General features: G+C 73.8%; 113 protein-coding genes and 1 tRNA gene (3 of these 114 cut by a window edge). 74 read left to right on the top strand and 40 right to left on the bottom strand.

Annotation, left to right across the window (positions count from 1 at the left end):
- Nucleotides 1-16, top strand: the 3' portion of a protein-coding gene (locus ACFYXU_RS25395; protein WP_376509417.1) for an MBL fold metallo-hydrolase. 1,034 nt of this gene lie to the left of the window's left edge; the window shows 16 of its 1,050 coding nt (coding positions 1,035-1,050); its start codon lies beyond the left edge, outside the window; it ends in the stop codon at nt 14-16.
- Here ACFYXU_RS25395 and ACFYXU_RS25390 read toward each other — a convergent pair.
- Both ACFYXU_RS25390 and ACFYXU_RS25385 read right to left on the bottom strand, forming a co-directional pair.
- Nucleotides 1-637, bottom strand: the 5' portion of a protein-coding gene (locus tag ACFYXU_RS25390) for a DedA family protein (protein WP_389460550.1). The gene continues 5 nt to the left of window position 1, outside the view; 637 of the gene's 642 nt are visible here — the first part of the coding sequence; the start codon lies at nt 635-637; its stop codon lies off the left edge, out of view. The genes ACFYXU_RS25395 and ACFYXU_RS25390 overlap by 21 nt on opposite strands.
- Before the next feature lie 17 nt (nt 638-654).
- Nucleotides 655-1,434, bottom strand: coding sequence for an MBL fold metallo-hydrolase (locus ACFYXU_RS25385; protein WP_389460091.1), 780 nt, complete (start codon nt 1,432-1,434; stop codon nt 655-657).
- A 109-nt stretch (nt 1,435-1,543) separates the two neighbouring features.
- Here ACFYXU_RS25385 and ACFYXU_RS25380 point away from each other — a divergent pair, with 109 nt between their 5' ends.
- The 5 genes from ACFYXU_RS25380 (at nt 1,544) to ACFYXU_RS25360 (ending at nt 6,488) form a co-directional block, all read left to right on the top strand.
- Nucleotides 1,544-1,948 (top strand): hypothetical protein, encoded by a 405-nt coding sequence (locus ACFYXU_RS25380; protein WP_329853889.1) that lies wholly within the window; start codon nt 1,544-1,546, stop codon nt 1,946-1,948.
- 316 nt (nt 1,949-2,264) lie between these two features.
- On the top strand, nt 2,265-4,367 hold the full coding sequence (locus tag ACFYXU_RS25375; RefSeq protein ID WP_389406462.1) for a phage holin family protein: 2,103 nt from the start codon (nt 2,265-2,267) through the stop codon (nt 4,365-4,367).
- A gap of 66 nt (nt 4,368-4,433) precedes the next feature.
- Nucleotides 4,434-5,825 (top strand): amino acid permease, encoded by a 1,392-nt coding sequence (locus tag ACFYXU_RS25370; RefSeq protein ID WP_389460089.1) that lies wholly within the window; start codon nt 4,434-4,436, stop codon nt 5,823-5,825.
- A 66-nt stretch (nt 5,826-5,891) separates the two neighbouring features.
- Nucleotides 5,892-6,272 (top strand): hypothetical protein, encoded by a 381-nt coding sequence (locus ACFYXU_RS25365; RefSeq protein ID WP_389460087.1) that lies wholly within the window; start codon nt 5,892-5,894, stop codon nt 6,270-6,272.
- A 51-nt stretch (nt 6,273-6,323) separates the two neighbouring features.
- Nucleotides 6,324-6,488, top strand: a complete 165-nt coding sequence (locus tag ACFYXU_RS25360) for a hypothetical protein (protein ID WP_376509426.1) — start codon at nt 6,324-6,326, stop codon at nt 6,486-6,488.
- A 157-nt stretch (nt 6,489-6,645) separates the two neighbouring features.
- Here ACFYXU_RS25360 and ACFYXU_RS25355 read toward each other — a convergent pair whose 3' ends face one another.
- Nucleotides 6,646-7,854, bottom strand: a complete 1,209-nt coding sequence (locus ACFYXU_RS25355) for a low temperature requirement protein A (protein WP_376509428.1) — start codon at nt 7,852-7,854, stop codon at nt 6,646-6,648.
- Between the two features lie 228 nt (nt 7,855-8,082).
- On the opposite strand from ACFYXU_RS25355, the gene ACFYXU_RS25350 reads away from it, so the two are divergent.
- The gene (locus ACFYXU_RS25350) at nt 8,083-8,508 is read left to right on the top strand and encodes a hypothetical protein (RefSeq protein ID WP_389460085.1); all 426 of its coding nucleotides are present in this window, start codon (nt 8,083-8,085) and stop codon (nt 8,506-8,508) included.
- 3 nt (nt 8,509-8,511) lie between these two features.
- On the opposite strand, the gene ACFYXU_RS25345 is transcribed toward ACFYXU_RS25350, so the two are convergent.
- Complete coding sequence (locus tag ACFYXU_RS25345) at nt 8,512-9,333, bottom strand: helix-turn-helix transcriptional regulator (RefSeq protein WP_329853881.1); 822 nt, start codon at nt 9,331-9,333, stop codon at nt 8,512-8,514.
- Between the two features lie 94 nt (nt 9,334-9,427).
- Here ACFYXU_RS25345 and ACFYXU_RS25340 point away from each other — a divergent pair, with 94 nt between their 5' ends.
- The 4 genes from ACFYXU_RS25340 to ACFYXU_RS25325 all read left to right on the top strand — a co-directional run bounded on the left by ACFYXU_RS25340 (nt 9,428) and on the right by ACFYXU_RS25325 (nt 12,446).
- Entirely contained in the window at nt 9,428-9,733 is a 306-nt protein-coding gene (locus ACFYXU_RS25340) for a 4a-hydroxytetrahydrobiopterin dehydratase (protein ID WP_329853879.1), read from the top strand.
- Between the two features lie 221 nt (nt 9,734-9,954).
- A complete protein-coding gene (locus ACFYXU_RS25335; protein WP_376509434.1) occupies nt 9,955-10,656 on the top strand; it encodes a nitroreductase family protein in 702 nt (233 codons plus the stop codon).
- A gap of 49 nt (nt 10,657-10,705) precedes the next feature.
- Nucleotides 10,706-11,629, top strand: a complete 924-nt coding sequence (locus ACFYXU_RS25330; RefSeq protein WP_361397869.1) for a zinc-binding dehydrogenase — start codon at nt 10,706-10,708, stop codon at nt 11,627-11,629.
- Between the two features lie 70 nt (nt 11,630-11,699).
- Complete coding sequence (locus ACFYXU_RS25325; RefSeq protein ID WP_389460082.1) at nt 11,700-12,446, top strand: class I SAM-dependent methyltransferase; 747 nt, start codon at nt 11,700-11,702, stop codon at nt 12,444-12,446.
- Here ACFYXU_RS25325 and ACFYXU_RS25320 read toward each other — a convergent pair.
- Nucleotides 12,433-12,891 (bottom strand): hypothetical protein, encoded by a 459-nt coding sequence (locus ACFYXU_RS25320; protein ID WP_389460080.1) that lies wholly within the window; start codon nt 12,889-12,891, stop codon nt 12,433-12,435. The two genes, ACFYXU_RS25325 and ACFYXU_RS25320, sit on opposite strands and share 14 nt — an antisense overlap.
- Complete coding sequence (locus ACFYXU_RS25315) at nt 12,888-13,367, bottom strand: hypothetical protein (protein ID WP_376509439.1); 480 nt, start codon at nt 13,365-13,367, stop codon at nt 12,888-12,890. Before ACFYXU_RS25315 ends, ACFYXU_RS25320 begins: the two co-directional genes overlap by 4 nt.
- Before the next feature lie 39 nt (nt 13,368-13,406).
- Here ACFYXU_RS25315 and ACFYXU_RS25310 point away from each other — a divergent pair, with 39 nt between their 5' ends.
- On the top strand, nt 13,407-14,360 hold the full coding sequence (locus ACFYXU_RS25310) for a helix-turn-helix transcriptional regulator (RefSeq protein WP_389406335.1): 954 nt from the start codon (nt 13,407-13,409) through the stop codon (nt 14,358-14,360).
- Nucleotides 14,361-14,369: 9 nt separating this feature from the next.
- On the opposite strand, the gene ACFYXU_RS25305 is transcribed toward ACFYXU_RS25310, so the two are convergent.
- Nucleotides 14,370-15,215 (bottom strand): NmrA family transcriptional regulator, encoded by an 846-nt coding sequence (locus ACFYXU_RS25305; RefSeq protein ID WP_389406334.1) that lies wholly within the window; start codon nt 15,213-15,215, stop codon nt 14,370-14,372.
- Between the two features lie 160 nt (nt 15,216-15,375).
- On the opposite strand from ACFYXU_RS25305, the gene ACFYXU_RS25300 reads away from it, so the two are divergent.
- Together ACFYXU_RS25300 and ACFYXU_RS25295 are read left to right on the top strand one after the other, a co-directional pair.
- The gene (locus ACFYXU_RS25300; protein WP_376509442.1) at nt 15,376-16,308 is read left to right on the top strand and encodes an AraC family transcriptional regulator; all 933 of its coding nucleotides are present in this window, start codon (nt 15,376-15,378) and stop codon (nt 16,306-16,308) included.
- 71 nt (nt 16,309-16,379) lie between these two features.
- Entirely contained in the window at nt 16,380-17,384 is a 1,005-nt protein-coding gene (locus ACFYXU_RS25295) for a methyltransferase domain-containing protein (RefSeq protein ID WP_389406333.1), read from the top strand.
- 88 nt (nt 17,385-17,472) lie between these two features.
- Here ACFYXU_RS25295 and ACFYXU_RS25290 read toward each other — a convergent pair whose 3' ends face one another.
- Nucleotides 17,473-17,937: an RICIN domain-containing protein gene (locus tag ACFYXU_RS25290; protein ID WP_389406332.1), complete on the bottom strand. Its 465-nt coding sequence runs from the start codon at nt 17,935-17,937 to the stop codon at nt 17,473-17,475.
- Nucleotides 17,938-18,099: 162 nt separating this feature from the next.
- Here ACFYXU_RS25290 and ACFYXU_RS25285 point away from each other — a divergent pair, with 162 nt between their 5' ends.
- Nucleotides 18,100-19,371 (top strand): SUKH-4 family immunity protein, encoded by a 1,272-nt coding sequence (locus ACFYXU_RS25285; protein WP_389460078.1) that lies wholly within the window; start codon nt 18,100-18,102, stop codon nt 19,369-19,371.
- A 57-nt stretch (nt 19,372-19,428) separates the two neighbouring features.
- Here ACFYXU_RS25285 and ACFYXU_RS25280 read toward each other — a convergent pair whose 3' ends face one another.
- The 3 genes from ACFYXU_RS25280 to ACFYXU_RS25270 form a co-directional block, all read right to left on the bottom strand.
- Nucleotides 19,429-20,223 carry an aldo/keto reductase gene (locus tag ACFYXU_RS25280; RefSeq protein ID WP_389406461.1) on the bottom strand — a complete coding sequence of 265 codons (795 nt, stop codon included), beginning with the start codon at nt 20,221-20,223 and terminating at the stop codon, nt 19,429-19,431.
- A gap of 253 nt (nt 20,224-20,476) precedes the next feature.
- Nucleotides 20,477-22,300, bottom strand: coding sequence for an AMP-dependent synthetase/ligase (locus ACFYXU_RS25275; protein WP_389460076.1), 1,824 nt, complete (start codon nt 22,298-22,300; stop codon nt 20,477-20,479).
- 413 nt (nt 22,301-22,713) lie between these two features.
- Nucleotides 22,714-23,580 carry a LysR substrate-binding domain-containing protein gene (locus ACFYXU_RS25270; protein WP_329853868.1) on the bottom strand — a complete coding sequence of 289 codons (867 nt, stop codon included), beginning with the start codon at nt 23,578-23,580 and terminating at the stop codon, nt 22,714-22,716.
- 114 nt (nt 23,581-23,694) lie between these two features.
- Here ACFYXU_RS25270 and ACFYXU_RS25265 point away from each other — a divergent pair, with 114 nt between their 5' ends.
- The 3 genes from ACFYXU_RS25265 (at nt 23,695) to ACFYXU_RS25255 (ending at nt 25,799) form a co-directional block, all read left to right on the top strand.
- A complete protein-coding gene (locus ACFYXU_RS25265; RefSeq protein WP_389460073.1) occupies nt 23,695-24,768 on the top strand; it encodes a bile acid:sodium symporter family protein in 1,074 nt (357 codons plus the stop codon).
- A 129-nt stretch (nt 24,769-24,897) separates the two neighbouring features.
- Nucleotides 24,898-25,419, top strand: a complete 522-nt coding sequence (locus tag ACFYXU_RS25260; protein WP_329853865.1) for an isochorismatase family protein — start codon at nt 24,898-24,900, stop codon at nt 25,417-25,419.
- Nucleotides 25,416-25,799 (top strand): (2Fe-2S) ferredoxin domain-containing protein, encoded by a 384-nt coding sequence (locus ACFYXU_RS25255; RefSeq protein WP_361397911.1) that lies wholly within the window; start codon nt 25,416-25,418, stop codon nt 25,797-25,799. The genes ACFYXU_RS25260 and ACFYXU_RS25255 overlap by 4 nt, the downstream gene beginning before the upstream one ends.
- Before the next feature lie 16 nt (nt 25,800-25,815).
- Here the strand turns inward: ACFYXU_RS25255 and fdhD are convergent, their stop codons facing one another.
- A complete protein-coding gene (gene fdhD, locus ACFYXU_RS25250; protein WP_389460071.1) occupies nt 25,816-26,652 on the bottom strand; it encodes a formate dehydrogenase accessory sulfurtransferase FdhD in 837 nt (278 codons plus the stop codon).
- 225 nt (nt 26,653-26,877) lie between these two features.
- Between fdhD and ACFYXU_RS25245 the strand changes: the two genes are divergently transcribed.
- The 4 genes from ACFYXU_RS25245 (at nt 26,878) to ACFYXU_RS25230 (ending at nt 29,918) form a co-directional block, all read left to right on the top strand.
- Nucleotides 26,878-27,822, top strand: coding sequence for a beta-ketoacyl-ACP synthase III (locus tag ACFYXU_RS25245; RefSeq protein ID WP_329853862.1), 945 nt, complete (start codon nt 26,878-26,880; stop codon nt 27,820-27,822).
- 192 nt (nt 27,823-28,014) lie between these two features.
- The gene (locus ACFYXU_RS25240) at nt 28,015-28,536 is read left to right on the top strand and encodes a hypothetical protein (RefSeq protein WP_376509457.1); all 522 of its coding nucleotides are present in this window, start codon (nt 28,015-28,017) and stop codon (nt 28,534-28,536) included.
- 184 nt (nt 28,537-28,720) lie between these two features.
- The gene (locus tag ACFYXU_RS25235; protein ID WP_376509458.1) at nt 28,721-29,398 is read left to right on the top strand and encodes a class F sortase; all 678 of its coding nucleotides are present in this window, start codon (nt 28,721-28,723) and stop codon (nt 29,396-29,398) included.
- Nucleotides 29,399-29,830: 432 nt separating this feature from the next.
- A tRNA-Leu gene (locus ACFYXU_RS25230) sits at nt 29,831-29,918 on the top strand.
- Between the two features lie 84 nt (nt 29,919-30,002).
- Here ACFYXU_RS25230 and ACFYXU_RS25225 read toward each other — a convergent pair.
- From ACFYXU_RS25225 to ACFYXU_RS25215, 3 genes are all read right to left on the bottom strand, one after another.
- Nucleotides 30,003-30,713, bottom strand: a complete 711-nt coding sequence (locus ACFYXU_RS25225) for a class I SAM-dependent DNA methyltransferase (RefSeq protein ID WP_389460069.1) — start codon at nt 30,711-30,713, stop codon at nt 30,003-30,005.
- Between the two features lie 67 nt (nt 30,714-30,780).
- Entirely contained in the window at nt 30,781-31,254 is a 474-nt protein-coding gene (locus ACFYXU_RS25220) for a hypothetical protein (RefSeq protein ID WP_376509462.1), read from the bottom strand.
- Nucleotides 31,248-31,679 carry an ATP-binding protein gene (locus tag ACFYXU_RS25215; protein ID WP_389460067.1) on the bottom strand — a complete coding sequence of 144 codons (432 nt, stop codon included), beginning with the start codon at nt 31,677-31,679 and terminating at the stop codon, nt 31,248-31,250. The genes ACFYXU_RS25220 and ACFYXU_RS25215 overlap by 7 nt, the downstream gene beginning before the upstream one ends.
- Before the next feature lie 271 nt (nt 31,680-31,950).
- On the opposite strand from ACFYXU_RS25215, the gene ACFYXU_RS25210 reads away from it, so the two are divergent.
- The 3 genes from ACFYXU_RS25210 to ACFYXU_RS25200 all read left to right on the top strand — a co-directional run bounded on the left by ACFYXU_RS25210 (nt 31,951) and on the right by ACFYXU_RS25200 (nt 33,944).
- Nucleotides 31,951-32,826 (top strand): helix-turn-helix transcriptional regulator, encoded by an 876-nt coding sequence (locus ACFYXU_RS25210; RefSeq protein WP_329853855.1) that lies wholly within the window; start codon nt 31,951-31,953, stop codon nt 32,824-32,826.
- Entirely contained in the window at nt 32,827-33,063 is a 237-nt protein-coding gene (locus ACFYXU_RS25205; RefSeq protein ID WP_015037566.1) for a DUF397 domain-containing protein, read from the top strand.
- A 74-nt stretch (nt 33,064-33,137) separates the two neighbouring features.
- Nucleotides 33,138-33,944: an SAM-dependent methyltransferase gene (locus tag ACFYXU_RS25200; protein WP_376509464.1), complete on the top strand. Its 807-nt coding sequence runs from the start codon at nt 33,138-33,140 to the stop codon at nt 33,942-33,944.
- A gap of 197 nt (nt 33,945-34,141) precedes the next feature.
- Here the strand turns inward: ACFYXU_RS25200 and ACFYXU_RS25195 are convergent, their stop codons facing one another.
- On the bottom strand, nt 34,142-35,485 hold the full coding sequence (locus ACFYXU_RS25195; protein WP_389406327.1) for a 6-phospho-beta-glucosidase: 1,344 nt from the start codon (nt 35,483-35,485) through the stop codon (nt 34,142-34,144).
- A gap of 113 nt (nt 35,486-35,598) precedes the next feature.
- On the opposite strand from ACFYXU_RS25195, the gene ACFYXU_RS25190 reads away from it, so the two are divergent.
- Nucleotides 35,599-36,063, top strand: a complete 465-nt coding sequence (locus ACFYXU_RS25190) for a YchJ family protein (protein ID WP_376509467.1) — start codon at nt 35,599-35,601, stop codon at nt 36,061-36,063.
- Between the two features lie 26 nt (nt 36,064-36,089).
- Here the strand turns inward: ACFYXU_RS25190 and ACFYXU_RS25185 are convergent, their stop codons facing one another.
- The 3 genes from ACFYXU_RS25185 to ACFYXU_RS25175 form a co-directional block, all read right to left on the bottom strand.
- Nucleotides 36,090-38,183, bottom strand: a complete 2,094-nt coding sequence (locus ACFYXU_RS25185) for an MDR family MFS transporter (protein WP_389460065.1) — start codon at nt 38,181-38,183, stop codon at nt 36,090-36,092.
- Nucleotides 38,184-38,269: 86 nt separating this feature from the next.
- Nucleotides 38,270-38,521 carry a hypothetical protein gene (locus ACFYXU_RS25180; RefSeq protein WP_376509471.1) on the bottom strand — a complete coding sequence of 84 codons (252 nt, stop codon included), beginning with the start codon at nt 38,519-38,521 and terminating at the stop codon, nt 38,270-38,272.
- Between the two features lie 331 nt (nt 38,522-38,852).
- The gene (locus ACFYXU_RS25175; RefSeq protein ID WP_389460062.1) at nt 38,853-39,911 is read right to left on the bottom strand and encodes an ATP-dependent DNA ligase; all 1,059 of its coding nucleotides are present in this window, start codon (nt 39,909-39,911) and stop codon (nt 38,853-38,855) included.
- Nucleotides 39,912-39,963: 52 nt separating this feature from the next.
- Between ACFYXU_RS25175 and ligD the strand changes: the two genes are divergently transcribed.
- Nucleotides 39,964-41,127: a non-homologous end-joining DNA ligase gene (gene ligD, locus ACFYXU_RS25170; RefSeq protein WP_389460060.1), complete on the top strand. Its 1,164-nt coding sequence runs from the start codon at nt 39,964-39,966 to the stop codon at nt 41,125-41,127.
- A 21-nt stretch (nt 41,128-41,148) separates the two neighbouring features.
- On the opposite strand, the gene ACFYXU_RS25165 is transcribed toward ligD, so the two are convergent.
- Both ACFYXU_RS25165 and ACFYXU_RS25160 read right to left on the bottom strand, forming a co-directional pair.
- Nucleotides 41,149-41,805, bottom strand: a complete 657-nt coding sequence (locus ACFYXU_RS25165) for a TetR/AcrR family transcriptional regulator (protein ID WP_389460058.1) — start codon at nt 41,803-41,805, stop codon at nt 41,149-41,151.
- A 118-nt stretch (nt 41,806-41,923) separates the two neighbouring features.
- Complete coding sequence (locus tag ACFYXU_RS25160; protein WP_329853833.1) at nt 41,924-42,718, bottom strand: IclR family transcriptional regulator; 795 nt, start codon at nt 42,716-42,718, stop codon at nt 41,924-41,926.
- A gap of 200 nt (nt 42,719-42,918) precedes the next feature.
- On the opposite strand from ACFYXU_RS25160, the gene ACFYXU_RS25155 reads away from it, so the two are divergent.
- The 8 genes from ACFYXU_RS25155 (at nt 42,919) to ACFYXU_RS25120 (ending at nt 49,523) form a co-directional block, all read left to right on the top strand.
- The gene (locus tag ACFYXU_RS25155) at nt 42,919-43,020 is read left to right on the top strand and encodes a putative leader peptide (protein ID WP_361397941.1); all 102 of its coding nucleotides are present in this window, start codon (nt 42,919-42,921) and stop codon (nt 43,018-43,020) included.
- A gap of 373 nt (nt 43,021-43,393) precedes the next feature.
- Nucleotides 43,394-44,416 (top strand): ABC transporter substrate-binding protein, encoded by a 1,023-nt coding sequence (locus ACFYXU_RS25150; protein WP_389460055.1) that lies wholly within the window; start codon nt 43,394-43,396, stop codon nt 44,414-44,416.
- Nucleotides 44,417-44,530: 114 nt separating this feature from the next.
- Nucleotides 44,531-45,544: an ABC transporter substrate-binding protein gene (locus tag ACFYXU_RS25145; RefSeq protein WP_389406321.1), complete on the top strand. Its 1,014-nt coding sequence runs from the start codon at nt 44,531-44,533 to the stop codon at nt 45,542-45,544.
- Nucleotides 45,541-46,512, top strand: coding sequence for an ABC transporter permease (locus tag ACFYXU_RS25140; protein ID WP_389460053.1), 972 nt, complete (start codon nt 45,541-45,543; stop codon nt 46,510-46,512). The genes ACFYXU_RS25145 and ACFYXU_RS25140 overlap by 4 nt, the downstream gene beginning before the upstream one ends.
- Nucleotides 46,509-47,246 (top strand): ABC transporter ATP-binding protein, encoded by a 738-nt coding sequence (locus ACFYXU_RS25135; RefSeq protein WP_389460051.1) that lies wholly within the window; start codon nt 46,509-46,511, stop codon nt 47,244-47,246. Before ACFYXU_RS25140 ends, ACFYXU_RS25135 begins: the two co-directional genes overlap by 4 nt.
- Entirely contained in the window at nt 47,243-48,106 is an 864-nt protein-coding gene (locus tag ACFYXU_RS25130; protein ID WP_329853823.1) for an ABC transporter substrate-binding protein, read from the top strand. The genes ACFYXU_RS25135 and ACFYXU_RS25130 overlap by 4 nt, the downstream gene beginning before the upstream one ends.
- A gap of 4 nt (nt 48,107-48,110) precedes the next feature.
- Complete coding sequence (locus ACFYXU_RS25125; protein ID WP_376509488.1) at nt 48,111-49,193, top strand: LLM class flavin-dependent oxidoreductase; 1,083 nt, start codon at nt 48,111-48,113, stop codon at nt 49,191-49,193.
- Between the two features lie 72 nt (nt 49,194-49,265).
- Complete coding sequence (locus ACFYXU_RS25120; protein ID WP_329853819.1) at nt 49,266-49,523, top strand: WhiB family transcriptional regulator; 258 nt, start codon at nt 49,266-49,268, stop codon at nt 49,521-49,523.
- A 33-nt stretch (nt 49,524-49,556) separates the two neighbouring features.
- On the opposite strand, the gene ACFYXU_RS25115 is transcribed toward ACFYXU_RS25120, so the two are convergent.
- From ACFYXU_RS25115 to ACFYXU_RS25100, 4 genes are all read right to left on the bottom strand, one after another.
- Nucleotides 49,557-50,531, bottom strand: a complete 975-nt coding sequence (locus ACFYXU_RS25115; protein WP_361400511.1) for an acyl-ACP desaturase — start codon at nt 50,529-50,531, stop codon at nt 49,557-49,559.
- 355 nt (nt 50,532-50,886) lie between these two features.
- The gene (locus tag ACFYXU_RS25110; protein ID WP_389460048.1) at nt 50,887-52,530 is read right to left on the bottom strand and encodes an ABC-F family ATP-binding cassette domain-containing protein; all 1,644 of its coding nucleotides are present in this window, start codon (nt 52,528-52,530) and stop codon (nt 50,887-50,889) included.
- Nucleotides 52,531-52,774: 244 nt separating this feature from the next.
- Nucleotides 52,775-53,191, bottom strand: coding sequence for an SsgA family sporulation/cell division regulator (locus ACFYXU_RS25105; protein WP_329853814.1), 417 nt, complete (start codon nt 53,189-53,191; stop codon nt 52,775-52,777).
- A gap of 133 nt (nt 53,192-53,324) precedes the next feature.
- A complete protein-coding gene (locus tag ACFYXU_RS25100) occupies nt 53,325-53,798 on the bottom strand; it encodes a (4Fe-4S)-binding protein (RefSeq protein ID WP_389460045.1) in 474 nt (157 codons plus the stop codon).
- 107 nt (nt 53,799-53,905) lie between these two features.
- Here ACFYXU_RS25100 and ACFYXU_RS25095 point away from each other — a divergent pair, with 107 nt between their 5' ends.
- Nucleotides 53,906-54,991, top strand: a complete 1,086-nt coding sequence (locus tag ACFYXU_RS25095; RefSeq protein WP_384569284.1) for a WD40/YVTN/BNR-like repeat-containing protein — start codon at nt 53,906-53,908, stop codon at nt 54,989-54,991.
- Between the two features lie 52 nt (nt 54,992-55,043).
- Here ACFYXU_RS25095 and ACFYXU_RS25090 read toward each other — a convergent pair whose 3' ends face one another.
- The gene (locus ACFYXU_RS25090; protein ID WP_189803442.1) at nt 55,044-55,343 is read right to left on the bottom strand and encodes a YciI family protein; all 300 of its coding nucleotides are present in this window, start codon (nt 55,341-55,343) and stop codon (nt 55,044-55,046) included.
- A 91-nt stretch (nt 55,344-55,434) separates the two neighbouring features.
- Between ACFYXU_RS25090 and ACFYXU_RS25085 the strand changes: the two genes are divergently transcribed.
- Nucleotides 55,435-56,130: an endonuclease V gene (locus ACFYXU_RS25085; protein WP_389406315.1), complete on the top strand. Its 696-nt coding sequence runs from the start codon at nt 55,435-55,437 to the stop codon at nt 56,128-56,130.
- 196 nt (nt 56,131-56,326) lie between these two features.
- Nucleotides 56,327-56,680 (top strand): VOC family protein, encoded by a 354-nt coding sequence (locus ACFYXU_RS25080; protein ID WP_389460043.1) that lies wholly within the window; start codon nt 56,327-56,329, stop codon nt 56,678-56,680.
- Nucleotides 56,681-56,768: 88 nt separating this feature from the next.
- Here the strand turns inward: ACFYXU_RS25080 and ACFYXU_RS25075 are convergent, their stop codons facing one another.
- Nucleotides 56,769-57,956, bottom strand: coding sequence for a saccharopine dehydrogenase family protein (locus ACFYXU_RS25075; protein WP_389460041.1), 1,188 nt, complete (start codon nt 57,954-57,956; stop codon nt 56,769-56,771).
- 219 nt (nt 57,957-58,175) lie between these two features.
- Here ACFYXU_RS25075 and ACFYXU_RS25070 point away from each other — a divergent pair, with 219 nt between their 5' ends.
- From ACFYXU_RS25070 to ACFYXU_RS25055, 4 genes are read left to right on the top strand one after another with little or no spacing between them, the layout of a single operon-like run.
- The gene (locus ACFYXU_RS25070) at nt 58,176-59,321 is read left to right on the top strand and encodes a CaiB/BaiF CoA transferase family protein (protein ID WP_389406312.1); all 1,146 of its coding nucleotides are present in this window, start codon (nt 58,176-58,178) and stop codon (nt 59,319-59,321) included.
- Entirely contained in the window at nt 59,318-60,460 is a 1,143-nt protein-coding gene (locus ACFYXU_RS25065) for an acyl-CoA dehydrogenase family protein (protein WP_376509504.1), read from the top strand. Before ACFYXU_RS25070 ends, ACFYXU_RS25065 begins: the two co-directional genes overlap by 4 nt.
- A gap of 46 nt (nt 60,461-60,506) precedes the next feature.
- Entirely contained in the window at nt 60,507-61,721 is a 1,215-nt protein-coding gene (locus tag ACFYXU_RS25060; protein WP_376509505.1) for an acetyl-CoA C-acetyltransferase, read from the top strand.
- 40 nt (nt 61,722-61,761) lie between these two features.
- Nucleotides 61,762-63,936, top strand: coding sequence for a 3-hydroxyacyl-CoA dehydrogenase NAD-binding domain-containing protein (locus ACFYXU_RS25055; protein WP_376509507.1), 2,175 nt, complete (start codon nt 61,762-61,764; stop codon nt 63,934-63,936).
- Here ACFYXU_RS25055 and ACFYXU_RS25050 read toward each other — a convergent pair.
- From ACFYXU_RS25050 to ACFYXU_RS25040, 3 genes are all read right to left on the bottom strand, one after another.
- Nucleotides 63,923-64,792, bottom strand: a complete 870-nt coding sequence (locus ACFYXU_RS25050; protein WP_389460038.1) for a MerR family transcriptional regulator — start codon at nt 64,790-64,792, stop codon at nt 63,923-63,925. The two genes, ACFYXU_RS25055 and ACFYXU_RS25050, sit on opposite strands and share 14 nt — an antisense overlap.
- A gap of 77 nt (nt 64,793-64,869) precedes the next feature.
- Nucleotides 64,870-65,424 carry a Clp protease N-terminal domain-containing protein gene (locus tag ACFYXU_RS25045; RefSeq protein WP_389460036.1) on the bottom strand — a complete coding sequence of 185 codons (555 nt, stop codon included), beginning with the start codon at nt 65,422-65,424 and terminating at the stop codon, nt 64,870-64,872.
- Nucleotides 65,424-65,633, bottom strand: a complete 210-nt coding sequence (locus ACFYXU_RS25040) for a helix-turn-helix domain-containing protein (protein WP_329853790.1) — start codon at nt 65,631-65,633, stop codon at nt 65,424-65,426. The genes ACFYXU_RS25045 and ACFYXU_RS25040 overlap by 1 nt, the downstream gene beginning before the upstream one ends.
- A gap of 96 nt (nt 65,634-65,729) precedes the next feature.
- Here ACFYXU_RS25040 and ACFYXU_RS25035 point away from each other — a divergent pair, with 96 nt between their 5' ends.
- Both ACFYXU_RS25035 and ACFYXU_RS25030 read left to right on the top strand, forming a co-directional pair.
- Nucleotides 65,730-66,212, top strand: coding sequence for a macro domain-containing protein (locus ACFYXU_RS25035; protein WP_376509512.1), 483 nt, complete (start codon nt 65,730-65,732; stop codon nt 66,210-66,212).
- Between the two features lie 95 nt (nt 66,213-66,307).
- Nucleotides 66,308-66,799 carry a hypothetical protein gene (locus ACFYXU_RS25030; RefSeq protein ID WP_376638913.1) on the top strand — a complete coding sequence of 164 codons (492 nt, stop codon included), beginning with the start codon at nt 66,308-66,310 and terminating at the stop codon, nt 66,797-66,799.
- Nucleotides 66,800-66,812: 13 nt separating this feature from the next.
- Here the strand turns inward: ACFYXU_RS25030 and sph are convergent, their stop codons facing one another.
- Nucleotides 66,813-67,847 carry a sphingomyelin phosphodiesterase gene (sph, locus tag ACFYXU_RS25025; protein WP_376517796.1) on the bottom strand — a complete coding sequence of 345 codons (1,035 nt, stop codon included), beginning with the start codon at nt 67,845-67,847 and terminating at the stop codon, nt 66,813-66,815.
- A gap of 125 nt (nt 67,848-67,972) precedes the next feature.
- Between sph and ACFYXU_RS25020 the strand changes: the two genes are divergently transcribed.
- Nucleotides 67,973-68,458: a hypothetical protein gene (locus ACFYXU_RS25020; RefSeq protein WP_389460034.1), complete on the top strand. Its 486-nt coding sequence runs from the start codon at nt 67,973-67,975 to the stop codon at nt 68,456-68,458.
- 97 nt (nt 68,459-68,555) lie between these two features.
- A complete protein-coding gene (locus ACFYXU_RS25015) occupies nt 68,556-69,482 on the top strand; it encodes an oxygenase MpaB family protein (protein WP_376638912.1) in 927 nt (308 codons plus the stop codon).
- Nucleotides 69,483-69,706: 224 nt separating this feature from the next.
- On the opposite strand, the gene ACFYXU_RS25010 is transcribed toward ACFYXU_RS25015, so the two are convergent.
- Nucleotides 69,707-71,245, bottom strand: coding sequence for a M1 family metallopeptidase (locus ACFYXU_RS25010; protein WP_389460032.1), 1,539 nt, complete (start codon nt 71,243-71,245; stop codon nt 69,707-69,709).
- A 225-nt stretch (nt 71,246-71,470) separates the two neighbouring features.
- On the opposite strand from ACFYXU_RS25010, the gene ACFYXU_RS25005 reads away from it, so the two are divergent.
- From ACFYXU_RS25005 to ACFYXU_RS24995, 3 genes are all read left to right on the top strand, one after another.
- The gene (locus ACFYXU_RS25005; protein ID WP_389460030.1) at nt 71,471-73,513 is read left to right on the top strand and encodes a Xaa-Pro dipeptidyl-peptidase; all 2,043 of its coding nucleotides are present in this window, start codon (nt 71,471-71,473) and stop codon (nt 73,511-73,513) included.
- Nucleotides 73,514-73,550: 37 nt separating this feature from the next.
- Nucleotides 73,551-74,867, top strand: a complete 1,317-nt coding sequence (locus ACFYXU_RS25000; protein WP_389460028.1) for a M14 family metallocarboxypeptidase — start codon at nt 73,551-73,553, stop codon at nt 74,865-74,867.
- 118 nt (nt 74,868-74,985) lie between these two features.
- Nucleotides 74,986-75,288: a hypothetical protein gene (locus ACFYXU_RS24995; protein WP_376517580.1), complete on the top strand. Its 303-nt coding sequence runs from the start codon at nt 74,986-74,988 to the stop codon at nt 75,286-75,288.
- 226 nt (nt 75,289-75,514) lie between these two features.
- On the opposite strand, the gene ACFYXU_RS24990 is transcribed toward ACFYXU_RS24995, so the two are convergent.
- Nucleotides 75,515-76,471, bottom strand: a complete 957-nt coding sequence (locus ACFYXU_RS24990; protein WP_389460026.1) for an FAD-dependent oxidoreductase — start codon at nt 76,469-76,471, stop codon at nt 75,515-75,517.
- A 70-nt stretch (nt 76,472-76,541) separates the two neighbouring features.
- Between ACFYXU_RS24990 and ACFYXU_RS24985 the strand changes: the two genes are divergently transcribed.
- From ACFYXU_RS24985 to ACFYXU_RS24970, 4 genes are read left to right on the top strand one after another with little or no spacing between them, the layout of a single operon-like run.
- The gene (locus tag ACFYXU_RS24985) at nt 76,542-76,991 is read left to right on the top strand and encodes a hypothetical protein (protein WP_376510990.1); all 450 of its coding nucleotides are present in this window, start codon (nt 76,542-76,544) and stop codon (nt 76,989-76,991) included.
- Nucleotides 76,992-77,004: 13 nt separating this feature from the next.
- The gene (locus tag ACFYXU_RS24980) at nt 77,005-78,642 is read left to right on the top strand and encodes an ABC-F family ATP-binding cassette domain-containing protein (protein WP_329853772.1); all 1,638 of its coding nucleotides are present in this window, start codon (nt 77,005-77,007) and stop codon (nt 78,640-78,642) included.
- 28 nt (nt 78,643-78,670) lie between these two features.
- A complete protein-coding gene (locus ACFYXU_RS24975) occupies nt 78,671-79,399 on the top strand; it encodes a 2-phosphosulfolactate phosphatase (protein WP_389460023.1) in 729 nt (242 codons plus the stop codon).
- Nucleotides 79,396-79,797 carry a hypothetical protein gene (locus ACFYXU_RS24970; protein ID WP_361400575.1) on the top strand — a complete coding sequence of 134 codons (402 nt, stop codon included), beginning with the start codon at nt 79,396-79,398 and terminating at the stop codon, nt 79,795-79,797. The genes ACFYXU_RS24975 and ACFYXU_RS24970 overlap by 4 nt, the downstream gene beginning before the upstream one ends.
- A gap of 129 nt (nt 79,798-79,926) precedes the next feature.
- On the opposite strand, the gene ACFYXU_RS24965 is transcribed toward ACFYXU_RS24970, so the two are convergent.
- The gene (locus ACFYXU_RS24965; protein ID WP_389460021.1) at nt 79,927-82,344 is read right to left on the bottom strand and encodes a Tex family protein; all 2,418 of its coding nucleotides are present in this window, start codon (nt 82,342-82,344) and stop codon (nt 79,927-79,929) included.
- Between the two features lie 128 nt (nt 82,345-82,472).
- Complete coding sequence (locus tag ACFYXU_RS24960) at nt 82,473-83,339, bottom strand: hypothetical protein (RefSeq protein WP_389460019.1); 867 nt, start codon at nt 83,337-83,339, stop codon at nt 82,473-82,475.
- Between the two features lie 388 nt (nt 83,340-83,727).
- On the opposite strand from ACFYXU_RS24960, the gene ACFYXU_RS24955 reads away from it, so the two are divergent.
- Together ACFYXU_RS24955 and ACFYXU_RS24950 are read left to right on the top strand one after the other, a co-directional pair.
- Nucleotides 83,728-84,699, top strand: a complete 972-nt coding sequence (locus ACFYXU_RS24955; protein WP_389406301.1) for a GlxA family transcriptional regulator — start codon at nt 83,728-83,730, stop codon at nt 84,697-84,699.
- Nucleotides 84,700-84,711: 12 nt separating this feature from the next.
- The gene (locus ACFYXU_RS24950; RefSeq protein ID WP_389460017.1) at nt 84,712-85,353 is read left to right on the top strand and encodes a DJ-1/PfpI family protein; all 642 of its coding nucleotides are present in this window, start codon (nt 84,712-84,714) and stop codon (nt 85,351-85,353) included.
- A gap of 3 nt (nt 85,354-85,356) precedes the next feature.
- Here the strand turns inward: ACFYXU_RS24950 and ACFYXU_RS24945 are convergent, their stop codons facing one another.
- Complete coding sequence (locus ACFYXU_RS24945; protein WP_389460015.1) at nt 85,357-86,100, bottom strand: enoyl-CoA hydratase/isomerase family protein; 744 nt, start codon at nt 86,098-86,100, stop codon at nt 85,357-85,359.
- 266 nt (nt 86,101-86,366) lie between these two features.
- Between ACFYXU_RS24945 and ACFYXU_RS24940 the strand changes: the two genes are divergently transcribed.
- On the top strand, nt 86,367-86,819 hold the full coding sequence (locus tag ACFYXU_RS24940) for an ATP-binding protein (protein WP_329853958.1): 453 nt from the start codon (nt 86,367-86,369) through the stop codon (nt 86,817-86,819).
- A gap of 88 nt (nt 86,820-86,907) precedes the next feature.
- Here ACFYXU_RS24940 and idi read toward each other — a convergent pair whose 3' ends face one another.
- From idi to ACFYXU_RS24925, 3 genes are all read right to left on the bottom strand, one after another.
- A complete protein-coding gene (gene idi, locus ACFYXU_RS24935) occupies nt 86,908-87,528 on the bottom strand; it encodes an isopentenyl-diphosphate Delta-isomerase (protein ID WP_376511003.1) in 621 nt (206 codons plus the stop codon).
- A 151-nt stretch (nt 87,529-87,679) separates the two neighbouring features.
- Complete coding sequence (locus ACFYXU_RS24930; RefSeq protein ID WP_389460013.1) at nt 87,680-88,924, bottom strand: GNAT family N-acetyltransferase; 1,245 nt, start codon at nt 88,922-88,924, stop codon at nt 87,680-87,682.
- 201 nt (nt 88,925-89,125) lie between these two features.
- The gene (locus ACFYXU_RS24925) at nt 89,126-90,067 is read right to left on the bottom strand and encodes a cation diffusion facilitator family transporter (RefSeq protein WP_376511006.1); all 942 of its coding nucleotides are present in this window, start codon (nt 90,065-90,067) and stop codon (nt 89,126-89,128) included.
- Between the two features lie 388 nt (nt 90,068-90,455).
- Between ACFYXU_RS24925 and ACFYXU_RS24920 the strand changes: the two genes are divergently transcribed.
- The 18 genes from ACFYXU_RS24920 (at nt 90,456) to ACFYXU_RS24835 (ending at nt 109,236) form a co-directional block, all read left to right on the top strand.
- The gene (locus tag ACFYXU_RS24920; RefSeq protein ID WP_389406460.1) at nt 90,456-92,270 is read left to right on the top strand and encodes a DUF5941 domain-containing protein; all 1,815 of its coding nucleotides are present in this window, start codon (nt 90,456-90,458) and stop codon (nt 92,268-92,270) included.
- Nucleotides 92,267-93,019 carry a phosphocholine cytidylyltransferase family protein gene (locus tag ACFYXU_RS24915; RefSeq protein WP_329853761.1) on the top strand — a complete coding sequence of 251 codons (753 nt, stop codon included), beginning with the start codon at nt 92,267-92,269 and terminating at the stop codon, nt 93,017-93,019. Before ACFYXU_RS24920 ends, ACFYXU_RS24915 begins: the two co-directional genes overlap by 4 nt.
- A complete protein-coding gene (locus ACFYXU_RS24910) occupies nt 93,007-94,068 on the top strand; it encodes an iron-containing alcohol dehydrogenase family protein (RefSeq protein ID WP_329853760.1) in 1,062 nt (353 codons plus the stop codon). Before ACFYXU_RS24915 ends, ACFYXU_RS24910 begins: the two co-directional genes overlap by 13 nt.
- The gene (locus ACFYXU_RS24905) at nt 94,046-94,858 is read left to right on the top strand and encodes a CDP-alcohol phosphatidyltransferase family protein (RefSeq protein WP_329853759.1); all 813 of its coding nucleotides are present in this window, start codon (nt 94,046-94,048) and stop codon (nt 94,856-94,858) included. The genes ACFYXU_RS24910 and ACFYXU_RS24905 overlap by 23 nt, the downstream gene beginning before the upstream one ends.
- Before the next feature lie 47 nt (nt 94,859-94,905).
- On the top strand, nt 94,906-95,751 hold the full coding sequence (locus ACFYXU_RS24900) for a glycosyltransferase family 2 protein (RefSeq protein WP_389406459.1): 846 nt from the start codon (nt 94,906-94,908) through the stop codon (nt 95,749-95,751).
- A 50-nt stretch (nt 95,752-95,801) separates the two neighbouring features.
- Nucleotides 95,802-96,734 carry an ABC transporter permease gene (locus ACFYXU_RS24895; protein WP_376511010.1) on the top strand — a complete coding sequence of 311 codons (933 nt, stop codon included), beginning with the start codon at nt 95,802-95,804 and terminating at the stop codon, nt 96,732-96,734.
- Nucleotides 96,727-97,512, top strand: coding sequence for an ABC transporter ATP-binding protein (locus ACFYXU_RS24890; protein WP_329853757.1), 786 nt, complete (start codon nt 96,727-96,729; stop codon nt 97,510-97,512). Before ACFYXU_RS24895 ends, ACFYXU_RS24890 begins: the two co-directional genes overlap by 8 nt.
- Before the next feature lie 123 nt (nt 97,513-97,635).
- Entirely contained in the window at nt 97,636-98,283 is a 648-nt protein-coding gene (locus ACFYXU_RS24885) for a TetR/AcrR family transcriptional regulator (RefSeq protein WP_376511012.1), read from the top strand.
- A 302-nt stretch (nt 98,284-98,585) separates the two neighbouring features.
- Nucleotides 98,586-99,497: a squalene synthase HpnC gene (hpnC, locus tag ACFYXU_RS24880; protein ID WP_389406297.1), complete on the top strand. Its 912-nt coding sequence runs from the start codon at nt 98,586-98,588 to the stop codon at nt 99,495-99,497.
- Nucleotides 99,494-100,444: a presqualene diphosphate synthase HpnD gene (gene hpnD, locus ACFYXU_RS24875; RefSeq protein ID WP_376511016.1), complete on the top strand. Its 951-nt coding sequence runs from the start codon at nt 99,494-99,496 to the stop codon at nt 100,442-100,444. Before hpnC ends, hpnD begins: the two co-directional genes overlap by 4 nt.
- A 256-nt stretch (nt 100,445-100,700) precedes the next feature.
- On the top strand, nt 100,701-102,050 hold the full coding sequence (hpnE, locus tag ACFYXU_RS24870; protein ID WP_389460547.1) for a hydroxysqualene dehydroxylase HpnE: 1,350 nt from the start codon (nt 100,701-100,703) through the stop codon (nt 102,048-102,050).
- Nucleotides 102,047-103,147: a polyprenyl synthetase family protein gene (locus ACFYXU_RS24865; protein ID WP_329853753.1), complete on the top strand. Its 1,101-nt coding sequence runs from the start codon at nt 102,047-102,049 to the stop codon at nt 103,145-103,147. The genes hpnE and ACFYXU_RS24865 overlap by 4 nt, the downstream gene beginning before the upstream one ends.
- Nucleotides 103,148-103,256: 109 nt before the next feature.
- Nucleotides 103,257-105,239, top strand: a complete 1,983-nt coding sequence (gene shc, locus ACFYXU_RS24860) for a squalene--hopene cyclase (RefSeq protein WP_376511018.1) — start codon at nt 103,257-103,259, stop codon at nt 105,237-105,239.
- Nucleotides 105,239-105,889, top strand: a complete 651-nt coding sequence (locus ACFYXU_RS24855; RefSeq protein WP_389460010.1) for a 1-hydroxy-2-methyl-2-butenyl 4-diphosphate reductase — start codon at nt 105,239-105,241, stop codon at nt 105,887-105,889. Before shc ends, ACFYXU_RS24855 begins: the two co-directional genes overlap by 1 nt.
- A 7-nt stretch (nt 105,890-105,896) precedes the next feature.
- A complete protein-coding gene (gene hpnH / locus ACFYXU_RS24850; protein WP_361400622.1) occupies nt 105,897-106,922 on the top strand; it encodes an adenosyl-hopene transferase HpnH in 1,026 nt (341 codons plus the stop codon).
- The gene (locus ACFYXU_RS24845) at nt 106,919-108,304 is read left to right on the top strand and encodes an aspartate aminotransferase family protein (protein WP_329853748.1); all 1,386 of its coding nucleotides are present in this window, start codon (nt 106,919-106,921) and stop codon (nt 108,302-108,304) included. The genes hpnH and ACFYXU_RS24845 overlap by 4 nt, the downstream gene beginning before the upstream one ends.
- 85 nt (nt 108,305-108,389) lie before the next feature.
- Nucleotides 108,390-109,019 (top strand): helix-turn-helix domain-containing protein, encoded by a 630-nt coding sequence (locus ACFYXU_RS24840; protein WP_376511023.1) that lies wholly within the window; start codon nt 108,390-108,392, stop codon nt 109,017-109,019.
- 61 nt (nt 109,020-109,080) lie between these two features.
- On the top strand, nt 109,081-109,236 hold the full coding sequence (locus ACFYXU_RS24835; protein ID WP_329853746.1) for a DUF6126 family protein: 156 nt from the start codon (nt 109,081-109,083) through the stop codon (nt 109,234-109,236).
- A 12-nt stretch (nt 109,237-109,248) separates the two neighbouring features.
- Here the strand turns inward: ACFYXU_RS24835 and ACFYXU_RS24830 are convergent, their stop codons facing one another.
- Nucleotides 109,249-109,414, bottom strand: partial view of a tyrosine-protein phosphatase gene (locus tag ACFYXU_RS24830; protein ID WP_376511025.1) — the 3' end only. Its footprint extends 656 nt past the window's final position; the window shows 166 of its 822 coding nt (coding positions 657-822); the start codon falls outside the window, past its right edge; its stop codon occupies nt 109,249-109,251.

Here is a 109,414-nt window from a genome sequence, read left to right as displayed (position 1 = left end):
GGTGCTGGTGCCCTGACGGCGTCTCCCGGGGCGTGCCCCGGACCCGCCGCCACAGCGCCGGGGCCGCGCTGACGAGCACCGTCAGGCCCACCGCCGCCACGACCCCCTGCCAGGGCTCCGGGAAGAGCGAGCCGCCCAGGATCCCGATCAGCTGGTACGTCGCCGCCCACGCCAGGCACGCCGCGACATCGCCCCGGACGAACCGGCGCAGCGGCATCTCCGCGAGCAGACAGGCCAGCATCACCGGGATCCGCCCGGCCGGCACGAGCCGCGACAGCACGAGCACCGACACCTGGTGCGTGTCGAGCCGCTCCTGCGCGTGCGCGAGGCGGTCCGGCGTCACCCGGGACCGCAGGGTGGCGAGCCACCGCGAGCCGTTGCGGGAACGGACCCCGCGCTGCCCGAGCCAGTAGAGCGCCGTGTCCCCGAGGAAGGCGGCGAGCGCCGCCGTCAGGAAGACCCAGAGCAGGGAGAAGGGCGAGGACTGGTGGAAGGCGACCACCGCCGCCGAACTGACGATCGCGCCCGTCGGCACCACCGGCACCAGCGCGCCGAGCGCCACCAGCAGGAAGAGCGAGGGGTAGCCGACGGCCTGCTGCGTGGACTCCGTCGGCAGCTCCCGCACCGCCGTGACCATCCCGGTGAGCCCACCGATCACCGGGCGACCTCCGGCCGCACCCGGTCGCCGTGGGCGAGGAGGTGGACCGCCACCTTCGGCGCGAGCCGGGCCGCGTGGCGTACGAACTCGTCGCCCGGCGCGTGGAACTCGTGCGGCCGGACCCCGTCGAGGCCGATCGGCCAGTACGTGCCGTAGTGCACCGGCACCGCCGCCGCCGGCGAGAGCGCGGCGAGCGCCTCCGCGGCCCGTCCCGCGTCCAGGTGCCCGTGCCCGAGGTACGGTCCCCAGCCGCCGACCGGCAGCAGGGCCACGTCCACCGGGCCCACCGCGTCCGCCATGCCGTCGAACAGGCCGGTGTCCCCGGCGAAGTAGGTGCGCGCCTCGCCCTCGACGACATACCCGAGCGCGGGGGCGCGGTGCGGCCCGACCGGCAGCCGCCGTCCGTCGTGGAGCGCGGGGACGGCCCGTACGGTCACGCCCTCCACCGTCACCACGTCGCCCGGCTCCACCTCGGTCAGCCGCAGCCCGCCCTGGTCGAGCCGGCGCAGCCCCGGTACGGCCGAGGGCGCGCCGCGCGGCACGAGGACCCGCGTGCCCGGCGCGAGCCGGGCCAGCGAGGGGAGGTGGAGGTGGTCGGCGTGCAGATGGGAGACGAGGACGGCCTCGGCCCTGGCGGCCTCCGGCGGCGGCAGGGCGCCGCGCCGGCGGCGCAGGTGGGCGAGCCGCCGCGCGAACAGCGGATCGGTGAGGAAGCGGACCCCGGAGTCCTCGACCGTGCAGGTGGCGTGACCCCACCAGGTGACCTCCACCGGCATGCCGCCCTTCTGCTCTCGGTCGTCCGTACGCGTTCCGTAACGAGAGTAAATGTCCCGAGCGGGCTCCGGAGGATGTTCGGGCGTCACCTTCCGGCAGTAGGGTCGGCCCATGGACGACGTTCGGGTGGCGGCGATCGCCAGCCTCACCCCGCTCGAAGAGCTGGACAGCGACCCCTTCCTTGTCGACACGCGCGGACAGCACGCGCTGTGCGCCCGCTGGGCCCAGGACAAGGGATACGTGCTCGCCCGCAGGCTGTTCTGTTACGGAATCCGCCCGGACCACGCGGAGCTGTGGGCCGACGTGGACGACGGGACGGTGGACCTCTTCGTGGCCCCCAGTGAGCGGGTCCTCGCCCGCGCGCTGGCCTCCGTGCCGGGCTTCCGCGCGGAGTGCGAGCGGCGCGGAGTGCGGGTCGAGACCGTCGGACTTGACGAACCCCCGTACGACACGGGGGCGAAGGCGGGAGTCCACCGGCGCCTCTCGATGCCCACGGCCGGATACGACGGCTCCTGAGCCGGCCGCCGCCTTCGGGCACGACGGATCCCGATCCCGCCGTCGGCTCCGGATGTGACGCATTCCGATCCCGCGGTCGTCCTGGGGCACGACGGATCCCGTCCACCCCGCAGCCGGCGGGCCCCGAGTCTTCCGTCGCCCGGTGACCCGGGGCCCGCCCCGTCACCGGCGTCCCCCGAGGGACACCCCGCCCGCCCGGCCGGGATCGTTGTGCCACGCTTGAGGCAGGAAACGGGCGAAAGGTGATGCGGGCGTGGGTGACGGGCGATGGGGTGGCGCCGACCGCTGGCGGTCCGCGGGCAGTGCGCTGGGGCGGATGGCCGTCGTGTGGGCGGTGTCCACGCTGACCCTGCTGGTCCTCGCCGGGCTGCTGCCCGACTTCCAGCTCCAGTCCGCCGACGGCGACAGCTTCACCAGGACCGCGCTCACCGCGGCCTGGGCCGCGGGCGCCTTCGGCCTGCTCGGCGCGCTCGTGTGGCCGCTGATCGTGCGGGCGCTGCTGCTCGTCCCGGCCCTCGTCCTCGGTCTGCTCGGTTTCTTCCTCAACGGCTCGCTGCTGCTCGTCGCGCTGTGGCTGATCCCCGACGGACGCGGTGCCGCGAACCCCGAGACCGCCGTCGTGGTCGCCGCCGTGATGTCCGCGGTCGCCTCCGCGACCTCCACCGCCCTCGCCGTCCGCGACGACGACGCCTACCGGCGCCGGCTCTACCGGCTCACCGGCCGCACCCGCCCCCGTGACCCCGTGGACACGTCCGTGCCCGGCACGGTCTTCCTCCAGCTCGACGGCGTCGGCCACCACGTGCTGCGCGGCGCCGTCGCCGACGGCCTCATGCCGACCGTCGCGGGCTGGCTGGACGCCGGCCACCGGCTCACGCCCTGGCGCACCGACTGGTCGAGCCAGACCGGCGCCAGCCAGCTCGGCATCCTGCACGGCTCCAACGAGGACGTGCCCGCCTTCCGCTGGTACGAGAAGGACACCGGCCGGATCATGGTGTCGAACCGCCCGGCGAGCGCCGTCGAGCTTCAGCGCCGGGCCGTGCTCCGCACCGGCGACGCCGGTCTGCTCACCGTGGACGGGGCCTCCCGGGGCAACCTCTTCAGCGGCGGCGCCGACCAGCTGGCCCTGGTCCTGTCGGTGGCCGCCCGGCGCGGCCCCCGCAACCGCTCCCGGGCCGGCTACTTCACGTACTTCTCCGACCCGGCCAACGCCGTGCGCACCGCCGGTTCGCTCGTCGCCGAGTGCGTCCGGGAGGTGGTCCAGTCGACCCGGGCGCGGCTGCGCGGCGAGACCCCGAGGGTCTCGCGCGGCGGCACCTACCCGTTCGTGCGCGCCTTCGCGACCGTCGTCGAGCGGGACGTCGTGGTCTCCGCCGTGATGGGGGACATGCTGGCCGGGCGGACCGCGGTCTACGCCGACCTGGTCGCGTACGACGAGGTGGCCCACCACTCGGGTCCGCACGGCCGGGACACCGACCAGGTCCTGGGGCGCCTCGACCGGTCGATCGCGCTCATCGCCAGGGTCGCCGAGCACGCCCCGCGCCCGTACCGGATCGTGCTCCTCTCCGACCACGGGCAGAGCCCCGGCGAGACCTTCGAGTCGGCGTACGGGCTGACGCTGAAGGAGCTCGTGCGGGCCGGGTGCGGCCTCCCGGTGCCGCGCCGGGTGCGGCGCAGGTACCGGGGGCAGGCCCGGACGGAGTCCCGGGGAGGTTCGGAGGCGCGGGACGCGGCCAGGGACGCGCTGCGCAGCGCGCTGCACCGGCCGGTCGACGAGCGCGGCGAGACGGCGGGGGAGCTGCCTCCGTCCGAGCCGGTGGTCCTCGCCTCGGGGAACCTGGGGCTGGTCTCCTTCCCCGACGTGCCGCACCGGATGACCCGGGAGGAGATCGACCGCCGCCATCCGGCGCTGCTGCGGGCCCTCGCGCACCATCCGGGGGTCGGCTTCGTGCTCGTGGCGAGCGCCGAGCACGGCTCGGTGGTGCTCGGCCGCGACGGGGCGGAGGTGCCGGTGGCGGACCTCGCGGACGACGGGCCGCTCGCGGTCTTCGGGCCGGGCGCGGCCCGCGCGGTGCGGCGCACGGACCGCTTCCCGCACGTCGCGGACATCATGGTCAACTCCATGTACGACCCGGCGACGGGCCGCGTGCACGCCTTCGAGGAGCAGATCGGCTCGCACGGCGGCCTCGGCGGCGAGCAGTCGCGCGCCTTCCTGCTGTCGCCGCCCGATCTGTCGCCGCCGGTCGGTCCGGGGGAGGAGCTGGTCGGGGCGGAGCAGGTGCACCGGGTGCTGAGGCGCTGGCTGCGCGAGTCCTCGGGGCCGCAGGTGCCGCTCGGCCCACTGGAGATTTCCCCGTCCACGGATGCTCCGGAATCACTTCTTCCGGTTGACGGCCCGGTCGCGCCGGACAAAAAGCACTGATTTGGACGCCTGTTCGCCGCTACCGGACGATGGTCCGGATTTGTACGACGGAAGGCGCACCACCCCATGAGCACGGCCACCACAACTCCACAGCGGGACGCGGCACCGCCGGAGGACACCCGGCACACCCGACGCTTCGGACTCCCCGTCGCGACCGCCCTGGTCATGGGCAACATCATCGGCGGCGGCATCTTCCTCCTGCCCGCCTCCGTCGCCCCCTACGGCACCGTCAGCCTCGTCGCCTTCGGCATCCTCACCCTCGGCGCGATCGCCCTGGCCCTGGTCTTCGGGCGGCTCGCCCACCGCCTGCCGCGGACCGGCGGACCCTACGTCTACGCCCGGGCCGCCTTCGGCGACTTCGCCGGATTCCTCGCCGCGTGGTCGTACTGGATCACCGCCTGGGTCTCCAACGCCGCCCTCGCCGTGGCCGCCGTCGGCTACCTCGACGTCCTGGTCCCCGTCCACGCGTCCAAGCCCGCCACCATCGCCGCCGCCCTGGCCTTCCAGTGGCTCCCCGCGCTCGCCAACCTGGCCGGCACCCGCTACGTCGGCGCCGTGCAGCTCGTCGCCACCGTGCTCAAGTTCGTCCCGCTGCTCCTCGTCGCCGTCGGCGGCCTGTTCTTCTTCGACAGCGCCAAACTCGGGCCGTTCCACCCGGGCGGGGGGAGCGCGCTCGGCGCCGTCTCCGCCTCCGCCGCGATCCTGCTCTTCAGCTACCTCGGCGTCGAGTCCGCCGCCGTCAGCGCCGGCGAGGTCCGCGACCCCCGCCGCAACGTCGGCCGCGCCACCGTCCTCGGCACCCTCGGCGCCGCCGCCGTCTACCTGCTCGGCACCCTCTCCGTCTTCGGTACCGTCGCCCACGACCGTCTCGTCACCTCCACCGCGCCCTTCTCCGACGCCGTGAACGCCATGTTCGGCGGCTCCTGGGGCGGGGCCGCCGTCGCCTGCATGGCCATGGTCTCCATGCTCGGCGCCCTCAACGGCTGGACCCTGCTGAGCGCGCAGGCCCCCTACGCCGCCGCCCGCGACGGACTCTTCCCGAAGGTCTTCACCGTCAAGCGGCGCGGCGTCCCGACGGCCGGCGTGCTCGTCACCGTCGTCCTCGCCTCGCTCCTGACGGTCTACAACTACACGGCCGGCACCAAGGGCGTCTTCGAGATCCTGGTCCTCGTCACCACGTTCACCGCCACCGTGCCCTACCTGCTGTCCACCGCCGCCCAGATCCACTTCCTGCTCTCCGGGCAGTCCGAGAAGGTGTCCCGGGCCCGGCTCGCCCGCGACGGCCTCCTCGCCACCGCCGCCCTCGGCTTCTCCTTCTGGCTCGTCGCCGGCTCCGGCTACGCCGCCGTGTACCAGGGCGTCCTGTTCCTCTTCGCCGGCGTGCCCGTGTACGCGTGGCGGGCGGCCCGCAGGCAGCGCGCTGCCGCCCAGGGGGTGAATCCGGGGCCCGGCGCGTAGGCCGGCCGGGCGGATCTCGGGCCGCGGACGCCGCGCCGGGCGCACCGCGGGGCAGGACGGATCTCCATGAGCCCCACGCGCCCGACGCCCGCCGAGCCCGCCCCTCCGGCGGGGCGCCGGGCGCGCCCGGACCGCGCACGGCACCGGTGGATCGCGCTCCTCCTCGTCCTCGCCGCGCTGTTCGGCGCCGGGACCGCCGCCGCGCTCCCGGCCGCCGAGACGCGCGCGGCGGCCGCGGCCCCCGCTCAGGACCCGGGCGGCGAGACCCACGACCCGGCCGGCACCGAGGCCGGACTGCCCGGCCGGGCCCGGCGGCACGGCACGCGCCCGCGACCCGGCAGGCCCCGCCCCAGGGCCCACGGCCCCCGGGGCCACCGTCGTCCCGCCTCCGCCCCCGTACCCGCTCCGCGCGGCGACGCGCTCCGGTGCGTGGTGATGCGCTGCTGAGAGGCCCCGCCTCCCCGCAGTCATCCCCCCACGCACCCGAGGAGCTCCGTCATGCCCGTCGATCCGTACGCCGTCCTCCAGGCCCTGCTGCGCGCCGAGGCCTCCCGTGCCCGCCGCTCGGAGCGCACCGCACCCGAGACACCGGCCCCGGCGCCCGCGCCCGAGCCGCCCGCGCGCCGCGAGGACCCGGGACACCGCGAGGTTCCCCTCCGCTGACCACCGGGTCCGGCCTCCCGGAGCACGGCTCCGGGAGGCCGCCTTCGACGGCTGGGCCGCCGTGCTCCCGCCGCCCGGCTGGCCCCCCGCCGACACCGCCCGGCTGCGCGCCTTCCTCGGCCACCGCCGCGCGGCCCACCGACCCGGGGGCCGGGCGTCAGGCCGCCTCCACCGCCGGGACGGTCCGCCCGCCGCGCCGGGTGTGCACGCCCACGAGGACCGCCGCCGTCGCGGCGAGGGCCGTGAGGGCCACCAGCGCGGGGACGAGCCCGACCAGCGGGCCCGCCGCCAGACAGCAGACCCCGCCCACGGCCAGCGCGGTCGGCCGCCGGCCCGAGGTGCGCAGCACGATCGCGGCGGCGCCGAGCAGATAGACGCCGACGCCCCCGGTGAGCGACCAGGCCACCGCCCCGTGCAGCGGCTCCGCGAGGCCGTAGTGCCCGGTGTCCGCGACCTGCTGGAGGGCCTTCTTCATCCCGAGCGCGCAGAGCACGACCCCGGCGACCAGCGGCAGGTGCAGGAACGTGTAGACGTCCCGCGCGAAGCGTGTGCGGTCGTCGCCGTCCAGCCCGCCGAGCCGGTGCTCGGCGGCCTCGCCCAACTGCCGGAAGTACAGCCGCCACAGCCCCGCCGAGAGCAGCAGGCCGGCCGCCGAGGCACCGAGCACGGCGTACGTGAGCGGGAAACCGGACACTCCGACGCCCATCGCCACGATGGACTCGCCGAGCGCGATGATCACGATCAGCCCGTGCCGCTCGGCGAAGTGCCCGGGGGAGTTGACCCGCCAGCCGGACGAACCGGTGACGTAGATGCCGCCGTAGTCGACGGCCACCGCGCCCAGCCACCACAGGAGTTGGGCCCGCCCCTCGAAGGCGCAGCCGATCAGCAGCAGCACCAGCGGCGGCAGGACGGACGCCATGGCCGTGCGCCGCAGGGTGACCCGCAGCGCGGTGTCCCCCGGGCTGGAGAGCCAGTACGAGGCCAGGTGCAGGACGCGCACCGCGCCGTAACAGAGCACGAACACCAGCGGCGCCGACAGCCCGCCCGGCCCGTGCGCGAAGACCCGGGGCACGGCGAAGGACACGATCAGGACGACGGCCATGACGGTGACGAGGACGCCGAACAGGGCGCCGGAGTCGGCCCGTACGACATTGCCCAGCCAGGCGAAGGAGCACCAGCACCACCACAGCAGCGCGAGCACGACCATCGCGCCCACCATCCGCTGCGGCGAGGGCGCCGCCGCCATCAGAGCGGTGACCTGGGTGATCGCGTACACGAACACCAGGTCGAAGAAGAGCTCCGCGGGCGTCACCTTGTGATCGTCCCCGGTGGCCACCATGCCGGCCCGTTCCCTGTTCCACGCCATGCGCGATCTCCCCCTCCGGGGCACCGGTTCCGGCCACCCCGGCGCGAAGACTACTCACCTCGGGGGACCGGCGGCACGACCGTCCGGAGACCGGCATTACCTCCGGCGTCATCGACCCTCCGCCCGCCGCGCGGCATGCTCGGAGACACCGGAACCCGGGCGGCGCACTCCGCTCGGGCTCCGGCCCCACCACCAGCGCCCACGTCCCCCTCAGGAGGGTGATCCGCCATGTCCCGGACCCTGCTCGCCGGTCTCGCCCGCACCACCCGGCCCCAGTCCGCGGTGCGCCGCTTCCTCGCCCTCGACGCGGTCGTCACCGGAGCCAACGGGATCGCCTACGCCACCGCCTCCCGCCCCCTCGGCGAACTCCTCGGCGTCGACGCGGGACTGCTCCTCGGACTCGGTCTCTTCCTCACCGCGTTCGCCGCGGGCGTCGCCTGGCTCGCGAGCCGCCCGCAGCCCCCGGCCGCCGCCGTGAAGCTCGTCGTCGACGCCAACGTGGTCTGGGCCGTGCTCAGCCTGGTCGCCCTCGTCGCCTGGCTGGAGCCGACCACCGCCGGCTTCCTGTGGACCCCGGTGCAGGCGGCCACCGTCGCCGGCTTCGCCGCGCTCCAGTGGGCCGCCCTCCGGGCCGTGGCGTCCGCGGCCCGCTGAGCCTCAGCCGCCCGCCGGCGCCGCCGGGAGCGAGCGCAGGTACGCGACCGTCTCCGGGTCGGCCGGAAGGAACGTCTCGATGGCCAGCTCGGAGACGGTCACGTCCATCGGCGTGTTGAACGTCGAGATCGACGACACGAACGACAGCACCCGGCCCTCGTGCTCGATCCGCAGCGGCAGAGCGAAGTACGGGTACGGCTCCGCGTCCGGCCGGTCCTCCGGGTGGGTCCGCTCCGGCAGCGGATAGGCCGCCACCTCCTCGTACAGCTTCCGCAGCGGCTCCGAACGGGCCAGCGCGATCTGACGGTCCATCTGGTCCAGCAGGTGGCCCCGCCATTCCCGCAGGTTCCGGATGCGGGGCGCCAGGCCCTCCGGGTGCAGGGTCAGCCGCATCGCGTTCATCGGCGGCGTCAGCAGGTGCTCCGGGATCCCGCCGAGCAGCAGCTCGATGCCCCGGTTGGCCGCCACCACCGTGTACGTGCCGTCGACCACGAGCGCCGGATACGGCTCGTACCCGTCGAGCAGCTGCCGGATGCCCCAGCGCAGCGTCTCCAGGCGCGGCGCGTCCAGCGGCGACTCCGTGTACCGGGGCGCGTATCCCGCCGCGAGCAGCAGCGCGTTCCGGTCCCGCACCGGCACGTCCAGGTGCTCGGCGAGCCTCAGGACCATCTCCTCGCTCGGCCGGGACCGGCCCGTCTCCACGAACGAGATGTGCCGCGCCGAGGAGTCCGCGCGCAGCGCCAGCTCCAGCTGGCTCAGCCGCCGCCGCTCGCGCCATCCGCGCAGCAGCGCCCCCACGCCCGTGTCGGTCACGACAGTCGTCATGGCCAGACGGTATCCCAGAGGGGGACCCCGGGTAGCTTTCCCCCGGGCCCGAGCCCGTCACCCCGCGCACCACCCGACCGGAGGGAGCACCGCCGTGCCCACACAGCCGCTGTCGCAGAAGGAGATCGAGGACCGTCTCAGGGAGCTTCCCGGCTGGTCCGTCGACGCCGACCGGCTCATCCGGACCTACCGGCTCGGCGACCACTTCGCGGCGACCGCGCTCGTCGTCCACGTGGCCCAGATCCAGCAGGAGCTCGACCACCACTCCGACCTCACCCTCGGCTACGACACGGTCGCGGTCGCCGTCAGCACCCACTCCGCCGGCGGCGCCGTCACCGAGAAGGACTTCGAGCTCGCCGACCGCGTGGAACGGATCGCCCCCGGCCACGGCGCCAACTGACGCCTCCGTGGGGGTGTCGTGCCGACCGGGCGCGCGGCACGATCGACACCCTCCCTGGTTCCTGCCGCTGCCCGGCGGGGTCCGGCGGGGGCCGTCCGGACCCGGCCGGGCGGCCGTCGCGTCGACCCGACCGCATTGCGGACGCGGAACGACGTGCACCGGCCGTCTTCGGGCCGAAGCGGCTCTGGCGGTCTGGACCATTGCCTCGGCAGACTCGCTCCATGTCGCCCGATACCGAAGCCTGGACGCCGATCCACGGCCTGCCCTACCGCCCCGCCCCCTACCGGCCCGCGCGGATGCCGGGTCACGAATCCCTCGCGCGTGCCGCCGAGTTGCGGGCGCGGATGGACGAGCGCAGGACCGTGCGCCACTTCTCCCCCGACCCCGTGCCCGAGCAGGTGGTCCGCGACGCCGTCGCGTGCGCGGCGACCGCCCCGTCCGGGGCGCACCAGCAGCCGTGGACCTTCGTCCTGGTCAAGGACCCCGCCGTACGGCGGCGGATCCGCGCCGCCGCCGAGCAGGAGGAGGAGCTCTCCTACGACGGCCGCCTGGGCGAGGAATGGCTCGCGGCCCTGCGCCCCCTCGGCACGGACTCCGTGAAGACCCACCTCACGGACGCCCCGGCCCTGATCGTGGTCTTCCAGCAGCGCTACTGGCTGGGTCCGGACGGCACGAAGCGCAAGCACTACTACGTCGACGAGTCGGTCGGCATCGCGGTCGGCATGCTGCTGTCCGCCCTCCACCTGTCGGGCCTCGCGGCACTGGTCCACACGCCGAGCCCGATGCGCTTCCTCTCCCGGGTGCTGGACCGCCCGGAGAACGAGAAGGCCTTCGCGGTGATCCCGGTGGGCTACCCGTCGGCCGACTGCGAGGTCCCGGACCTGGTCCGCAAGTCCCTCGACCAGGTCATCGTGGAGGTCTGACGCACTACCGTGGGGACCTTCCACAAGGTCCACATCGGGAGGTCCCCCCTTGCTCCGCATCCGCTACGAGGTCAACGGCGGCCCCGAAGTCCTCTTCGCCGAGGACGTCACCGTGCCGGGACCGGGACACGGTGAGGTGCTCGTGCGGACGGAGGCCGTCGGGGTGACCCTCCCCACCGTCCGCAAGGTGCGGGAGGGAACCGGGCCGATGCCGTTCGGAGGCGAGGTCGCCGGGCGGGTCGCCGCCGTCGGCGAGGGGGTCACCGCCTTCGCCGTCGGCGACCGCGTCACCGGGCTGTGCTTCGCGGACGCCTACGCCGAGTTCGCCGTGCTGAACACCGCGATGACCTCTCCGATCCCCGACGGCGCGAGTGCCGTCGAGGCGGTGGCCCTGGTCCGCAGCGGGCTGGTGGCGCGCGGGGCCTACGAGGCCGCGCGGGTGGAGCCCGGGGAGTCCGTGCTCGTCACCGCGGCCGCGAGTGCCGTGGGGACGCTCGCCCTCCAGTTCGCCAAGGCGGGCGGGGCAGGCCGTGTCGTGGCCGCCGTCAGCAGTGCGGGCAAGGCGGACTTCGTACGTGCCCTGGGTGCCGACGAGGTCGTCCTGTACGAGGACGCCGAGTGGGGAGCACCGTACGACGTGATCCTCGACGGCGTCGGCGGCGACCTGCTCGGCCCCGCCGTAAGGGCCCTGGCGACCGGCGGCCGTCTGGTGGCCTTCGGCTCCGGCGGCGGCACGGTGGAGGCGTACGAGCTCCTGGTCCGCGGCGCCTCGGTGATCGGCTTCCAGATGCGGGCCATAGCCACCGGCAAGCCCGAACTGTACGACCGCTGGCGGCGCGAGCTGTGGGAGCTGCGCGACGCGGGCACCCTGCGCACCGCCGTGCACGAGGAGATCCCCCTCGCCGAGGCGGCCCGGGCCCACGCCCTGATCGAGCAGCGCCGCAACCTGGGCAAGGTCGTGCTCGTGCCCTGAAGGGCGTTGCAGAAGGTCCCCTCCGGCCTGCCCGAAGCGGACCTACCGCAACGCCCCTAGGATCCCAGGCATGGCGGAGACCGTGCTCGACTACGAGGCCGAGGCAGCGCACTACGACCGGACCCGTGGCGGCGTGCCCCGCGCCGAGGCGGCCGCCGAGGCCGTCCTGCGCCTCGTGCCGCCCGGCGCCCGCACCCTGCTCGACGTCGCCTGCGGCACCGGCCTCGTCACCGAGCGCCTCGGCCGGCCCGGTCTGCGCGTCCACGGGGCCGACGCCGCCCACGCCATGGCGAAGGTCGCCGCCGGCCGGGTCCCCGGCCGCACGGTGCGCGCCGACGCCCGGCGGCTGCCGCTGCCCGACGCTTCCCTGGACGCCGTGACGGCCGTGTGGCTGCTGCACCTCGTCCCCTTCGCGACGGACGTCGTCGCCGAGGCGGCCCGGGTGCTCCGCCCCGGCGGCGTCCTCGTCGTCACCGTCGACAAGGACGCGGCCCACGACGTCGGCAGCGACATCGACGCGATCCTCCGCCCCCACCGCTCCCGGGGGCGCACCTCGGACCGCGCCGAGCTGATCACGGCGTGCGCGGCGGACCACGGTCTCGACCCCGCCCCCGGCACCTTCTTCACCGGGCACGGCCAGGGCGCCACTCCCCGCGACACCGTCCGGAAGCTGCGCGCCGGCTACTACGCCTCCTGGTTCGACGGCGACCGCGCCGCGACCGAGACGCTCGCCGCCGAACTGACCGCGCTCCCGGACCAGGACCGCCCCCGGGCCGACCCCCGCTACCGGCTCGCGAGCTTCGTCAGGCGCGGCTGAACTCCATCACCCAGTTCGTCACCCACGCCTCCGTGCCCGCCTCCGCGAACGACTGCTCCCAGCGGGCCGTGCCCGGGGTGATCCCCGACCACCGGAACCGCACCCGCACCGGCCGTCCGGCATAGGTGTCGTCCCCGTGGAACTCACCCGTGCCGTCGGCCGAGAAGCGACCCCGGACGGGCGGGTCCAGCCGCCCCGTACGGCTGGAGGACCAGTTCAGCGTCCACTCGCCGGTCTCCGGCTCGTACAGGCGCAGCGTCAGACCGCTGAACCCCTCGGAGGGGAAGACGATCTCGTCCACGTGCGCCCGGCCGTCCCAGAACAGTGAGCCGGTCGTGTGTCCGTCGAACTCCCGCCACCCGCTCGCCGGGTCGAGGAAGTCGGCGAGACGGCGGTTGCGGACCCGCCACCGTCCGTCGAGGAAGGCGAAGCCGTCGGCACTCACGCGCGGCCTCCCGTCGGGCCGGAGGGCAGCGCGTCGGCCAGGTAGCCCGCCAGATCGGGCGTCCCGGCGGCCAGCACGTGCCGCACCCAGGCGTCCCGTTCGTGACCGAGCGGACCGAGCTCCCACACGCAGCCGATCCACGACCGGTCCACCCGGACGAAGTGCGCCGGATCGGTGTCGGGGCAGTCCAGGGCCGGCTGGCCGGCGGCGCCGCCGCCGAAGTGGAGCACGTTGTCCCACACCCAGCTGTACGCGTTGAGGTACGCGCCGCTGTCACCGCCGCGGTGCAGCACCACGAAACCGGCCGCCGGGGTGCCGTCCGGCTCCGGCAGGAGCTCCGGAAGCAGGGCGTACGCCGCCGCCTCCACCTCCGGTTCGATGCCCTCGGGGCCGGAGGAGACGTGGTAGCGCTTCAGGTGCCGTCCGGCGATCTCGACCGGCGGCAGCGCGAGGAGGTTCTTCTCTGCGAAAGCCATGGCTGGACTGTAGGAACGCTCCACTGACATCTTGTGTCAGTGAAGTCCAGCCGCCTCCTCTCGATCCTGCTGCTGCTCCAGACCGGCGGCCGGACGACCGCGGCCCGGCTCGCCGAGGAGCTCGGGGTCTCCGTCCGCACCGTCTACCGCGACGTCGAGGCCCTGCACGCCGCCGGAGTGCCGCTCTACGGCGACGCCGGACACCGCGGCGGCTACCAGCTCCTGCCGAGCAGCCGCACCCGGCTCACCGGACTGTTCGCCCCCGAGGCCGAGGCCCTGGTGCTCTCCGGCATGCCCGGAGCCGCCGAGGGGCTCGGACTCGGACCGCACTTCGCCGACGCCCGGCTGAAGCTCCGCGCGGCCCTCCCGCCCGCCCTGCGGGAGCACGTCGACCGGCTCGCCGCCCGCTTCCACATCGACGCCCCCGGCTGGTACGACGAGGGCGACGAGGTGCCGTTCCTGCCCGAGGTCGCCGACGCGGTCCGCGCCGGACGCGTCCTGGAGGTCCGCTACCGGCGCTGGAAGGAACCGACCGACGTCGACCGGCGCCTCGAACCGTTCGGTCTCGTGCTCAAGGCCGGCCGCTGGTACCTGATCGCCGGACCCGGCCCCCGCACCTACCGGGTCGACCAGATCCTCGCCCTCACCGTCACCGACGACGAGGCCGCGATCCCGGCGGACTTCGACCTGGCCGCGCACTGGCGGGCGAGCCGGAGCGACTTCCACCGCCGTCTGCACCGGGGCGAGGCCGTCGTCCGGATCTCCGCGCGCGGCGCCGCCCGGCTCACCGGCGCCGCCGCGCGGGCGCTCGCCGACACCGGCGTCCCCGAACCCGACGGCTGGACCCGCGCGGTGCTCCCGGTCGAATCCCCCGAGCACGCCCACGACACCTTCCTCGGTCTCGGCGCCGAGGTGGAGGTCCTCGCCCCCGAGGACCTCCGCGACCGCATCGCCTCGACCGTGCGGGCACTTGCCCACCGCTACGGCGCCTGACGGGACCCGTCAGGCCGACGGACCGCCCCAGACCTGCGCGGCGAACGCGGCGAAGGAGCGCGGCTCGCGGCCCAGGACGCGCTTCACGCCGTCCGTCGCCGAGGCGTTGTGCCCGTCGAGGAGCGTCGCGAACAGCCCGGCGAGCCACTCCGCCTCACCGGCCGGAAGCCCGAACCCGTCCAGCAGCCCGGCGTACTCGGCCTCCGACACCGGCCGGTAGACCACCGGGCGGCCCGAGGCACGGGCGATCTCCGCCGCCACCTCGGCGAAGCCCACCGGCCGGGGACCCGTCACCTCGTGCACCCGCCCCGCGTGCCCGTCCGCCGTCAGGGTCTCCACCACGACGTCCGCCAGGTCGTCGGCGTCGATGAACGGCTCGGCCGTGTCACCGGCCGGGAAGACCACCGCGCCCTCGGCGACGCCCTCCGCGAGCAGCCCCTCGGAGAAGTTCTGCGCGAAGAACGAGGCCCGTACGACGGTCAGTTCGACCCCGGACGCCGCCGCCCGCAGGGCGTCCTCGGCGAGGACCGCCTCGGGCTCACCGCGCCCGGAGAGGAGGGTGAGCCGCCGCACCCCGCTCTCCGCGGCCAGCCGGCCGAAGGCCTTCATCGCCTCGACCGCGCCGGGGGCCGCCAGGTCCGGGTAGTAGGCCACGTACGCGGCGTCCGCGCCCCGCAGCGCGGGCGCCCAGGTCGCCGGGGCCTCCCAGTCGAAGACGGTCGCCCCGCTGCGGGAGCCGGCCCGGACCGTGACCCCGCGGGCGGTCAGCCGCTCGGCCACCCGCCGCCCGGTCTTGCCGGTGGCGCTCGTGACCAGGACCGTCGTGTTCTCGATGTGGTGCGTGTGCGTCGTCATGGCTCAAGACTCCCGCCCCGGGCGCCTCCCGCCCATGCTCCGCAGTCTCACCTCCCTACGCCTCCGTCTCACCCCTCCGCGGCCCGCGTCACCGGGGGCCCGGTCGCTCGGGCACCGCGACCCGGTCCGCTCGACGCGGCACCGCCTAGGCTTGCGCACCATGGACGCACTCGCCGGACTGCTCGACGGGCCACGCGCCAAGGGCGCCTTCCTGCTCCGCATGATCATGGAGCCGCCGTGGTCCGTGCGCATCGAGGACGAGGCGCCGATCTGCCTCATGTGCGTCACCGACGGCGAGGCCTGGATCGTCCCCGACACCGGCACGCCCGTCCTCCTGAGGCCCGGGGACATCGCCATCGCCCGCGGCCCCGAGCCCTACACCGTCGCCCACGCCCCCGACGCCGCGCCCCACGCCCGGATCGGCCCCGACGGCTGCTGCACCACCCTGTCCGGGGAGCCCCTCGCCCAGTCCATGCGCCTGGGCGTCCGCACCTGGGGCAACACCCCCGACGGCGGCACCACGGTGCTCGTCGGCACCTATCTGATGGACGGCGAGGTCGGCCGCAGGCTCCTCGACGCCCTGCCGGGCCTGGTGCACCTGCCCGCCGACGTGTGGAACTGCCCCCTCATGCCGTTCCTGGACGAGGAGATCTCCCGCGACGAGCCCGGCCAGAGCGTCGTCCTCGACCGGGTCCTCGACCTGCTGCTCATCGCCGCCGTCCGCGCCTGGTTCTCCCGGCCGGGCGCCGAAGCGCCCGCCTGGTACCGCGCGATGGGCGACCCGGTCGTCGGCCGGGCGCTCCGGCTGCTCCAGAACGATCCCGCCCACCCGTGGACCGTCGCCTCGCTCGCCGCGAAGTCGGGCGTCTCCCGGGCCGCGCTCGCCCGCCGCTTCACCGAGCTCGTCGGGGAGCCCCCGATGGCGTACCTCACCGACTGGCGGCTCGCGCTCGCCGCCGACCTGCTGCGCGAGACGGACGCCACCGTGGAGTCCGTCGCCCGGCAGGTCGGCTACAGCGGGGCGTTCGCCCTGAGCGCCGCCTTCAAGCGCGTCCGGGGGATCAGCCCGCAGGAGCACCGGGGGCGCGGCTGACGGGAGCCCACGATGTTGCCGTACCGGCAACATTTCTCGCGTTCCCCGGCGGTGCGGCGCAGGCTGGTGCGATGAGCCAGCACCCCGCGTCCCCCTCCGGCCCTCAGCACGGCGCCGGTCACGACCACCGATCCCACGACCACGGGTCGCACGACCACGGATCCCAGGACCACGGGTCCGGCGAGCACGGGTCGCACGACCATGGGTCCGGCGACCACGGGTCCCACGACCACACCCACCTCGACTGGAGCGAGATGGCTCCGCTCCTGGAGCGGCAGGCCGAGATCGCGAGCCCCGCCTACGCGGAGGCCGCCGCCTGGCTCGGCACCCTGGTGCCGGTGCAGGGCGTCCGCCGTGTCCTCGACGTCGGCAGCGGACCCGGAGTCGTCACGGGCCTGCTCGCCGAGGCGTTCCCCGCCGCCGAGGCGGTCGCCGTCGACGGAGCCCCCGAGCTCCTCGCCCGTGCCTCGGCCCGGGCGGAGGCCCGCGGTCTCGGCGCCCGCGTCTCCACCCTGCACGCCGAACTCCCCGCGGACATCGGCACCCTGGGGACGGCCGACCTCGTCTGGGCGGGCAACGCGCTGCACCACATGGGCGACCAGGGCGCCGCCCTGGCACGGCTCGCGGACCTGCTGAACCCCGGTGGTCTCGTCGTCCTCGTCGAGGGCGGCCTGCCCCGACGGCACCTGCCGCAGCACATCGGGATCGGCCGGCCCGGCCTGGAGGCCAGGCTCGACGCGGCCCATGCCACCTGGTTCGGCGAGATGCGCGCCGAGCTGCCCGGCTCCAAGGACGAGCCGGACGACTGGCGGGCCCTGCTCACCGCCGCCGGACTCACCCCGGCCGGCACCCGCACCTTCCTCGTCGACCTTCCCGCGCCGGTCTCCCCGGCCGTCCGGGAGCTGGTCCTCGCCCACTACGGCCGCCTGCGGGACGGGATGGCCGCCCGGCTCGACGCCGACGACAAGGAGACGCTCGACCGGCTGCTCGACCCGGCCGACCCGCTCTCCCTGCACCACCGGACGGACCTGTTCCACCTGACCGCCCACACGGTCCACACCGCGCGCAAGGGCTGACGGCCCACACGGTCCACACCGCGCGCAAGGGCTGACGGCCCACACGGTCCACACCGCGCGCAAGGGCTGACCGCCCCCGCCGCCCGGGTCAGGACACCGGCTCCAGCCGCCACCACTGGAACGGCGAGTCGGTGTCCTCCCACTGCCGGAGGTTCCCCCCGGCCTCCAGCGACTCGTCGGCGACCTCCAGGAAGAGGCCGCTGACGAAGCTCACCAGGGCCACCGTCCCCGGCGACTGGAGATCCTGCTCGATGATCCACTCCTGCGCGCCGAAGTTGTTCGCCCTCCACTGCTGGATGCCGGCGCCGTTCTCCGTCGACGCGTTCCTGACGTCGAGCCGCTTGCCGCTCGCCGCGTTGACCAGGTGGTAGAGCCCGCCGCCGTCGGTCACGGGCGTGATGTGCCAGTGCTGCCCGGCACTTCCGTCCCCGGTGCCCTGCTGCACGGCGGCACCGCTGCGGCCCGAACCGCCGTACACCTCCAGGAGCAGCCCGCTCGCCACGTTCCGTACCCGGTAGACGCCCGCCTCGACGGGCTCCGGGGCACCGCTCACCGTACCGACTCCTTCTCTCCGCCCGGCCGTTGCACCGCGCGGCCGACCCGGCCGCGCGCACCTTCCGGGTCCGTCTCCGACTCTACGTCCGGGGTACGACAACGGCCGGATGCCGCCCTGCCCACCGCTCGGCACCCGCGCCGCGCCTGGCACGATGGGCCGGTGACCGATCCCGAACTCCTCGACCTGCTCGACGATCCCGCCCGGCTCCTGCGCCACGACCGCGCAGAGCTCCGCGCCCGCCTCGACGCGCTGCCGGACGAGCACGGCGGCGTGGGCCGTGAGGTGTTCACCCAGGCCGAGGCGGTGTTCGGGACCACCCCGGTGACGCCCGCCGAATTCGCCTCCTGGCTGCACTTCGCCGCCGCCGTCCTCGGCCACCGGGAGTACGCCCGGGACGTGGCCACCGCCGCGCCGGGCCTCCCGTGGCGGACGGTGTGGGCCTGGTGGCGGCCGGTCGGCGCCGCCGAGGCGGACCCGAACCTCAGCGGCGACCGCTCCGCCGAGGTGTACGAGGCCGGGGGCGCCGAGCTCCTGAAGGTCTGGGCCCTGTGGTGCGAGGACGCCTGGTTCGACCTGGCCACCGGCACGCCCCGGCCCGCCCCCGCCGAGGGCACGGCCGAGCCGTCCGAGGAGGCCGACCCCGAGGGCCCCTGGCTGTTCGACGCCGACGACGTGTCCCGGACCCTGCACACCCCCGACGGCTGGGAGGAGCCGCTGCCTCTGGAGGGCGGCCGGTACGTCTTCCACGACGCGCGCGGGGTGGCCGTCGTGGAACGGAACGACGCGGCCCTCGCCGACTGGCCCGACGGCGGCGCCGCGCCCTCCCACCCGGCGCCCGGCGTCCGGCCGTGGTTCCGGCCCGGCACGAGGGACGCCGACGGCCCGCTCACCGCGGCCCGCCTCGACGCGGTATTCGGCGCCTCCCGGGTCCTCCGTGTTCCGGCGGCCGGCCTGCCGGACACCCTCACGCACGCACCGACCCGGACGCTGCTCACCGGCGCCGGTCTGCCCCGCCGCTGGGCGGCGGGCGTCACGGCCTTCGCGGTGGCCGACCCGGTCCTGATCCCGGGGCCGGAGGGCCTGCTGCGCGTCGGCGCGTTCGACCTCGGGCACTGCGACCCCGGGGAGGTGCTCCTCCACCCCGGGACCGGCGCCGTCCTGCTGCGCCAGCCGGACGGCAGCCACGGCCCCGGCGGCGACGCCGCCTTCCCGCTCGTCCGCGACCTGGAGTCCTTCGTCCGCTTCCTGGAGGGCGTCCGCCGTCACATGGGCGTCTGCTGGGACCCGTATCCGGGGGAGGACGGGGTGCGGGACTTCCTCCGCGCGATGGAGGCCGTCGACGCGGAGGCCCTCGCCGGGGGCGCGCCGGGGGCGGAGGTCTGGGAGCACCTCTTCGCCTCGATCACCGAGCTCGGCGTCGAAGGCTACTGAGCGCCGGAGGAACGACGATGGGGGGCGCCGCCGTGGCGGCGCCCCCCATGTCTGCGGTCAGGCGCCGACGTTGAACTCTCCCGGGTTCGGGCCCAGGCGGTGGTTCTCGTCGAGGGCGGCGATCGCCGCCAGGTCCTCGGCGTCCAGCTCGAAGTCGAAGACGTCGATGTTCTCGCGGATGCGCGAGGGGGTGACCGACTTCGGGATCACCACGTTCCCCAGCTGGAGGTGCCAGCGCAGCACCGCCTGGGCCGGCGTCCGTCCGTGCTTGCGGCCGATCGCGACGATCGCGGGGACGTCCAGCAGCCCCTTGCCCTGGCCGAGCGGCGACCACGCCTCGGTCGCGATGCCGTGCCGGGCGTGCGCCTCGCGCGACTCCGCCTGGGCCAGCTGCGGGTGCAGCTCGATCTGGTTGACGGCCGGGACGACCGAGGTCTCGCCGATCAGCCGGTCGAGGTGCTCGGGAAGGAAGTTCGACACGCCGATCGCCTTGGCGCGCCCGTCGGCGAGGATCTTCTCGAAGGCCCGGTAGGTGTCGACGTACGCGTCCTTCGCCGGGACCGGCCAGTGGATCAGGTACAGGTCGACGTAGTCGAGGCCCAGCTTGTCGAGGGAGGCGTCGAAGGCGCGCAGCGTCGAGTCGTGACCCTGCTCGCTGTTCCACAGCTTCGTGGTGACGAACAGGTCCTCGCGGGCGATGCCCGAGTCGGCGAGGGCGCGGCCCGTGCCCCGCTCGTTCTCGTAGATCGCGGCGGTGTCGATCGAGCGGTACCCGGCCTCCAGGGCCGTCGCCACGGCCGCCGTCGCCTCGTCGTCCGGCACCTGCCAGACGCCGAAGCCCAGCTGCGGCATGCTCACGCCGTTGTTCAGGGTGATCGAGGGAACGGTGCTGTCCGTGCTCACGTGGGGTGGTTCCTAACGTCGTCGCGAGTCGTCCGCGTACGCGGGTACGCGGGTCCTTTCTACGCCAACGATCACGGACCGCCCCGCATTCCATCGGCCGTACGGCCTTGGGCCGCCCTTTGCGTTCCGGCGGCCGTACGGTGCCGGGGCCGCCCCTCCCCGCCCGCCGGGCGTACGGCCCCGGCCGGTCCCGCCCGCTCCGTCAGCCGTACAGCGCCGCGACCTCCGTCGCGTACGCCCGCTCGATCGCCTTCCGCTTCAGCTTCAGCGAGGGGGTCAGGAGTCCGTGCTCCTCGCTGAACGGATGCGCCAGGATCCGGAACGTCCGGATCGACTCCGCCTGCGAGACCAGCGTGTTCGCCGCCACCACCCCCCGCCGGATCTCCGTCTCCAGGGCCGGGTCGCGGACCAGCTCGGCCGGGGCGAGCGGCGCCCGCCCCTGCATCGCGAGCCAGTGGTCCACGGCCTCCTGGTCGACGGTCACGAGGGCCGCGATGTACGGCCGGTCGTTGCCGACCACGATGCACTGGGCGATCAGCGGATGCGCCCGCACCCGCTCCTCCAGCGCGGTGGGGGAGACGCTCTTGCCCCCCGAGGTCACCAGGATCTCCTTCTTCCGCCCGGTGATCGTCAGGTACCCGTCCTCGTCGAGGGCGCCGATGTCCCCGGTGGCCAGCCAGCCGTCGTTGAGGACGGCCGCCGTCGCCTCCGGCGCGTTCAGATAGCCGGAGAAGACCTGGCCGCCGTGCAGCCACACCTCGCCGTCCTCCGCGATGTGCACGGTCGTCCCCGGAACGGGCCGGCCCACCGTGCCGAACCGGGTCCGTCCCGGCGGGTTCGCCGTGGCGGCGGCCGAGGACTCGGTCAGCCCGTACCCCTCGAAGATCGTGACCCCCGCGCCCGCGAAGAACAGCCCCTGCCGACGGGCCATCGCCGAGCCGCCGGACATCGCGTGCCGCACCCGCCCGCCCAGGGCCGCGCGCACCTTGACGTACACGGTCTTCTCGAAGAACTGGTGCTGCACGCGCAGCGCCGCCGACGGCCCCGGACCGGTCCCGAAGGCCTTCTGCTCCAGCGCCTCCGCGTACGCGACCGCCACCTCCACGGCCTTGTCGAACGGGCCGGCCTTCCCCGCGGCCTCCGCCTTCCGGCGGGCCGCGCGGAAGACCTTCTCGAACACGTACGGCACGGCGAGGACGAACGTCGGCCGGAACGCCACCAGGTCCGGGAGCAGCTCGGCCGCCGTCATCACCGGCTGGTGCCCCAGCTTCACGCCGCCCCGGACCGCCGCGACCTCCACCATCCGCCCGAAGACGTGCGCCAGCGGCAGGAACAGCAGCGTCGAGGCCTGCTCGTCGGGCCGGGAGCGGAACACCGGCTCCCAGCGGCCCATGACCATGTCCGTCTCGAACATCAGGTTCGCGTGGGTGATCACGCAGCCCTTCGGGCGCCCGGTCGTCCCCGAGGTGTAGATGACCGTCGCCACCGTCTCCGGGGTCACCGCCCGCCGGTGCCGGTGCACGACGTCCTCGTCGATCTCCGCGCCCGCCGCCGTCAGCTCGCCCACCGCGTCCGAGTCCAGCTGCCACAGCCGGCGGAGCCGGGGCAGCCGGTCGATCACCGAGCCGATCGTCATCGCGTGGTCCTCGTGCTCCACCACGCAGGCCGTGACCTCGGCGTCGTACAGCATCCAGAAGACCTGCTCGGCGGAGGAGGTCGGATAGACCGGTACGGGCTGCGCGCCCACCGTCCACAGGGCGAAGTCGAAGAGGGTCCACTCGTACCGGGTCCGGGCCATGATCGCGACCCGGTCGCCGAACCGCACGCCCTGGGCGATCAGCCCCTTCGCGAGGGCCATCACCTCGTCCCGGAACCGTGCGGCGGTCACGTCGTGCCACTGGCCGTCCGGGCCCTTGCGCGCGAAGGTGATCCGGCCGGGGTCGGCGAGGGCGTGCTCGAACACGGCGTCCGCCAGACCGCCGACCTGAGGCGCCGCCTCGACGGGCGGCACGGTGAACTCGCGCACTGACCTGCTCCTCGACGGCTCGATGGATCGGTGACCTCGGCGGCGCGGTGGCTGGAAATGCCCCCTCGTCGCACTCCGTACGGCGCCGGTGACGGTACCCCACGGGACCGGTCTGGGGGAGGGCCTTCACCAAGCCGGGACATTCCGCGTTCTCACAGGTCAGGGCGGGTGAGGTGGTCAAGTCGGGAGCGACCGGCGGCGGTTACCGACCGGACGGTTGGTCCACCGGGCGTGAATCTCCACGGAATCTGTACCGGCCGCTCACGCCCCGCCCCCGCCCCGTCGCCGTGGCGCCTTCTCGCCGTCCACCCGACGGGACCCGGCGCGACCGCCGACCGCCGGGCGCGGCGGGGTCCGGGACGACGGCCGACCGCCCACCCGACAGGGCCCGGCGCGGAGGGTCGCCGCTCGGCTCAGCGGGGCCGGTGCAGGCGGTCGCCGCCCGCCAGGATCGCCTCCGCGAGGGCGTCCGCCGCCTCCTGGGTCTCCCCGCCCCGGCGCCCCCGGCGCAGGACGAAGCCCACGTCCCCCAGCTCCGGCAGCCCCGCGCGGGGCGGCACCGGCACCAGGCCCTGCGGCACCAGGCCCCGCGTGTGCGCCATGACGCCGAGCCCCGCGCGGGCCGCCGCCACGTTCGCGCTCAGGCTGGAACTCGTGCACGCGATCCGCCACGCCCTGCCCTGGGCCTCCAGCGCCTCCAGGGCCCGCGCCCGCGTGATCCCCGGCGGCGGATAGAGGATCAGCGGCACCGGGCGGTCCGGATCGAGCCGCAGCCCCGGCGCCCCGATCCAGACCAGGGTGTCCTCCCAGACGAGCCGGCCCTCGCTCTCGGCCCCGCGCCGCTTCGCCAGGATCAGATCGAGCCGGCCCGCCGCGAGCCGGGCCTGGAGCGTCCCCGACAGCTCGACCGTCAGCTCCAGGTCGACCTCGGGGTGCTCGCGCCGGAAGGACTCCAGGATCTCCGGCAGCCGGGTCGTCACGAAGTCCTCCGACGCGCCGAACCGCAGCCGGCCCCGCAGCCGCGTACCGCCGAAGAAGGCCGCCGCCCGCTCGTGCGCCTGGAGGATCGTCCGCGCGAAGCCCAGCATCGCCTCGCCGTCCTCGGTGAGCTCCACGCGATGGGTGTCCCGGGCGAACAGCGGACGGCCCGCCGCCTCCTCCAGGCGACGCACGTGCTGGCTGACGGTCGACTGGCGCAGCCCGAGCCGCTCCGCCGCCCGCGTGAAGCTCAGTGTCTGGGCCACGGCGAGGAAGGTGCGCAGCTGGGTGGGCTCGTACACCCTCCGACGTTATCGCGGATCGCGATGACAGTCAGAGCGCTGTGCGGGATTCCCGATCACCAGGCCGTGGAGCAGGATGGACGGGCGCGATCACCCGTAGGAGTCCTGGAGCCCATGACCGCCCGCACACCCGGCCGCACCGCCCGCCGCACCCTCCGCCTGCCGTCCCGGCTGCCCGTCGACGGATACGTCCTCGCCCTGCTCGGGACGGTCGGGCTCGCCGTGCTCCTGCCCGCCTCCGGGACCGCCGCGCAGGTCGCGGAAGGCGCGTCGACCGGAGCCGTCGCCCTGCTCTTCTTCCTCTACGGCGCCCGGCTCTCCACCCGCGAGGCCCTCGACGGGCTCCGGCACTGGCGGCTCCACCTCACGGTCCTCGGCGCGACCTTCCTGCTCTTCCCGCTCCTCGGACTCGCCGCCCGCGGCCTGGTGCCCGGCGTCCTCACCCCCCAGCTCTACAGCGGGTTCCTCTTCCTCTGCCTGGTGCCCTCCACCATCCAGTCCTCGATCGCCTTCACCTCGATCGCCCGGGGCAACGTGCCCGCCGCGATCTGCGCCGGCTCCTTCTCCTCGCTCGCCGGCATCGTCCTCACCCCGCTGCTCGCGGCCCTCCTCCTCGGCAACAGCGCGGGCGGTCTTTCCGCCGACGCCCTCCTGAAGATCGTGCTCCAGCTCCTCGTGCCCTTCCTGGCCGGGCAGTTCCTGCGCCGCTGGGTCGGAGGCCTCCTCGTCCGGCACAAGAAGGTCCTCGGGTACGTCGACCGGGGGTCGATCCTCCTCGTCGTCTACACCGCCTTCAGCCAGGGCATGGTCGCCGGCATCTGGCACCTGGTGACCCCTGCCCGGCTCGGCGCGCTGCTCGCCGTCGAGGCCGTGCTCCTCGCCGTGATGCTGGCCCTGACCTGGTACGGGGCCGGACGCCTGGGCTTCGACCGGGCCGACCGGATCGCGATCCAGTTCGCCGGTTCGAAGAAGAGCCTGGCGGCCGGTCTGCCGATGGCGAGCGTCCTCTTCGGACCGCAGGCCTCCCTCGCCGTGCTCCCCCTGATGCTCTTCCACCAGATGCAGCTGATGGTCTGCGCGGTCCTCGCGAAGCGCCGCTCCCGGGACCCGGAGCCGGCCGGGACGCCCCCGACCGACGCGGCCCCCGGAGCCGTGACCGCCCCCGGGACGGCGTCGACCGGCCCGTGACGGGTCCGCGGGACGGCGTCGACCGATCCGTGACCGCCCCCGGGGCGTTGTCGACCGGCCTGCCGTCTGTCGGCCGGATCACGTCCTCTCCCCACCCGGGGTGATCATCCGGCCCGCTACGGTGCTCCCATGCCCGCACTCGCACCCGGCAGCACCGCGCTCGTCCTCGTCGACCTGATGGAACGCATCGTCGCGCTGCCCCTCGCCCCCCGCCCCGGCACGGACGTGCTCGCCGCCTCCGCGCGGCTCGCCGACACCTTCAGGGCCGCCGGCGCGCCCGTCGTCCACATCCGCGTGGAGCGGCCGAACGTCGACGCCCAGCCGCCCGGCAGCGAGCTCGTCCCCGACCTGGTCCACGACGGAGACCCCGTCGTCGTCAAGCGCACGATCGGCGGCTTCCAGGACACCGGACTCCACGAGCTGCTCTCCGGACTCGGCGCCACCACCCTCGTCCTCGGCGGCATCGCCACCAACCTCGGGGTCGAGTCCACCGCCCGCGCCGCCTGCGACCTGGGCTACGAGCTGGTCTTCGCCGAGGACGCCATGGCCGCCCTGACCGCCGACGAGCACCGCGCCTCCGTCGACCTCGACTTCCCGCGCCTCGGCACCGTCGCCCCCGTCTCCGGGATCACCCTGGACGGCCCCGCATGACCCCGGTGCCGATACGGTACGGGGCCCGCCCCTGCTCCCTGGTCGTCTGCCGGGGCTGCTGCTGCGGCGACGCCCGCAAGAACCCGGGCATGGACCACGCGGGCCAGCTGGCCCGGCTGCGCGCGGCCGCCGCGGCCTCCGGGGGCCGCCTGGTCGTCCGTACCAGCGACTGCCTCGGTCCCTGCGCCCAGGCCAACGTCCTCGTCGTCCAGCCCTCCACCGAGGGACGGCGCCGGGGCGGCCGGGCCGCCTGGATCGGCTGGAGCGCCGACGACGACTGCCTCGACGAGGTCCTCGCCTGGACCGAGGCCGGCGGCCCCGGCGTCAGCCCGCCGCCGGCCACCCTCGCCCTCCAGATGATCGACCCGCCGAAGAACTAGAGCGCCGGGTCACCTTCTAGCCCGCCTCCGTGTCGATCCGGTGCTCGCCCGCGTACACGTTCATGTCCGGCCCCCGCAGGAAGCCGACCAGCGTCAGGCCCGACTCGGCCGCCAGGTCCACGGCCAGCGAGGACGGCGCGGACACCGCGGCGAGCACCGGGATGCCCGCCATCACCGCCTTCTGCGCCAGCTCGAACGAGGCACGGCCCGACACGAGCAGCACCGCGCGCTCCAGCGGCAGCAGCCCCTCCCGCAGCGCCCGCCCGACCAGCTTGTCCACCGCGTTGTGCCGGCCCACGTCCTCCCGGACGTCGAGCAGCTCGCCGTCCTCGGTGAACAGCGCCGCCGCGTGCAGCCCGCCCGTCGAGTCGAAGACCCGCTGCGCCGCCCGCAGCCGCTCCGGGAGCAGCGACAGGAGGCCCGGGGTCAGCCGGACCGGCGGAGTGTCGGCGATCGGGAAGCGGGCCGTGGTGCGGACCGCGTCCAGGCTGGCCTTGCCGCACAGCCCGCACGAGGACGTCGTGTAGACGTTCCGCTCCAGGGAGATGTCCGGGACGACGACGTCCGGCGCCAGTTGCACGTCCACCACGTTGTACGTGTTCCGGCCGTCCTCGGTGGCGCCCGCGCAGTACACGATGCTGCGCACGTCCGACGCCGCCGCCAGCACCCCCTCGCTCACCAGGAACCCGGCCGCGAGCGCGAAGTCGTCGCCCGGGGTGCGCATGGTGATCGCGATCGGCCGCCCGTTCAGCCGGATCTCCAGCGGCTCCTCGGCCACCAGGGTGTCGGGCCGGGTGGTGACCGCACCGCCCCGGATGCGCAGGACACGCCGTCGCTCGGTGACCCGTCCCATCGTGACCGCACTCGATTCTCTCCGCAGGAGGCCGGATAGGCCCTGACCGCCCCATTCTCCGCCACACCCGCGTCCGCACGCGCACCCGCTCCCGCCAGGCACGTTGTCACGGTCGGCCAAGCGATTCGGGGGAATGTTGGTGGTTTACGTCACCTGTTACTGATCAGTCGCTGGCAAGACTGGGGGATCCTGCCGGACGAACGAACCACCTAGGGGGTCCCGAGTATGACGGGCACTCGCATCGCCGCGCTCGGGCACTACCAGCCCGCCAAGGTGCTGACCAACCACGACCTGGCCGAGCTGGTCGACACGAGCGACGAGTGGATCCTCAGCCGGGTCGGGATCCGCACCCGGCACGTCGCCGGACCGGACGAGCCCGTCGACGAGCTCGCCGCCCACGCGGGCGGCAAGGCACTCGCCGCCGCCGGACTCACCGCCGGGGACGTCGACCTCGTGCTGGTCGCGACCTCCACCGCGATCGACCGCTCGCCCAACACCGCCGCCCGGGTCGCCGCCCGCCTCGGCATGGGCTCGCCCGCCACCCTGGACCTCAACGTGGTCTGCGCCGGCTTCACCCACGCGCTCGCCACCGCGGACCACGCGGTCCGCGCCGGGGCGGCCCGCCGCGCCCTCGTCATCGGCGCCGACAAGATGACCGAGATCACCGACTGGACCGACCGCACCACCTGCGTCCTCACCGGTGACGGGGCCGGAGCCGCGATCGTGGAGGCCACGGAGACCGACACCGGCGCCATCGGCCCGGTCCTGTGGGGATCGGTCCCGGAGATGGGCCACGCCGTCCGCATCGAGGGCACCCCGCCCCGCTTCGCCCAGGAAGGCCAGTCGGTCTACCGCTGGGCCACCCAGCAGCTGCCCGCGCTCGCCCGGCGCACCTGCGAGCGCTCCGGCATCGCCCCCGAGGACCTCGCGGGCGTCGTCCTGCACCAGGCCAACCTGCGGATCATCGAGCCGCTCGCCGCGAAGATCGGCGCCGTCAACGCCGTCGTCGCCCGCGACGTGGTCGACTCCGGCAACACCTCGGCCGCCTCCATCCCGCTGGCCCTGGCCAAGCTGGTGGAACGCGGCGAACTGCCCTCCGGCGCCCCCGTCCTCCTCTTCGGCTTCGGCGGCAACCTGTCCTACGCCGGTCAGGTGATCCGGGTCCCGTAGCGCCCATGACGCGCGGGCTCCCACGGGGTGGCCCCTCCTGGCGGCCCCGCGCGGTGCGCGTTGCCCCGTTCGGCGGAGCCCGGTGGCGGCGCACCGGGGGCGGACCTAGCTTCGATCGCGGTGAGGGTCGTCCACCTCCCGCCGCGGAATCGCTCCGCGACCGGGGCCCTCCCGCGATCTGGAGGACCCGCCATGCGCGCCATACGTGCCGCTTCCGCCGCCCTTCTCAGCGCCGTCGCCGTCGTGGCGTTCGCGCCCGCGGCCCTGGCCGGCGACGGCGACCACGACATCACGCCGTTCGGCTACTCGGTCACCCCCGCGACGATCGCCCCCGGCGGCACCGTCACCCTCACCTCGGACGGCTGCGAAGTGCCGTCCGTGACCGTCACCTCCGGCGTCTTCGAGACGGTGACCCTCACCGAGGGCCGCCCGGGCACCGCGACCGTCGACGTCGACGCCAAGGCCGGGGCCCAGTACGAGATCACCTTCGACTGCAAGGGCCAGCGGGGCACCGCGCCGCTCACCATCCAGGGCGGAGACACCGGCACGCAGACCGGAGCGCACAAGGGCGTGAAGGCCGGGTACGGCACCGCCGCCGGTGCGCAGTCCGCCGGGCTCGGCGTCACCGAGGCGGTCACCGGCGTCCTGCTGATCGCCGGAGCGCTCGGCGCCGCCGTCGTGCTGACCCGCCGCCGCGCGGGCGGCCGCGCCTGACGGCGGACACCCCGGGGCATCCGAAACGGCCCCTCCGTCCCGGTGTGACGAGGTCCGGGGCGGAGGGGCGCCAGCACGTGACGAGGGGCGGTGCGCCGGGACGCACCGCGGCGGGGGCGCGAGAAGGGCTGCGGACGTGGGGCGTGCGGACGGTTCGGGGCGTACGGAGGAGGCCGGCGAGCGGGTGGACGACACCACGACCGGGACGGGAGCGGGGCCCGGCACCGGACGGCGCGGGGCCTGGGGCGCCATCGCCGTCGTCCTCCTCATCGGCGTGCACCTCGTGCGCGGCGGCACCGGGGAGCTCCAGGCCGCGGGCCCGCCGCAGCCCGTCGCCGCGGCCGCGCCCGACGGGGCCGGGGCCGGCCTCGCCGCCCTGGCGCCCCTTCCCGTCCCCGCTCCGCTGCCCGCCTCGCCGCCGGTCCGGGTCCGCGTCCCCGCCGTCCGTATCGACGCGCCCGTCACCGCCGTCGGCCTCGACCCCGACGGCTGGATCGAGGCCCCGCCGCCCGAGGAGAACCGGCTCGCGGGCTGGTTCACCGGCGCGGTGACCCCCGGCGAGCGCGGCACGGCCGTCGTCGTCGGCCACGTCGACACCCCGGCCGGCCGGGCCGTCTTCTACGACCTCGGCGCCCTCGGCCGGGGACACCGGGTCGAGGTCGTCCGCCGGGACGGCAGGACCGCCGTCTTCGTCGTGTACGGGGTCGAGGTCGTCCCGAAGGAGGACTTCCCCGCCGAGCGGGTCTACGGGGACGTCGGCGTCCCCGAACTGCGGCTCATCACCTGCGGCGGCACCTTCACCCAGGAGAGCGGCTACGCGGGCAACGTGGTGGTCTCGGCCCGCCTCGTCGAGGTCCGCTGACCGGCGGGCCCGCCGTGGGGCCTCCCGTCCGCGACCGGATCGGCCACGCGGACCGCGAGGACACCGACCTGACGGACTTCCGACAAAGCATTGGCCTGGACCGCGGGGCGGTCGTCAGTGTGGCCTCCACGGAGCCGGCGTCGGGGGGCGCCGGGCTCCCACCCCGTCCTTCCGCGCCCGCGGCGGTGCTCCGCACCGCCCGCCGCCCGCGCATCGGACCTCTTCACCCCGCCTCCTCGACGGTCACCGCCGTCACCCTGAGCGCCCGGTCGTGAGCACCTCGTACGCGGGGCGGGGCGGTCTCCGCCCGGTCCCGGCCGTCAGGGTCGCCCCACCCCACTGACCACGGAAAACGCTGGTGAAACCCACCTCGAACCCCTGGTAGAGTTGTCTCTGTCGCCGCGGGGGAAACCCCGGAGCGACAGACACCTTGTCCGGGTGGCGGAATGGCAGACGCGCTAGCTTGAGGTGCTAGTGCCCTTTATCGGGCGTGGGGGTTCAAGTCCCCCCTCGGACACCAGCGGAAAGTGCCGGTCGATCTCACATCGACCGGCACTTTCGCGTTTCCTCCGCGGATCGGTGCGGGGGCTCGGGGACTCGCCGCCTAGAGCTTCCGCGCCACCACCAGCCTGCACCGCGGGCTGCCGTCCTCGCGGCGGCCCAGGGTCTCGACCGGGGTGAGGGAGACCTCGAAGCCGGAGGCCTCCAGACGGGAGCGGACGTCCTGGAGGCGGAAGGTGCGGTAGTACATGACGAACGGCGGGCGCAGGACGGCGTTCCGCACGCGCATCGCCGCGTCGAAGCCCCACAGGGTCCAGTAGAGCCGCGAGCCCACCGCCGGCGGGGCGGGGAGCGGGAAGGCGAAGGTGCCCCCGGGGCGCAGGGCGGCGTGGACCTGGGTGAAGAGGGTGCGCTGGGCGGCCGGCAGGAAGTGGCCGAAGGCGCCGAAGCTGACCGCCAGGTCGAAGACCGGGCGGAAGGGAAGGGCCAGGGCGTCCGCGCGCACCAGGTCGGCGGTCGGGTGGGCGGCCCGCGCCCGGGCCAGCATGCCCGCGCTGAAGTCGACGCCCGTGACCCGGCCCGCGCAGACCGAGCGGAGCACGCCGAGGCCCGCGCCGGTGCCGCAGCAGACGTCGAGCCCGGAGCCGAAGGGGCCGAGGGGCTCCAGGGCGTGAGCGACCGCGCTCAGGAGACGGTCGGACGTGCGGAAGGGCGTCACGTCGAACGTGTCCGCGAGCAGGTCGTAGCCGTGCTCGACCGAGGAGAGGGCCTGTGCGGTCAGCTCGCGGAGGCTGGGACCCTGCGGGGTGAACATGGCTCCGAGCCTAGGGGGTGACCCGTGGACCGGTTCGCACCCCGGGGCTGACGAACCGGCCGGACCGTCACAGGGCGCTGCGTACCGGGGGCGCCGGCCAGGACGGTGCGATGCCCGTGAGCTGGCAGACGAGGAGGTAGAGGGGGATCGGCGGCGTGTAGGGAGAGGTGCCGTCGGGGTGGTGGATGAGGCGCGGGCGGCGGTCCGGGATCTCGGCGCCGGGGGCGTAGCAGGCGGGCAGCGGCCAGGTCAGGTCCTGGTCGGAGCCGGCGGGGACGAGCCACCACCACCAGTCGGAGTCGGCGTACACACAGCCCTTGGCGGGCAGCCGCGAGAGGATCTTGAAGCCGAAGCGGGCGGGGACGCCGACGGCGTCGCAGCCGAGCCCGGTGTGGAGTCCGACGGGGACGGCGAGGCGGGTGGCGCCGAGATCGTGGATCCGGGTCCCGTCGCGCGGGTCGGGGGAGCGGTGCTGGGCGGCCACGGACGAGGCCTCGGGGTTCCGGCGGGTGCGCGGGAGGATGCGGAGGGACCTCAGCATGGTTCCCCCATGCCGTGGGCGAGTTCCGCCCAGACGACCTGCGCGGTGCCGTGGCCGGTGCGGTCGGCGCCCCAGGCGGTGCAGAGCGCGTCGACGATGAGGAGGCCGCGGCCGCGCTCCTCCTCGCCGCAGTCGCGAATCCGGGGGTCGGCGGGGCCGCCCTCGTCGCGGACGGCTATCCGCAGCGTCTCCTCGCCCTCGCGTATCTCGCACACGAAGCGGTCGCTGGCGGTGTGCACGACGGCGTTGGTGACGAGCTCGGAGACGACGAGGGCGACGGTGTCGCGTATCTCGGGGTCGCAGCCCCAGAGGATGAGCCGCTCCTCCGCGAGCCGGCGGGCGCGCGCGACCGAGGCCGTGCGGGCCGGGAGCTCGAAGGCGAAGCGACGGACGGGATCGGTGTGCTGCTGTGGGCGCTGGGCCATGACCCGGGGGGCTCGAGGGCTCATGAGACCTGAGGGCTGCGCGTTACCAGAAGCCACGACCGGTTCCTCACAACAGTGGGCAGGACTGCCGTACGGCGCTGTCGCCGTGGCGCGGGGGCGCACGGCGGCAGCGTGTACTGGTTCACCGGATCACTGTCCTCCTGAGTCGGACACTTGGCAAGTGGCACTCTGAAAATTGCAGAGTGCCGTGTTCTCTCCGGCCCGCCTTCGTGTCACACTCGTCCAAACAGTGCGTCGGGGAGGTCTGAGAGTGAGCGAGCCGCGGTCCGCCCCCACGGTGGGACAGGTCGTCCTCGGAAAGCGACTGCAGGACCTGCGCGAGCGGGCCGGCATGAAGCGGGAAGAGGCCGCGAAGATCCTCCGAGTGGCCCCGGCCACCGTCCGGCGGATGGAGACCGCCGAGGTCGCGCTGAAGATTCCGTACGTGCAGCTCCTCCTGAAGGAGTACGGGATCACGGACTCCGAGGCGGAGGGCTTCGTCGCCCTCGCGGAGGAGGCCAACCTCCCCGGCTGGTGGCAGCGGTTCCACGACGTGCTGCCCGGCTGGTTCTCCATGTACGTCAGCCTGGAGGGGGCGGCCGGCCTCATCCGGGCCTACGAGCCCCAGTTCGTCCCCGGTCTGCTCCAGACCGAGGAGTACGCCCGCGCCATTCTGCGCAGCGGGGCGGTCGGTGGCGGCAGCGATGCCGGCAGGGACGAGGACGCCGAGCGCCATGTAGCCCTTCGGATGGAGCGCCAGTCCCTGTTGACCAGGGACGACGCCCCGAAGTTCTGGGTGATCATGGACGAGACCGTCTTCCGCCGACCGGTCGGCGACGGGCCCGAAGTGATGCGCGACCAGCTCGACCGGCTGCTCGAGGCGTCGGAGCTGCCGAACGTCACCCTGCAGATCGCGGAGTTCGCGTCCGGACACCATCCGGGCACCTACGGACCCTTCGTCCTGTTCCGCTTCGCCATGCCCGAACTCCCGGACATGGTCTACAGCGAGTACCTGACCGGCGCCGTCTATCTGGACGCGCGTCCCGAGGTGGCGTCCCACCTGGAGGTCATGGACCGCATGGCGGCGCAGGCCGCGACTGCACAACGCACGAAGGAGATTCTCCGGAATCTCCGCAAGGAGCTGTGAATGGATCGCATATACAACGGCATGCCCGCCGCCGAGCTCGGTGCCGAAGGCTGGCACAAGCCCTGGAGCGGCGGGAACGGGGGCAACTGCGTGGAGGCCATGAAGCTGGCCGACGGCAGAGTCGCCGTGCGACAGTCCGCAGACCCTGAAGGACCAGCGCTCATCTACACCCACGGAGAGATCGCCGCTTTCATCCAGGGCGCCAAATCCGGTCAGGCTGACTTTCTGCTCACCTGAGCCCTTCCGTCCCACCCCTACCATCGCGTAACTCTTGTTGCAGTGCCGCCCGTTCATCCCGACCAGGAGAGCCGATGACCCAGGACCCCGCATCCGTTCGGATCGACACCAGCAAGCCGCATCCGGCGCGGATGTACGACTGGTTCCTGGGCGGCAAGGACAACTACCCGGTCGACGAGGCGATGGCACGCCAGCTGCTCACCGTCGACGCCCGGGGCCGTGACATGGCCCGCGTCAACCGGGCCTTCATGCACCGCGCCATCCGCTGGCTCAGCGCCCACGGCGTCCGGCAGTACCTGGACGTCGGCACGGGCATCCCGACCGAGCCCAACCTGCACCAGATCGCGCAGGAGGCCGCGCCGGAGTCCCGCATCGTCTACTGCGACAACGACCCGATCGTGCTCGCGCACGCGGCCGCCCTGCTGCGCTCGACCCCGGAGGGGGCCACCGAGTACATCCAGGCGGACGCCCGCGAGCCCGAGGCCATCCTCGAAAGGGCCGGAAAGGTCCTTGATTTCGACCGGCCCATCGCCCTGTCGATGCTCGCCCTGCTGCACTTCGTGGGCGACGAGGACGGCGCGTACGACCTGGTCTCCAAGCTCGTCGAGAAGCTCGCGCCGGGCAGCTACCTCGTCCTGTCCCACGTCACCGGGGACTTCAACCCCGAGGGCGCGGCCCAGGCGGCCGCCATGTACAAGGCGCGCGGGCTGACCCTGCGGCCCCGCTCGCGCGACGAGCTGGCCGCGTTCTTCGACGGGCTCGAGTTCGTGGAGCCCGGGGTCTCGCTCACCGCCGAGTGGCACCCGGAGCTGGGCGTACCCGTTCCGGTCCAGGGCGACGAGCCCATCCCCGGGTGGGCCGCGGTGGCACGCAAGCCCTGATCCCGAGCCCTACGCGCGGGGCCCGCCCGGTACCACCGGGCGGGCCCTGACGCGCTCCTACGGCGCCACCGGCGTCACCGGGAAGCGGCCGGGCGGCCCGATGGCGCCGACCGTGTCGGCGAGGTGCTCGCCGGCCGTCCGTTCCGCCGTCCGGCCACACGGTGCTCGTCCGCCCTCGGTCCACCGTGAGGCGGGGGTCAGCCCCGCAGCCAGGCCAGCCCCGGGTGCTCCGCCGTGTAGCCCGCCACGAGACGCCGGGCCACCGCCACCGAGTCCACCAGCGGGTGCAGCGCGAAGGCCTTCACGGCCGTCTCGCGGGAGCCGCTCTCCACCGCCGCGAGGACCTCGCGCTCCACGGCCTTCACCGCCGTCACCAGGCCGACGGCGTGGTACGGCAGCGGGGCCACCGACACCGGATGGGCGCCGTTCGCGTCCACGAAGCAGGGGACCTCGATCACCGCGTCCGCGTCGAGCACGGAGAGCGTCGACCGGTTGCGCACGTTGAGGATCAGGGTGGTCCGCTCGTCCCGCGCGATCGCCCGCATGAGCGCGAGCGCCACCTTCTCGTAGCCGCCCGACTCCAGGTCCTCCTCGTCGCGGTCCCCGGTCCCGGCGGCCTCCCGGTTGGCGGCCATGTAGGTGGCCTCCCGGTCGGCGAGCGTCCGGTGCCAGGCGGCGAGCGCCGGGGTGTCGGGCTTGCCCATCTCCCGGTAGAACGCGCCCTGCTGGTCGCGCAGGTACGCCCCGCGCGTCCGCTCGGCCGTCCGGTAGGCGTGCACCGCCTCCCGGTTGAAGTAGTAGTAGTGCAGGTACTCGTTGGGGATCGCGCCCAGCGAGCGCAGCCACTCCGGGCCGAAGAGGCGGCCCTCCTCGAAGGAGCCGAGCGCCGCCTCGTCGGCCAGCAGCCGGGGCAGTTCGTCCCGGCCGGCGACCCGCAGCCCCCGCAGCCAGCCCAGGTGGTTGAGGCCCACGTAGTCGATCCAGGCCTCGTCCGGGTCCGCGCCCAGGACGCGGGCGACCCGGCGGCCGAGGCCCACGGGGGAGTCGCAGATGCCGACGACCCGGTCGTCGAGCACCCGGGACATGGCCTCCGTGACCAGACCGGCCGGGTTCGTGAAGTTGATGACCCAGGCGTCGGGGGCGAGTTCGGCGATCCGCCGGGCGATCCGTACCGCGACGGGCACGGTCCGCAGCCCGTACGCGATGCCTCCGGCGCCCACCGTCTCCTGGCCGAGCACGCCCTCGTCGAGCGCGATCCGCTCGTCGGCGGCCCGGCCCTCCAGACCGCCGACGCGGATCGCGGAGAACACGAAGTCCGCGCCGCGCAGGGCCTCGTCGAGGTCCGTCGTGGCCGTCACCGCCGGGGCGTCCGGCACGCCCTCCGCCTGGTCCGCGAGGACCCGCGCGATCGCCGACAGCCGCCCCTCGTCGAGGTCGAAGAGGGTGACGTGGGTGACCCGCCCCTCGGCGTGGTCGCCGAGGAGGGCGCCGTACACCAGCGGCACCCGGAATCCGCCGCCTCCGAGAATCGTCAGTTTCATGCTCGTACGCTACTCGGCCGACCGCTCCGAGCAGCGGGATTCCCGGCCGGCGTCCACGCGGCCGTCCACATGCCGGGCGTCCGCCGCCGCGGCGGGTGGGGGACAATGACGCCATGTCCCGACGCAAGACCCGGCCCCGCACCTCCCCGGCCTCCCGTACGGCCCAGGGCGCCCCCGCGCCCGCCGTGACCGCCGGCTCGCCCTGCCCCTGCGGCCTCGACGCCGCCTACGGCGCCTGCTGCGGCCGCTTCCACGCGGGCACCGGCGGTACGGCGCCCACCGCGGAGCTCCTCATGCGCTCCCGCTACAGCGCCTTCGTCGTCCGCGACGAGGCCTATCTGCTGCGCACCTGGGCGCCGGAGACCCGGCCCGGCGAGGTCGACTTCGATCCCGGCATGCGCTGGGCGGGCCTGGAGATCGAGGAGACCGGCGAGGGCACCGCGTTCCACCAGCACGGCACCGTCACCTTCACGGCCCGCTACGTCCACGGCGGCGAGCGGGGCTCCCTGCACGAGCGGAGCCGGTTCGCACGGCACGAGGGCGCGTGGGTCTACGTGGACGGCGACTTCGTCGACTAGCGGGGACGACGGCTCCGGTCCTGCGCTCAGCGCGCCCCCGCGCCCGCCGTGGTCCGGCCCCGGGGGAGTCCGCTCGCGAGGTCCTCGGCGACGATCCTCTTGGCGATGGCGTCCGTCGCCACCCGCAGCTCCGGGCCGCTGGGCCGGCCGCGCTCGCTCGCCACGAGGTCGGAGAGCCAGTCGCCCCAGGCGTGGGTGATCACGTCCGCCTCCCGCCGGCCCGCCGCCGTGTGGGAGAGCAGGTTGCCGTCCCGGGTCAGGTACCCCTCGTCGACCATCCGGTCGAAGACGGGCAGCAGCACCTCGGGCGGCACCCGCCGGCCGGCCGAGATCAGGCCGAGGCTCGCGTGCCCGACCGTCCGCGTGAAGAGCTCGACCTGCATCACCGCCCAGGCGCCCGCGGTGTCCAGCCGGGTGTCGGAGGCGGCGACGATCGACCGGGCCGTCTCGTAGTCGGTGCGGCGCAGGATGCGGCCGACGGACAGTTCGAGGAGCTTCTCCGAGTCGCCGGTCGCGGCGGGGGAGCTGAACCCCTCGCCCATGTCGGGCGCGGCGGCGCGGGCCGAGTCGCGGAGCGTCACCTGCTTGAGGAAGAGGGCGACCACGAAGCCGACGGCGGCGACGGGCACGGTCCACAGGAAGACGGTGTGCAGGGTGTCGGCGTAGGCCTGGACGATCGGCTCCGCCACCCGGTCGGGCAGCGCGTGCAGTCCGGCCGGGTTCTGCGCGGCCCGCGCGATCCCGGCGGGGTCGACGCCGAGGCTCCCGGCGACGGCGGCGGCCTCGGCGGTCCCCGCGGTGAGGTTCGGCTTGAGGGAGTTGGCGTAGATCGTGCCGAAGACGGCCGTGCCGAAGGAGCTGCCGAGGGTGCGGAAGAAGGTGACGCCGGAGGTGGCGGTGCCGAGGTCGGCGTACTCGACGGTGTTCTGCACGGCGATGGTCAGGACCTGCATGCACAGGCCGATGCCGGTGCCGAGGACGAACATGTACAGCGACTCCAGCCAGGTCCCCGTGTCCGGCCCCATGAGGGAGAGCAGGAAGAGCCCGACGCCCATCACCAGACAGCCGACGATCGGGAAGGTCCGGTAGTGGCCGGTCTTGCTGACGACGTTGCCGCTGAAGATGGAGGCGATGAGCAGGCCGATGACCATCGGCAGGGTGCGGATGCCGGACATGGTGGCCGACTCGCCGTCGACGTACTGCAGATAGGTCGGCAGGAAGGTCATCGCGCCGAGCATGGCGAAGCCGACGACGAAGCTGAGCACGGAGCAGACCGTGAAGACGGGGTTCCCGAAGAGCCGCATGGGCAGCATGGGTTCGGCCGCGCGCGTCTCCACCCAGCAGAACAGCGCGAGGGCGGCGAGCCCGCCCGCGAAGAGCCCGATGATGACGCCCGAGCCCCACGCGTACTCGTTGCCGCCCCAGCTGGTCGCCAGGATCAGGGCGCTGGATCCGACGGCGACCAGCGCGATGCCCAGGTAGTCGATGACCGGCCGGCTCGCGGAGCGTACGGAGGGGATGGTGCGGGCGGCGGCGATGACGACCAGGATCGCGATGGGGACGTTGACGTAGAAGGCCCAGCGCCAGGTGAGGTGGTCGGTGAACAGACCGCCGAGCAGCGGCCCGATGACCGTGGAGACACCGAACACGGCCCCGATCGCGCCCTGGTACTTGCCGCGCTCGCGCAGCGGGATCACATCGGCGATGAGCGCCATCGAGGTGACCATCAGACCACCGGCGCCGATGCCCTGGAGGCCACGCCAGACGATCAGGAGCGTCATGTTCGTGGCGAGGCCGCAGAGGAACGAGCCGGTGATGAAGACGACCGCGGAGATCTGGAAGATGACCTTGCGGCCGAAGAGATCGCCGAACTTGCCGACCAGGACGGTCGCGACCGTCTCGGCGAGCAGGTACGAGGTGACCACCCACGACATGTGCGCGGCGCCGCCGAGGTCCGAGACGATCGTGGGCAGGGCGGTGCCGACGATCGTCTGGTCGAGGGCGGCGAGGAGGACGCCGAGCATGATCGTGCCGAAGACGATGTTGCGGCGGCGGCGGTCGAGCACGGGTGGCTCGGTGGCGGCCGGGGGCGCGGGCGCTGCGTCGCTGGTCGTGGTCACTCTCGCAGCGTCACACCGGCACCGGCCTCACGCATGAGGGGGACCGCCGAACGGGTGCGCCCCGCACGGCGGGAGCGCGGCCTCCGTCAGGGGGTGACGGGCAGTCGGGGATGGTGCTTGGCGAGGATCTTGTTGGCCCGCGCCAGGGCGGCGAGGGCGTGCTCGCGGTCGGCCCGGTCCTCCGCGCAGAGCGGCCCCCGGAAACGGTAGACCTCACGCGCCGCGCAGTCCGCGTCGACCTCGGCCTGGAGGACGTGCAGCGGCAGGCAGGCACCGATCAGAGCGGCCACGCTGTCGGGGATCGGTACGGGAACGAGGCGCGAGGGCGAGGTGATCACAGGTCAGTCCTAGTCGGTCCGGGGAGGGTACGGAAGGGTCTCCTCACCCATACGTACCGGATCGGGGTACGGGTTCAGGCACGGCCGTGTCGCGGCCGGGCAACGGCCGGACCCGCCCCGGGAGGACCGAAGGGGCCGGACCGGCGGGTGCGGGCGGCCGGACGCGGGGGTGTTCCCGCAGGTGCGGGGCCGGGCGGCGGCGGACGCGTTGCGCACCGTTCCTGCGTATCGCCCGGAAGTCCGGGGCGGGCACGGGCGGTTCACGCCGTCCGAGTGTGTGGCATATCACGTTGCGGTCGGGCCTCTTCCCGGTGGCCGGATCCCGTGCCTCCTACGCGAGGATGTCGGCCAGGTCGTAGGAGACGGGCTCGTCCAGCTGCCCGTAGCCGCAGGACTCCGGATTCCGGTCGGGGCGCCACCGCTTGAACTGCGCCGTGTGGCGGAAGCGGTCCCCTTCCATGTGGTCGTAGCCGACCTCGCAGACCCGCTCCGGCCGCAGCGCCACCCACGACAGGTCCTTCTTGCCCGACCAGCGGCTCGGGGCCCCCGGCAGCCTGGCCCCCTCGTGCGCCGCCTCGTCGGCCCACGCCGCCCAGGGGTGCCCGTCCGGGGGGTCCATCCGGAGCGGCTCCAGCTCCTCGACGAGTTCGGCGCGGCGGGCGGCGGTGAAGGCCGCGCACACGCCGACGTGCTGGAGGGCGCCCCCGGCGTCGTACAGACCGAGCAGCAGCGAGCCGACCACCGGCCCGCTCTTGTGGAAGCGGTATCCGGCCACGACGACGTCCGCCGTCCGCTCGTGCTTGATCTTGAACATGAGGCGGGCGTCCGGCCGGTAGGCCAGGTCGAGCGGCTTGGCGATCACCCCGTCGAGGCCGGCGCCCTCGTACTGCTCGAACCAGCGGGCGGCGAGCTCCGGGTCCCGGGTCGCCGGCGCCAGGTGGACCGGCGCGTCGACCCCGTCGAGCACGCGCTCCAGGGCCTCCCGGCGCTCGCTCAGCGGGGTGTCGAGGAGGGAGTCGTCCCCGAGGGCGAGCAGGTCGAAGGCGATGAACCGGGCCGGGGTGGTCGCGGCCAGCATTCGGACCCGGGAGTCGGCCGGATGGATCCGCTCGGAGAGCCGGTCGAAGTCGAGCCGCCCTTCGTGCTCGATCACGATCTCCCCGTCGATCACGCAGCGCTCCGGCAGCCGGGCGGCGAGCGCCTCGACCAGCTCGGGGAAGTAGCGGGTGAGGGGCTTGCCCGTACGGCTGCCGATGACGAGCTCGGGCCCGTCCCGGTGCACGATCGCGCGGAAGCCGTCCCACTTCGCCTCGTACTGCATGCCCGGCGGGATCCGCTTCACGGCCTTGGCGAGCATCGGTTTCACGGGCGGCATCACCGGAAGATCCATGGGGCGATTGTCCGGTATGCGTGAGTTGTCGGCGAGCTTTAGGCTGACCCGCATGGCAGGCAAGGCGGCAGCGGTGGAACTGGAAGTCGGCGACCGGACCGTGCGGGTCTCCCACCCCGACAAGGTCTACTTCCCCGAGCCCGGCTACACGAAGATGGACCTGGTCCAGTACTACCTGGCCGTGGGCGACGGGGTCACCCGCGCCCTGCGGGACCGCCCCACCACCCTGGAGCGCTACCCCGAAGGGGTGACCGGCGAGTCGTTCTTCCAGAAGCGCGCCCCGAAGTACATGCCCGACTGGATCCCTACGGCCCACATCACCTTCCCCAGCGGCCGGTCCGCCGACGAGATGTGCCCCACCGAACCGGCGGCCGTGCTCTGGGCGGCCAACCTCGGCGCCGTCACCTTCCACCCCTGGCCGGTGCGCCGGGAGGACACCGATCATCCCGACGAGCTCCGCATCGACCTGGACCCGCAGCCCGGCACGGACTACGCGGACGCCGTCCGCGCCGCCCACGAGCTGCGCGCGGTCCTCGACGAGCACGGGCTGCGCGGCTGGCCGAAGACCTCCGGCGGACGGGGGCTCCACGTCTTCGTCCCGATCCTCCCCGAGTGGACGTTCACCCAGGTCAGGCGGGCGGCCATCGCCTGCGGCCGGGAGCTGGAGCGGCGGATGCCGGACCGGGTCACGATCAAGTGGTGGAAGGAGGAGCGCGGCGAGCGGATCTTCGTCGACTACAACCAGACGGCCCGGGACCGCACGATCGCCTCCGCCTACTCCGTACGGCCCCGTCCGCACGCGCCCGTGTCGGCGCCGCTGCGCTGGGAGGAGATCGACGACGCCGTGCCGAGGGACTTCGACATCAGGACGATGCGGACCCGGTACGCGGAGGCCGGTGACGTCCACGCGGACATGGACGACGAGCGGTTCAGCCTGGAGTCGCTGCTGGAACTGGCCCGGCGGGACGAGGCGGAGCACGGCCTGGGTGACCTTCCGTACCCGCCCGAGTACCCGAAGATGCCGGGCGAGCCGAAGAGGGTGCAGCCGAGCCGGGCGAAGAAGGATGCGGAGGATCCCAAGGATCCCAAGGATCCCAAGGGCTCCGAGGACCCCAAGGGCCCCAAGGGCGCCAAGGACTCCAAGGGTCCCGAGAACGCCAAGGACGCCGAGGACTCCAGGAACCCCAAAGAGTCCGAGGGTTCCGAGAAGGCCTGAGGCTCGCCGCCGCCGGCTCCCTCAGGCGCCCTCCGTCAGGGCCTCGCGGCCCCTCTCCGTGGCCGAGGTGAGCAGGCGGGTCGTGATGCCCCGCTCGGCGTGGGCGTACGCGGTGGGGTCGTCGTGCAGCACGGACTGCGCGTTGGCGGTCTCCATGAGTGCGATCAGCTCGAAGGCCACCTGCTCCACGTCCAGGTCCCCGGCGAGCTCCCCGGCGGCGCGGGCCTCCCGCAGGGTCCCCTCCACGAAGGCCGTCCAGTCGCGGTGGGTGCGGGCGACGGCGTCGTGGACCGGTCCCGTGCGGGCGTCGAACTCGGCGCCGGCCGCGTAGAAGAAGCAGCCGCCCGCGAAGACCCGCCCCGAGGAGTACGCGAGCCAGCTGCGGCACAGCTCGCGCACCCGCCGCGCCCCCGGCGGCACGTCGTTCAGCGGGGCGACCACCTGGTCGGCGAAGACGGCGACGGCGGCCCTGACGGTCGCCAGCTGGAGCTCCTCCTTGGAGCCGAAGAGGGCGAAGACACCGCTCTTGCTCAGCTCCAGCTCGGTCGCGATCCGGCCCAGGGACAGGCCGTCGAGGCCCTCGACCGAGGCGATGTCCATCGTTCTGCCGAGGACGAGGCGCCGGGTCTGGTTGCCCCGCTCGACCCGCCCGTCGATCTTGCTCCCGCTGCCGCTCATCCCTCCATCGTACTGAACGCACGACCGTGCGGACATATCGGCGGGAGAGGGGATCGAGAGAGTTCGGCGACTCGTCCGCCTCCGGATCGAAACGGCTCCACGGGGGCCGGACCAGGGGCTACCCGGCCCGCTCGCCCGGATCCCGGCGCTCCGCCGGCGCGAGCAGCAGCACCTCCAGGGCCCGCGCGCAGGCCCGCGCCTGCGCCAGGTACCAGTCGAGTCGCGCCTCGGTGATCAGCTCGGGGGTGGCGCGGACCGCGAGCGCGAACCGCGCGTGCCCCGTGCGCTCCAGGACCGGTACGGCCACCGTCCGTACCCCGAGCGCCGACTCACCGTCGTTGAGGGCGAACCCCGCCTCCCGTACGCGCGCCAACTCTGCGGTCAGTACCGGGGGTTCGACGATGGTCCGCTCCGTGAACGCGTACAGCGGCGGCAGGGAACGCGGGCCGCCCTCGCCCGCCCGGGGCCAGGCGAGCAGCACCTTCCCCAGTGCCGTCGAGTGCAGCGGCCGCCGCAGCCCCACCTTCGGCGTCACCGAACCGCCCGCCACGATCACCGCGTGCGGGCCGCTGCGCAGGGCCAGGTCGACGGTGGCGCCGGTCCGTTCGGCCAGATCCGACAGCTCGGGCGCGGCCAGGTGCAGTCCGCGCTGGTGGTACGAGAGACGGCCCAGCTCGGTCATCGCGGGACCCAGGCGGTACCGCGCGGTCCTGGCGTCCTGCTCCAGGAAGCCCGCGCCGAGCAGGGTGCGGGCCAGCCGGTGCGCCGTCGAGGTGGAGAGGCCGAGCCGGCGCGCGAGGTCGGAGGCGCTCAGGTCGGGTCCGTTGTCGTGGAAACAGTGCAGCACGTCGAGTGCGCGGCGGACCGCCTGGGCGCCCGCCGGGGGTCGGGCGATGCCGGCCTCGGTCGTCATAGGGTTCGCTCCCCGTGGGTGATCGGGCTCCCACGCTCCCACATGGCGGGAGCCGATTCGGGCCCGGCGCAAGGTCGGAAACACTCCGTTCACAAGCAATCCCACATCGTGGGAAGCGAGTTGTGGGCGGCGGAACAACCGTGGCAAGGTTCCGGCCAACACACCAGAGCGGCAACCGAGCCGGAAGGAGCAGACCCGCGATGAACGCACGACACGCGCCGGACGCCCTCCGCGCACCGCTCGCCCTCACCCGGCGCCGCCACATCGACCTGGTGCGCGTCACCGGCACCGGCTGTCGCTGACCCCCGGCCTCACCCGCCGCACCGGCCGGCTCGACCCCCGGCCCTCGCTCGCCGCACCGGCCGGCTCGACCCCCGGCCCTCGCTCGCCGCACCGGCCGGCTCGACCCCCGGCCCTCGCTCGCCGCACCGGCCGGCTCGACTTCCGGCTCCCGACCCCCGCACCGGCACCGCTCCACGCCCTGCCCGGGTCGGAATGTCCGGCGGTGAGTTCCAGCCATCCGCCCCGCACACCCCGCACCTCCGTGCCTCCCGTGGCGGCGGCGCCGTGCCCGGCGGCCCCTCCGCCACCCCCGCGGGGTGACGCCCTGCCCCACGGGCCGGGCCCCCCGTCCCACGACCCCTTCCCGACCCCTTCGCACTCCGGGATGCCCCCATGACGTACGCCCGCGTTCCCGACACGCTCTGGTTCACCCGCTGCCCCGTCCCCACCGCCACCGGCGTCGCCGCCGACCGAGGCTGGCTCGCCGGGGAATTCGCCCCGGACGGCATCGCCGTCCGCTCGCTCCAGGACGCCGAACCCGGCGCCGACCCCGCCACCCACTTCACCCACGCCCTGCCCGGACTCTTCCGCGAAGGCGGCAACGTACCGGCGCTGTGGGCCCGTTCACGCGGCGAGCGCACCCGGCTCGTCGGCCTCACCTGGATCGAGGAACGCCAGGCGGTGCTCGTCGCCCCCGGCTCCCCGGTGCGCGGGGCCGCCGCCCTGCGCGGACTCCGGCTCGCCGTGCCCCGCCACTCCGTGCCCATCGACTTCTGGCGGGCGATGGCCCTGCGCGGTTTCGAGGGCGCCCTCGCCTCGGCGGGGTACGGACTCGGCGACGCGTCCCTCGTCGACGTACCGGCCGACGGGCACCGCGGCCAGTGGGCCGCCGGGCTCGACGCCCTGCGTCGCGGAGAGGTCGACGCCGTCTACGTGAAGGGCGCCCTCGCCGTGGAGGCCGCCCGCCGCGCCGGAGCCGAGGTGGCCGTCGAGCTCGACGACCTCCCGGACCCCGTCCACCGCGTCAACAACGGCACCCCGCGCCCGATCACCGTCCACCAGGACCTCCTCGACGCGCACCCCGGACTCGTGGCGCGCTTCCTCGCGGTGCTGCTCCGCGCCGCCGACTGGGCCGCGGACGAGCCCGCCGAGGTCGCCCGCATCCTCGGTGCCGAGACCGGAGCGGGCGCCGAGGGCGTCGCCGGCGCCTACCGGCCCGGCACCCACCGCACCCTCCACCCGGACCTCTCCGGCACCCGTCTCGACCTGCTCGCCCGGCAGGAGGAGGCCCTGCGCGCCCACGGCTTCCTGCCCGAGGCCGTGGACGTGCGGGCCTGGGCCGACCCGGAGCCCCTGCGCCGCGCCCGCCTGATCGCGTCCGCCGCGCCGGAACCGTCCGCGCACCCCGTCCCGTAGCAGCGGACACCCGCGTCCCGTGCCGGCGGAGACCCCCGTCCCGTACCGGCCGAGCCCCCCGCCCCGTCACAGCAGAGCCCCCCGCCCCGCCCTCTCCTTCGGAGGAAGACCGCCATGCGCCCACTCACCCCGCTCGCCGCTCTGGCGGCCCTCGCCGCCCTCTCCACCGTCACCGCCTGCGGCGGCGACGCGGACACCGGCGGCGACCCGAAGGCCACGACACAAGGGAAGGGCACGGTCACCGTTCGCATCCCCGACCCCGGCAACGCCGGCGTCCTCGCCCGGGGGAAGAAGGACGGCAGCCTCGACAAGGCCCTCGCCGCCGTCGGGGCCAAGGTGGCCTGGACCGGCAGCGCCGGACCCTTCGCACCGGCCGCCCAGGCGATGAACGCCGACCAGCTCGACATCGCGACCGGCTCCATCACCTCCGGCATCACCTCCCTCTCCCAGAGCCCCGGCTTCGCCTTCTTCACGGCCACCGACCCCGACCCGGTCGGCGAGGGAATCCTCGTCCGCGAGGGATCGGACATCGCCTCCGTCCGGGACCTCGTCGGCCGCAAGGTCGCCGTGAACAAGGGCGGCACCGGCGAGTACCTGCTCCTCAAGGCCCTCGCCCAGGCCGGGATCCCCGCCGACAAGGTGGAGCGCGTCTACCTCCGCCCCGACCAGACCGCCGCCGTCTTCAACGCGGGACAGGTCGACGCCTGGGCGGTCTGGTCCACGTACGCCGTTGCCGAGATCGGCACCGGCAAGGCCCGGTTCCTCGCCGACGGCGCCGCCATCGGATCCGACAACTACAGCCTCAACGCCGTCCGTTCGGGCTTCGCCAAGGAGCACCCCGAGATCGTCGAGGCGCTCTACGCCTACCTTCACGAGAACAGCGCCAAGGAGAAGAAGGACCCGGCCGCCTACCTCAACGTCTTCACGGACGCCGGACCCACCGCCGTCACCGGCAGGGCCCGTGACGTCCAGATCGGCTTCACCGGCAAGGGCGGCACCGTCGACCCCATCGGTCCCGAGGACATCGCGCGCTTCAAGACCGTCGCCCGGTTCTACGCCGACCAGAAGGTCACCCCCGCCGAGGTCGACATCGCCGCCCACCTCCTCGACGTCGAGAAGCTGTCATGACGGCCCCCACGGAGGAACACGCCCCGACGGAGAAGCACGCCCCGACGGAGGAACTTCCCGGCGCGGAGGCACACGCCCCCACGGAGAAGCACGCCCCGACGGAGGAACTCCCCGCCACGGAGGCACCCGCCCTCACGGAGGAGCCCACCGGCACGGACGGCCTCGTAGCCCCCCGCCCGCCGGCCCGCCGCGCCCGTTCCCGCACCCACGCCGTCACCGTCCGCGCCCTCGGCCCGTTCGTCCTCCTCGCGCTGTGGTGGGCCTCCTCCGCCACCGGTCTCCTCACCCCCGACGTCCTCGCCTCACCCGCGCAGGTCGCCGACGCGGTGGGGGAGCTGTGGGGCAACGGACAGCTGCCCGACGCGCTCGCCACCTCCCTCACCCGCTCCGGACTCGGCCTCGTCATCGGGCTCACCGCCGGACTCGTCCTCGGCATCACCACCGGCTTCACCCGGCTCGGCGACGAACTCCTCGACTCCTCGCTCCAGACCCTCCGCACCATCCCCTTCCTCTCCCTCGTCCCCCTCTTCATGGTCTGGTTCGGGATCAACGAGACCGCCAAGATCCTGCTCATCGCGGTCGCCACCACCTTCCCCATGTACGTCTCCACCACCGGGGGCGTCCGCACCACCGACCGCAAACTCGTCGAGGCCATGCGGAGCTTCGGTCTCGGCCGGCTCGCGATCGTCCGCCAGGTCGTCCTGCCCGGCGCGCTTCCCTCGCTCCTCGCCGGGCTGCGGCTCTCCATGACCCTCAGCGTCATCGCGCTGATCGCCGCCGAGGAGATCAACGCCACCGCGGGCATCGGCTATCTGATGTCCCAGGCCCAGAGCTACGCCCGCACCGACATCCTCGCCGTCTGCATCCTCGTCTACGGGCTTCTCGGCCTCACCGCCGACGTCCTCGTCCGAGGACTGGAACGGATCCTCATGCCCTGGCGCACCGCCGGACCGGGAGGGACGACATGACCGCCGTACGGGTACGGGGACTGCGCCGGGTCTTCGGAGACCGCGCCGTCATCGACGGACTCGACCTCACCCTGGGGCGCGGCGAGTTCGTCGCCCTCCTCGGTGCCAGCGGCAGCGGCAAGACCACCCTGCTGCGGATCCTCGGCGCCCTCGACGGAGCCGACGGGGGAGAGGCGCTCGTCCCCGCCGCCCGCACCATCGTCTTCCAGGAGCCGCGGCTCATCCCCTCCAAGAAGGTCCTGGCCAACGTCATCGTCGGGCTGCCGCGCGGCGCGGAGACCCGGGCGACCGGTCTGCGGGCGCTCGCCGAGGTCGGCCTGGAGCGGCACGCGGACGTCTGGCCGGCCACCCTCTCCGGCGGCGAGGCCCAGCGCGTCGCCCTCGCCAGGGCCCTGGTGCGCGAGCCCGAACTGCTGCTGCTCGACGAGCCGTTCGCCGCGCTCGACGCGCTGACCCGGCTCCGCATGCAGGACCTGGTCGGCGAACTGCGGCGGATCCACCGGCCGGCCGTCCTGCTCGTCACCCACGACGTCGACGAGGCCGTGCGCCTCGCCGACCGGGTCGCCGTGCTGCGCGACGGCCGGCTCGTCACCGACGAGCCCGTGACCGTCGCCCGTCCCCGCGACCCCGGCGACCCGGCCTTCGTGGCCCTGCGCCGCCGCCTGCTCGCCGACCTCGGCGTCCACGCGCCCGAACCCACACCCACCCCCTCCCCCGAAGGAGCCCCGGCATGACCGTCGTCATCGGCGTCCACCGCAGCAACCCCTCCCTCTACCACCTCTCCCGCCTCGGCTACGCGGAGGAGGAGCTGGCCGCCCTCGGCGAGACCGTGACCTGGCACCCGTACACCGACGGGGTCCGCACCGGCGCCCATCTCGCCGACGGCACCATCGACTTCGGCGGCACCGGCTCCACCCCGCCCGTCACCGCCCAGGCCGCGGGACACGACATCGTCTACACGGCCGTCTCCGCGCCCCGCCCCGACCACGGCGCCCTCCTCGTCCCCGAGGACAGCCCCGTGCGCACCGTCGCCGACCTGAAGGGCGGCACCGTCCACCTCGCCGTCGGCTCCTGGCAGACGCACCTCGTCGCCAAGGCCCTGGACGACGCCGGACTGTCGTACGCCACCGACATCACCCCGGTCCGCGGAGACGCGGGCAGCGAGGCGCGGCTCCGCGCCGGGGAGATCACGGCCTGGGTCGCGCAGGGCGCGGAGCTCGCCGCGGCCCGCCGCACCGGCGGGCTGCGCACCCTGATCCGCACCGGCGACGTCATCAGCGACCGCTCCGTCTTCTTCACCCGCCGCGACCTGGCCGAGCGGCGGCCCGAACTCGTCGAGGCGCTCACCCGCGCGCTGCGGCGCGCAGACGACTGGGCCGCCGCGCACCCCCGCGAGGCCGCCGAGATCGCCGCCGCCGACCAGGGCGGCACCGTCGAGGACTGGGAGACCGCCCTGAAGGCCCTGCCCTGGACGATCGAGGAGGTCACCGAGGAGTTCATCGCCGAGCAGCAGCGGGCGGCGGACATCTTCCACCGCACCGGGTTCGTCGACCGCGCGGTCACCGTCGCCGACGCGCTGCCCCGGAAGGCCTGACCCGATGACGCACCAGGCCCCCGAAGTCCTCTGGTACGTGATCCCGCGCGAAGGCGCCTACCCGTGGGAGCCCGCGGGCCGCCGCCCGGTCGACCTCGGCTATCTCACGCAGCTCGCCGGGACCGTCGAACGCCTCGGCTACACCGGCGCGCTGCTCGCCACCGACCTCTACGACGTGTGGCCGCTCGGCTCCGCGCTCGCCGCCTCCACCAGCACCCGGTTCAAGCCGCTGCTCGCCGTCCACCCCGGACTGATCGCGCCCACCCTCCTCGCGAAGATGGCGCTGAGCTTCGACAACCTCTTCGGCGGCCGACTCCGCTTCAACGTGGTCAACGGGTCGACGAACTCCCTGCGGGAGTACGGCCTGCACGTCGAGCACGACGAGCGGTACGAACTGAGCGCCGAGTACTGGTCGATCGTGAAGCGCCTCACGGCCGGCGAGGTCTTCGACCACAAGGGACGCTTCTACGACCTCCGGAACGCCGGAGCCTCCTTCCGCGACCTGCGCCCCGTGCAGGCGCCGCACGTCCCGCTCTGGTTCGGCGGCTCCTCGGCGCCCGGCATCGAGATGGCGGCCGAGCATGTCGACGTCTACCTGACCTGGGGCGAACCGCCGCACCTGCTGAAGGAGAAGCTCGACCACGTCCGCGCCCGGGCCGCCGCCCACGGCCGCACCCTCCGCATCGGGCTCCGGCTCCACCTGATCGTCCGGGACACCGAGGACGAGGCCTGGGCCGCCGCCGACCGGCTCCTGGACGTCACGAGCGAGGCGACCTACGCCCGGCAGCTCGGCGACCGGGCGGGCGAGGACGGGGAGGGCTGGCAGCGCCAGTTCCGCCAGCACGGCGGCCGGGTGCCGGCCCGCGCGCGCGAGCTGGAGACCCATCCGAACCTCTGGCCCGGCATGAGCCTGTTCCGCCCCGGCCCCGGCACGGCCGTCGTGGGCTCCACCGCCCAGGTCGTGGAGCGGCTGAAGGAGTACCAGGAGCTCGGGGTGGACACGTTCATCCTGTCCGGAAACCCGCTCCTGGAGGAGGCCTACCGGGTGGCCGAGACGGTCCTTCCGGCACTGGGCGTCACCCGCTGACCGGATCGCCCGGCGCGCCGCATTGATCGAACGTTGATGGCCCGTTTACGACCCCGGGGCAGTGTGGTCCGCATGCAGACCTACACGAGCGTACTGACCGCCCCGGAGCCCGACACGACCTGGCGCGAGAACGCCCTGTGCGCCCAGGCCGGACCGGAGTTCTTCTTCCCGGCGCCCGGTTCGTCGACGCGCGAGGCGAAGCAGCTGTGCGGGGCGTGCGAGGGACGCGTGGCGTGCCTGGAGTACGCGCTGGCCCACGACGAGCGGTTCGGCGTGTGGGGCGGGCTCTCCGAGAAGGAGCGGGGGCGGCTCAAGCGGCAGGGCCGCTGAGCCGCCGGACCGCTCCGGCGACGCGGGGGCGGTTCAGCCGGCCGCGCGCGAGGCCATCCGGGCCTTGCGGGCCGCGAGCTTCTCGTCGAACTTGCTGGCTTCGCTGTCCAGGCCGTTCATGTAGAGACCCAGCTCCTCCTGGGCGCGCAGGCCGTCCGGGCCGAGGCCCTCGATCTGGAGGACCTTGAGGAAGCGCAGGACGGGCTGGAGCACGTCGTCGTGGTGGATGCGCATGTTGTAGATCTCGCCGATCGCCATCTGCGCCGCCGCCCGCTCGAAGCCGGGCATGCCGTGTCCGGGCATCCGGAAGTTGACCACGACGTCCCGCACGGCCTGCATGGTCAGGTCGGGGGCGAGCTCGAAGGCCGCGCCCAGCAGGTTGCGGTAGAAGACCATGTGCAGGTTCTCGTCGGTGGCGATCCGGGCCAGCATCCGGTCGCAGACCGGGTCGCCGGACTGGTGGCCGGTGTTGCGGTGCGAGATGCGGGTGGCCAGCTCCTGGAAGGCGACGTACGCCACGGAGTGCAGCATCGAGTGCCGGTTGTCGGACTCGAAGCCCTCGCTCATGTGCGCCATCCGGAACTGCTCCAGCTTGTCCGGGTCGACGGCGCGGGAGGCGAGGAGGTAGTCGCGCATCACGATGCCGTGGCGGCCCTCCTCGGCGGTCCAGCGGTGCACCCAGGTGCCCCAGGCGCCGTCGCGGCCGAAGAGGCTGGCGATCTCGTGGTGGTAGCTCGGGAGGTTGTCCTCGGTGAGCAGGTTGACGACGAGGGCGATCTTGCCGATGTCGGTGACCTTCGACTGCGCCGGGTCCCAGGCCTCTCCGTCCTCGAAGAAGCCGGGGAAGTTCCGGGCGTCGGACCACGGCACGTACTCGTGCGGCATCCAGTCCTTGGTGACCTTCAGGTGCCGGTTGAGCTCCTTCTCGACGACCTCTTCCAGCGCGTAGAGCAGGCGCGCGTCGGTCCACTCCGCAGAGCTGCCGAGGTGGGGAGAGGTGAGCGTCACGGGAACTCCTGGGGACGGAGAGGGCAAACGGGCGTACCTACGGATTCGTAGGTTACGAAACCGTAGGTTAAGGCTCCGTAAGGCGTCGGCCAAGCCCGTCCCGGCGATGTCCGGTTACGTTCCGTTATGTACGCTGCTCCGGCCGGGGTCCCGGAGACGCAGGTCACGTCCGTGTCGGCGGTCGCCCGCCAGGGCGTCGGCTACGCAGCGCAGACGCCCCGCTGCTCAGCGCGAAGCCCGGCCGCTCCGGCCGGGACGCCCGGCCGGAGCGGCCTGGACGCCCGGCCGGTCAGGCCGGAACGCCCGGTCAGGGACGCGCGCGGCACCCGGTCGGGACCGGCCGGGGCGTCCCCCGTCAGGACCGGCTCGGGGCCGTGCCCCCGACCTCCTCCGCCGTCGTCTCCCGCAGCTCCCCGTCGAGCACCAGCCAGCGCGTGATGCCCAGCGACTCCAGGAACGCCACGTCGTGGCTGGCCACGATCAGCGCCCCCTCGTAGGCGTCGAGCGCGGCCGTCAGCTTGCGCACCGACGCCATGTCCAGGTTGTTCGTCGGCTCGTCCAGCATCAGCAGCTGCGGGGCCGGCTCCGCCAGGAGCAGGGCGGCCAGCGTCGCCCGGAAGCGCTCCCCGCCCGACAGGGTGCCGACGGGCTGATCCGCCCGCGCCCCCCGGAACAGGAACCGCGCGAGCCGGGCCCGGATCGCGTTCTGCGTCGCGGCGGGCGCGAACAGGGCCGCGTTCTCCACGACGCTCAGGGCGTCGTCGAGCACGTCGAGCCGCTGCGGCAGGAACCGGAGCGGCACCCGCGCGTCCGTCTCGCCCGACACCGGCTCCAGCTCGCCCGCGATCGTCCGGAGCAGCGTCGTCTTCCCGGCGCCGTTCCGGCCGACCAGGGCGATCCGCTCCGGGCCCCGCAGCTCGAAGGCGCCGTCGACCCTGGCCCCGTAGCGCAGCTCCAGGTCCCGCAGGTGCAGGACCTCGCGGCCCGGCGGCACCGAGGTGCGGGGGAGTTCGACGCGGATCTCGTCGTCGTCCCGCACCGCCTCGACGGCCGCGTCGAGCCGCTCGCGCGCCTCCGACAGGCGCTCCGCGTGCAGGGTGTTCTGCTTGCCGGCCGTGACCTGCGCGTCGCGCTTCCGTCCGTTCGCCACGATCTTGGAGGCGACCTTGTTCTCGAAGCTCTTCTGTCCGTACCGCTTGCGCCGTGCCAACTTCATCCGGTTTTCGGCCAGTTCGCGTTTCTGGCGCTGCACGTCGGCCTCGGCGACCCGCACCATCCGCTCCGCCGCGTCCTGTTCGGCGGCGAGTGCCGTCTCGTACGCGGACCAGTTGCCGCCGTACCAGTCGACCTCGCCGTCGCGCAGATCGGCGATCTGGTCGACGCGCTCCAGGAGTTCACGGTCGTGGCTGACCACGACCAGCACCCCGGACCACTTCTCCACGGCCTCGTAGAGCCGCGCACGGGCGTACAGGTCCAGATTGTTGGTGGGCTCGTCGAGCAGGAGCACATCGGGCCGGGCCAGCAGCAGCGCGGCGAGCCGCAGCAGCACGGACTCGCCGCCGGAGATCTCGCCCACGGTCCGGTCCAGGCCGACGTGGTCGAGGCCGAGCTGGTCGAGGACCGCGCGGGCCCGCTCCTCCACGTCCCAGTCGTCGCCGACCGCGGTGAAGTGCTCCTCGGAGGCGTCGCCCGCCTCGATGGCGTGCAGCGCGGCCCGCCGGCCCGCGATGCCGAGGATCTCGTCCACCCGCCGCGAGGTGTCCAGGACCAGGTTCTGCGGGAGGTAGCCGATCTCGCCGGTGACCTTCACCGTGCCGTCCAGCGGTGCCAGTTCGCCCGCGATGAGCTTCAGGAGCGTGGACTTGCCGGAGCCGTTGACCCCGACGAGCCCGGTGCGGCCGGGGCCCACCGAGAGCCGGAAGTCGTCGAGGACCGGGGTGCCGTCCGGCCAGGAGAAGGAGAGGGAGGAACAGGTGATGAAGGTGGGGTGATGCGCCATACGGGCCTCCGGGGTCGCGCGAGCGTGAAAAAGGGAGCAACGCGGGAGACACCGGGGCGCGGGCAGTGGGAGGACGGCTCGTACGCCGAGGTCGAGAACGGCACACGCGGCACAGGGGGCACGCGCGGCTCGGTGTCTCGCAACCTCAGACGAGCAACGTCCTTCTCCGATCGGGTGACGACAAGGTCAGGACCGACCGTACGTCCCGGACCGGAGGAGCGGCAAGCGATTAAACGAGCACCGGCTAGGGGTGCTCGCGGAGCAGCTCGGCCAGGTCCTGGTCCCAGTCCAGGTACTGGTGCTCGCGCCCCGCCGGGACCAGGTGCTGCGAGCGCTCCAGGAAGAGGCGCAGCTCGGACGTCCGCACATGGACCATGGCGACGCCCTCCGGGGCGTGGAACTCGACCACCGTGCGGTCGTACCCGTACGGGCGCAGTCGCACGTCCCCGACCCCGGCCGGGCGCTCGACGCCCTGGACGAGCAGCTCGCGCGAGAAGGCCCAGGAGACCTCGACGCCCTCCAGGGTGGCCGGCGGCGGGAAGGCCATGCTCACGGCGTACGGATCCCCGCGGTCGTACCGGAGGGTGGCGGGGACGGTCTCCATCCGGGGCGCGGACGCGACCAGACGGGCCTGCACGGCCTGCTCGATGACGGCGGACAAGACCGGCTCCTCTCACACGGGCTTCGGATCCTGTGCGTCTCCCCGACACCAGGGCACCTGACACCCCTCAAGACGAGCGGGGCGGCCGGAACGTGCACTCGCCCCCCACGTGACGTGTGTCACCGGCCGGGCGTCAGCGTTCCTGGGCCGGGTCGCCGTCCGGCTCCGCGCAGGGGCCGGAGTGGTCGCAGTACGGCTGGTTCCCGGAGGCCCCGCAGTCGCAGAGCACCACCCGCGTCTCGCGCCGTTCCCCGGAGGCGCCGGTCACGAGCAGGTCGCCCCGCACCACCAGCTGTCCGGCGGAGGTGCGCCGGACGGTGGTGGGGGAGTCGCCCGGCTCCGGCACGGCGTCCTCGGTGCGGCGGCGGTACTGGAGCGCGCCGGAGGGGCAGCGGCGCACGACCTCCGCCACCCGGGACGGCTCGGCGGCGCCGGGCAGCACCCACGGGCGCCGGGACGGGTCGAAGACCTCCGGCAGGCCGCGCACGCACGCGGCCGCGTGCAGACAGCGGCGCGGCTCGAACGTGACGGTGATGCCCTCGCCCTCGTACTCCTTGAGAGGGGGCCGCTCCTCCGTCGCCGCTTCCGCCGCTTCGCCGTCCGCCATGCGACCAGCCTAGGAATGCCCGGCGGGGGACGCACCCCGGCGCGGGACGCCTCGGCCGGGGACGCACCCTGGACGGGGAGCGGCCCGGGGCGCTAGCTTCCGGCGCCATGACGTCCATGGGGAAGACGAGACGAACGATGTCGGTGGGGCTGATCGGGGCGGCGCTCGCGCTGACCCTGGCCGCCCCGGCGCGGGCCGGGGAGACCCCCACGGCAGCGGCCGGCTGGCAGCTGACACCGACCGGTACCGACGCCCGTTTCCGGGGGCTCGCGCCGGTCGACCGCACCACCGCGTGGGCCGCGGGCTCGAAGGGCACGGTGCTGCGGACCACCGACGGCGGCCGGAGCTGGCGAAACGTCTCGCCGCCCGGCGCGGGCGACCTGGAGTTCCGCGACGTCGAGGCCTTCGACGCCCGACGGGCCGTCGTCCTGGCCATCGGGGAGGGCGAGGCCTCCCGGGTGCTGCGCACCGAGGACGGCGGCGCCAGTTGGACCGAGTCCTTCCGCAACACCGACGCGCGGGCCTTCTACGACTGCATGACCTTCTTCGACCACCGGCACGGACTCGCGATGAGTGACCCGGTCGACGGGAAGTACCGCATCCTGTCCACCCGCGACGGCGGCCGCTCCTGGCGGGTCCTGCCGGACTCCGGCATGCCGGAGGCGCTCCCGGGCGAGGCGGGATTCGCCGCGAGCGGCCAGTGCCTGGTGTCGGCGGGCCCGCGCGACGTGTGGCTCGCGACGGGCGGCGGGGCCGCCGCGCGGGTGCTCCACTCCGCCGACCGGGGGCTGACCTGGACCGCCACCGGCACCCCGATCCCGGCCGGTGACCCGGCCCGGGGCGTCTTCGGGCTCGCCTTCCGCGACCGCGCGCACGGCATCGCCGTCGGCGGCGACTACCGCAAGGACCAGCCCTCCCCGCGGGCCGGCGCGGTCAGCGCCGACGGGGGCCGCACCTGGCGCCCCTCCGTCACGCCGCCGCCCGCCTACCGCTCCGGCGTCGCCTGGCTCCCGCACGCCAAGGCGTCCGCGCTCGCGGTGGGCCCGACCGGCACCGACCTGACGACCGACGGCGGCCGCACCTGGCGCACGGTCGACACCGGCTCGTACGACACGGTCGACTGCACCCCCGACGGCTCCTGCTGGGCCGCCGGCGAGCAGGGCCGCATCGCCCGGCTCACCACCCGCCGCTAGGGAGCGTCCCGTCGATCGGGCCGGAGCTCCGGCCCGATCGACGCGGCACCTCTCAGGCGGGCAGTTCCTCCCGGTACGCGGCGATTCCGTCGGCCGTCTTGGTCGCGTAGAACTCCGTGATCCGGTAGGCGCACACGCCCTCGACGCTGAACGGGTCGGCCGCCGCGATCCGCTCGATCTCCGCGCGGTCGACGCCGGCGGCCAGGATCACCCCGCCGTCCCGCGGGTTCTTCCGTCCCGACGCCAGGAACACGCCCTCGGCGTACTGCGCGTCGAGCCACTCGACGTGGGCGTCGAGCAGCGCGTCCACCCGCTCGACGGGCGCGGTGTAGGTCAATTCCAGTACGAACATGATCGCCAGGCTACCGCCCGGGGTCCGCCCGGGGCCGTGACGTCCCAGCCCTCGGAACGGGCGCCCCGGCGGCCGTAGGGTGGCCCGCATCATGACGATCATCGAGATTCCGGCGGGCTGGCCCGCCGACGAGAGCGCCGCCCGGGCCGTCCAGCGCGAGCTGCGCGACCGGCTCGTGCGCGACGAGGAGGGTCCGGCCGTCGGGGAGGGGCACGTCACCGGGCTCGACGTGGCCTACGACGACGAGCGCGACCTCGTCGCCGCCGCGGCCGTCGTCCTCGACGCGCGGACCCTGGAGGTCGTGGAGGAGGCCACCGCGGTCGGCCGGGTCTCCTTCCCGTACGTCCCCGGGCTCCTCGCCTTCCGCGAGATCCCGACGGTCCTGGCCGCGCTCGACGCCCTGACCGCCGACCCGGGCCTCCTGGTCTGCGACGGCTACGGTCTCGCCCACCCCCGCCGCTTCGGCCTCGCCAGCCACCTCGGGGTGCTGACCGGGCGGCCGGCCGTCGGCGTCGCCAAGAACCCCTTCACCTTCGCCTACGAGCAGCCCGGACCCGCCCGCGGCGACGCCGCTCCGCTGCTCGCCGGGGGCGAGGAGGTGGGCCGGGCCCTGCGCACCCAGGCCCGGGTGAAGCCCGTCTTCGTCTCGGTCGGCCACCGCGTCTCCCTCGCCAACGCCTGCGCCCACACCCTCCACCTCGCCCCGCGCTACCGGATCCCGGAGACCACCCGGCGCGCCGACTCGCTGTGCCGCCGGGCCCTGGCCGAGGCGCTCGGCAGCGTCTGAGTACCCGTACGGATACCGGCCGTCCGCCCGGCCCGGAAGAGTGGGCGCATGACAACACCCCCTTCCACCTCGCCGCGTTCGCCCGGATGCGGCCCGACTCCGGTCCTGGCGGCGTCCGTCGCGCCCGTCCCCGTCCGGACCCGCGCCATCCCGACCGTCCTCGTCCGTGGGACGACCGGATGATCGGGCAGCTGCGGTGCGTCGTCCTCGACTGCCCGACGCCTTCGAACTCGCCGAGTTCTATCGGCAGTTGATCGGCGGCGACATCGAGAGGCCCGATCCCCGCTGGACCGTCGGAGAGGGCGCCGCCGTCCTGCGCGGAGCGTGCGGCCCGGTCCTCGCCTTCCAGGGCGTCGCTGACCACCGCCCGCCCGTCTGGGGCGCGCCCGAGCAGCAGTTCCTCCTCGACGTGCGGGTCGACGACCTGGCCGCCGCCCACGCGTCGGTCCTCGCGCTCGGAGCCGTGCCGCTCGACGGCGGGACCGTCGACGGTCCCTGGCGCGTCTACACGGACCCGGCGGGCCACCCTTTCCGGCTCGTACGGCCCTGAGGTCCGGGCCCGGAGCGGAGGGCGGCCTCCGCTCCGGACCCGTCAGCCCGGGTGCGCCCCCCCGGAACCTGACGCCGCTCCGTACTCCTCAGCCCCGGTGCGCCACCCGGAACCGGATGCCCGCCGCCCGGAGGCGGGCGGTCAGGGCGTCGCCCATGGCCACCGCCGTCGTCACCTGCCCGGCCGTCTTCGGCAGCGGGTCGAAGGCGAGGCAGAGCGCCGACTCGGCCAGCATCCGCGCCGTCTCGTCGTAGCCCGGGTCGCCGCCCGAGACCTCCGTGAAGACCCGCCGCCCGCCGCCCTCGCCGACGAACCGGACCGTGAACCAGCTGCGGGCGCGCCGCTCCTCCGACGGCCCCCGCCCCGCCGCGTAACGGTCCATCAGCCAGGAACGGACCTGCGGGAGTTGGGCGGCCGTGACGCCCAGCCCGACGGCGGCGGCGCCGCCGAGGGCCATCGGGAGGGTCTTCACGGAGGCGTAGTGCCGGTAGCGGAAGTCCGGTCCGTACCGCGCGAGGGCCGCCGCCGAGCGGGCCACGACCTGCGGGTCGAGCGTCGGCAGGGGCAGGGCCCAGGTGCCCGTCTCGCGGCTGAAGCGGGGTCCGCCGAGCGGCGCGCGGGCCCGGCGGCCCACCAGGCGAGGCTCGTGCAGGCGCCGTTCGCGCGCCGCGCCGAGGATCTCGCGGCCCCGGCCGAGGGCCGTCAGCGCCGAGGCGAAGGTGCCCCCGGAGAAGGCGGCCCCCGCGCGCACGAAGCCGTCCACGCGCAGCGGCACGTCCTGCGGCAGCTGCCCGACGGTGAAGTACACGCCCAGGTCGTGCGGGACGGAGTCGAAGCCGCAGGCGTGCACGATCCGCGCCCCGGTCTCCCGGGCCCGGGCGTCGTGCCGGACGAACATGAGGTCCACGAACTCGGCCTCGCCGGTCAGGTCCAGATAGTCCGTGCCCGCCTCCGCGCAGGCCGCGACGAGCCCCTCGCCGTACCAGACGTACGGGCCGACCGTCGTCGCCACCACCCGTGCGGACTCGGCGAGTTCGCGCAGCGCGCCGGGATCGGCCGAGTCGGCCACCAGCAGCGGCAGCGCGGCGAGTCCCGGCCGGCCGGCGGCGAGCCGGTCCCGCAGCGCCTGAAGCCTTTCGAGGCTGCGCCCGGCGAGCGCCCAGCGGCACTCCGCCGGCGCGTGCGCGGCCAGATACTCCGCGGTGAGCTCGCCCACGAAGCCGGTCGCCCCGTAGAGCACCACGTCGTACGGCCTGGCTCCGGTCTCGCGTGCCACGCCCGTCCCTGTCTCCATGAAGACCCTCGTCTCGGCCGCACCGCGCCGCCGCGCGCGGTTGTCGTCGGCGGAGGATAGCGGAACCGTGGCGGGCCGCCGTCCTCGCCCCGGCCCTCGAATTTCCAAGCGCTTGCTCGGCTCGGGGGCTTGTGCCGAGTGGAACACGTTCCTAGCATCTTCGGTGTTACATCATTGGTGTCACACACTCCTGGGGGCTCGATGAGCACGACGCACACCGCCCGCAACGGCCCCCTCACCGGGGTGCGCGTGGTGGAACTCGCCGGGATCGGCCCCGGTCCCTTCGCCGCCATGCTCCTCGCCGACCTCGGCGCCGACGTCGTCCGCGTCGACCGCCCCGGCGGTGCCGGCCTCGGCATCGACCCCGCCCGCGACCTCACCAACCGCAACAAGCGCTCCGTCCTCGTCGACCTCAAGGCCGAGGACGGCCCCGCCACCGTCCTCGACCTCGTCGAGCAGGCCGACATCCTGGTCGAGGGCTACCGGCCCGGCGTCGCCGAACGCCTCGGCGTCGGCCCCGAGGCCTGCCTCGCCCGCAACCCCCGCCTCGTCTACGGACGGATGACCGGCTGGGGCCAGGACGGGCCGCTCGCCCCCACCGCGGGGCACGACATCGGCTACATCGCGATCACCGGCGCCCTCGGCATGATCGGCCCCGACCCCGACGGCCCGCCCACGATCCCCGCCAACCTCGTCGGCGACTACGCGGGCGGCTCCCTCTACCTGGTGATCGGCGTCCTCGCCGCCCTCCAGCACGCCCGCGCGCAGGGCGAGGGCCAGGTCGTCGACGCCGCCATCGTCGACGGCACCGCGCACCTCACCACCATGATCCACGCCATGCTCGCGGCCGGCGGCTGGCAGGACCGCAGGGGCGTCAACCTGCTCGACGGCGGCTGCCCCTTCTACGGCGTGTACGAGACCTCCGACGGCGGCCACATGGCGGTCGGTGCCCTGGAGGAGAGGTTCTACGCGGACTTCGTCCGCCTCCTCGGCGTCGAGGACCTCGCCCCCGCCCGCCACGACCTCGCCCGCTGGCCCGAGCTGCGCGCGGCCGTCGCCGACCGCTTCCGGAGCCGTACCCGCGAGGAGTGGACCACCGTCTTCGACGGCAGCGACGCCTGCGTCGCCCCCGTCCTCTCGCTGCGCGAGGCCCCGTCCCACCCCCACCTGGCCGCCCGCGCCACCTTCACCGAGCGGGACGGCATTCCCCAGCCCGCCCCCGCACCCCGCTTCTCCGTCACCCCCGGCACCCTGCGCACGGGCCCCGCCCTGCCCGGTGCCCACACCGCAGAGGTCGCCCGCGACTGGGCCGTACCCGCCCTGAAGATCCAGGAGCCCGAAGCATGAAGCGTCAGCTGTACACCGCCGACCACGAGGCCTTCCGGGCGGTCGTCCGCACCTTCCTGGAGAAGGAGGTGCTGCCCCACTACGCGCAGTGGGAGAAGGACGGCATCGTCTCCCGCGAGGTCTGGCTCGCCGCCGGACGGCAGGGACTGCTCGGCATCGCCGTCGACGAGGAGTACGGCGGCGGCGGCGACCCCGACTTCCGCTACGGCGCCGTGCTGGCCGAGGAGTTCACCCGCGCCGGGGCGCCCGGACTCGCCGTCGGCCTGCACAACGACATCATCGGCCCGTACCTCACCTCCCTCGGCACCGAGGAGCAGAAGCGGCGCTGGCTGCCCGGCTTCTGCTCAGGCGAGCTCGTCACCGCCATCGCCATGACCGAACCCGGCGCCGGCTCCGACCTCCAGGGCATCCGCACCACCGCCGAGGACCACGGCGACCACTGGATCCTCAACGGCTCCAAGACCTTCATCTCCAACGGCATCCTCGCCGACCTCGTGGTCGTCGTCGCCCGCACCACCCCGGAGGGCGGCGCCCACGGCCTGTCCCTCCTCGTCGTCGAGCGCGGCGCGGAGGGCTTCGAGCGCGGCCGTAACCTCGACAAGATCGGCCAGAAGTCCCAGGACACCGCCGAACTCTTCTTCACCGACGTCCGCGTCCCGAAGGAGAACCTCCTCGGCGAGCTCAACGGCGCCTTCCTGCACCTCATGACCAACCTCGCCCAGGAGCGCCTGGCCATCGCCGTCGCCGGCATCGCCGGGGCCGAACACCTCCTGGAGCTCACCACCACGTACGTCAAGGAGCGCGAGGCCTTCGGCCGCCCGCTCTCCCGCCTCCAGCACATCCGCTTCGAGATCGCCGAGATGGCCACCGAGTGCGCCGTCACCCGGACCTTCGTGGACCGCTGCATCGAGGAGCACGCGGACGGCGCCCTCGACGCCGTCCACGCCTCCATGGCCAAGTGGTGGGCGACCGAACTCCAGAAGCGGGTCGCCGACCGCTGCCTGCAACTGCACGGCGGATACGGCTACATGAGCGAATTCCCGGTCGCCCGCGCCTTCACCGACGGCCGTATCCAGACCATCTACGGCGGTACGACGGAGATCATGAAGGAGATCATCGGCCGCTCCCTGCTCGGCTGACCCCGTCCCGCACCCCTCGAAGAACCCTCACCGCGAAAGGCTTCCCGTGAGCACCGAAGCGTACGTGTACGACGCGATCCGCACCCCGCGCGGACGCGGCAAGGCCAACGGCTCCCTGCACGGCACCAAGCCCATCGACCTGGTCGTCGGCCTCATCCGGGAGATCCGGGCCCGCCACCCGGAACTGGACCCGGCCGCCATCGACGACATCGTCCTCGGCGTCGTCGGCCCGGTCGGCGACCAGGGCTCCGACATCGCCCGGATCGCCGCCATCGCCGCCGGACTCCCCGACACCGTCGCCGGCGTCCAGGAGAACCGCTTCTGCGCCTCCGGCCTCGAAGCCGTCAACATGGCCGCGATGAAGGTCCGCTCCGGCTGGGAGGACCTGGTCCTCGCCGGCGGCGTCGAGTCCATGTCGCGCGTCCCGATGGCCTCGGACGGCGGCGCCTGGTTCTCCGACCCGATGACCAACCTGGAGACCAACTTCGTCCCCCAGGGCATCGGCGCCGACCTCATCGCCACCATCGAGGGCTTCAGCCGCCGCGACGTCGACGAGTACGCCGCCCTCTCCCAGGAGCGCGCCGCGGCCGCCGTCAAGGACGGACGCTTCGCCCGCTCGATCGTCCCCGTCAGGGACCGCGCCGGACTCACCGTCCTCGACCACGACGAGTTCCTGCGCCCCGGCACCACCGCCGACTCCCTCGCCCGCCTCAAGCCGTCCTTCGCCGACATCGGCGAGCTCGGCGGCTTCGACGCGGTCGCCCTGCAGAAGTACCACTGGGTCGAGGAGATCGACCACGTCCACCACGCCGGTAACTCCTCCGGCATCGTCGACGGCGCCTCCCTCGTCGCCATCGGCTCCCGGGAGGTCGGCGAGCGGTACGGCCTCACGCCCCGCGCCCGGATCGTCTCCGCCGCCGTCTCCGGCTCCGAGCCGACCATCATGCTCACCGGCCCCGCCCCGGCCACCCGCAAGGCCCTCGCCAAGGCCGGCCTCACCATCGACGACATCGACCTCGTCGAGATCAACGAGGCCTTCGCGGCGGTCGTCCTGCGCTTCGTCAAGGACATGGGCATCTCCCTGGACAAGGTCAACGTCAACGGCGGCGCCATCGCGCTCGGCCACCCGCTCGGCGCCACCGGCGCGATGATCCTCGGCACCCTCGTCGACGAGCTGGAGCGGCAGGACAAGCGCTACGGCCTGGCCACCCTCTGCGTGGGCGGCGGCATGGGCATCGCCACCGTCGTCGAGCGCGTCTGACGTCCCGTCCGCACCCCTTACTCACGGAGAAGCAGCAGTCATGAGCGAGAGCACCACCATCCGCTGGGAGCAGGACGAGACCGGCATCGTCACCCTCGTCCTGGACGACCCCGACCAGTCCGCCAACACCATGAACCAGGCCTTCCGGGCCTCGATCAAGGCGATCGCCGACCGCGTGGAGGCCGAGAAGGACTCCATCCGCGGCATCATCTACACCTCCGCGAAGAAGACCTTCTTCGCCGGCGGCGACCTCAAGGACATGATCAAGGCGGGCCCCGAGCACGCCCAGGACATCTTCGACGGCGCGATCGAGATGAAGAACGCGCTCCGCCGCATCGAGACCCTCGGCAAGCCCGTCGTCGCCGCCGTCAACGGCGCCGCGCTCGGCGGCGGCTACGAGATCGCCCTCTCCGCCCACCACCGCGTCGCCCTCGACGCCCCCGGCTCCAAGATCGGCCTGCCCGAGGTCACCCTCGGCCTGCTGCCGGGCGGCGGCGGCGTCGCCCGCACCGTCCGCCTCATGGGCATCACCGACGCCCTCCTCAAGGTGCTGCTCCAGGGCACCCAGTACACCCCGAAGCGCGCCCTGGACAACGGCCTCGTCCACGAGGTCGCCGCCACCCCCGACGAGATGATGGCCAAGGCCATCGCCTTCATCGACACGCACCCGGAGTCCCAGCAGCCCTGGGACGTCCCCGGCCACCGCATCCCGGGCGGCACGCCGTCGAACCCGAGGTTCGCCGCCAACCTGCCGGCCTTCCCGGCCAACCTGCGCAAGCAGCTGAACGGCGCGCCCTACCCGGCGCCGAAGGCCATCATGGCCGCCGCCGTCGAGGGCTCCCAGGTCGACTTCGAGACCGCGCTGACCATCGAGAGCCGCTACTTCACCGAGCTGGTCGTCGGCCAGACCGCGAAGAACATGATCCAGGCGTTCTTCTTCGACCTCCAGGCGGTCAACTCGGGCGCGAGCCGTCCGAAGGACGTCGCCAAGCGACAGGTCCGCAAGGTGGCCGTCCTCGGCGCCGGGATGATGGGCGCCGGCATCGCGTACTCCTGCGCCCGCGCCGGCATCGAGGTCGTCCTCAAGGACGTCTCCGCCGAGTCCGCGGCCAAGGGCAAGGCGTACTCCGAGAAGCTCTGCGCCAAGGCCGTCTCCCGGGGCCGCACCACGCAGGAGAAGGCCGACGCCCTCCTCGCCCGCATCACGCCCACCGCCGACGCGGCGGACCTGGCCGGCTGCGACGCGGTCATCGAGGCCGTCTTCGAGGACACCGCGCTCAAGCACAAGGTCTTCCAGGAGATCCAGCACGTCGTCGAGCCCGACGCGCTGCTCTGCTCCAACACCTCCACCCTGCCCATCTCGGTCCTCGCCGAGGGCGTCGAGCGCCAGGGCGACTTCATCGGCCTGCACTTCTTCTCGCCCGTCGACAAGATGCCGCTCGTCGAGATCATCAAGGGCGAGCGGACCGGCGACGAGGCGCTGGCCCGCGCCTTCGACCTGGTCCGGCAGATCAACAAGACGCCGATCGTCGTCAACGACTCGCGCGGCTTCTTCACCTCCCGGGTGATCGGCCACTTCATCAACGAGGGCGTCGCGATGGTCGGCGAGGGCATCGAGCCCGCCTCGATCGAGCAGGCCGCCGCCCAGGCCGGCTACCCGGCGAAGGTGCTCTCCCTGATGGACGAGCTGACCCTCACGCTGCCCCGCAAGATCCGCAACGAGACGAAGAAGGCCGTCGAGGACGAGGGCGGCACCTGGGTCACCCACCCGGGCGAGGCCGTCATCGACCGCATGGTCGACGAGTTCGGCCGCCACGGCCGCAGCGGCGGGGCGGGCTTCTACGAGTACGGCGAGGACGGCAAGCGCGGGAGGCTCTGGCCGGGCCTGCGCGAGCACTTCGCCAAGCCGGGGTACGAGATCCCGTTCCGCGACATGCAGGAGCGGATGCTGTTCTCCGAGGCGCTGGACACCGTCCGGCTCCTGGAGGAGGGCGTCCTCACCTCGGTCGCCGACGCCAACATCGGCTCCATCATGGGCATCGGCTTCCCCGCCTGGACCGGCGGCATCCTCCAGTACGTCAACGGCTACGAGGGAGGCGTCGCGGGCTTCGTCGCCCGGGCGCGCGAGCTGGCGGAGACGTACGGCGAGCGGTTCGACCCGCCCGCCCTGCTGGTGGCGAAGGCGGAGCGCGGCGAGGTGTTCACCGACTCCTGAAGGCCGTCCTGAGCTCCTCGCTCAGGGACCGCTGGAACGCGGTGACGAGGGCCTGGACCACCATCGGCTGCATGTGCGCCGAGAGCGACCGCATCGCGCTCAGGTGGTCCGGGTCCTCCCCGGACTCGCGGTAGGGGCCCCACACCTCGTCCCGGAAGAGCCGGGAGAGCTCCTGGGCCGCCGTGCGCGCGTGCTCCAGGAGCACGGTCCGGGACGCGAGGATCGTCTCGTGCTCGATGGGCACGTCGAGCAGCTCGACACCGAGCCGCAGCAGCGACCCGTCGAGCCGGTAGGCACCACCGTCACCACTCGGTCCCGCGCCGGCCCTCCGGTCGGCGTCGCCGACCGTCCCACGGCCCGGGTCCTCGTCCGTCCGGTCCGCCTCGGTGCCGGTCGTCGGGGTGGCTCCGGTGCCGTCCGTCCGGTCCGCTCCGGTGCCGTCCGTCCGGTCGAGCACCCCCATCGCGGCCAGCCGGTCCACGTCCCGCTCGGTCAGCGCCCGCCCGGCCCGGCGCTCCAGCTCGCGGCGGGTGATCGTCTCGGCGGACTCGGGAGCCCAGGACGCGACCAGGGCCCGGTGGATGGCCAGGTCCTGGGCGCTCAGATCGGACGGCAGCTGCTCCAGGTACCGCTCGATCGCGGCCAGCGTCATCCCCTGACGCTGGAGCTCCTCGATCAGCGCGAGCCGCGACAGGTGGTCCTGCCCGTAGTGCCCGACCCGCCGCGCGCCGATGACGGGCGGGGGCAACAGCCCCCGGGTCCCGTAGAACCGCACGGTCCGCACCGTCACCCCGGCCCGCGCGGCCAGCTCGTCGACGGTGTACACGGGCTCCTGCGCCTCGCTCGCCTGCTCCATGGTTCAACAGTATTGCTGTCTCACCACTGGTGTAAAAGACCCCGGAGGGCTCGTCCCGGAGGCCGGACGGACAGGGATCAGAGGGACGCGGGGGAGGAGAGCGCCGCGTCGACGGAGTCGAAGGTGACCCCGTGGTCGGCCAGCGCCTCGGCGACGACGCCGCCGAGGGTGGTGAGGGCCAGCAGGAGGTGCTCGTCGCCGATCTCCCGGTCCCTGCGGGCCAGGGCCACGCGGAGCGACTTCTCCAGGACGGTCTTCGCCTCGCGGGAGAAGGTGAGGCGACCGGACCACCACCCGGCGTCCTTGCGGTCCCCGGCCAGGGCGCCCGCGCCGTGGGCCTCCTCGACGCGCTCGACGACGGCGCCGAGGTCGATGCCGAGACCGGCCAGGGCCTCCGCGTCCGCCCGGGACAGCCCGGCCCGGCGGCGCGCGTCGGAGAGGGCGGCGACCAGGGACGGGCGGTTCTCCGGCGGGCAGAGCCGCCCGAGCACCGCCGCCGCGCGGGTGTCCTCGCGGTCGAGCAGGGCGAGCAGCAGGTGCTCGGGGGTGACGACGGCCGCCCCGCCCCGCTCCGCGTGCGCGGCCGCGCCCTTCACCGTGGCGCGCGCGGCCTTCGTGAACCGTTCGAACATCACTGCCTCCCGTACTTCTTGTGGACGGCCTGCCGGCTGACACCCAGCTCGGTCGCGATCTCCTGCCACGACCACCCCTGGTTGCGCGCACCGCGCACCTGGACGGCCTCCAGCTGTTCCAGCAGTCGCCGCAGCGCGGAGACGGCGCGCAGCCCGACCCGGGGGTCGCGGTCGCCGGCCCGTGCGGCGAGATCGGTCGCATCGCTCATGTTGTCAATGTAGGTTGACAAGGAGGCAGATGTCAACCCTGGTTGACATCTGTCTCCCCGCAGCCCGTTGTCAGTGCCGTCTCCTACGGTGATCCCATGACGGTGATCGAATACGTACGGGGGGACGCCACCGCGCCGCGGGGCAAGGGCGTCAAGATCGTCGCGCACGTCTGCAACGACCTCGGGGGCTGGGGGCGGGGCTTCGTCCTCGCGGTCTCGCGGCGCTGGCCGGAGCCGGAGGCGGCCTTCCGGCGCTGGCACCGGGAGCGGGCGGGGAACGACTTCGGGCTCGGCGCGGCCCAGTTCGTGCGGGTCGAGCCGTACGTCTGGGTGGCCAACCTGGTGGGGCAGCGGGGGATACGGACGGCGCGGAGCACCGGAGTGCCCGTGCGGTACGAGGCGATCGACGCGGCCCTCGGACTGCTCGCCGACAGGGCGGCCGGGCTGGGCGCTTCCGTGCACATGCCCCGGATCGGCTGCGGGCTCGCCGGGGGCACGTGGGACAGGGTCGAGCCGCTGGTCCTCCGGCGACTCGCGGAGCGGGGGATACCGGTCACCGTGTACGACTTCGGCGGGTAGCGGGCGTCGAGGTGGGGTGTCGTGGGGGTGTGCGGTCGGGCGGGCTAGAGTCGGCGGCTGTTCGTGTCGGGGGAGCAGGGGAGTGGGGGAGAGCGATGTACGCGCAACTCAGGGAGACGGCTGACGAGTTGGCCGGAGTCCTGTGGCGGGAGCACACGGTCTACCGGGAGCGGGGCGGCGGGGTGGTGATCCGGGGCGAGCACGTGCGCCGCTGGATCAGTCTCGCCCCGACCGGGGGCAAGGACCGGGCGCTGCTGCGCGCCGGGCGGATCCTGGACGGCGGGACGACCGCGCCGGCCCGCACGGAGGTGGTGGTCGACCTGACGGTGGGGAAGGCCGAGCTGGCGGCCGTCTGCCGCAGCCTGCTCGCCGATGTCGCCGCCGCCGCGGAGCCCGCTCCTGGGCCGTCCGGGGCGGGAGGGGGCCGCAAGCGCGAGAGGCCGGGCCGGCCGGCGCGTGCCGACCGGCCCGGCCGCCGCCCCCGGAGGGAGCGGCACACCGGCGCCGGTTCCTGGTTCGTCCTGCTCTGTGTCGCCGGGGTCCTCGGACTCTGGCTCTACGGCCTCTTCGGCGGGTACCCGTACTGAGGGGACGGCCCGGTCAGAAGCCCGTCACGGGGTAGTGGTCGGACAGGTTGCTGTACGTGTACTGCTTGCCCCAGCTGGAGACCGTCCAGGGCGCGGTCCGCTCCTGGACGACCTGGTTGGTCCAGCCGGCGGGCCGGGCGTTCCCGGCGCGGTAGAGGACGTAGTCGAGGTCCTCGCGCGGGTCGTCCGGGTAGCGGTCGGAGGCGATCGAGTTCAGCTCGGTGTCGAAGGAGTACGCGTGGCCGGTGCGGGCGTCGGCCCCCACCAGGCCCGCGTCGGCGAGCATCGTGCCGTACTCGGGAGTGTGCGAGTCGACGTTCATGTCGCCGGCGACGATCACCTGCTCGTTCGCCGGGATGTTCTTGGCGTCGAGGAAGGCGTCGATCGTCTTGAACTGCCGGCTGCGCATCTGCGCCGCCTCGCCCGCCGAGCAGCCCGAGTCGGTGGACTGGGCGTGCGTGCCGACGACGTGGACGCGGCTGCCGTTCACGTTCAGGACGGTGTAGGCGAAGCCCTTGTTCGAGTACCAGTCGGAGCCGCAGGCGTCCTTGTAGACGTACTGCTCCTTGCGGACGATCGGCCACTTGCTGAGGACCGTCACACCGCCGTCCTCGGGCGTGGTCGAGGAGTACGAACCGCCGGTGGCGTCCCAGCCGGACTTGCTGCGGCCCACGACGGGCGTCTGGTAGGGGTACTGCGCGGCGGCGTTCGCCTTGAGGGCGTCCGAGGCGGAGTTGTCGAAGGTCTCCTGGAGCACGACGACGTCCTGCCCCTGGAAGAAGGGGGCGGCGGGGATCGCCTTGGCGCGGTGGTCCTGGCCCCAGTTCGGGTACAGGGTCTTGGAGAACAGGAACGTGTTGTACGTGAGCACCTTCAGGCGCGGGGCCTCGGCCGCCGTCGCGGAGGCGGCGGACGCGGCCGGGGCGGCGGTCGCCAGGGTGGCGGCGGCGAGCGCGAGCGAAAGGGCGGCGCCGGGGGCGCGGCGGAGCGCGGCGAACGACACGTGAACTCCCATGGTCAGCTGGGGGGTTGGGCTGGCGCCGCACATACAATCAGCCGTGGTTACCTTCCGGTAGCCTCTGGATGCCGGGAATCTTGCCGACCTCGCAAGATCACGCCAACTCTCCTCCCGGTGCCTGAATTGTCACTTTTTGGAACAGGTAGAATGCGCGCATGACCCTCGCGAACTCCACTGTCTTCAAGATGGACCTCGGTCCGCTCAACCCCGTCTGGGCCGAGCTCATCCTCGGTCTGGTGTTGTTCGGGCTCACCTTCCTCGTCATGGCGAAGGGCATCCTCCCCAAGATCAAGCGCACCCTCGACGAGCGCGACGACGCCATCGAGGGCGGCACCGACCGCGCCGACGACCTGCGCGCCGAGGCCACCGCGATCCGCGAGCAGTACGAGGCGGAGCTCGCCGAGGCCCGCCACGAGGCCGCGCGCATCCGCTCCCAGGCCACCGAGGAGGGCTCGGCCGCCATCGCCGCCGCCCGCGCCGAGGGCCAGACCGAGCGCGACACGATCCTCGCCGCCGGCGCCGCCAAGATCGCCGAGGAGCGCGCCGCCGCCGAGCGCGAGCTCAACGCCGACGTCGACGCCTGGGCCCACGCCCTCGCCGCCCGCATCGTCGGCGAGCCGGTCGGCGCCGACCGCGCCTGACCCCGCACTCCACGCAAGGGGCCGTCGCCCGGGCCGCAGCGCCCGGGGCGACGGCCCCTTCGTCATGGGTGCAGCCTGGACACATGAGGAGAAGGCCATGGCCATGGACCGCGTGACACCGCCCGACCGGGCCTCGGTGGGCCGCGCCCCCCTGACGCCGCCCACCGGCGGAAAAGGCGGCGACCCCCTGCCGCCGCCCGTCGGCGGAGTGCTGTGGAGCGTCGCGGGGGACGTCCGGGCGCTCCTGATGCTGCCCGCCGCCCTCACCCTCCAGGTCGCCCACCCCGCGATCGGGGCCGGCGTCGACGACCACTCCGTCTTCCGCACCGACCCCTGGGGTCGCGGCGAGCGCTCGCTGCGCTCGCTCCAGCTGTGGATCTACGGCGGCGACGAGGCCGCCCGGGAGGGCCGCCGCCTCCGGGAACTGCACCGCACGATCCAGGGCACCGACGCCCACGGCCGCCGCTACCACGCACTCACCCCGGCCTACTACTCCTGGGTGCACGCGACCGGCTTCCCCGTCTACCGCCACGGGCTCGGCCTGCTCGCCCGCCCGCTCACCGACGCGCAGGAACGGCAGCTGTACGCCGAGTGGCTCCAGGTCGGCCGGATCCTCGGCATCCACGACCGCGACATGCCGCAGACGATCGAGGAGTTCTGGCCGTACTACCGCAAGGTCCTCGCCGAGGAGATCGAGGCCACCGCCGTCGTCCGGGAACTGCTCGACACCGGCCTGCCGCTGCCCGCCCCCGACCGGGGCCCGCTGCCGCTCCGGCTCGCCCTCCGCGTCCTCTGGCCCGCCCTGCGCCGCCCCTTCCTGCGGCTGCGCGCCTTCCTCACCGTCGGTCTGATGCCGCCGGACGCCCGCGAGGCCATCGGACTGGAGTGGACGGACGCACAGGAGCGCACCCTGCGCCGCTCCGCCCGCGTCGTCCGCGCCGTGGTCCCGGTCCTCCCCGAGCGGCTGCGCTACCTGCCCCTGGCCAGGAAGGCCCGCGAGGCCGCCCGCCGCGCTGCGCGCTGACGGACGGCCTCACCGAACCAGGAGGCCGGAGGCCCGGAGCCCGCGAGCCCCGGGGAGCCCGTGGAACCGGAGCCCCGGAGCCCCGAAGCCCCGGAGCCCGCGAACTCATGGACGGCCACGGATCCCGAGGGCCAGAGCCCGCGAGCTCCCGGGAGCCTGCGGAACCGCCAGGCCCGGAGCCGCGAGCCCCGTCGGGCCCGCGAGCCCCGCGCCGTCCCCCGGGGTCAGTGCCCGGCGTGGGCGTCGTTCTCGTGGATCGTGTTCGTCTCCGCGATCTTCTTCCACGACTTCGGCTGCACCGGCTTCGCCGGCTTCGCGGCGCGGGCCGACGGCGCCGCCGCGGGGGCGGACAGCCCCGCCGCTGTCGCCGCCGGAGCGGCCGGCTTCGACGGCTGGTACAGCCAGGTGTCGAAGAGCCCGGCCAGCGGCTTGCCGGAGACCTTCTCCGCGTACCGGACGAAGTCCGCGACCCGCGCGTTGCCGTAGGCGAACTGCTGCGGCCAGCCCTTCAGGATCGCGAAGAAGTCCTTGTCGCCGATCGCGTTGCGCAGCGCCTGGAGCGTCAGCGCGCCCCGGTCGTAGACGGCGATGTGGAACTGGTTCTCGGCCCCCGGGTCACCCGGCTTCACCGTCCAGAACGGGTCGTCGGCCGGGCGCGTGGCGTACACGTAGTCCGCCAGCTCCTGGGCCGTGCCCTCGCCCTCCTTCTCCGACCACAGCCACTGGCTGTAGCGGGCGAAGCCCTCGTTGACCCAGATGTCCTTCCAGTCGCGGACGGACACGCTGTCGCCGTACCACTGGTGCGCCAGCTCGTGGACGACCACCGACACGTTCGAGCCGTTGGCGAACTGCCGCGGGCTGTAGAAGGGCCGGGTCTGCGTCTCCAGCGCGAAACCGCTGGTCACGTTCGGCACGTAGCCGCCGAGGGAGTTGAAGGGGTACGGCCCGAAGACCGACTCCAGCCATTCGGCCACCTCGGTCGTGCGCTCGATCGAGGCGCGCGCGGCGCCCGCGTTGTTGCCGAGGTCCCTGCTGTACGCGTTCAGGACGGGCAGCCCGTTCGCGGTCCTGTCCGTCGTGATGTCGAACTTGCCCACGGCGAGCGTCGCCAGGTAGGTCGCCTGGGGCTTGTTGGACCGCCAGTTGAAGCGGGTCCAGCCGAGCCGCGAGGACTGCGACTGCAGCACGCCGTTGCTGATGGCCTGGGTGCCGTCCGGCACCGCGACCGACACGTCGAAGGTGGCCTTGTCCAGCGGGTGGTCGTTGGACGGGAACCACCAGACGGCCGAGTCCGGCTCCTGCGCGGCGACTCCGCCGTCCGGGGTGCGGGCCCAGGCCGACCAGCCGTCGATCTTGAACTCGGAGGGCTTGCCCGCGTAGCGGACGACCACCGAGATCGGCGTGTTCCGCGCCAGCGGACTCGCCGGGGTGACCTCCAGCTCGTGGTCGCCCGAGGTGCTGAACCTGGCCAGGCGGCCGTTGACCCGGATCTCGCTGACCTTCAGACCCAGGTCCAGATTGAAGCGGGACAGGTTCTGCCGGGTCGTGGCGAGGATCGTCGCCGTGCCCTCCAGCAGGTCCGTGGCGGGCTGGTACGTCAGCCGCAGGTCGTAGTGGGAGACGTCGTAGCCGCCGTTGCCACTGGTCGGGTAGTAGGAGTCGCCGATGCCCGGGGCGCCGGGTTCGAAGTCGGCCGCCGATGCCGGGATCGCCAGCAGCAGAGAGGCCGCGAGGGCGCTCGGAACGATGATTCTGCGGTGCACGGGTGCTCCCCAAGTCATAAGAAACGTAAGACGCACGGGTGGTCGTCGGTCCTTAACTCGGACCCTATTCAGCCCCTCGACGCACCGTCACGTCCAGAGGACCCCCTGTCACACGATCGCCATTCGGCCGACATGAACCCCTCCGTCCCCGGAATCCCCCCGAATCCCCCCCGATTCCCTGCGGCGCTCTTTTCCACGGGAGTTGACCGGGGTACGTTCCGCCGCATGCCGATGCGAAAGCGGAGAACCCGCGGAGCCCGACTGACGTACGGAACCCTCGTGTCCGCGGCCACGGCCGCCCTGTTCGCGACCCTGGTCACCCCGGCCGGCGCCCGGCCGGAGCCGGCCGCGCCCACCGCTCCCGCCGTGCGCGAGTCCCGCCCGGTCCACTCGTACGCCGACGCCGTCCGCGAGTCCGTCTGGGTCGACACCGGCCTCGACGGCGACGGCGACGGGCGCGCCGACCGGGTCGCCGTCGACATCGTGCGCCCCCGCGAGCCCGCGGCGGCCGGCCGGAGGATCCCGGTCGTCATGGACGCCAGCCCGTACTACTCCTGCTGCGGGCGAGGCAACGAGGGCCAGAAGAAGACGTACGACGCCGACGGCAACCCCGTCCAGTTCCCGCTCTTCTACGACAACTACTTCGTCCCGCGCGGCTACGCCTTCGTCGCCGTCGACCTCGCCGGCACCAACCGCTCCGACGGCTGCGACGACGTCGGCGGACGCTCGGACGTCCAGTCCGCCAAGGCCGTCGTCGACTGGCTGAACGGCCGCGCCCGGGGCTACACCTCGCGCACCGGCGGCACCCCGGCCCGCGCCACCGCCTGGAGCACCGGGAACGTCGGCATGATCGGCAAGAGCTGGGACGGCACCATCGCCAACGGCGTCGCCGCGACCGGCGTCGAAGGGCTGAAAACGATCGTTCCGATCGGTGCCATCTCCTCCTGGTACGACTACTTCCACGCGCAGGGCGCCCCGCTCTACGACGCCAACCCGAGCTGGCTCTCCGCCTACGTGAACAGCGCCGACGCCCAGGGGCGCTGCGGCGCCGTCCAGGACCGGATCACCGCCGGCACCCCGTACAGCGCCGACTGGACCCCGGCCTGGACCGAGCGCGACTACGTGAAGGACGCCGGGAAGGTCAGGGCCAGCGTCTTCGTCGTCCACGGCCAGCAGGACCTCAACGTCCGCACCAAGCAGTTCGGCCAGTGGTGGGACGCCCTCGCCGCCCACGGCGTCGAGCGGAAGATCTGGCTCTCCCAGACCGGCCACGTCGATCCCTTCGACTTCCGGCGCGCCGACTGGGTCCGCACCCTGCACCGCTGGTTCGACCACTACCTCCTCGGCTACGACAACGGCGTCGACCGCGAGCCCGTCGCCGACATCGAGCGCGCCCCGGACGTCTGGACCACCGACCCGCAGTGGCCGCCCCGCGGCACCGCGCCCACCACCCTGCGCCCCGCCCCCGGAACCGCCCCCGGTCCGGGCGTCCTCGGGCGCGCGACGGCCCGGCCCGGCGCCACCGCGGCCTTCACCGACGATCCGGGCCTCGGCGAGCTGGACTGGGCGGCCCGGATCGACACCCCGACCCCGGAGAAGGCCGGGTTCGTGACCCGCCCGCTCTCCCGGGACCTGCGGATCGCCGGCTCCTCGAAGGTGACGGTCACGGCGACCCCCACCACTTCCACGGCGCACCTCTCCGCCGTCCTCGTGGACCTCGGGCCCGCCACCATCCGGGACTACGCGGGCGAGGGGGAGGGCATCACGACCCTCACCGACCGGACCTGCTGGGGCTCCGGCACCCCGGGCGACAGCGCCTGCTTCAAGGAGACCTCGGCCCGGACGGCGGACGTCACGTCCACGGTCGTCAGCCGGGGCTGGGCCGACCTCGGCACCTGGGCGGACCCGCGGAAGGGACGCCCGCTGACCCCCGGCAGGGCGTACACCCTCACCCTGGACCTCGCCCCGACGGACCACGTCGTCCCGGCCGGGCACCGGCTCGCCCTGATCGTCGGCGGCACCGACAAGGACCTCCTCGACCCTCCGTCGACGACGCCGACCCTCAGCCTCGACCTCGCCCGCACCTCGGCCAGGCTGCCCCTCGTCGGCGGCACGGGCGCCTTCGAGCGGGCCACGACGGGACCGGCCCCCGCCGTGCCGACGCCCCCGCACGCCCCGACCCTGACCGGCCCCCTTCCGCCCGCCGCCGTGAGCGGACCGCGCCTGCCCGGCACGGCCGCGGCCGTCCGCCCGGGAGCCGACCGATGACCCCCCGTACCGCACCCGTCCGGAACCGGAGCCGCCGATGAACCCCTCCGTCAGGCGCCGGAGCTCCCGTCGCACGCTCGCCCTCGTGGCGGGCGCCGCCGCCCTCGCCCTGCCGCTCGTCACCGTCCCCGCCAAGGCGGCGGACAGCGCGCCCGCACGGCCACCCCTCCCGCGCACCGGCTTCGAGGAGAGCGGGGGCGCGAGGTGGACCACCGAGGCCGAGGAGACGGACTTCCTCGCGGCGGTGGACCGGGACAGCGACCGGGTGTCGCTCCGCGAGATCGGCACGACGGGACAGGGACGCCCGCTGCGGCTCGCCACCCTCGGCCAGGGGCGGACCGGCTCGACCGTGCTGCTCGTATGCAGCCAGCACGGCGACGAGCCGGCGGGCCGGGAGGCCTGTCTGAGCACGGTGCGCGACCTCGCCTACGGCCGGGACCCGGAGACCCTGCGCATCCTCGCCCGCACCACCGTCCTGGTGGTCCCCACCGCGAACCCCGACGGCCGGGAGGCCGACACCCGGGGCAACGGCGACGGCGTCGACGTCAACCGCGACCACCTGGCCCTGCGGACCGCCGAGGCGCGCGCGATCGCCGCCGTGATCCGCGACCGGCGCCCCGCCCTCGTGTACGACCTCCACGAGTACGGCGCCACCCCCCGCTTCTACGACAAGGACCTGCTCGCCCTCTGGCCCCGCAGCCTCGACACCGACCCGCGCGTCCACCGGGAGTCGAAGACGCTCTCGGAGACGTACGTCCGGCCGACGGCCGGGCTCGCCGGATACAGCAGCGGCATCTACGGCATCTGGACCGACCCGCTCACGGGCGAGCCGGTGAAACAGGTCGCCGGCGACGGCCAGGAGCGGATCCTGCGCAACACGGCCGGCGTCAAGCACGCCGCGGGACTGCTCGTCGAGACCCGGGTGGACGCCCTCGACCAGGCGGAGAAGGACGACCCGGCGCGCAACCACCGGCGCCGCGTCGCCACCCAGCACGCCGCCCTGAAGGGGGCCTTCGCCTATCTGGACGCCCGGCGCGGGCCGCTCGCCGCGGCCACCGCCCTCGCCCGGAGCACCGGGTTCGCGGACCGGGGGCCGGTCTACCTCGGCGGCGCCGACAACGACTCCGCCGAGCCGTCGGAGATCCTCGCCGACCCGCCGTGCGGATACCGCCTGGACGCCGCGCAGTACGCCGAGGCGGGCGACGAACTCGCCCTGCACGGCGTCACGGTACGGAAGGAGGGTGCCGGGGCGTTCGTCCCGCTGCGCCAGTCGCAGCGCGCGCTGGTCCCGCTGCTCCTGGACGGGCGGGCGGCCTATCACCTCGTCAGTGGGAGTCCTGTGGAGAGGTGTTGACGATCGGGTGACCCAGGGCGGGTGTGGCGTGATTCCGATGTTTGCCGGGGTAAAGTTACCTGCTGGTACTGACCATGCCTCGAAAAGGCCCACAAGGCCTTGAAGTTGGAGAACCGCCATGCACCACACCAAGCCCGCCCGCCGCACCCTGACGGCTCTGCTCGCCACGACGCTGCTCGCCGGGGGCATGCTGCTCGGCCAGACGGTGACGGCCGAGCCGGCCGCCGCCGGCACCATCACCTGCAACGTCAGCAAGCTGCGGGCCGACGCCCGCAAGGAGCGCGACCGGGGCAACCAGCTCAAGCACCTCGGCGCCACGGCCGAGGCCCGCAAGGCCTTCGCCCGCGCCGACGCCCTGGAGCGCAAGGCCAAGGCGTGCGAGGACGCGGACAACAACAGCAAGCCGCCGCTCTGGAAGTAGTACGGCACGCGGGGCGGTTGCCATCCGAAAGGACGGCAACCGCCCCGCGGTCGTTTCCGGCCGACGGCCACGGTCCGGCGACCGTCTCCGGCGGGTGGTCCCCGCCCCGCGAGCGTTTCCGGCGGGTGGTCACCGCCCCGCGGCCGCTTCCGGCGGGTGGTCCCCGCCCCGCGCGGTCGTTTCCCGCCGGTGCGGTGGATTCCGCCGGACCTCGGCGTGGGCCTCCTCAGCCGACGGCCAGCTCCGCCGCCGCCTCCGCGCAGCCCCAGGCCACCGTCACCCCCGCGCCGCCGTGCCCGTAGTGGTGGACGAGACGCCTCCCGCCCGGCAGTTCCACCGCCTCGATCCGCACCCCGCCCGTCCGGGCCGGCCGCAGCCCCACCCGGTGGCCGAGGACCCGGGCCCCCGCGATCTCCGGACGCACCCGCGCGCACCGCGCCACGATCGCCGCCGCCGTCGCCGGATCCGGGGCGAGCCGCCCGTCCCCCTCCTCGGCCGTCCCGCCGAGGACCAGCCGGTCGGCGTGCGGGAACCAGTACGTGGTCTCGCCCGCCGACTCGTCCGCGGCCGTGAACCACTCCTCGATCCCCGGGTTCTCCACCAGCACCAACTGGCCGCGCACGGGACGCAGTCCGGGATCGGGCACGAGCTCGCGCGCCGCGAGCCCCGTGCAGTCGACCACCACCGGGGCCAGCGCCGCCGCCTCCTCGAAGCCGTCCACCGCGCGCCGCTCGAAGATCCCGCCCACGGCCTCGAACCGGCGGAGCAGGAACTCCAGATGGACCGGCATGTCGAGCAGCGGAAGCCGGGCCGCCAGCCCCGTCCCGTACGGCCCGGGCACCTCCTCCGGCGCCAACTGCCGCAGCCCCTCGATCTCCTTCGCCCAGGGACCGAGACCGTCCAGGACCGTGCCCGCGTGCACCCCGGCCACCCGGCGCACCCCGCTGACCTCCGGATCGGCCGCCCACTCCTCGTACACCCGCAGGGTGCGGAGCGCCCAGGCCCCGACCTCGGCCGCGGGCTCGATCCGGTACGGCCACCACAGGGCGCCCGCCACCGCCGAGGTCGTCCCCGTCACCGCGTCCCGCGACCAGATCCGCACCCGCAGCCCGCGCTCCGCCAGGGTCGTCGCCGTCGCCAGCCCGACGACCCCGCCACCCACCACGATCACGTCGCTCCTCATGCCCCGGACCGTACCGGGACCGGGACATTTCCGGGACGGCGCGGCCACGGAACGGGGAAACACTGGAGTCATGCCGGTCCCGTACTCGTCCCTCGACCTCGTCTCCGCCGCCAGTCCTGGCGGCGAGCACCTCCACCACGACTTCCTCGTCGACGGCAGGCCGCTGCTCCACCGGCTCGACGAGACCGACGGCTTCGACACCGTCTCGCCCCTCGCTGCGGACGTGCCGCCCACCGTCCGCGCCGCCCACGCCCAGGCCCTCCTCCTCGCCGACGGCACCCGCCGGGTCATCCACTCCTGCCCCGACTGCGACGACCCCGGCTGCGGCGCGGTCACCGCCGTCGTCGCACGCGAGGGCGGGGACGTCGTCTGGCGCGACTTCGCCTGGCAGACCGGCCCCACCGCCGACCTCGCCCGCGAGGGCTACCCCGGCGTCGGCCCGTACCGCTTCCCGGGCGAGACCTACCGGTCCGTGCTGCTCGGACTCCTCGGATCCTCGGCGTGTCGCAGCGTCGCCTAGGATTCGTTCCCTGATGACTGCAACCCTCGTCGCCAAGGACCTCGCCGCCGGCCACGGCGAACGCACCCTCTTCGCCGGGCTCGACCTCGTCGTCGCCCCCGGCGACGTCATCGGCCTCGTCGGCGTCAACGGCGCCGGGAAGTCGACCCTGCTGCGCCTGCTCGCCGGGCTCGACACCCCGGAGGAGGGCGAGCTGCGGCTCTCCCCGCCCACCGCGGCCGTCGGCCACCTCCCGCAGGAGCCCGAGCGGCGCGCCGGGGAGACCGTGCGCGCGTTCCTGGCCCGCCGCACCGGTGTCGCCGCGGCCCAGACCGCCATGGACGAGGCCACCCAGGGGCTCGTCGACGGCACGCCCGGCGCGGACGACGCGTACGCGACCACCCTGGAGCGCTGGCTGAACCTCGGCGGCGCCGACCTCGACGAGCGCGCCGAGGAGGTCGCCGCCTCCCTCGGCCTGACCGTGGGCCTCGACCAGCCCATGACCGGTCTCTCCGGCGGTCAGGCCGCCCGCGCCGGGCTCGCCTCGCTGCTCCTCTCGCGCTACGACGTCTTCCTGCTCGACGAGCCCACGAACGACCTCGACCTCGACGGCCTGGAGCGCCTGGAATCCTTCGTGAAGGGGCTGCGCGCCGGGACGGTCGTCGTCAGCCACGACCGCGAGTTCCTCACCCGTACCGTCACCAAGGTCCTCGAACTCGACCTCGCCCAGCAGCAGATCACCCTGTACGGCGGCGGTTACGAGGCGTACCTGGACGAGCGGGACACCGCCCGCCGCCACGCGCGCGAGGAGTTCGAGGAGTACGCCGGGAAGAAGGCCGCCCTCGAAGCCCGCGGCCACATGCAGCGGTCCTGGATGGACAAGGGCGTGAAGAACGCCCGCCGCAAGGCCACCGACGGCGACAAGCTCGGCCGCAACGCCCGCAGCGAGGCCAGCGAGAAGCAGGCCGCCAAGGCCCGGCAGACCCAGCGCATGATCGAGCGCCTCGACGTCGTCGACGAGCCGCGCAAGGAGTGGGAGCTGCGGATGGAGATCGCCGCCGCGCCCCGCTCCGGCTCGGTGGTCGCGACCCTCCGCGAGGCCGAGGTGCGGCGCGGCGACTTCGCCTTCGGCCCCGCCACCCTCCAGATCGACTGGGCCGACCGGGTCGCCGTCACCGGTGCCAACGGCGCCGGGAAGTCGACCCTGCTCGCCGCCCTGCTCGGCCGGCTCCCGCTGGACTCCGGCGACGCGGTCCTCGGCGCGGGTGTCGTCGTCGGCGAGGTCGACCAGGCCCGCAAGCTCTTCCACGGCACGGAGACGCTCCTGGAGGCGTTCTGCGCGGCCGTGCCCGACACCGAGCCCGCGGAGGTCCGCACCCTCCTTGCCAAGTTCGGCCTCAAGGCCGTCCACGTGCTGCGGCCCGCCACCACGCTCTCCCCGGGCGAGCGCACGCGCGCCGCGCTCGCCCTGCTCCAGGGCCGGGGCGTGAACCTGCTCGTCCTGGACGAGCCGACGAACCACCTGGACCTGCCGGCCATCGAGCAGCTGGAGTCCGCGCTCGACTCGTACACCGGCACGCTGCTGCTCGTCACCCACGACCGCCGCATGCTCGACGCGGTCCGCACCACCCGCCGCATCGAGGTCGCGGACGGAAAGGTGACCGAACTCTGATGCCGCCCGCCCACCGACGGGCCCCGCGATGACCGTCTCCTTCGGCTGGGGGCCCGTCGAGGCGCGGATCCTCGCCGAGGCGGCCGCCTGCGTGGTCGTCGTCGACGTGCTGTCCTTCACCACCGCCGTCGGCGTCGCCGTCGAGCGCGGCACCGCCGTCCTCCCGTACCGCTGGCGGGACGCCACCGCCGCCGCGTACGCGCACGAGAACGACGCCGTGCTCGCCGTCGGACGGAGCGAGGCCACCGGGGCGCACCCCTGGAGCCTCTCCCCGGCCGCCCTGCGCGCCGCGCCCCCGCCCGGCCGCCTGGTCCTGCCCTCCCCGAACGGCTCCACGATCGCGGCCGCCGCGGCCTCCGGCGGCGCGGCCGTCGTCGCCGCCTCCCTGCGCAACCACGGCGCCGTCGCCCGGTGGCTCCTCGACCGGGGGCACGGCACGGCGGAGCGCCCGCTCGCCGTCATCGCCTCCGGCGAGCGGTGGCCCGACGGCTCGCTGCGCCCGGCGCTCGAGGACCTGCTGGGTGCGGGTGCCGTGCTCTCCGCCCTGCGGGGCACCCACCCCCTGACCCCGGAGGCGACCGCGGCGGCCACGCTGTGGGACGCGACCGAGGACCCGGTCGCCGCCTTGCACGGCTGCGACTCGGGTCGTGAACTGTACGAGTACGGCTATCCGCAGGACGTGGCCGTGGCCGCCGAGACCGACCGCTCGACGACCGTCCCCGTCCTCGTGGACGGCGCATTCCAGGAGGCACCATGACCGACCTACTGACCCGGCTGACCGAGATGCTGGACGATCTGGACGCCGACGTGGACGAGACGATCGACCTCGCCGACGAGATCGCCGCCTCGGGCGACGCCGGCCTCCTGCCGCGCCTCCAGGCGGAGCTCGACCGCGCCCTCACCGAGCGGAACGCCTACGCCCGGGAGCTCCTCGGCGGCGTCCTGGCCGCCCTCGGCGGTCCGGACGCCCTGCCGACCCTGATCAGGGCCTCGGCCGTCGACCTCGGCGACGACCAGGACGGCCTGGCCGCCGAGATCGTCGAGCTGGTCCAGGCGGACCCGAAGGAGGCGCGCCGGCTCCTCCAGCCGATGACGGAGGACGAGGACCTCTCCGTCGCGAACCGCGCCGACTGGGCGCTGCGCTTCCTGCCGTAGCGGGGCGGGTCCCGCCGCGGCGGGACAGGAAGCGACGAGGCCACGGCCCGGTGGGCCGTGGCCTCGTTCCTCCAGGACGGGCACGACGTCCGGCCTCGACCCGCCGGACGTCCGGTCCTACCGGAGTCCCTACCGGCGCTTGCCGCCGCCCTCGCCGAGCAGGCCGGCCTTGCGGAGCGCGTCCGCCATCGCGCTGTTGGCCGGGGCGGGCGCGGCCGAACGGTCCCGGGCGCCCCGGTCCCCCCGGTCGTTCCGGTTGCCGCCGTCGGACCTGCGGCCTCCGCCCTGGCGCTGCTGCGGCGGCCGGCCGGAGCGCTCGCCCCGGTCGCCGCGCTCACCCCGGTCGCGCCGGGGCGAGCCGCCCTGGCCGTCCGCGACCGCCTCGTCGTCCAGCCGCAGCGTCAGCGAGATCCGCTTGCGCGGGATGTCCACGTCCACGACCTTCACCTTCACCACGTCGCCGGGCTTCACCACGTCGCGCGGGTCCTTGACGAAGGTCTTCGACATCGCCGACACGTGGACCAGGCCGTCCTGGTGCACGCCGACGTCCACGAACGCGCCGAACGCGGCCACGTTGGTGACGACGCCCTCCAGCACCATCCCGGACGCCAGGTCGCCGATCTTCTCGACGCCGTCCTTGAAGGTGGCCGTACGGAACGCCGGACGCGGGTCGCGGCCCGGCTTCTCCAGCTCCCGCAGGATGTCCGTGACGGTGGGCAGGCCGAAGGTCTCGTCGACGAAGTCGTCCGCCCGCAGGGAGCGCAGCGTGCCCGTGTCGCCGATCAGCGCCGCGACCTCGCCGCCCGTCGACTTCACCATCCGGCGCACCACCGGATACGCCTCCGGGTGCACCGAGGAGGCGTCCAGCGGGTCGTCGCCGTTCCGGATGCGCAGGAAGCCCGCGCACTGCTCGTACGCCTTCGGTCCGAGCCGGGCCACGTCCTTCAGCGCCCGCCGGGAGCGGAAGGGGCCGTTGGCGTCCCGGTGCGCCACGATGTTCTCCGCGAGGCCGGAGCTGATGCCCGAGACCCGCGAAAGCAGCGGAGCGGAGGCGGTGTTGACGTCCACCCCGACACCGTTCACACAGTCCTCGACGACCGCGTCGAGCGAGCGCGAGAGCTTCACCTCGGCCAGGTCGTGCTGGTACTGGCCGACGCCGATCGACTTGGGGTCGATCTTCACCAGCTCGGCGAGGGGGTCCTGGAGCCGGCGCGCGATGGAGACGGCGCCGCGCAACGACACGTCCAGGCCGGGGAGTTCCTGGGAGGCGAAGGCCGAGGCCGAGTAGACCGAGGCGCCGGCCTCCGAGACCATGACCTTGGTCAGCTTCAACTCGGGGTGCTTGGCGAGCAGTTCGGCGGCCAGCTTGTCGGTCTCCCGGGAGGCCGTGCCGTTCCCGATCGCCACCAGCTCGACCGCGTGCTCCTTCGCGAGCCGCGCCAGCCTGTCCAGCGCCTGGTCCCACTTGTTGGCGGGGACGTGCGGGTGGATCGTGTCGGTGGCGACGACCTTGCCGGTCGCGTCGACGACGGCGACCTTCACGCCGGTACGGAAGCCGGGGTCGAGCCCCAGCGTCGCCCGGGTACCGGCCGGGGCGGCGAGCAGCAGGTCCCGCAGGTTCGCCGCGAAGACCCGGACCGCCTCGTCCTCGGCGGCCGTCCGGAGCCGCAGCCGCAGGTCGATCCCGAGGTGCACCAGGATCCGGGTGCGCCAGGCCCAGCGGACCGTGTCCTGGAGCCACTTGTCACCGGGGCGGCCCCGGTCGGCGACGCCGAAGCGGCCCGCGACGATCCCCTCGTACGAGGAGGGGCCCTCGGTCGCCTCCTCCGGTTCGAGCTCCAGGGAGAGGGCGTCCTCCTTCTCGCCGCGCAGCATGGCGAGCACCCGGTGCGAGGGAAGCGCCGTGAACGGCTCGGCGAAGTCGAAGTAGTCGGCGAACTTCGCCCCCGCCTCCTCCTGGCCCGCGCGGACCTTCGCGACCAGCCGGCCCCGGCCCCACATGCGCTCGCGCAGCTCGCCGATGAGGTCGGCGTCCTCGGAGAACTTCTCGGCGAGGATCGCCCGCGCGCCCTCCAGGGCCGCGGCGGCGTCCGTGACGCCCTTGTCGCCGTCCACGAAGGCCGCGGCGGCCGCCGCGGGCTCGACGGACGGGTCGGCGAGCAGGCCCTCGGCCAGCGGCTCCAGACCGGCCTCGCGGGCGATCATGGCCTTCGTCCGCCGCTTCGGCTTGAACGGCAGGTAGATGTCCTCGAGGCGCGCCTTGGTGTCGGCGGCCAGGATGCTCGCCTCCAGCGCGTCCGTCAGCTTGCCCTGCTCGCGGACCGAGTCGAGGACCGCCGACCGGCGGTCCTCCAGCTCGCGCAGATAGCGCAGCCGCTCCTCCAGGGTGCGCAGCTGCGCGTCGTCGAGCATCTCGGTCGCTTCCTTGCGGTAGCGCGCGATGAACGGCACGGTCGAACCGCCGTCGAGGAGCTCGACGGCTGCCCTCACCTGTCGCTCGCGTACGCCGAGCTCCTCGGCGATCCTTGCTTCGATGGACGTCGTCACGGTGTCCCGACTCGCCTTCTCGTGCCTCAAGCTTGCGAGTGCATTGTGCCGGGTCCGTCACCCGGACGCGGCAACCGACCCGTCCCGCGCGCGTCCCCGGAGCGTCCGGCCGGGCCCGCCGGCCGGGCTCAGCCCTTGCCGACCAGGTCCGCCGGGAAGGCGCCCGCGCCCGCCGCGGCGAACAGGAAACCCCGGCCCAGCTCGGTGAGGCGCTCGACCCCGGCCGCGCCGAGGTGCTCGTACGGCGCGGAGTCCAGCCGGTCGGTGTGTTCCTCAAGATCGGCGCGCAGGGCCGTGCCCGACTCCGTCAGCTCGCCGTCCGTACCGAGGAGCCCGCGCTCGCGCAGCCGCTCCGTCGCCGCCTCCCAGTCGGCGCGCCCCCAGCCGCGCGTGCCGAGGACCCAGCGGGGGGCCATCCCCTTGCCGGTCGCGGTGTGGGAGGCGAGGGCCTCGACCGGGTCGAGGCCCGCGGAGAGCAGCGCCGAGAGGTGGCCGTCGCCGCGGTGTTCGCGGAGCAGGGTGGCGGCGTACCAGTAGGCGAGGTGGGGCTCCTCGGGCACCGGGAGGTCGGCGTTGGCGGAGTACAGGGGCCGGGCGTGCCGGGTGCAGGCCTCGGTGGCGCGCAGGGCGAGCCCGGCCGCCTCGGCCATCTCCGGGGAGGACACGGCCTCGTCGCCGAGCAGCCGGCGCAGGGTCGCGTCGACGGCCCGCAGGCGCGCGTCGAGGACCTCGGCGGGGGAGGCGGTCTCCCAGACGGCGGGGAGGTGCTCGGCGAGGAGGGCGTGGTTGTAGTTGTAGAAGGTCGCGGCGACCGCGCCCGCACCCACCGCACCGAGCGCGGCACTGCGCGCGGCGAGTCGCATGGCGCCCGGCTCGGAGAACCCGAGCGCGGTGAACTCCCGGTCCAGGTCGGGCGAGAAGTACAGGGTGGAGTGGAGCGGATTCAGGGCGTTGTGGCAGCGGCGTCCCGCGCGCGGAGGCAGTGCGTTCGTCATGACCGGTACGTTACCGACTGGTCGGTACGACAGGAACGGCCGGGCGGGTCCGGAACGGGCAGGGGCGGGCCGGCCGACGGCACGTGCGGACCGCCCGGCCGGCGGCGGGCCGCCACAGGCCGGGCCCCGGGGCGCGGGGTGGCCCCGGCCCCGCCGCAGCGGGTCCGAGGTGGCGCGACGGACGGCCCCGGCCCCGCTGAGCGGGCGGTGGCACGCGGGGCAGCCCCGGGTCCCCGCCCGCCGCAACGGCGCGACCGACCATCCCCCGCGTCGCGGACCCCGCGCCCCGATCCGGACGGGGTGTCGCCCCGCCCGGAGCCCCGCCGATGGCAGGAAACGTGGGATCCCCGTCGTTGCGGACGTGCGCCGGGCCGCGAAGGATGGAGGCATGCCGCAGCGACCCGTTCTCGTCGTCCTCTTCGACGATGTCCAGAGCCTCGACGTCACCGGCCCCGTCGAGGTCTTCGCCGGGGCCGCCCGCGCCGCCGGGGATCCGGCCGCGTATCCGGTCCGCACCGCCTCCCTGGACGGCGGACCGGTCCGTACGCACAGCGGGCTGCGTCTGCTCCCCGACACCACCCTCGACGCCGCCGTCGCCGACGGACCCCCGCACACCCTGGTCGTGCCCGGCGGCGAGGGCACCCGCGCTCCCGACCCGGCCCTGATCGACTGGCTGCGCGCGCACGCCCCCCGGGCCGAGCGGCTGGTCTCCGTCTGCACCGGGGCGCTGCTCCTCGCCGAGGCCGGGCTCCTCGACGGGCACCGGGCCACGACCCACTGGATCGCCTGCGACCACCTCGCCCGCCGGCACCCGGCCGTCGACGTGGACCCCGACCCCATCTTCGTACGGGACGGACGGCTCTCCACCTCCGCCGGGGTCACCGCCGGCATCGACCTGGCCCTCGCCCTGGTCGAGGAGGACCTCGGCCGTGACGTCGCCCTCACCGTCGCCCGCCACCTCGTCGTCTTCCTGCGCCGCCCCGGCAACCAGGCCCAGTTCAGCGCCCAGCTCGCCGCCCAGACCGCCCGCCGGGAGCCGCTGCGGGACCTCCAGCAGTGGATCACCGAGCATCCCGGCGAGGACCTCTCCGTGGAGTCGCTCGCGGCCCGCGCCCGGCTCTCGCCCCGCCACTTCGCCCGCGCCTTCCACGCGGAGACCGGTACCCCGCCCGGCCGCTACGTCGACCGGGTCCGCCTCGAACACGCCCGCCGGCTCCTGGAGGAGACCTCGGGCGGAGTCGAGGAGGTCGCCCGTGCCTCGGGCTACGGCACCCCCGAGACCATGCGCCGCGCCTTCCTGAAGGCGCTGGGCACCGGTCCCGCGGAGTACCGCCGCCGCTTCCACGCGCCCGTCACCTGAGAGGAACCACCGATGCAGATCGCCGTCCTGCTCTACGACCGCTTCACCACCCTCGACGCCGTCGGCCCCTACGAGCTGCTCGCCCGCCTTCCCGGCGCCGAGACCGTCTTCGTGGCCAAGGAGACCGGCCCCGTCAGGAACGACCAGGGCAGTCTCGCGCTCGTCGCCGACCGGACCCTCGCCGAGGTCCCGCGCCCGGACATCGTCCTGGTCCCCGGCGGCCCCGACGCGCGGGTCGCCATGAAGGACCCGGAGATCCTCGACTGGCTCCGCGCCGCCGACGCCACCAGCACCTGGACCACGTCCGTCTGCACCGGCTCGCTGATCCTCGCGGCGGCGGGCCTGCTCGACGGCCGCCGGGCGACGACCCACTGGCTCGCCCGCGACGAACTGCGGGCGCTCGGCGTCGCGCCCACCGGCGAGCGGGTCGTCTTCGACGGGAAGTACGTCACGGCGGCCGGCGTCTCCTCCGGCATCGACATGGCGCTGCACCTGCTCGGCCGCATCGCCGGGGACGAGACCGCCCAGACGATCCAGCTGCTCACCGAGTACGACCCGCAGCCGCCGTACGACGCGGGCTCGCCGGAGAAGGCCCCGGCCTCGGTCGTCGCGCACTGGCGGGGACGGTCCGCGGAGTCGCTCCGGCGGGACTGAGGCTCAGAGCCCGTACGTGAACCGGGGCGCGCGGCGCTCCAGGAAGGCGGCGACCCCCTCGGCGGTGTCGCCGCTGCCGCGCGCCTGCTCCGCCCAGTGGTCGTCCCGGTCCGCGCGTCCGTCGGCGAACTCCTTGGCCGCGGCCTGGGTGAGCAGCGAGCGCGAGGCGAGCAGCCGGGCGAACTCGGCCACCCGCTTGTCCAGCGCGCCCGCCGGGTGGAGCTCGTCGACGAAGCCGGTGCGCAGCGCCCGCTCCGCCTCCATCAACTCACCGGAGAAGAGCAGGTACTTGGCGGTCGAAGGGCCGACGAGCGTGGTGAGCCTGCGGGTCGAGGAGGAGGGGTAGACGATGCCGAGCTTCGAGGGTGTGATCCCGAAGCGGGCGCCCTCCTCGGCGAAGCGCAGGTCGCAGGCGGCGGCGAGCTGGCTGCCGCCGCCGACGCAGAAGCCGCGGACGGCGGCGAGGGTCGGCTTGGGGAAGGCCGCGAGGGCCTCCTCGGCCCGTACCGCGAGCGTCTGCTGCTCGTCCCCCGGCTCGCGCAGCGCGGAGATGTCGGCGCCGGCGCAGAAGGTGTCGCCCTCGCCGGTGAGGACCAGGACCCGGACGGCGGGATCGGCGGCGAGCCGGTTCAGGACGCCGGGCAGGGCGCGCCACATCCCGGCGCTCATCGCGTTGCGCTTGGCGGGGTTGGCGATGACGACGGTGGCGATCCCGTCCGTGACGCTGTCCTTCAGCTGCGGCTCCATGGGCCGGATGCTATCCGCCGGGTCCGGACGTGTGATCGGGAGGCGGGTGGGACGCCGGTAGGGTGGTCTCGTCGACGTCGGCCGGGGGCCCGCACCTCAGCCCTCAGAATGCGTACAGGAACAGTCGAACAACTGACCTTGGCATACTCACCCGATCAGAAGGTGGCCGATAAGTGTCGACTTCTGGTCAGTAGGTCGGTCTGCGCCCGCGCATTGCCAAGACTCGATCCGTGGCGAGAATCGAGCACGAGGGTGGGAACGGGACCGTGGAGACCCACGGAGGCGTCCCCGCCCGGCAACCGTCCTACGAAGGAGTCTGGCGCTTCACCGCTGCCGCGGTCGACGTCTCCGTCCCGCAGGCCCGGCACGCCGTACGCGACCTGCTGGTCCGTCAGGGAGCCCCCGTCCATGAGGAGATCATGGACGGCCTGCTGCTGATCGTCTCCGAGCTGGTGACCAACGCCGTGCGGCACGCGGCGCTGCTCTCCCCGGAGATAGCGGTGGAGGTCGCGATCGGCCCCGAGTGGGTCAGGGTGTCGGTCGAGGACAACCATCCCTACCGCCCCAAGGCCCTGGAGGCGGACTGGGGGCAGACCGGCGGCCGGGGGCTCCTCCTGGTCCGGGAGATCGCCCAGGAGGCGGGCGGCGCCTGCGACGTCGAGCACACCGCGAGCGGCGGGAAGATCATCTGGGCGGCGCTGCCCCTCGGACCCGTCTGACGGTGCGGCCGGGCATGCCGCGCGGGGTCCGGCCGGGCCCCGGCCCCGATGGCACCGGGGCCGGGAGGCGCGCCGGGCGCGCCGGTGGTCACCAGCCCCCGGAGGGGCCCGTCAGCTCCCTGATGGCCGGACGCGCCGCGTCCAGGACCGTCATGAACCAGGCGGAGAACGGGGCGGCCGCGTGCCGCTCCACCAGTTCCCCCGCGGTCACGAAGGCGGTGGACTCGATCTCCTCCGGGTCCGGCCGGGGATCGGCCTGCACCAGGCCGACGAAGAGGTGGTTGAACTCCTGCTCCACCAGGCCGGAGGCCGGGTCGGGGTGGTTGTAGCGGACGGTGCCGGCCTCGGCGAGCAGCGTCGGCGAGACGCCGAGCTCCTCGAAGGTCCGCCGGGCCGCCGCGGCGAACGGCGCCTCGCCCGGGTAGGGGTGGCCGCAGCAGGTGTTCGACCAGACGCCGGGGGAGTGGTACTTGCCGAGCGCCCGCCGCTGGAGCAGCAGCCGGCCCGAAGCGTCGAAGAGGAAGACGGAGAAGGCGCGGTGGAGCTGCCCCGGCGCCTGGTGCGCGGCGAGCTTCTCCGCGGTGCCGATGGTCCTCCCCTCCTCGTCGACCAGTTCGAGCATGATCGGCGCCGGGGCTCCGGACGGCTGGACACCGTTCGACGTGATCTCCGGCGAGATCTGAGCCGCGGTGGCTGGTGTGGTCGGCATACCCATCCTTCGCATCGGTCCTCGGCCCATGGGGGCCACCACAGTCTGCCGTACAAAAGCGGCTTGTCCGTACTTCGGCGGCCGGACGTGGTCGCTCCCACCGCACCGGAGTACAACCGGCGCGGCGGGAGCGGGACGACGCGAGGAGGCACTACACCCCGAAAGGCGCCGGATAGGCGAGCGTCCCCCGGGGGACGTCCGCGGAACCGTCCAGGACGAGCGCCATCATGGCCTCGTCCGGGACCTCGAAACCTGGCCTGATTCCATATGCGGACGCCCGTACGAACCCGAACCGCGGGTAGTACTCCGGATGGCCCAGGACGAGGACGAGCTCCTCGCCGCGCAGCCGTGCCGCGTCGAGCACCGCCCGGACGACGGCCTGCCCGGCCCCCGTCCGCTGGTACGCGGGAGCCACCGAGACCGGGGCGAGCGCGGCGGCGGGAGCGCCGTCCACCAGGCAGCGGGTGATCAGCGCGTGTGCCGCGACCGTTCCGTCCGGCGCCTCGGCCACGTACGACAGGCCCGGCAGCCAGGCGTCGTCGACGCGCAGCGCCTCGACCAGATCGGCCTCGGCCTCGGAGCCGAAGGCCGCGGCCACCAGCGCGTGCACCGCCTCGACGTCCCCGGAGGTCTCCGGGCCGGTGGGCCAGCGGGGGTCGGCGGGCCGCAGGACGAAGCCCGCGTACCCGTAGTCGGCACCGTGCTCGCGCCGCAGCGCGATCTCGGCCCGGGCCCCGGCCACCGCCTCGGCCATGCCGGGGACGGTGGTGTCCGCGGCGTCGGCGCGCGCGGCGAGCGGGCCGTAGTACGCGTCCCAGTCGCCCTCGGGCTGCGGGAACGTCCCCAGGACGTGGTAGCCGGCCGCGACGGCCGCCTCCGCGTTCCCGGCGACGGTACGGAGGGGGTAGTGGCCCTCCCAGAAGGCGCGGGCCGCCGGGCCCGGCTCCCCGGTGGTCCAGACGCACTCGGTGAGCACCAGGGTGCCGCCGGGCGCGAGGAGCCTGCGCCAGGCGGTCAGGGCCCGGTCGAAGCCGAGGACGAAGACCGAGCTCTCGGCCCAGATCAGATCGAAGGAGCCGTCCGGGAAGGGCGGCTCCGCCATGTCGGCGTTCAGGGTGCGGACCGCACCGCCGAGGCCACGGGCGGCGGCGGCCTCCCGCAGCTCCGCGAGGAACGGCTCGTGGGTGTCGACGGCGGTCACCTCGGCGCCCGCCTCGGCGGCCAGGAGCAGCGCGGAGCGACCGGGGCCGCAGCCCAGGTCGAGCACGCGCGGGCGCTCCGGGAGCGGTCCCGCGAGCGCGAGGAGCCGACGGGTGGTGGTGTCGGAACCGGGGCCCTGCCGCGGCAGACCGTGGTGCAGGGCGAAGAAGGAATCGTGCAGAGCGTTGTCGGACAACGTGGAAACCCTTGGTGAGGAGGGTCCCGGCCGACGACGTGACGTACCGGTGGGAAGACCGGGATCAGGTCAGCCGGAGACCCGGAGGCTGAGGGACGACCGGGCGCTGCCGCACGGGGCAGCCTCCATAGCGACGGTCATCAACCCCAGCTCCTCTCCACACGTGTTCGTACGAACAGACTAACAGGTGGGGGTGCGGCCTCAGAGGCAGAGCTTCGCCTCGTGCTCCGCGTGCCCGGCCGGCTCCAGCTGGAAGGTGCAGTGCTCCACGTCGAAGTGGGACCCCAGGCAGCCCTGGAGGGAGTGCAGCATCTTCTCGTGTCCGACCGAGTCCAGCGCGTCCTGGTCCACGACCACGTGCGCGGAGAGCACCGGCATCCCGGAGGTGATCGTCCAGGCGTGCAGGTCGTGCACGTCCTCGACGCCCGGCAGGGCCAGGATGTGCGCCCGGACCTCCGCCATGTCGACGCCCTTGGGCGCCGCCTCCAGGAGCACGTCCAGGGTCTCGCGCAGCAGCTTGAGCGTGCGGGGGACGATCATGAGGCCGATCGCGATCGAGGCGATCGGGTCGGCGTACTGCCAGCCCGTCGTCAGGATGACCGTGGACGCGATGATCACGGTGACCGAGCCCAGGGCGTCCGCGAGCACCTCCAGATACGCCCCGCGCACGTTGAGGCTCTCCTTCTGGCCCCGCACGAGCAGCGACAGCGAGATCACGTTGGCCACCAGGCCGACCACGGCGAAGGCGATCGCCAGGCCGCCCTTGGTCTCGGCCGGCTCGACGAACCGCTGGATCGCCTCGTACAGCACGTAACCGCCGACCACGAGGAGCAGCAGGCAGTTGGCGAGCGCCGCCAGGATCTCGGCCCGGGCGAAGCCGAACGTGCGGTTCCCGGACGGCGGCCGGTTCGCGAAGTGGATCGCCAGGAGCGCCATCGCGAGGCCCACGGCGTCGGTCGCCATGTGCGCCGCGTCCGCGATCAGCGCGAGCGAGTCGGCCACCAGACCGCCGACGATCTCGATCACCATCACGGAGAGCGTGATGCCGAGCGCGATCCGCAGCCGGCTCTTGTACGCGGCCCCGGCCGTTCCCGTGGGCGGCGGGCCGCCGTGGCTGTGCCCGTGGTCGTGTCCAGCCCCCATGACAAGGCCTCCCGGTCGTGTCGTCTGTGTGCCCCGATTCGCAAGTGAACTACGGGTGGGGGGTATGTGCAACACGGTGTTGAACACCGTTGTCATAGTCTCTGACCTGCGATGACATCGAACGGCGGGGATCCGGCCAGGGGGCCGCCCGGAGGGGGTTCGCGGGGCGGCCGGCCGATCGGCCATGATGATCTCCGCGGACACCGCGCACCCGGACGGACACGGACGGTCCCGGGGGCGTCCTGACGGAGAAGCCTCGGTGAACTCACGCTCCGTTCATCCGATAGCCTCAGCCGACGTGTCGCCGCCCGGTGCCCGGCCACACCGCCGCGCCCGGGGCCGCCCTGGCCCCGCCGGCCCCTCCGTCAGCTCCAAGGAGTGAGTTCGTCTGTCGACCGCCATCCTCACCGGCCCGCCGGCACCCGGCTCCTCGCTCGACGGAGATCTGCGGTCGCTCGGCTTCGACGTCCGGATCGCCTCCGGTCCCCAGGAGGCCGGCGCCCTGCTGGCCGCCGTCCCGGCGGGTGAGCGCGTCGCGCTCGTCGACCCCCGGTTCGTCGGTCACCTGCACGCGCTGCGCCTCACGCTGACCGACCCCCGCTTCCCCGCGGCCGCCGCCCCCGGCGCGCTCACCGCGCAGCGCGAGGCCCGCCCCGCGCTCGCCCGCGCCCTGGCCGCGGCCTCCGCGACCACCGGCACCGCCGCCACCGGGACGCTCACCGACGGCCTCACCGACGCGCTCGCCGACGCCCTGGACGCCGACGGCGTCGCCGTGCACCGTCCCCAGCTCGGCACCCTCGTCGCCACCGTGCCCGCCGACGCGGAGGCCCGCCACGAGGCCCGGGCCGCCGTGGCCGCCGTCGACGACGAGGCCGTACGCCTGCGCTCGGCCGTCAAGGCGCACGACGGCTTCTTCACCACCTTCTTCATCAGCCCGTACTCGCGCTACATCGCCCGCTGGTGCGCGCGCCGCGGCCTGACCCCCAACCAGGTCACCACCGCCTCGCTGCTCACCGCGCTGATCGCGGCGGGCTGCGCGGCGACCGGGACGCGCGGCGGCTACGTCGCCGCCGGCGTCCTCCTCCTGGTCTCCTTCGTCCTCGACTGCACCGACGGGCAGCTCGCCCGCTACGCGCTCAAGTACTCGACGATGGGCGCCTGGCTCGACGCCACCTTCGACCGGGCCAAGGAGTACGCCTTCTACGCGGGCCTCGCCCTCGGCGCCGCCCGCGACGGCGACGACGTCTGGGCGCTCGCGCTGGGCGCGATGGTCCTCATGACCTGCCGGCACGTGGTGGACTTCTCGTTCAACGAGGCCAACCACGACGCCAAGGCCAACACCAGCCCGACGGCCGCCCTGTCCAGCAGGCTCGACGGCGTCGGCTGGACCGTCTGGGCCCGCCGCATGATCATCCTGCCGATCGGCGAGCGCTGGGCGATGATCGCCGTCCTCACGGCCCTCACCGAACCCCGGATCGTCTTCTGGGCCCTGATCGTCGGCTGCGCCTTCGGCGCCTGCTACACCACGGCCGGCCGCGTCCTGCGCTCCCTGACCCGCAAGGCGAAGCGGACGGACCGGGCCGCCCAGGCGCTCGCCGACCTCGCGGACTCGGGCCCGCTGGCCACGATCGCGGGACGGATCTTCGGCCGGGCCGGACTCGCGCTGCTCCCCGGGTTCGTCCTCGCGCTGATCGCCGCGGGCACGCTGATCGCCGCGGTCCTCGGCCGGCCCTTCGGGGACGGCGGGACCGTGGTCGCGGCGGCCCTGTACGTGATGTTCGCGGGCGCCGCCGTCGCCCGGCCCCTCAAGGGCGCCCTCGACTGGCTCGTCCCCCCGCTCTTCCGCGCCGCCGAGTACACCACCGTCCTCGTGCTCGCCGCCCGGAGCGACTCCCCGCACGCCCTTCCCGCCGCATTCGGGCTGGTCGCGGCCGTCGCCTACCATCACTACGACACGGTCTACCGCATCCGCGGCGGCACCGGCGCGCCGCCCGCGTGGCTGGTGCGCGTCACCGGCGGACACGAGGGGCGCACGCTCCTGGTGACCGTCCTCGCCGCCCTGCTGGCGGACCGCGGCGACGACTTCACCCTGGCACTGACCGCGCTGGCGGCCGCCGTCGCGCTGGTGGTGCTCGTGGAGTCCATCCGCTTCTGGGTCTCCTCCGGAGCACCCGCCGTTCACGACGAAGGAGAAACAGCATGATCGGCCTCGTACTGGCAGCCGGTGCCGGACGGCGTCTGCGCCCCTACACCGAGACGCTCCCGAAGGCCCTCGTGCCCGTGTCCGGCGAGGGCACCGAGAACGAGCTGACCATCCTCGACGGCACCCTCAAGAACTTCGCCGAGATCGGTCTCACCGAGGTCGCGATCGTCGTCGGCTACCGCAAGGAGGCCGTCTACGCCCGCAAGGAGGCGCTGGAGGCCAAGTACGGCCTGACCCTCACCCTCGTCGACAACGACAAGGCCGAGGAGTGGAACAACGCCTACTCCCTGTGGTGCGCCCGTGAGGTCCTCAAGCGCGGTGTGATCCTCGCCAACGGCGACACCGTCCACCCGGTCTCCGTCGAGAAGACCCTGCTCGCCGCCCGCGGCAAGGGCCAGAAGATCATCCTCGCCCTCGACACGGTGAAGAACCTCGCCGACGAGGAGATGAAGGTCATCACGGCCGAGGGCAAGGGCGTCCAGCGCATCACCAAGCTCATGGACCCGGCCACCGCCACCGGCGAGTACATCGGCGTCACCCTCATCGAGGCCGAGGCCGCCGAGGAGCTCGCCGACGCCCTGAAGGCCACCTTCGAGCGCGACCCCGACCTCTACTACGAGGACGGCTACCAGGAGCTCGTCAACCGGGGCTTCACCGTCGACGTCGAGCCCATCGGTGACGTCACGTGGGTGGAGATCGACAACCACGACGACCTCGCGAAGGGCCGTGAGATCGCGTGCCAGTACTGACTCGGCTGATCCCCTCGCCGGTCGTCGTCGACATCCGCCGGGGAGCACTGGACGACCTGTCCGTGCTCCTCGCGGACCAGCGGATCTCCAGCAACGGCAAGATCGCCGTCGCCATCAGTGGCGGCTCGGGCCTCAAGCTGCGTGACCACTTCGCCCCCGAGCTGCCCGGCGCCGACTGGTACCCGGTCGCGGGCGGCACGATCGACGAGGCCGTCAAGCTCGCCGACGCCATGCGCGGCAAGCGGTACGACGCCGTGGTCGCGCTCGGCGGCGGCAAGATCATCGATGTGACGAAGTACGCGGCGGCCCGGGTCGGGCTGCCGCTGGTGGCCATCGCCACCAACCTGTCGCACGACGGGATCTGCTCGCCGGTGTCCACCCTGGACAACGACAACGGGCGCGGCTCCTACGGCGTGCCCACCCCGATCGCGCTGGTCATCGACCTCGACGTGATCCGGGACGCCCCCGTGCGGTACGTCCGCTCCGGCATCGGCGACGCGATCTCCAACCTCTCCGCCATCGAGGACTGGGAGCTCTCGCACCGCGAGACCGGCGAGCCCGTCGACGGCCTGGCCGCCGCCATGGCCCGCAGCGCCGGTGAGGCGGTGCTCCGCCACCCCGGCGGCGTGGGCGACGACGACTTCCTCGTCACGCTCTCCGAGGGCCTGGTGATGTCCGGCATCGCCATGTCCATCAGCGGCGACACGCGCCCCTCCTCCGGCGCCTGCCACGAGATCAGCCACGCCTTCGACCTGCTCTACCCGGCACGCGCGGCCAGCCACGGCGAGCAGTGCGGCCTCGGCGCGGCCTTCGCGATGCACCTGCGCGGCGCCCGGGAGGCCTCCGGCGTGATGGTCGAGACCCTCCGCCGGCACGGCCTGCCCGTCCTGCCCGAGGAGATGGGCTTCACCGTGGACGAGTTCGTCCGCGCGGTGTCCTTCGCCCCGCAGACCCGGCCGGGCCGCTTCACCATCCTCGAACACCTCGACCTGTCCGACGACGAGATCAGGGACGCGTACGGCGACTATGCCAAATCCATCGGTAGCTGAGGTCCGTCCCGCACGGAAGCCCTCGGTGGCGGAACTCCGACCGGTCGTCCACCCCCCGGGTGTGAAGGACCGGCGCAGCGGCGAGCACTGGGGCGGCCGCCTCTACATGCGGGAGATCTCGCTCAGGATCACCCGGCAGCTCGTCGGCACCAGGGTGACGCCGAACCAGCTCACCTACGTGATGACGCTCGCGGGCGTCCTCGCCGCACCGGCCCTGCTGGTGCCCGGGATCCCGGGGGCGCTGCTCGGCGCGCTCATGGTCCAGCTCTACCTGCTGCTCGACTGCGTCGACGGCGAGGTGGCCCGCTGGAAGAAGCAGTTCTCGCTGGCCGGCGTGTACCTGGACCGGGTCGGTGCCTACCTGTGCGACGCGGCGGTCCTCGTCGGCTTCGGCCTGCGCGCCGCCGACCTGTGGGGCTCCGGCCGGATCGACTGGCTGTGGGCCTTCCTGGGCACCCTCGCCGCCCTCGGCGCCATCCTGATCAAGGCGGAGACCGACCTCGTCGGCGTCGCCCGCCACCAGGGCGGACTGCCGCCGGTCAAGGAGGCGGCGTCCGAGCCGCGCTCCTCCGGCATGGCGCTGGCCCGCCGGGCCGCCGCCGCGCTCAAGTTCCACCGGCTCGTCCTCGGCATCGAGGCCTCGCTGCTCATCGTGGTCCTGGCGATCGCGGACCAGATCCGGGGCGACCTCTTCTTCACCCGGCTCGGCGTCGCCGTCCTCGCCGGCATCGCGCTGCTCCAGACCGTGCTCCACCTGGTGTCGATCATGGTCTCCAGCAGGCTGAAGTGAGGCCGGCCGTCAGCACGCCGCTCCGGGTGGGCGCCGTCATCATCACGATGGGCGACCGCCCCGACGACCTCGCCGCGCTCCTCGACTCGGTCGCGCGGCAGGAGGGCGACCCGATCGAGGTCGTCGTCGTCGGTCAGGGCACCCCGGTCACCGGGGTGCCCGACGGGGTCCGGACCGTCGACCTGCCCGAGAACCTGGGCATCCCCGGCGGCCGGAACGTCGGCATCGAGGCCTTCGGACCCGGCGGCACCGACGTCGACGTCCTGCTCTTCCTCGACGACGACGGGCTGCTGGCCCACACGGACACCGCCGAGCTGGTCCGGCAGGCCTTCACCGCCGACCCGCGCCTCGGCATCATCAGCTTCCGGATCGCCGATCCCGAGACCGGGGTCACCCAGCGCCGGCACGTGCCGAGGCTCCGCTCGGCCGACCCGATGCGCTCCTCGCGGGTGACCACCTTCCTGGGCGGCGCGAACGCCGTCCGCACCAAGGTCTTCGCCGAAGTCGGAGGTCTGCCGGGCGCGTTCTTCTACGCGCACGAGGAGACCGACCTCGCCTGGCGCGCGCTCGACGCCGACTGGATGATCGACTACCGTTCCGACATGGTGCTGCTGCACCCCACCACAGCCCCCTCCCGCCACGCCTCGTACCACTTCAACGTGGCCCGCAACCGAGTCTGGCTGGCACGCCGCAACCTGCCCGCGCCCCTGGTGCCGGTCTACCTCGGCGTCTGGCTCCTGCTCACCCTGGCCCGGCGGCCCTCGCTCTCCGCGCTCAAGGCGTGGCTCGGCGGATTCCGCGCGGGCTGGACGACTTCCTGCGGACCGCGCCGCCCCATGAGGTGGCGTACGGTGTGGCGGCTGACCCGGCTGGGTCGCCCCCCGGTCGTCTGACATCGTGGTACCCACACGTGCCGCGCATCTTGAACACGAAAGTTTCGACTGTGAGTGACACACACCTGGGCGGGGCGGTCGCGACGAGCGCGCCTCCGTCCTCCGTCGACGAGGGCCTGGAGCCGGCCGCCCTCGCCGCGAAGTACGGCCTCGCCGTCAGCGGCGCCCGGCCGGGTCTGTTCGAGTACGTCCGCGATCTGTGGAGCCGACGCCACTTCATCGTGGCCTTCTCCTCCGCGAAGCTGGCCTCCCAGTACAGCCAGGCCAAGCTCGGCCAGATCTGGCAGGTGGCGACCCCGCTGCTGAACGCCCTGGTCTACTACCTGATCTTCGGGCTCATCCTGAACGCCGGCCGGGGCATGTCCAAGGGGGTCTACATCCCCTTCCTGGTCACCGGCATCTTCGTGTTCACCTTCACCCAGAACTCGGTCATGGCCGGTGTCCGGGCGATCTCCGGGAACCTGGGCCTCGTCCGCGCGCTGCACTTCCCGCGCGCCACCCTCCCGATCTCCTTCTCGCTCCAGCAGCTCCAGCAGCTGCTGTACTCGATGATCGTGCTCGTGGCGGTCGCCGTGGCCTTCGGCAGCTACCCCTCCCTCCGGTGGCTGCTCCTGATCCCCGCGCTGCTGCTCCAGTTCGTGTTCAACACGGGCCTGTCGATGATCGTGGCCAGGATGGGCGCCAAGACGCCCGACCTCGCCCAGCTGATGCCCTTCGTCATGCGCACCTGGATGTACGCGTCGGGCGTGATGTTCTCGATCCAGACGATGCTCGCCGACAAGCCGGCGTGGATCGCGGACGTCCTCATGTACAACCCGGCGGCGGTCTACATGGACCTCATCCGCTACGCCCTCATCGAGGGCTACGGCGCGGAGAACCTGCCGGCGCACGTCTGGATCACCGCCCTCGCCTGGGCCGTGCTCTTCGGCATCGGCGGTTTCGTCTACTTCTGGAAGGCCGAGGAGAGGTACGGACGTGGCTGACACGAACCAGGGCGACGTCCCCACCGTCATCTGCGACGACGTCCACATCGTCTACCGGGTCAACACCGGCGGCGGCGGCAAGGGCAGCGCCACGGCGGCGCTCAGCCGGATCGTCGGCCGGGGCAAGGCCGAGGTGTCCCGGGGCGTCCGCAAGGTCCACGCGGTCCGCGGCGTCACCTTCACCGCGTACCGGGGCGAGGCCATCGGCCTCATCGGCACCAACGGCTCCGGCAAGTCCACCCTGCTGCGCGCCATCGCCGGACTGCTCCCCACCGAGAGCGGCAAGGTCTACACCGACGGGCAGCCCTCGCTCCTGGGCGTCAACGCGGCCCTGATGAACGACCTCACCGGCGAGCGCAACGTGATCCTCGGCGGTCTCGCCATGGGCATGAGCCGCGAGGAGGTGCGCTCCCGCTACGAGGACATCGTCGACTTCTCCGGCATCAACGAGAAGGGCGACTTCATCAGCCTGCCCATGCGGACGTACTCCTCCGGCATGGGCGCCCGGCTCCGCTTCGCCATCGCCGCGGCCAAGAACCACGACGTCCTCCTCATCGACGAGGCCCTGGCGACCGGTGACCGCAAGTTCCAGATCCGCTCCGAGGAGCGCATCCGCGAGCTCCGCAAGGAGGCAGGCACGGTCTTCCTGGTGAGCCACAGCAACAAGTCCATCCGGGACACCTGCGACCGGGTGCTCTGGCTGGAGAAGGGGCAGCTCCTGATGGACGGCCCCACGGACGAGGTCCTCAAGGCGTACGAGCGCGAGACCGCGCGCTGAGCCCGGGAGACGCGCCCCGCGAGGAGCCCCCGCCGGATGCATCCGGTAGGGGCTCTTCCGGTTTTCGCGCGTCGCGTCCCCACCCGGAATGTTCATGCGGTTAACTTCGGGCAGGATGAGCCCATGGCAGCGACCTCGGCGGGAAAGACCTACCACCACGGCGACCTGCGCAACGCGCTGATCTGCGCGGCCGTCGACCTCGCCGCCGACGGCGGCCCCGAGCGGGTCGTCCTGCGCGAGGCGGCCCGCCGGGTCGGCGTCTCGCCCACCGCCGCCTACCGGCACTTCGACGGGCGCGGGGAACTCCTCCGCACCGTCAGGGCGCACGCCCGGCGGGAGCTCGCCGCGGCCATGGAGCGGGCCGCCGCCCGCGAGCCCGGCGCCGACGACCCCGTCCTCGCCGCCGAGCGCCGCGTCACCGCCCTCTGCCGGGGGTACGTCGGCTTCGCGGTGGAGCAGCCGGGCCTCTACCGGGCCGCGTTCTGCGCCCCCCGCCCCGCCCCGGGAGCCGAGTGCCCCCAGGACCGGCCGGCCGCCGAGCCCGAGGTCCGCGCGTTCACCCTGCTCAGGGAGGCGCTCGAAGCGCTCGCCGCGCTCGGCGCCGCGCGGCCGGACACCCGGACCGCCACCGGCGCCGCGGCGTGGTCCGCCGTGCACGGACTGTCACTCCTCCTGGTGGACGGGCCCCTTCGGTGCCTCTCCGCCCAGGGCCGGAGCCTCGCCGTCGAGGCGACCCTCGCCATGGTGGTCTCCGGGGCGGGCGCCCGCTGAATCCGAAATTCCCTGCCGCGCCAGTGAGTTGGACGTCCGCGCGGGACGGACGCGCGACGCGCGCCACCCCGGAATGGCGAAGGTCGTCGTACAACGTAAGCTGGACCGGTCTGTTTCGCGGCAAGTAGGGCGATACCCCGCGGCCATCGGGCCCCGCGGCGGCGGCCCTACGGGCAGGGGTCGGCGGCGTGTCCGAAATGGGATGGATTGGATCGGCAGTGTAGAACGGGAGACGTGACGGCCATGACGCAGATTCTCCAGCTCCACGAGGGTGTCGCCGTCCCTCCGTCAGGAACCGCCCAGTGACGGGGACCAGGCAGGCGCGCACCGACGCCTCCTCACGCGCCACACTCGGCAAGGCCGCGGACGAGAACTTCCCCGTGGCCCCCTTCTTCCTGCCCCGCGCCTGGCGCGACGACCTCATGGCCGTCTACGGCTACGCCCGGCTCGTCGACGACATCGGCGACGGCGACCTCGCCCCCGGCGGCGCCGACGCCCGCCACCTCGGCGTGCGCCCCGGCGACGAGGAGGACCGGCTCGTCCTCCTGGACGCCCTGGAGGCCGACCTCCACCGGGTCTTCGGCGGCACCCCGCACCACCCCCTGCTGCGGGCCCTCCAGCCGACGGTCCGCCGGCGCGGGCTCACCCCCGGCCCCTTCCTCGGCCTGATCGCCGCCAACCGGCAGGACCAGCTGGTCCGCCGCTACGAGACGTACGACGACCTCCTCGCGTACTGCGAGCTCTCCGCCAACACCGTCGGCCGGCTCGTCCTCGCGATCACCGGCACCGACACCCCCGAGCGGATCCGGCGCTCCGACGAGATCTGCACCGCGCTCCAGCTCGTCGAACACCTCCAGGACGTCGCCGAGGACCTCGCCCGCGACCGGATCTACCTGCCCGCCGAGGACCTCAAGCGCTTCCACGTGACCGAGCGCGACCTCGCCGAGCCCACCGCCGGAGCGTCCGTGCGGGCCCTGATCGCCTTCGAGGCCGAGCGCGCCCGCGCCCTCCTGCACGCCGGAGCCCCGCTCGTCGGCAGCGTCCACGGACGGCTCCGCCTCCTCCTGGCCGGATTCACCGCCGGAGGCCTCGCCGCCCTCGACGCCGTCACCGACGCCGGGTACGACGTCCTGGCCGGCCCACCGAAGTCCACCAAGCCGAGCCTGATGCGCCAGGCGGGAGCGGTACTGCTCCGGGCGCGGAGAGAGGGGTGAGCGCGACCGTGGAGGCACAGCTCCAGCCGTCCGCACCGGTCCAGGCCGCCTACAGCTACTGCGAGGCGGTCACCGGCGGGCAGGCCCGCAACTTCGCCTACGGGATCCGGCTGCTCCCCGCCGAGAAGCGGCAGGCGATGTCCGCGCTGTACGCCTTCTCGCGGCGCGTCGACGACATCGGCGACGGCACGCTCGCACCCGGGGAGAAGCGGGAGCGGCTCGAAGCGACCCGGGACGTCCTCGACCGCATCCGCAAGGGCCTCGTCGAGGAGGACGACACCGACCCCGTCGCCGTCGCCCTCGCCGACTCGGCCCGCCGCTTCCCGATCCCGCTCGCCGGTCTCGACGAGCTCATCGACGGCGTCCTCATGGACGTGCGCGGCGCGACCTACGAGACCTGGGACGACCTCAAGGTCTACTGCCGGTGCGTCGCCGGAGCCATCGGCCGCCTCTCCCTCGGCGTCTTCGGCACCCAGCCCGGTGCCCACGGCGTCGACCGCGCCGGCGAGTACGCCGACACCCTGGGCCTCGCGCTGCAACTCACCAACATCCTCAGGGACGTACGCGAGGACGCCGGGAACGGGCGCACCTACCTGCCCGCCGACGACCTCGCCAAGTTCGGCTGCTCGGACGGCTTCGGCAGCGACACCCCCGGCCCCGGGGCCGACTTCGCCGGGCTCGTCCACTTCGAAGTGCGGCGCGCCCGCGCCCTGTTCGCCGAGGGCTACCGGCTCCTTCCCATGCTCGACCGGCGCAGCGGAGCCTGCGTCGCCGCCATGGCCGGGATCTACCGGCGCCTGCTCGACCGGATCGAGCGCGATCCCGGGGCCGTCCTGCGCGGCCGCGTCTCCCTGCCGGGACGCGAGAAGGCGTACGTCGCCGTGCGCGGGCTCTCCGGCCTCGACACCCGCCACATCGCGCGCCGCACCGTCAGGAGGCGCGCCTGATGCGGCCCGGCGCGCCCGCCCGCCGCGCAACCCCGGGAGCCGTCCCGGCGTCCCTGCCGGAGGCACCCCCGCATCCGACCGCGACGACCCGAACGGAGGCCGCGTGAACGACGAAGGAACCGGACGGAACACCCCGCCGGGCACGACGGGCGGCCCCGGCACGGACGCACCCGGCGCCGTGGGGTCCCGAGCCGGCCGTGGCACGAGCGGCGAGGCCGCCGGCCGGACCGGCGGCGCGCGGCCCGCCGCCGTCGTCGTGGGCGGCGGGCTCGCCGGGATCACCACAGCGCTCCGGCTCGCCGAGAGCGGCGTCCGGGTCACCCTGCTCGAAGGCCGGCCCCGGCTCGGCGGCCTCGCCTTCTCCTTCCGCCGGGGCGACCTGACCGTCGACAACGGCCAGCACGTCTACCTGCGCTGCTGCACCGCCTACCGCTGGTTCCTCGACCGGGTCGGCGGCACCGCGCTCGCCCCCCTCCAGGACCGGCTCGACGTCCCCGTCCTCGACGTCGCGCACCCCCGCGGCCCCCGGCTCGGACGGATCCGCCGCGACGAGCTGCCCGTGCCGCTGCACCTCGCGCGCAGCCTCGCCACGTACCCGCACCTCTCGCTCGCCGAGCGCGCCTCCGTCGGCCGGGCCGCGCTCGCCCTGAAGAAGCTCGACCCCGCCGACCCGGCGCTCGACGGCATCGACTTCGCCACCTGGCTCGGCCGGCACGGCCAGTCCCCCCGGACCGTCGAGGCCCTCTGGGACCTCGTCGGCATCCCCACCCTCAACGCCCCGGCCCCGCGGGCCTCCATGGGGCTCGCCGCGATGGTCTTCAAGACCGGACTGCTCTCCGAGCCCGGCGCCGCCGACATCGGCTGGGCCCACGTCCCGCTCGGCGAGCTCCACGACACCCGCGCCGCGAAGGAGCTCGACGCCCTCGGCGTCCGCACCGCCCTGCGCACCAAGGCCGAGCGGATCTCCCGCACCGGCGACGGGCGCTGGGCCGTCGACGTGCCGGGGGAGCGGATCGAGGCCGACGCGGTGGTCCTGGCCGTGCCGCAGCACGAGACCCACGGCCTGCTGCCGGACGGCGCCCTCGACGACCCCGACCGGCTCCTCGACATCGACAACGCGCCCATCCTCAACCTGCACGTGGTCTACGACCGCAAGGTGCTGAAGCGGCCCTTCTTCACGGCCCTCGGCTCCCCGGTGCAGTGGGTCTTCGACCGCACCGACTCCTCCGGGCTCACCGGCGGGGGCCAGTACCTCGCCGTCTCCCAGTCCGCCGCCCAGGGCGAGATCGACGCGCCCGTCGCCGCCCTGCGCGCGAAGTACCTCCCCGAGATGGAACGGCTCCTGCCCGCCGCCCGCGGCGCGGGGATCCGCGACTTCTTCGTCACCAGGGAGCGGACGGCCACGTTCGCCCCCACCCCGGGCGTCGGCCGGCTCAGGCCAGGCGCCCGCACCGGGGCCCCGGGGCTGTATCTGGCCGGGGCCTGGACCGCCACCGGCTGGCCCGCGACCATGGAGGGTGCCGTCCGCAGCGGTTTCAGCGCCGCGAGCGCCGCGCTCTCCGCCCTCGGCCGCCGCCACGACCACCCGCTTCAGGAGGCGGTATGAGTGTGAGTACCGGAACAAGAGGAGAGACCGTGCCGACAGTGCAGCCGGGACAACCGGCCGTCGACACCGCGGACGTGTCCGCACTGCTGGAGCGGGGGCGGACCCTGTCCACCCCCGTACTGCGGGCGGCCGTCGACCGCCTCGCGCCGCCCATGGACACCGTGGCCGCCTACCACTTCGGCTGGATCGACGCGCAGGGCAACCCCGCCGACGGCGACGGCGGCAAGGCCGTCCGCCCGGCGCTCGCCCTGCTGTCCGCCGAGGCCGCGGGCGCCGCGCCCGAGGTCGGCGTCCCCGGCGCCGTCGCCGTGGAGCTCGTGCACAACTTCTCGCTGCTCCACGACGACCTGATGGACGGCGACGAGCAGCGCCGCCACCGCGACACGGTGTGGAAGGTGCACGGCCCCGCGCAGGCGATCCTCGTCGGCGACGCCCTCTTCGCCCTCGCCAACGAGATCCTGCTCGAACTCGGCACCGTCGAGGCCGGCCGCGCCACCCGCCGGCTGACCACGGCCAGCCGCAAGCTCATCGACGGGCAGGCCCAGGACATCTCCTACGAGCACCGCGAGCGGGTCACCGTCGAGGAGTGCCTGGAGATGGAGGGCAACAAGACCGGCGCCCTGCTCGCCTGCGCCGTCTCCATCGGCGCCGTCCTCGGCGGGGCCGACGACCGCACCGCCGACAAGCTGGAGGAGTACGGCTACCACCTCGGCCTCGCCTTCCAGGCCGTGGACGACCTCCTCGGCATCTGGGGCGACCCGGAGGCCACCGGCAAGCAGACCTGGAGCGACCTGCGGCAGCGCAAGAAGTCCCTGCCGGTCGTCGCCGCCCTCGCCGCCGGCGGCGAGGCCTCCGAGCGGCTCGGCGAACTCCTCGCCGCGGACGCCAAGTCCAATGACTTCGACACCTTCTCCGAGGAGGAGTTCGCCACCCGCGCGGCCCTCATCGAGGAGGCCGGAGGACGCGAGTGGACCTCCCAGGAGGCCCGCCGCCAGCACGCGATCGCGATCCAGGCCCTGGACGAGGTGGACATGCCCGCCCGCGTGCGGGCCCAGCTCGTCGCCCTGGCCGACTTCGTGGTCGTACGGAAGAGATGATCACCATCACCCTGATATGAGTTCGCGGTCGCCGGCCGGTGCCCTCCGGCGCCGGCCGACGGCAGACCCGTTTTGAAGCAGAAGCAACCGACTGCGCAAAGGGGAAGCCATGACAGCGACGACCGACGGAAGCGCCGGGGCCGGTGGCCCCCGCGCGACCGCGGCCAGCAAGACGTACGACACCACCGCGCCGGAGGAGCTCGACGAGAGCGCCGCGCGGGCCGCCCGGCGGGGCGTCGAGCACCTGCTCGGCCGGCAGGACCCGGAGGGCTGGTGGAAGGGCGACCTGGAGACCAACGTCACCATGGACGCCGAGGACCTCCTCCTCCGCCAGTTCCTGGGCATCCTCGACGCCGACACCACCCGCGCCGCCGCCCTCCACATCCGCCGCGGGCAGGGCGAGGACGGCGCCTGGGCCACCTTCTTCGGCGGACCCGGCGACCTCTCCGCCACCGTGGAGGCCTATGTCGCCCTCCGGCTCGCCGGGGACCCGCCCGACGCGCCGCACATGGCCCGCGCCTCCGCCTGGGTCCGGGCCCGGGGCGGGATCGCCGCCGCCCGGGTCTTCACCCGGATCTGGCTGGCCCTCTTCGGCTGGTGGCGCTGGGAGGACCTGCCCGAGCTGCCGCCCGAGCTGATCTTCCTGCCCAAGTGGTTCCCGCTCAACATCTACGACTTCGGCTGCTGGGCCCGCCAGACGATCGTGCCGCTCACCGTCGTCTCCGCGAAGCGCCCGGTGCGGCCCGCGCCCTTCCCGCTGGACGAGCTGCACACCGACCCGGCCCGGCCGAACCCGCCCCGCCCGCTCGCCCCGGCCACCGGCTGGGACGGCCTCTTCCAGCGACTCGACAAGGCGCTGCACGTCTACCACCGCTTCGCCCCGCGCGCGGTCCGCCGCACGGCCATGAACGTCGCCGCCCGGTGGATCGTCGAGCGCCAGGAGAACGACGGCTGCTGGGGCGGCATCCAGCCCCCCGCCGTCTACTCGGTCATCGCCCTCCACCTCCTCGGCTACGACCTCCAGCACCCGGTCATGCGGGCCGGTCTGGAGTCCCTCGACCGGTTCGCGATCTGGCGCGAGGACGGCTCGCGGATGATCGAGGCCTGCCAGTCACCGGTCTGGGACACCTGCCTCGCCGCCATCGCGCTCGCCGACGCCGGGCTGAGCCCCGACCACCCGGCGCTCGTGAAGGCCGTGGACTGGATGCTCGACGAGGAGATCACCCGGACCGGCGACTGGGCGGTGCGCCGGCCCGGACTCCCGCCGGGCGGCTGGGCGTTCGAGTTCCACAACGACACCTACCCCGACATCGACGACACCGCCGAGGTCCTGCTCGCCCTGCGCCGGGTGCGGCACCCCGACCCGGAGCGGGTCGAGGCGGCCGTCGCCCGGGGCGCCCGCTGGACCCTCGGCATGCAGTCGAAGAACGGCGCCTGGGGAGCCTTCGACGCCGACAACACCAGCGTCCTCCCCAACAAGCTGCCGTTCTGCGACTTCGGCGAGGTCATCGACCCGCCCTCCGCCGACGTCACCGCCCACGTCGTCGAGATGCTCGCCTACGAGGGAATGGCCCAGGACCCCCGCGCCCGCCGGGGCATCGCCTGGCTGCTCGCCGAACAGGAGCCGCACGGCGCCTGGTTCGGCCGCTGGGGCGTCAACCACGTCTACGGCACGGGCTCGGTGCTCCCCGCGCTCGCCGCCGCCGGACTGCCGCTCTCCCATCCCGCGATCCGCCGGGCCGTCGGCTGGCTGGGGGCCGTGCAGAACGACGACGGAGGCTGGGGCGAGGACCTCCGCTCGTACAAGGAGGAGGAGTGGGTCGGGCGCGGCCCCTCCACCCCCTCCCAGACGGCATGGGCCCTGATCGCCCTCCTCGCCGCGGGGGAGCGCGACTCCGAGCCGGTCCGGCGGGGCGTCGCCTGGCTGACCGAGGCCCAGCGGGAGGACGGCTCCTGGGACGAGCCCCACTTCACCGGCACCGGCTTCCCCTGGGACTTCTCCATCAACTACCACCTCTACCGGCAGGTCTTCCCGCTCACGGCGCTCGGGCGCTATGTGTACGGGGACCCCGCGCCGCGCGGGGACGACTGATGGGCCGCGAGCCCGGCCCGGGCGCCGCCCCGCCGCTGCTGATCGCCTGCGCGCTCGGCATCGAGCACTTCGCCCTGCGCAGCGCGGACCGGGGCGGCGCGCCCGGCCCGGTCACCGTGGTGCGCACCGGCATGGGGCCCGACCGGGCCCGCCGCGCCGTGTCCCGGACCCTCGGCGAGGCGCGGTGGCGGGACGCCGCGGTGATCGCCTCCGGCTTCTGCGCGGGCCTCGCCCCCGGCATGCACCCCGGGGACCTCATCGTCGCCGAGGAGACCCGCGGCCCGGACGGCACGACCCCCTGCACCGGGACCGAGCTCCTGGTGCAGGCCCTGGAGCGGGCCGTACCCGGGCACGCCGTCCACACCGGACCGCTCATCGGCTCCGACCACGTGGTGCGCGGCCCCGAGCGGGTCGCGCTCCGGGCCGGCGGCGCGATCGCCGTCGACATGGAGTCCGCCGCCACGCTCCGCGCCGCGACGTCGTCCGGACCCCGCCCGGTTGCGGCCGTCCGGGTGGTCGTGGACGCTCCGGAACATGAACTGGTCCGGATCGGCACGGTACGCGGGGGAATATCAGCCTTCCGTGTTCTGCGTGCCGTCCTTCCCGCATTCTTCGAATGGCACCGTTCTTCGCTGCTCCCCAGGAGGTGAACGAGTTATGGCCATGCCGCTCCGTCAGTCCATCCGCGTCGGGACCTACCTCTTCGAACAGAAGCTCCGCAAGCGGGACAAGTTCCCGCTGATCGTCGAGCTGGAGCCGCTCTACGCCTGCAACCTCGCGTGCGAGGGCTGCGGCAAGATCCAGCACCCGGCGGGTGTCCTCAAGCAGCGCATGCCGGTCGCCCAGGCGGTCGGCGCGGTCCTGGAGTCCGGCGCCCCGATGGTGTCCATCGCGGGCGGCGAGCCCTTGATGCACCCGCAGATCGACGAGATCGTGCGCCAGCTGGTGGCCCGGCGGAAGTACGTCTTCCTCTGCACCAACGCGATGCTGCTCCGCAAGAAGCTGGAGAAGTTCACCCCCTCCCCGTACTTCGCCTTCGCCGTCCACATCGACGGCCTGCGCGAGCGGCACGACGAGTCCGTCGCCAAGGAGGGCGTGTTCGACGAGGCCGTGGCGGCCATCAAGGAGGCCAAGCGGCGCGGCTTCCGGGTCACCACGAACTCGACCTTCTTCAACACCGACACCCCGCAGACCATCATCGAGGTGCTCAACTTCCTCAATGACGACCTCCAGGTCGACGAAATGATGATCTCGCCCGCCTACGCCTACGAGAAGGCTCCCGACCAGGAGCACTTCCTCGGCGTCGAACAGACCCGCGAACTCTTCAAGAAGGCCTTCGCCGGCGGGAACAGGCGACGCTGGCGCCTCAACCACTCGCCGCTCTTCCTGGACTTCCTGGAGGGGAAGGCGGACTTCCCCTGCACCGCCTGGGCCATCCCCAACTACTCCCTCTTCGGCTGGCAGCGACCCTGCTACCTGATGAGCGACGGATACGTCCCCACGTACCGCGAGCTCGTCGAGGACACCGACTGGGACAAGTACGGCCGGGGCAAGGACCCGCGCTGCGCCAACTGCATGGCGCACTGCGGCTACGAACCCACCGCCGTCCTCGCCACCATGGGCTCCCTCAAGGAGTCGCTGCGCGCGGTCCGGGAGACGGTCTCCGGGAACAGCTCGTCATGACCGGCGGGTTCGACCTGCGGGCGCTGCTCTCCGAGCGCGGCGCGGAGCGGTACGAGCTGCACGCCAGGTACCTCAACCACCAGCTGCCCCGCATGCTGCACACCATCGGCTTCGACAAGGTCTACGAGCGGGCCGAGGGCGCCCACTTCTGGGACGCCGACGGCGTCGACCACCTCGACATGCTCGCCGGCTTCGGCGTGATGGGTCTCGGACGGCACCACCCCGTCGTCCGCAAGGCCCTCCACGACGTCCTGGACGCCCAGCTCGCCGACCTGACCCGCTTCGACTGCCAGCCGTTGCCGGGGCTCCTCGCCGAGCGGCTGCTCGCCCACAGCCCGCACCTCGACCGGGTCTTCTTCGGCAACAGCGGCACGGAGGCCGTGGAGACCGCCCTCAAGTTCGCCCGGTACGCCACCGGGCGGCCGAGGGTCCTCTACTGCTCCCACGCCTTCCACGGGCTCACCACCGGCTCCCTCTCCGTCAACGGGGAGCGGGGCTTCCGGGAGGGCTTCGAGCCGCTGCTGCCGGACACCGCGATCCCGCTGGGCGACCTCGACGCCCTGGAGCGGGAGCTGCGCAAGGGCGACGTGGCCGCCTTCGTCGTCGAGCCCATCCAGGGCAAGGGCGTCCACGAGGCGCCGCCGGGCTTCCTCCGGGGCGCCCAGGAGCTGCTGCACCGCCACGGTGCGCTGCTCGTCGCCGACGAGGTGCAGACCGGCCTCGGCAGGACCGGAGACTTCTACGCCTACCAGCACGAGGAGGGCGTCGAGCCGGATCTGGTCTGCGTCGCCAAGGCGCTCTCCGGCGGTTACGTGCCGGTCGGCGCCACCCTCGGCAAGGACTGGATCTTCAAGAAGGTGTACTCGTCGATGGACCGGGTCCTGGTCCACTCGGCGAGCTTCGGGTCGAACGCCCAGGCCATGGCCGCCGGACTGGCGGTCCTCGCGGTCATGGAGGAGGAGGGCACCGTCGCCCACGCCCGCAGGATGGGCGACCTGCTCTCGGGCCGCCTGAAGGAGCTCGTGCCCCGGTACGAGCTGCTGCACGAGATCCGCGGGCGCGGCCTGATGATCGGGATCGAGTTCGGACGGCCGTCCTCGCTCGGGCTCCGCGGGCGCTGGACGATGCTCCAGACGGCCCGCAAGGGCCTCTTCGCCCAGATGGTCGTCGTCCCGCTGCTCCAGCGGCACCGGATCCTCACCCAGGTCTCCGGCGACCATCTGGAGGTGATCAAGCTGATCCCGCCGCTGGTCATCGACGAGGCCGACGTGGACCGGTTCGTCACCGCCTTCACGGCGGTCATGGACGACGCCCACGGGGGCGGCGGGCTGATGTGGGACTTCGGGAAGACCCTGGTCAAGCAGGCGGTCGCGCAGCGCTGACCGGATCCCGTCGCGGATCCCCCCGGGGTTTTGCCTCTGAGGCAAGAAACTTGCCTCAGAGGCACGATCCTGGCGGAATGGACCCATGGACCACGTCCCCGGGGAGACCTCCCCGGACCCCGTCACTCCCGGCGTCCTGCCCGACGTCGCCCCGCAGCTGCGGGCCCTGCGCCGCCGCAGGGGCCTCACCCTGGAGGCCGCCGCCCAGCGGGCCGGTCTCTCGCCGGCCCACCTCTCGCGCCTGGAGACCGGGAACCGGCAGCCCTCGCTGCCGATGCTGCTCGCCCTGTCCCGCATCTACGGTACGACGGTCTCCGAGCTCCTGGGGGAGGCGCCGCCCGAGCGCGATCCGGTCGTCCGGGCCGGCCGCTCCGAACCGGTGGAGGCCGACGGCTGGATCTACCGCCAGGCGGGCGGCGCGGGCCGGGCGCTCCAGTGCCTGCGGGTCCACGTGCCGTACGCCACCCGGACCGACATCGTGCGCGTCCACCCCGGCGAGGAGTGGATCCACGTCCTGGAGGGGCGGGTGCGGCTCGCGCTCGGGGAGGCCGTCCACGTCCTCGATCCCGGGGACAGCGCGCACTTCGACTCGCTGACGCCGCACCGGATCGGCGCCGCGACACCCGGCGGAGCCGAGCTGCTCTTCGTCCACACCCTGATGCAGAGTCCCGTCGCCGAGCTGTGCTTCGGCGACGGGACGCCGCATCGGAGCTGACCATCCGTGACGCCTGCTCCGTGACGTTCACTCCATGACGATTCTTCAAGAAAGGAACGACATGTCCGAGAAGTCCGCACCTGTCACCGGCGAAGAGCGCGGTGACGGCAAGTTCCCCAAGGGGCTCGTGCTCCGGCTCTTCGCCTATCTGGTCGCCGGCCACCTCTTCGCCGGCTTCCTCTACCTGCTCTTCACGCTGGGCGGGCAGAACCGGTAGCGCTCCGGCTCCTCACGCCTCCGTGAGGAGCAGCTCCCGCAGCCGCTCCCGGGTCTCCGGGGCCAGCTTCAGGCCGTCGGCGAGGTAGGCGTCCACCGAACCCCAGGTCGTCTCGATCGTCTCGAAGGCGGCCCGCAGATACTCCACCCGCGCGTCGAAGAGCGGGCTCAGCAGCTCC

It is taken from the genome of Streptomyces sp. NPDC002232 (genome assembly GCF_042890295.1).
Lineage (GTDB): Bacteria > Actinomycetota > Actinomycetes > Streptomycetales > Streptomycetaceae > Streptomyces.
The sequence above is the reverse complement of the archived record's forward strand: the minus strand, read 5'-3'. Positions and strand labels throughout refer to the sequence as shown.

Bases quoted from the DNA above. Each gene is read 5' to 3' on its own strand.
- ACFYXU_RS25305 (WP_389406334.1), bottom strand. From the start codon at position 15,215: ATGACGACGCACACGCACCACATCGAGAACACGACGGTCCTGGTCACG.
- ACFYXU_RS25000 (WP_389460028.1), top strand. From the start codon at position 73,551: ATGAACCCCTCCGTCAGGCGCCGGAGCTCCCGTCGCACGCTCGCCCTC.
- ACFYXU_RS24995 (WP_376517580.1), top strand. From the start codon at position 74,986: ATGCACCACACCAAGCCCGCCCGCCGCACCCTGACGGCTCTGCTCGCC.
- ACFYXU_RS25345 (WP_329853881.1), bottom strand. From the start codon at position 9,333: ATGACGACTGTCGTGACCGACACGGGCGTGGGGGCGCTGCTGCGCGGA.
- ACFYXU_RS24865 (WP_329853753.1), top strand. From the start codon at position 102,047: ATGAGTGTGAGTACCGGAACAAGAGGAGAGACCGTGCCGACAGTGCAG.
- ACFYXU_RS25005 (WP_389460030.1), top strand. From the start codon at position 71,471: ATGCCGATGCGAAAGCGGAGAACCCGCGGAGCCCGACTGACGTACGGA.
- ACFYXU_RS24885 (WP_376511012.1), top strand. From the start codon at position 97,636: ATGGCAGCGACCTCGGCGGGAAAGACCTACCACCACGGCGACCTGCGC.
- ACFYXU_RS25015 (WP_376638912.1), top strand. From the start codon at position 68,556: ATGGCCATGGACCGCGTGACACCGCCCGACCGGGCCTCGGTGGGCCGC.
- ACFYXU_RS25215 (WP_389460067.1), bottom strand. From the start codon at position 31,679: ATGGCCCAGCGCCCACAGCAGCACACCGATCCCGTCCGTCGCTTCGCC.
- ACFYXU_RS25295 (WP_389406333.1), top strand. From the start codon at position 16,380: ATGAGCCAGCACCCCGCGTCCCCCTCCGGCCCTCAGCACGGCGCCGGT.
- ACFYXU_RS24945 (WP_389460015.1), bottom strand. From the start codon at position 86,100: ATGGAGCCGCAGCTGAAGGACAGCGTCACGGACGGGATCGCCACCGTC.
- ACFYXU_RS25175 (WP_389460062.1), bottom strand. From the start codon at position 39,911: ATGGATCTTCCGGTGATGCCGCCCGTGAAACCGATGCTCGCCAAGGCC.
- ACFYXU_RS24980 (WP_329853772.1), top strand. From the start codon at position 77,005: ATGACTGCAACCCTCGTCGCCAAGGACCTCGCCGCCGGCCACGGCGAA.
- ACFYXU_RS24925 (WP_376511006.1), bottom strand. From the start codon at position 90,067: ATGGGGGCTGGACACGACCACGGGCACAGCCACGGCGGCCCGCCGCCC.
- ACFYXU_RS25095 (WP_384569284.1), top strand. From the start codon at position 53,906: ATGACGTCCATGGGGAAGACGAGACGAACGATGTCGGTGGGGCTGATC.
- ACFYXU_RS24835 (WP_329853746.1), top strand. From the start codon at position 109,081: ATGTCCGAGAAGTCCGCACCTGTCACCGGCGAAGAGCGCGGTGACGGC.
- ACFYXU_RS24915 (WP_329853761.1), top strand. From the start codon at position 92,267: ATGATCGGCCTCGTACTGGCAGCCGGTGCCGGACGGCGTCTGCGCCCC.
- ACFYXU_RS24905 (WP_329853759.1), top strand. From the start codon at position 94,046: ATGCCAAATCCATCGGTAGCTGAGGTCCGTCCCGCACGGAAGCCCTCG.
- ACFYXU_RS25240 (WP_376509457.1), top strand. From the start codon at position 28,015: ATGCGCGCCATACGTGCCGCTTCCGCCGCCCTTCTCAGCGCCGTCGCC.
- ACFYXU_RS25050 (WP_389460038.1), bottom strand. From the start codon at position 64,792: ATGGAGCAGGCGAGCGAGGCGCAGGAGCCCGTGTACACCGTCGACGAG.
- ACFYXU_RS25380 (WP_329853889.1), top strand. From the start codon at position 1,544: ATGGACGACGTTCGGGTGGCGGCGATCGCCAGCCTCACCCCGCTCGAA.
- ACFYXU_RS25065 (WP_376509504.1), top strand. From the start codon at position 59,318: ATGAAGCGTCAGCTGTACACCGCCGACCACGAGGCCTTCCGGGCGGTC.
- ACFYXU_RS25130 (WP_329853823.1), top strand. From the start codon at position 47,243: ATGACCGTCGTCATCGGCGTCCACCGCAGCAACCCCTCCCTCTACCAC.
- ACFYXU_RS25205 (WP_015037566.1), top strand. From the start codon at position 32,827: ATGGATCGCATATACAACGGCATGCCCGCCGCCGAGCTCGGTGCCGAA.
- ACFYXU_RS24900 (WP_389406459.1), top strand. From the start codon at position 94,906: ATGGGCGACCGCCCCGACGACCTCGCCGCGCTCCTCGACTCGGTCGCG.
- ACFYXU_RS25385 (WP_389460091.1), bottom strand. From the start codon at position 1,434: ATGCCGGTGGAGGTCACCTGGTGGGGTCACGCCACCTGCACGGTCGAG.
- ACFYXU_RS25135 (WP_389460051.1), top strand. From the start codon at position 46,509: ATGACCGCCGTACGGGTACGGGGACTGCGCCGGGTCTTCGGAGACCGC.
- ACFYXU_RS25245 (WP_329853862.1), top strand. From the start codon at position 26,878: ATGACGGGCACTCGCATCGCCGCGCTCGGGCACTACCAGCCCGCCAAG.
- ACFYXU_RS24985 (WP_376510990.1), top strand. From the start codon at position 76,542: ATGCCGGTCCCGTACTCGTCCCTCGACCTCGTCTCCGCCGCCAGTCCT.
- ACFYXU_RS25325 (WP_389460082.1), top strand. From the start codon at position 11,700: ATGGCGGAGACCGTGCTCGACTACGAGGCCGAGGCAGCGCACTACGAC.
- ACFYXU_RS25120 (WP_329853819.1), top strand. From the start codon at position 49,266: ATGCAGACCTACACGAGCGTACTGACCGCCCCGGAGCCCGACACGACC.
- ACFYXU_RS24990 (WP_389460026.1), bottom strand. From the start codon at position 76,471: ATGAGGAGCGACGTGATCGTGGTGGGTGGCGGGGTCGTCGGGCTGGCG.
- ACFYXU_RS25190 (WP_376509467.1), top strand. From the start codon at position 35,599: ATGTCCCGACGCAAGACCCGGCCCCGCACCTCCCCGGCCTCCCGTACG.
- ACFYXU_RS25370 (WP_389460089.1), top strand. From the start codon at position 4,434: ATGAGCACGGCCACCACAACTCCACAGCGGGACGCGGCACCGCCGGAG.
- ACFYXU_RS25110 (WP_389460048.1), bottom strand. From the start codon at position 52,530: ATGGCGCATCACCCCACCTTCATCACCTGTTCCTCCCTCTCCTTCTCC.
- ACFYXU_RS25085 (WP_389406315.1), top strand. From the start codon at position 55,435: ATGACGATCATCGAGATTCCGGCGGGCTGGCCCGCCGACGAGAGCGCC.
- ACFYXU_RS25195 (WP_389406327.1), bottom strand. From the start codon at position 35,485: ATGAAACTGACGATTCTCGGAGGCGGCGGATTCCGGGTGCCGCTGGTG.
- ACFYXU_RS25140 (WP_389460053.1), top strand. From the start codon at position 45,541: ATGACGGCCCCCACGGAGGAACACGCCCCGACGGAGAAGCACGCCCCG.
- ACFYXU_RS24845 (WP_329853748.1), top strand. From the start codon at position 106,919: ATGACCGGCGGGTTCGACCTGCGGGCGCTGCTCTCCGAGCGCGGCGCG.
- ACFYXU_RS25280 (WP_389406461.1), bottom strand. From the start codon at position 20,223: ATGCCGCAGCTGGGCTTCGGCGTCTGGCAGGTGCCGGACGACGAGGCG.
- hpnH (WP_361400622.1), top strand. From the start codon at position 105,897: ATGGCCATGCCGCTCCGTCAGTCCATCCGCGTCGGGACCTACCTCTTC.
- ACFYXU_RS25030 (WP_376638913.1), top strand. From the start codon at position 66,308: ATGTACGCGCAACTCAGGGAGACGGCTGACGAGTTGGCCGGAGTCCTG.
- ACFYXU_RS25020 (WP_389460034.1), top strand. From the start codon at position 67,973: ATGACCCTCGCGAACTCCACTGTCTTCAAGATGGACCTCGGTCCGCTC.
- ACFYXU_RS24970 (WP_361400575.1), top strand. From the start codon at position 79,396: ATGACCGACCTACTGACCCGGCTGACCGAGATGCTGGACGATCTGGAC.
- ACFYXU_RS25055 (WP_376509507.1), top strand. From the start codon at position 61,762: ATGAGCGAGAGCACCACCATCCGCTGGGAGCAGGACGAGACCGGCATC.
- ACFYXU_RS25035 (WP_376509512.1), top strand. From the start codon at position 65,730: ATGACGGTGATCGAATACGTACGGGGGGACGCCACCGCGCCGCGGGGC.
- ACFYXU_RS24975 (WP_389460023.1), top strand. From the start codon at position 78,671: ATGACCGTCTCCTTCGGCTGGGGGCCCGTCGAGGCGCGGATCCTCGCC.
- ACFYXU_RS25265 (WP_389460073.1), top strand. From the start codon at position 23,695: ATGACCGCCCGCACACCCGGCCGCACCGCCCGCCGCACCCTCCGCCTG.
- ACFYXU_RS25255 (WP_361397911.1), top strand. From the start codon at position 25,416: ATGACCCCGGTGCCGATACGGTACGGGGCCCGCCCCTGCTCCCTGGTC.
- ACFYXU_RS25220 (WP_376509462.1), bottom strand. From the start codon at position 31,254: ATGCTGAGGTCCCTCCGCATCCTCCCGCGCACCCGCCGGAACCCCGAG.
- ACFYXU_RS25260 (WP_329853865.1), top strand. From the start codon at position 24,898: ATGCCCGCACTCGCACCCGGCAGCACCGCGCTCGTCCTCGTCGACCTG.
- ACFYXU_RS25300 (WP_376509442.1), top strand. From the start codon at position 15,376: ATGGACGCACTCGCCGGACTGCTCGACGGGCCACGCGCCAAGGGCGCC.
- sph (WP_376517796.1), bottom strand. From the start codon at position 67,847: ATGTGCGGCGCCAGCCCAACCCCCCAGCTGACCATGGGAGTTCACGTG.
- ACFYXU_RS25040 (WP_329853790.1), bottom strand. From the start codon at position 65,633: ATGAGCGATGCGACCGATCTCGCCGCACGGGCCGGCGACCGCGACCCC.
- ACFYXU_RS25045 (WP_389460036.1), bottom strand. From the start codon at position 65,424: ATGTTCGAACGGTTCACGAAGGCCGCGCGCGCCACGGTGAAGGGCGCG.
- ACFYXU_RS25145 (WP_389406321.1), top strand. From the start codon at position 44,531: ATGCGCCCACTCACCCCGCTCGCCGCTCTGGCGGCCCTCGCCGCCCTC.
- ACFYXU_RS25200 (WP_376509464.1), top strand. From the start codon at position 33,138: ATGACCCAGGACCCCGCATCCGTTCGGATCGACACCAGCAAGCCGCAT.
- ACFYXU_RS25150 (WP_389460055.1), top strand. From the start codon at position 43,394: ATGACGTACGCCCGCGTTCCCGACACGCTCTGGTTCACCCGCTGCCCC.
- ACFYXU_RS24855 (WP_389460010.1), top strand. From the start codon at position 105,239: ATGGGCCGCGAGCCCGGCCCGGGCGCCGCCCCGCCGCTGCTGATCGCC.
- ligD (WP_389460060.1), top strand. From the start codon at position 39,964: ATGGCAGGCAAGGCGGCAGCGGTGGAACTGGAAGTCGGCGACCGGACC.
- ACFYXU_RS25350 (WP_389460085.1), top strand. From the start codon at position 8,083: ATGTCCCGGACCCTGCTCGCCGGTCTCGCCCGCACCACCCGGCCCCAG.
- ACFYXU_RS25365 (WP_389460087.1), top strand. From the start codon at position 5,892: ATGAGCCCCACGCGCCCGACGCCCGCCGAGCCCGCCCCTCCGGCGGGG.
- ACFYXU_RS24840 (WP_376511023.1), top strand. From the start codon at position 108,390: ATGGACCACGTCCCCGGGGAGACCTCCCCGGACCCCGTCACTCCCGGC.
- shc (WP_376511018.1), top strand. From the start codon at position 103,257: ATGACAGCGACGACCGACGGAAGCGCCGGGGCCGGTGGCCCCCGCGCG.
- ACFYXU_RS25360 (WP_376509426.1), top strand. From the start codon at position 6,324: ATGCCCGTCGATCCGTACGCCGTCCTCCAGGCCCTGCTGCGCGCCGAG.
- ACFYXU_RS25375 (WP_389406462.1), top strand. From the start codon at position 2,265: ATGGCCGTCGTGTGGGCGGTGTCCACGCTGACCCTGCTGGTCCTCGCC.
- ACFYXU_RS25225 (WP_389460069.1), bottom strand. From the start codon at position 30,713: ATGTTCACCCCGCAGGGTCCCAGCCTCCGCGAGCTGACCGCACAGGCC.
- ACFYXU_RS25160 (WP_329853833.1), bottom strand. From the start codon at position 42,718: ATGACGACCGAGGCCGGCATCGCCCGACCCCCGGCGGGCGCCCAGGCG.
- idi (WP_376511003.1), bottom strand. From the start codon at position 87,528: ATGCCGACCACACCAGCCACCGCGGCTCAGATCTCGCCGGAGATCACG.
- fdhD (WP_389460071.1), bottom strand. From the start codon at position 26,652: ATGGGACGGGTCACCGAGCGACGGCGTGTCCTGCGCATCCGGGGCGGT.
- ACFYXU_RS25165 (WP_389460058.1), bottom strand. From the start codon at position 41,805: ATGAGCGGCAGCGGGAGCAAGATCGACGGGCGGGTCGAGCGGGGCAAC.
- ACFYXU_RS25355 (WP_376509428.1), bottom strand. From the start codon at position 7,854: ATGGCGTGGAACAGGGAACGGGCCGGCATGGTGGCCACCGGGGACGAT.
- ACFYXU_RS24955 (WP_389406301.1), top strand. From the start codon at position 83,728: ATGCCGCAGCGACCCGTTCTCGTCGTCCTCTTCGACGATGTCCAGAGC.
- ACFYXU_RS25125 (WP_376509488.1), top strand. From the start codon at position 48,111: ATGACGCACCAGGCCCCCGAAGTCCTCTGGTACGTGATCCCGCGCGAA.
- ACFYXU_RS25315 (WP_376509439.1), bottom strand. From the start codon at position 13,367: ATGGCTTTCGCAGAGAAGAACCTCCTCGCGCTGCCGCCGGTCGAGATC.
- ACFYXU_RS25070 (WP_389406312.1), top strand. From the start codon at position 58,176: ATGAGCACGACGCACACCGCCCGCAACGGCCCCCTCACCGGGGTGCGC.
- ACFYXU_RS25155 (WP_361397941.1), top strand. From the start codon at position 42,919: ATGAACGCACGACACGCGCCGGACGCCCTCCGCGCACCGCTCGCCCTC.
- ACFYXU_RS24960 (WP_389460019.1), bottom strand. From the start codon at position 83,339: ATGACGAACGCACTGCCTCCGCGCGCGGGACGCCGCTGCCACAACGCC.
- ACFYXU_RS25335 (WP_376509434.1), top strand. From the start codon at position 9,955: ATGTCGCCCGATACCGAAGCCTGGACGCCGATCCACGGCCTGCCCTAC.
- ACFYXU_RS24950 (WP_389460017.1), top strand. From the start codon at position 84,712: ATGCAGATCGCCGTCCTGCTCTACGACCGCTTCACCACCCTCGACGCC.
- ACFYXU_RS25100 (WP_389460045.1), bottom strand. From the start codon at position 53,798: ATGGCGGACGGCGAAGCGGCGGAAGCGGCGACGGAGGAGCGGCCCCCT.
- ACFYXU_RS25090 (WP_189803442.1), bottom strand. From the start codon at position 55,343: ATGTTCGTACTGGAATTGACCTACACCGCGCCCGTCGAGCGGGTGGAC.